Annotated in this window: 96 protein-coding genes and 1 pseudogene (2 of these 97 running past the window's edge); 38 read left to right on the top strand and 59 right to left on the bottom strand. The window is 67.0% G+C overall.

Going from position 1 to position 115,343, the window contains the following annotated elements:
* A protein-coding gene (locus JCQ34_RS08040) for a SufE family protein (RefSeq protein WP_286403520.1) crosses the window boundary here: on the top strand, positions 1–241 show its 3' portion. It extends 221 nt beyond the left edge of the window; the window shows 241 of its 462 coding nt (coding positions 222–462); the start codon falls outside the window, past its left edge; it ends in the stop codon at positions 239–241.
* A 9-nt stretch (positions 242–250) separates the two neighbouring features.
* Complete coding sequence (ybaK, locus tag JCQ34_RS08035) at positions 251–763, top strand: Cys-tRNA(Pro) deacylase (protein ID WP_286403519.1); 513 nt, start codon at positions 251–253, stop codon at positions 761–763.
* Positions 764–778: 15 nt separating this feature from the next.
* On the opposite strand, the gene JCQ34_RS08030 is transcribed toward ybaK, so the two are convergent.
* The 3 genes from JCQ34_RS08030 to JCQ34_RS08020 all read right to left on the bottom strand — a co-directional run bounded on the left by JCQ34_RS08030 (position 779) and on the right by JCQ34_RS08020 (position 4,513).
* Positions 779–1,588, bottom strand: coding sequence for an SDR family oxidoreductase (locus tag JCQ34_RS08030; RefSeq protein ID WP_286403517.1), 810 nt, complete (start codon positions 1,586–1,588; stop codon positions 779–781).
* Between the two features lie 80 nt (positions 1,589–1,668).
* On the bottom strand, positions 1,669–3,240 hold the full coding sequence (locus tag JCQ34_RS08025) for a succinic semialdehyde dehydrogenase (protein ID WP_286403516.1): 1,572 nt from the start codon (positions 3,238–3,240) through the stop codon (positions 1,669–1,671).
* A 1-nt stretch (position 3,241) separates the two neighbouring features.
* The gene (locus tag JCQ34_RS08020) at positions 3,242–4,513 is read right to left on the bottom strand and encodes an alpha/beta hydrolase family protein (RefSeq protein WP_286403514.1); all 1,272 of its coding nucleotides are present in this window, start codon (positions 4,511–4,513) and stop codon (positions 3,242–3,244) included.
* Positions 4,514–4,671: 158 nt separating this feature from the next.
* On the opposite strand from JCQ34_RS08020, the gene JCQ34_RS08015 reads away from it, so the two are divergent.
* The 9 genes from JCQ34_RS08015 (at position 4,672) to JCQ34_RS07975 (ending at position 14,781) form a co-directional block, all read left to right on the top strand.
* A complete protein-coding gene (locus tag JCQ34_RS08015; protein ID WP_236802098.1) occupies positions 4,672–5,163 on the top strand; it encodes a hypothetical protein in 492 nt (163 codons plus the stop codon).
* Between the two features lie 59 nt (positions 5,164–5,222).
* Complete coding sequence (gene msrB / locus JCQ34_RS08010; protein ID WP_286404375.1) at positions 5,223–5,681, top strand: peptide-methionine (R)-S-oxide reductase MsrB; 459 nt, start codon at positions 5,223–5,225, stop codon at positions 5,679–5,681.
* A 204-nt stretch (positions 5,682–5,885) separates the two neighbouring features.
* Entirely contained in the window at positions 5,886–7,253 is a 1,368-nt protein-coding gene (locus tag JCQ34_RS08005; RefSeq protein ID WP_286403510.1) for a DUF6421 family protein, read from the top strand.
* Entirely contained in the window at positions 7,250–7,990 is a 741-nt protein-coding gene (locus JCQ34_RS08000; protein ID WP_286403508.1) for an SDR family oxidoreductase, read from the top strand. The genes JCQ34_RS08005 and JCQ34_RS08000 overlap by 4 nt, the downstream gene beginning before the upstream one ends.
* Positions 7,991–8,030: 40 nt before the next feature.
* Positions 8,031–9,128 (top strand): threonine aldolase family protein, encoded by a 1,098-nt coding sequence (locus JCQ34_RS07995; RefSeq protein ID WP_286403506.1) that lies wholly within the window; start codon positions 8,031–8,033, stop codon positions 9,126–9,128.
* Positions 9,129–9,186: 58 nt separating this feature from the next.
* A complete protein-coding gene (locus tag JCQ34_RS07990; protein WP_286403504.1) occupies positions 9,187–9,876 on the top strand; it encodes a DUF3000 domain-containing protein in 690 nt (229 codons plus the stop codon).
* A 12-nt stretch (positions 9,877–9,888) separates the two neighbouring features.
* Positions 9,889–11,223, top strand: a complete 1,335-nt coding sequence (locus tag JCQ34_RS07985; RefSeq protein ID WP_286403501.1) for an HRDC domain-containing protein — start codon at positions 9,889–9,891, stop codon at positions 11,221–11,223.
* Positions 11,224–11,344: 121 nt separating this feature from the next.
* Positions 11,345–12,622 carry a thiolase family protein gene (locus JCQ34_RS07980; protein WP_286403498.1) on the top strand — a complete coding sequence of 426 codons (1,278 nt, stop codon included), beginning with the start codon at positions 11,345–11,347 and terminating at the stop codon, positions 12,620–12,622.
* Complete coding sequence (locus JCQ34_RS07975; protein WP_286403496.1) at positions 12,619–14,781, top strand: 3-hydroxyacyl-CoA dehydrogenase NAD-binding domain-containing protein; 2,163 nt, start codon at positions 12,619–12,621, stop codon at positions 14,779–14,781. Before JCQ34_RS07980 ends, JCQ34_RS07975 begins: the two co-directional genes overlap by 4 nt.
* Positions 14,782–14,826: 45 nt before the next feature.
* On the opposite strand, the gene JCQ34_RS07970 is transcribed toward JCQ34_RS07975, so the two are convergent.
* The 11 genes from JCQ34_RS07970 to JCQ34_RS07920 form a co-directional block, all read right to left on the bottom strand.
* Entirely contained in the window at positions 14,827–16,428 is a 1,602-nt protein-coding gene (locus JCQ34_RS07970) for an ABC transporter ATP-binding protein (RefSeq protein ID WP_286403494.1), read from the bottom strand.
* Entirely contained in the window at positions 16,421–17,209 is a 789-nt protein-coding gene (locus tag JCQ34_RS07965) for an energy-coupling factor transporter transmembrane component T (protein ID WP_286403493.1), read from the bottom strand. Before JCQ34_RS07965 ends, JCQ34_RS07970 begins: the two co-directional genes overlap by 8 nt.
* A gap of 9 nt (positions 17,210–17,218) precedes the next feature.
* Positions 17,219–18,133: an ECF transporter S component gene (locus JCQ34_RS07960; RefSeq protein WP_286403491.1), complete on the bottom strand. Its 915-nt coding sequence runs from the start codon at positions 18,131–18,133 to the stop codon at positions 17,219–17,221.
* A gap of 147 nt (positions 18,134–18,280) precedes the next feature.
* Positions 18,281–19,306, bottom strand: a complete 1,026-nt coding sequence (locus JCQ34_RS07955; protein ID WP_286403489.1) for a nucleoside hydrolase — start codon at positions 19,304–19,306, stop codon at positions 18,281–18,283.
* Positions 19,307–19,312: 6 nt separating this feature from the next.
* Complete coding sequence (locus JCQ34_RS07950) at positions 19,313–20,290, bottom strand: aldo/keto reductase (RefSeq protein ID WP_286403488.1); 978 nt, start codon at positions 20,288–20,290, stop codon at positions 19,313–19,315.
* A gap of 9 nt (positions 20,291–20,299) precedes the next feature.
* Positions 20,300–20,860: a hypothetical protein gene (locus tag JCQ34_RS07945; protein WP_286403485.1), complete on the bottom strand. Its 561-nt coding sequence runs from the start codon at positions 20,858–20,860 to the stop codon at positions 20,300–20,302.
* On the bottom strand, positions 20,857–21,477 hold the full coding sequence (locus JCQ34_RS07940) for a DUF402 domain-containing protein (protein WP_286403482.1): 621 nt from the start codon (positions 21,475–21,477) through the stop codon (positions 20,857–20,859). The genes JCQ34_RS07945 and JCQ34_RS07940 overlap by 4 nt, the downstream gene beginning before the upstream one ends.
* On the bottom strand, positions 21,474–23,447 hold the full coding sequence (dxs, locus tag JCQ34_RS07935; protein ID WP_286403479.1) for a 1-deoxy-D-xylulose-5-phosphate synthase: 1,974 nt from the start codon (positions 23,445–23,447) through the stop codon (positions 21,474–21,476). The genes JCQ34_RS07940 and dxs overlap by 4 nt, the downstream gene beginning before the upstream one ends.
* Before the next feature lie 143 nt (positions 23,448–23,590).
* Complete coding sequence (locus JCQ34_RS07930) at positions 23,591–26,404, bottom strand: aconitate hydratase (protein WP_286403477.1); 2,814 nt, start codon at positions 26,402–26,404, stop codon at positions 23,591–23,593.
* Between the two features lie 165 nt (positions 26,405–26,569).
* Positions 26,570–27,958, bottom strand: coding sequence for a class I SAM-dependent RNA methyltransferase (locus JCQ34_RS07925; RefSeq protein WP_286403475.1), 1,389 nt, complete (start codon positions 27,956–27,958; stop codon positions 26,570–26,572).
* On the bottom strand, positions 27,955–29,931 hold the full coding sequence (locus JCQ34_RS07920) for an APC family permease (RefSeq protein WP_286403472.1): 1,977 nt from the start codon (positions 29,929–29,931) through the stop codon (positions 27,955–27,957). The genes JCQ34_RS07925 and JCQ34_RS07920 overlap by 4 nt, the downstream gene beginning before the upstream one ends.
* Positions 29,932–30,049: 118 nt before the next feature.
* Between JCQ34_RS07920 and JCQ34_RS07915 the strand changes: the two genes are divergently transcribed.
* Both JCQ34_RS07915 and JCQ34_RS07910 read left to right on the top strand, forming a co-directional pair.
* On the top strand, positions 30,050–30,724 hold the full coding sequence (locus tag JCQ34_RS07915; RefSeq protein WP_142134218.1) for a potassium channel family protein: 675 nt from the start codon (positions 30,050–30,052) through the stop codon (positions 30,722–30,724).
* The gene (locus tag JCQ34_RS07910) at positions 30,721–31,476 is read left to right on the top strand and encodes a potassium channel family protein (protein ID WP_286403466.1); all 756 of its coding nucleotides are present in this window, start codon (positions 30,721–30,723) and stop codon (positions 31,474–31,476) included. Before JCQ34_RS07915 ends, JCQ34_RS07910 begins: the two co-directional genes overlap by 4 nt.
* A 96-nt stretch (positions 31,477–31,572) precedes the next feature.
* On the opposite strand, the gene JCQ34_RS07905 is transcribed toward JCQ34_RS07910, so the two are convergent.
* The 4 genes from JCQ34_RS07905 to dut all read right to left on the bottom strand — a co-directional run bounded on the left by JCQ34_RS07905 (position 31,573) and on the right by dut (position 34,026).
* On the bottom strand, positions 31,573–32,337 hold the full coding sequence (locus tag JCQ34_RS07905) for a DUF3159 domain-containing protein (RefSeq protein ID WP_286403465.1): 765 nt from the start codon (positions 32,335–32,337) through the stop codon (positions 31,573–31,575).
* On the bottom strand, positions 32,334–32,642 hold the full coding sequence (locus JCQ34_RS07900; RefSeq protein WP_286404372.1) for a hypothetical protein: 309 nt from the start codon (positions 32,640–32,642) through the stop codon (positions 32,334–32,336). The genes JCQ34_RS07905 and JCQ34_RS07900 overlap by 4 nt, the downstream gene beginning before the upstream one ends.
* A gap of 46 nt (positions 32,643–32,688) precedes the next feature.
* Positions 32,689–33,402 carry a DUF3710 domain-containing protein gene (locus JCQ34_RS07895; protein WP_286403464.1) on the bottom strand — a complete coding sequence of 238 codons (714 nt, stop codon included), beginning with the start codon at positions 33,400–33,402 and terminating at the stop codon, positions 32,689–32,691.
* Between the two features lie 105 nt (positions 33,403–33,507).
* Positions 33,508–34,026: a dUTP diphosphatase gene (dut, locus tag JCQ34_RS07890; RefSeq protein ID WP_286403462.1), complete on the bottom strand. Its 519-nt coding sequence runs from the start codon at positions 34,024–34,026 to the stop codon at positions 33,508–33,510.
* Between the two features lie 127 nt (positions 34,027–34,153).
* Here dut and JCQ34_RS07885 point away from each other — a divergent pair, with 127 nt between their 5' ends.
* The 3 genes from JCQ34_RS07885 to JCQ34_RS07875 all read left to right on the top strand — a co-directional run bounded on the left by JCQ34_RS07885 (position 34,154) and on the right by JCQ34_RS07875 (position 36,839).
* Positions 34,154–34,642, top strand: coding sequence for a DUF3093 domain-containing protein (locus tag JCQ34_RS07885; protein ID WP_286403461.1), 489 nt, complete (start codon positions 34,154–34,156; stop codon positions 34,640–34,642).
* Positions 34,643–34,804: 162 nt separating this feature from the next.
* Positions 34,805–36,124, top strand: coding sequence for a septation protein SepH (gene sepH, locus JCQ34_RS07880; RefSeq protein WP_286403457.1), 1,320 nt, complete (start codon positions 34,805–34,807; stop codon positions 36,122–36,124).
* 109 nt (positions 36,125–36,233) lie between these two features.
* Complete coding sequence (locus JCQ34_RS07875) at positions 36,234–36,839, top strand: dihydrofolate reductase family protein (RefSeq protein ID WP_286403454.1); 606 nt, start codon at positions 36,234–36,236, stop codon at positions 36,837–36,839.
* A gap of 31 nt (positions 36,840–36,870) precedes the next feature.
* On the opposite strand, the pseudogene JCQ34_RS07870 reads toward JCQ34_RS07875, so the two are convergent.
* Positions 36,871–38,453, bottom strand: a pseudogene (locus tag JCQ34_RS07870) (DUF222 domain-containing protein).
* Between the two features lie 106 nt (positions 38,454–38,559).
* On the bottom strand, positions 38,560–39,114 hold the full coding sequence (locus JCQ34_RS07865) for a helix-turn-helix domain-containing protein (RefSeq protein ID WP_286403452.1): 555 nt from the start codon (positions 39,112–39,114) through the stop codon (positions 38,560–38,562).
* A 31-nt stretch (positions 39,115–39,145) separates the two neighbouring features.
* On the opposite strand from JCQ34_RS07865, the gene JCQ34_RS07860 reads away from it, so the two are divergent.
* Positions 39,146–40,102, top strand: coding sequence for a DMT family transporter (locus JCQ34_RS07860; protein WP_286403449.1), 957 nt, complete (start codon positions 39,146–39,148; stop codon positions 40,100–40,102).
* A gap of 57 nt (positions 40,103–40,159) precedes the next feature.
* On the opposite strand, the gene JCQ34_RS07855 is transcribed toward JCQ34_RS07860, so the two are convergent.
* From JCQ34_RS07855 to JCQ34_RS07840, 4 genes are read right to left on the bottom strand one after another with little or no spacing between them, the layout of a single operon-like run.
* Positions 40,160–40,900 (bottom strand): thymidine kinase, encoded by a 741-nt coding sequence (locus JCQ34_RS07855; protein ID WP_286403446.1) that lies wholly within the window; start codon positions 40,898–40,900, stop codon positions 40,160–40,162.
* The gene (locus JCQ34_RS07850; protein WP_286403443.1) at positions 40,893–42,122 is read right to left on the bottom strand and encodes an alkaline phosphatase family protein; all 1,230 of its coding nucleotides are present in this window, start codon (positions 42,120–42,122) and stop codon (positions 40,893–40,895) included. The genes JCQ34_RS07855 and JCQ34_RS07850 overlap by 8 nt, the downstream gene beginning before the upstream one ends.
* A gap of 1 nt (position 42,123) precedes the next feature.
* Positions 42,124–42,867: a DUF5998 family protein gene (locus JCQ34_RS07845; protein ID WP_286403441.1), complete on the bottom strand. Its 744-nt coding sequence runs from the start codon at positions 42,865–42,867 to the stop codon at positions 42,124–42,126.
* A gap of 41 nt (positions 42,868–42,908) precedes the next feature.
* Entirely contained in the window at positions 42,909–45,593 is a 2,685-nt protein-coding gene (locus JCQ34_RS07840) for a bifunctional acetate--CoA ligase family protein/GNAT family N-acetyltransferase (RefSeq protein WP_286403439.1), read from the bottom strand.
* A 77-nt stretch (positions 45,594–45,670) separates the two neighbouring features.
* Here JCQ34_RS07840 and JCQ34_RS07835 point away from each other — a divergent pair, with 77 nt between their 5' ends.
* Both JCQ34_RS07835 and JCQ34_RS07830 read left to right on the top strand, forming a co-directional pair.
* The gene (locus JCQ34_RS07835; protein WP_286403437.1) at positions 45,671–48,187 is read left to right on the top strand and encodes a DNA gyrase/topoisomerase IV subunit A; all 2,517 of its coding nucleotides are present in this window, start codon (positions 45,671–45,673) and stop codon (positions 48,185–48,187) included.
* Positions 48,188–48,241: 54 nt separating this feature from the next.
* Positions 48,242–48,760, top strand: coding sequence for a DinB family protein (locus tag JCQ34_RS07830; protein ID WP_286403434.1), 519 nt, complete (start codon positions 48,242–48,244; stop codon positions 48,758–48,760).
* A gap of 43 nt (positions 48,761–48,803) precedes the next feature.
* Here the strand turns inward: JCQ34_RS07830 and cydD are convergent, their stop codons facing one another.
* The 3 genes from cydD to JCQ34_RS07815 are packed head-to-tail and all read right to left on the bottom strand — an operon-like array spanning position 48,804 to position 54,933.
* On the bottom strand, positions 48,804–52,262 hold the full coding sequence (gene cydD / locus JCQ34_RS07825; RefSeq protein WP_286403431.1) for a thiol reductant ABC exporter subunit CydD: 3,459 nt from the start codon (positions 52,260–52,262) through the stop codon (positions 48,804–48,806).
* 1 nt (position 52,263) lies between these two features.
* Positions 52,264–53,313 carry a cytochrome d ubiquinol oxidase subunit II gene (cydB, locus tag JCQ34_RS07820; RefSeq protein ID WP_286403428.1) on the bottom strand — a complete coding sequence of 350 codons (1,050 nt, stop codon included), beginning with the start codon at positions 53,311–53,313 and terminating at the stop codon, positions 52,264–52,266.
* Between the two features lie 15 nt (positions 53,314–53,328).
* Positions 53,329–54,933, bottom strand: coding sequence for a cytochrome ubiquinol oxidase subunit I (locus tag JCQ34_RS07815; RefSeq protein WP_286403426.1), 1,605 nt, complete (start codon positions 54,931–54,933; stop codon positions 53,329–53,331).
* 261 nt (positions 54,934–55,194) lie between these two features.
* Here JCQ34_RS07815 and JCQ34_RS07810 point away from each other — a divergent pair, with 261 nt between their 5' ends.
* A complete protein-coding gene (locus JCQ34_RS07810) occupies positions 55,195–55,578 on the top strand; it encodes a BlaI/MecI/CopY family transcriptional regulator (protein ID WP_286403422.1) in 384 nt (127 codons plus the stop codon).
* Between the two features lie 6 nt (positions 55,579–55,584).
* A complete protein-coding gene (locus JCQ34_RS07805) occupies positions 55,585–56,577 on the top strand; it encodes a M56 family metallopeptidase (RefSeq protein ID WP_286403418.1) in 993 nt (330 codons plus the stop codon).
* Between the two features lie 10 nt (positions 56,578–56,587).
* Here JCQ34_RS07805 and JCQ34_RS07800 read toward each other — a convergent pair whose 3' ends face one another.
* A complete protein-coding gene (locus tag JCQ34_RS07800) occupies positions 56,588–58,696 on the bottom strand; it encodes a DNA gyrase/topoisomerase IV subunit B (protein WP_142134265.1) in 2,109 nt (702 codons plus the stop codon).
* 256 nt (positions 58,697–58,952) lie between these two features.
* Here JCQ34_RS07800 and JCQ34_RS07795 point away from each other — a divergent pair, with 256 nt between their 5' ends.
* Positions 58,953–59,174, top strand: a complete 222-nt coding sequence (locus tag JCQ34_RS07795) for a DUF7455 domain-containing protein (protein WP_013600696.1) — start codon at positions 58,953–58,955, stop codon at positions 59,172–59,174.
* Positions 59,175–59,365: 191 nt separating this feature from the next.
* On the opposite strand, the gene JCQ34_RS07790 is transcribed toward JCQ34_RS07795, so the two are convergent.
* The 4 genes from JCQ34_RS07790 to JCQ34_RS07775 form a co-directional block, all read right to left on the bottom strand.
* Entirely contained in the window at positions 59,366–60,673 is a 1,308-nt protein-coding gene (locus tag JCQ34_RS07790) for an RNA polymerase sigma factor (RefSeq protein WP_142134267.1), read from the bottom strand.
* Positions 60,674–61,004: 331 nt separating this feature from the next.
* The gene (locus JCQ34_RS07785; RefSeq protein ID WP_286403413.1) at positions 61,005–62,318 is read right to left on the bottom strand and encodes a DUF4192 family protein; all 1,314 of its coding nucleotides are present in this window, start codon (positions 62,316–62,318) and stop codon (positions 61,005–61,007) included.
* A 123-nt stretch (positions 62,319–62,441) separates the two neighbouring features.
* The gene (locus JCQ34_RS07780) at positions 62,442–63,788 is read right to left on the bottom strand and encodes an MFS transporter (RefSeq protein ID WP_286403410.1); all 1,347 of its coding nucleotides are present in this window, start codon (positions 63,786–63,788) and stop codon (positions 62,442–62,444) included.
* Between the two features lie 51 nt (positions 63,789–63,839).
* The gene (locus tag JCQ34_RS07775; RefSeq protein ID WP_286403408.1) at positions 63,840–64,778 is read right to left on the bottom strand and encodes a proteasome assembly chaperone family protein; all 939 of its coding nucleotides are present in this window, start codon (positions 64,776–64,778) and stop codon (positions 63,840–63,842) included.
* Positions 64,779–65,035: 257 nt separating this feature from the next.
* Here JCQ34_RS07775 and JCQ34_RS07770 point away from each other — a divergent pair, with 257 nt between their 5' ends.
* The 5 genes from JCQ34_RS07770 (at position 65,036) to JCQ34_RS07750 (ending at position 71,153) form a co-directional block, all read left to right on the top strand.
* A complete protein-coding gene (locus JCQ34_RS07770; protein ID WP_286403406.1) occupies positions 65,036–66,559 on the top strand; it encodes a leucyl aminopeptidase in 1,524 nt (507 codons plus the stop codon).
* A 254-nt stretch (positions 66,560–66,813) separates the two neighbouring features.
* Positions 66,814–68,199 (top strand): dihydrolipoyl dehydrogenase, encoded by a 1,386-nt coding sequence (lpdA, locus tag JCQ34_RS07765; RefSeq protein ID WP_142134277.1) that lies wholly within the window; start codon positions 66,814–66,816, stop codon positions 68,197–68,199.
* A gap of 114 nt (positions 68,200–68,313) precedes the next feature.
* The gene (sucB, locus tag JCQ34_RS07760; RefSeq protein ID WP_286403403.1) at positions 68,314–70,086 is read left to right on the top strand and encodes a 2-oxoglutarate dehydrogenase, E2 component, dihydrolipoamide succinyltransferase; all 1,773 of its coding nucleotides are present in this window, start codon (positions 68,314–68,316) and stop codon (positions 70,084–70,086) included.
* A gap of 149 nt (positions 70,087–70,235) precedes the next feature.
* Positions 70,236–70,589: a hypothetical protein gene (locus tag JCQ34_RS07755; protein WP_286403402.1), complete on the top strand. Its 354-nt coding sequence runs from the start codon at positions 70,236–70,238 to the stop codon at positions 70,587–70,589.
* 135 nt (positions 70,590–70,724) lie between these two features.
* The gene (locus tag JCQ34_RS07750; protein WP_286403400.1) at positions 70,725–71,153 is read left to right on the top strand and encodes an OsmC family protein; all 429 of its coding nucleotides are present in this window, start codon (positions 70,725–70,727) and stop codon (positions 71,151–71,153) included.
* Positions 71,154–71,234: 81 nt separating this feature from the next.
* Here JCQ34_RS07750 and JCQ34_RS07745 read toward each other — a convergent pair whose 3' ends face one another.
* Positions 71,235–74,762, bottom strand: coding sequence for a S41 family peptidase (locus JCQ34_RS07745; protein ID WP_286403398.1), 3,528 nt, complete (start codon positions 74,760–74,762; stop codon positions 71,235–71,237).
* Between the two features lie 73 nt (positions 74,763–74,835).
* Between JCQ34_RS07745 and JCQ34_RS07740 the strand changes: the two genes are divergently transcribed.
* Positions 74,836–75,738, top strand: a complete 903-nt coding sequence (locus tag JCQ34_RS07740) for a TIGR01777 family oxidoreductase (protein ID WP_286403396.1) — start codon at positions 74,836–74,838, stop codon at positions 75,736–75,738.
* A 100-nt stretch (positions 75,739–75,838) separates the two neighbouring features.
* On the opposite strand, the gene JCQ34_RS07735 is transcribed toward JCQ34_RS07740, so the two are convergent.
* Complete coding sequence (locus tag JCQ34_RS07735; RefSeq protein WP_286403394.1) at positions 75,839–77,590, bottom strand: serine/threonine-protein kinase; 1,752 nt, start codon at positions 77,588–77,590, stop codon at positions 75,839–75,841.
* A gap of 125 nt (positions 77,591–77,715) precedes the next feature.
* On the opposite strand from JCQ34_RS07735, the gene lipB reads away from it, so the two are divergent.
* The 5 genes from lipB (at position 77,716) to JCQ34_RS07710 (ending at position 81,676) form a co-directional block, all read left to right on the top strand.
* Positions 77,716–78,393: a lipoyl(octanoyl) transferase LipB gene (gene lipB, locus JCQ34_RS07730; protein WP_286404368.1), complete on the top strand. Its 678-nt coding sequence runs from the start codon at positions 77,716–77,718 to the stop codon at positions 78,391–78,393.
* Positions 78,390–79,409, top strand: coding sequence for a lipoyl synthase (lipA, locus tag JCQ34_RS07725; protein WP_286403392.1), 1,020 nt, complete (start codon positions 78,390–78,392; stop codon positions 79,407–79,409). The genes lipB and lipA overlap by 4 nt, the downstream gene beginning before the upstream one ends.
* Before the next feature lie 88 nt (positions 79,410–79,497).
* A complete protein-coding gene (locus JCQ34_RS07720) occupies positions 79,498–80,250 on the top strand; it encodes a DUF4191 domain-containing protein (protein WP_286403390.1) in 753 nt (250 codons plus the stop codon).
* A 97-nt stretch (positions 80,251–80,347) separates the two neighbouring features.
* Positions 80,348–80,701, top strand: a complete 354-nt coding sequence (locus tag JCQ34_RS07715; RefSeq protein WP_286403388.1) for a DUF3817 domain-containing protein — start codon at positions 80,348–80,350, stop codon at positions 80,699–80,701.
* Positions 80,702–80,719: 18 nt separating this feature from the next.
* On the top strand, positions 80,720–81,676 hold the full coding sequence (locus JCQ34_RS07710) for a DMT family transporter (protein WP_286403387.1): 957 nt from the start codon (positions 80,720–80,722) through the stop codon (positions 81,674–81,676).
* A 10-nt stretch (positions 81,677–81,686) separates the two neighbouring features.
* Here JCQ34_RS07710 and JCQ34_RS07705 read toward each other — a convergent pair whose 3' ends face one another.
* Positions 81,687–82,124, bottom strand: a complete 438-nt coding sequence (locus tag JCQ34_RS07705) for an RDD family protein (protein ID WP_286403385.1) — start codon at positions 82,122–82,124, stop codon at positions 81,687–81,689.
* A gap of 285 nt (positions 82,125–82,409) precedes the next feature.
* Here JCQ34_RS07705 and glnA (JCQ34_RS07700) point away from each other — a divergent pair, with 285 nt between their 5' ends.
* The gene (glnA, locus tag JCQ34_RS07700) at positions 82,410–83,834 is read left to right on the top strand and encodes a type I glutamate--ammonia ligase (protein ID WP_142134301.1); all 1,425 of its coding nucleotides are present in this window, start codon (positions 82,410–82,412) and stop codon (positions 83,832–83,834) included.
* Positions 83,835–84,124: 290 nt separating this feature from the next.
* Here glnA (JCQ34_RS07700) and JCQ34_RS07695 read toward each other — a convergent pair whose 3' ends face one another.
* From JCQ34_RS07695 to glnA (JCQ34_RS07685), 3 genes are read right to left on the bottom strand one after another with little or no spacing between them, the layout of a single operon-like run.
* Positions 84,125–84,661 (bottom strand): GNAT family N-acetyltransferase, encoded by a 537-nt coding sequence (locus JCQ34_RS07695; RefSeq protein WP_286403381.1) that lies wholly within the window; start codon positions 84,659–84,661, stop codon positions 84,125–84,127.
* Positions 84,651–87,662 (bottom strand): bifunctional [glutamine synthetase] adenylyltransferase/[glutamine synthetase]-adenylyl-L-tyrosine phosphorylase, encoded by a 3,012-nt coding sequence (locus JCQ34_RS07690; RefSeq protein ID WP_286403379.1) that lies wholly within the window; start codon positions 87,660–87,662, stop codon positions 84,651–84,653. Before JCQ34_RS07690 ends, JCQ34_RS07695 begins: the two co-directional genes overlap by 11 nt.
* A 9-nt stretch (positions 87,663–87,671) precedes the next feature.
* On the bottom strand, positions 87,672–89,012 hold the full coding sequence (glnA, locus tag JCQ34_RS07685) for a type I glutamate--ammonia ligase (protein WP_286403378.1): 1,341 nt from the start codon (positions 89,010–89,012) through the stop codon (positions 87,672–87,674).
* Between the two features lie 286 nt (positions 89,013–89,298).
* Between glnA (JCQ34_RS07685) and panB the strand changes: the two genes are divergently transcribed.
* The gene (gene panB / locus JCQ34_RS07680) at positions 89,299–90,186 is read left to right on the top strand and encodes a 3-methyl-2-oxobutanoate hydroxymethyltransferase (RefSeq protein WP_286403376.1); all 888 of its coding nucleotides are present in this window, start codon (positions 89,299–89,301) and stop codon (positions 90,184–90,186) included.
* Positions 90,187–90,206: 20 nt separating this feature from the next.
* Here panB and JCQ34_RS07675 read toward each other — a convergent pair whose 3' ends face one another.
* Positions 90,207–90,371 carry an SPOR domain-containing protein gene (locus JCQ34_RS07675; RefSeq protein ID WP_255175160.1) on the bottom strand — a complete coding sequence of 55 codons (165 nt, stop codon included), beginning with the start codon at positions 90,369–90,371 and terminating at the stop codon, positions 90,207–90,209.
* A 121-nt stretch (positions 90,372–90,492) separates the two neighbouring features.
* Here JCQ34_RS07675 and map point away from each other — a divergent pair, with 121 nt between their 5' ends.
* Positions 90,493–91,371 carry a type I methionyl aminopeptidase gene (map, locus tag JCQ34_RS07670; protein ID WP_286403370.1) on the top strand — a complete coding sequence of 293 codons (879 nt, stop codon included), beginning with the start codon at positions 90,493–90,495 and terminating at the stop codon, positions 91,369–91,371.
* A 106-nt stretch (positions 91,372–91,477) separates the two neighbouring features.
* Positions 91,478–92,281 carry a polyphosphate--glucose phosphotransferase gene (gene ppgK, locus JCQ34_RS07665; protein ID WP_142134309.1) on the top strand — a complete coding sequence of 268 codons (804 nt, stop codon included), beginning with the start codon at positions 91,478–91,480 and terminating at the stop codon, positions 92,279–92,281.
* 51 nt (positions 92,282–92,332) lie between these two features.
* Here the strand turns inward: ppgK and nrdR are convergent, their stop codons facing one another.
* From nrdR to JCQ34_RS07650, 3 genes are all read right to left on the bottom strand, one after another.
* Positions 92,333–92,833, bottom strand: coding sequence for a transcriptional regulator NrdR (nrdR, locus tag JCQ34_RS07660; protein WP_286403366.1), 501 nt, complete (start codon positions 92,831–92,833; stop codon positions 92,333–92,335).
* Between the two features lie 138 nt (positions 92,834–92,971).
* A complete protein-coding gene (gene hisD / locus JCQ34_RS07655) occupies positions 92,972–94,345 on the bottom strand; it encodes a histidinol dehydrogenase (RefSeq protein ID WP_286403365.1) in 1,374 nt (457 codons plus the stop codon).
* 4 nt (positions 94,346–94,349) lie between these two features.
* Entirely contained in the window at positions 94,350–94,883 is a 534-nt protein-coding gene (locus JCQ34_RS07650) for a hypothetical protein (protein ID WP_286403364.1), read from the bottom strand.
* 127 nt (positions 94,884–95,010) lie between these two features.
* On the opposite strand from JCQ34_RS07650, the gene JCQ34_RS07645 reads away from it, so the two are divergent.
* Positions 95,011–95,511 (top strand): flavin reductase family protein, encoded by a 501-nt coding sequence (locus JCQ34_RS07645; RefSeq protein ID WP_286403362.1) that lies wholly within the window; start codon positions 95,011–95,013, stop codon positions 95,509–95,511.
* A 91-nt stretch (positions 95,512–95,602) separates the two neighbouring features.
* Here JCQ34_RS07645 and dnaE read toward each other — a convergent pair whose 3' ends face one another.
* The 17 genes from dnaE to JCQ34_RS07560 all read right to left on the bottom strand — a co-directional run.
* Positions 95,603–99,160, bottom strand: a complete 3,558-nt coding sequence (dnaE, locus tag JCQ34_RS07640; RefSeq protein WP_286403360.1) for a DNA polymerase III subunit alpha — start codon at positions 99,158–99,160, stop codon at positions 95,603–95,605.
* 49 nt (positions 99,161–99,209) lie between these two features.
* Positions 99,210–100,136 carry an RluA family pseudouridine synthase gene (locus tag JCQ34_RS07635; RefSeq protein WP_286403359.1) on the bottom strand — a complete coding sequence of 309 codons (927 nt, stop codon included), beginning with the start codon at positions 100,134–100,136 and terminating at the stop codon, positions 99,210–99,212.
* Entirely contained in the window at positions 100,129–100,701 is a 573-nt protein-coding gene (gene lspA / locus JCQ34_RS07630) for a signal peptidase II (protein WP_286403357.1), read from the bottom strand. The genes JCQ34_RS07635 and lspA overlap by 8 nt, the downstream gene beginning before the upstream one ends.
* Positions 100,702–100,794: 93 nt before the next feature.
* Entirely contained in the window at positions 100,795–101,478 is a 684-nt protein-coding gene (locus tag JCQ34_RS07625) for a DivIVA domain-containing protein (RefSeq protein WP_286403355.1), read from the bottom strand.
* A 174-nt stretch (positions 101,479–101,652) separates the two neighbouring features.
* The gene (locus JCQ34_RS07620) at positions 101,653–101,940 is read right to left on the bottom strand and encodes a YggT family protein (protein WP_142134322.1); all 288 of its coding nucleotides are present in this window, start codon (positions 101,938–101,940) and stop codon (positions 101,653–101,655) included.
* A gap of 132 nt (positions 101,941–102,072) precedes the next feature.
* A complete protein-coding gene (locus tag JCQ34_RS07615; RefSeq protein ID WP_141160844.1) occupies positions 102,073–102,603 on the bottom strand; it encodes a cell division protein SepF in 531 nt (176 codons plus the stop codon).
* 90 nt (positions 102,604–102,693) lie between these two features.
* Positions 102,694–103,455 carry a YggS family pyridoxal phosphate-dependent enzyme gene (locus JCQ34_RS07610; RefSeq protein ID WP_286403352.1) on the bottom strand — a complete coding sequence of 254 codons (762 nt, stop codon included), beginning with the start codon at positions 103,453–103,455 and terminating at the stop codon, positions 102,694–102,696.
* Entirely contained in the window at positions 103,448–104,137 is a 690-nt protein-coding gene (gene pgeF / locus JCQ34_RS07605; RefSeq protein ID WP_286403351.1) for a peptidoglycan editing factor PgeF, read from the bottom strand. Before pgeF ends, JCQ34_RS07610 begins: the two co-directional genes overlap by 8 nt.
* Before the next feature lie 8 nt (positions 104,138–104,145).
* Positions 104,146–105,396, bottom strand: coding sequence for a cell division protein FtsZ (ftsZ, locus tag JCQ34_RS07600; protein ID WP_142134327.1), 1,251 nt, complete (start codon positions 105,394–105,396; stop codon positions 104,146–104,148).
* Between the two features lie 184 nt (positions 105,397–105,580).
* The gene (locus JCQ34_RS07595) at positions 105,581–106,498 is read right to left on the bottom strand and encodes a cell division protein FtsQ/DivIB (protein ID WP_286403348.1); all 918 of its coding nucleotides are present in this window, start codon (positions 106,496–106,498) and stop codon (positions 105,581–105,583) included.
* Positions 106,491–107,867: a UDP-N-acetylmuramate--L-alanine ligase gene (gene murC / locus JCQ34_RS07590; protein ID WP_286403346.1), complete on the bottom strand. Its 1,377-nt coding sequence runs from the start codon at positions 107,865–107,867 to the stop codon at positions 106,491–106,493. Before murC ends, JCQ34_RS07595 begins: the two co-directional genes overlap by 8 nt.
* Positions 107,864–108,964, bottom strand: a complete 1,101-nt coding sequence (gene murG / locus JCQ34_RS07585) for an undecaprenyldiphospho-muramoylpentapeptide beta-N-acetylglucosaminyltransferase (protein WP_286403344.1) — start codon at positions 108,962–108,964, stop codon at positions 107,864–107,866. The genes murC and murG overlap by 4 nt, the downstream gene beginning before the upstream one ends.
* The gene (gene ftsW, locus JCQ34_RS07580) at positions 108,961–110,295 is read right to left on the bottom strand and encodes a putative lipid II flippase FtsW (protein ID WP_286403343.1); all 1,335 of its coding nucleotides are present in this window, start codon (positions 110,293–110,295) and stop codon (positions 108,961–108,963) included. The genes murG and ftsW overlap by 4 nt, the downstream gene beginning before the upstream one ends.
* A gap of 2 nt (positions 110,296–110,297) precedes the next feature.
* On the bottom strand, positions 110,298–111,875 hold the full coding sequence (gene murD, locus JCQ34_RS07575; RefSeq protein ID WP_286403342.1) for a UDP-N-acetylmuramoyl-L-alanine--D-glutamate ligase: 1,578 nt from the start codon (positions 111,873–111,875) through the stop codon (positions 110,298–110,300).
* Positions 111,857–112,966, bottom strand: a complete 1,110-nt coding sequence (mraY, locus tag JCQ34_RS07570) for a phospho-N-acetylmuramoyl-pentapeptide-transferase (RefSeq protein WP_142134337.1) — start codon at positions 112,964–112,966, stop codon at positions 111,857–111,859. The genes murD and mraY overlap by 19 nt, the downstream gene beginning before the upstream one ends.
* Positions 112,963–114,426, bottom strand: a complete 1,464-nt coding sequence (locus JCQ34_RS07565; RefSeq protein WP_286403340.1) for a UDP-N-acetylmuramoyl-tripeptide--D-alanyl-D-alanine ligase — start codon at positions 114,424–114,426, stop codon at positions 112,963–112,965. Before JCQ34_RS07565 ends, mraY begins: the two co-directional genes overlap by 4 nt.
* Positions 114,427–114,432: 6 nt before the next feature.
* A protein-coding gene (locus JCQ34_RS07560) for a UDP-N-acetylmuramoyl-L-alanyl-D-glutamate--2,6-diaminopimelate ligase (protein WP_286403338.1) crosses the window boundary here: on the bottom strand, positions 114,433–115,343 show its 3' portion. The gene runs 721 nt beyond the window's last position; only the last 911 of its 1,632 coding nucleotides appear in the window; its start codon lies beyond the right edge, outside the window — the gene reads right to left on this strand; it ends in the stop codon at positions 114,433–114,435.

Here is a 115,343-nt window from a genome sequence, read left to right as displayed (position 1 = left end):
CAGCGAAGTGCGCCTCTACTTCAAGGCGCCCGCCGAGGCTCCCACCACCCGGGGTTTCGCCGGAGTCCTGCACGAGGGCCTGGATGGCTTGTCCGCCGCTGAAATCCTGTCCGTGCCGGATGACATGCCGGAACTGCTGGGACTCACCCGCGCCATCACGCCGCTGCGCATGCGGGGCATGACCGCCATGCTGGGCAGGATCAAGCGCAAGGTGGCCGCCGCGGCCCAGACGCAGGCTTAACGCGCATCGATGGCGCGTAACAACTCCTCCCAGGGAACCCCGGCCACAGCGGCACTCACCGCGGCCGGGGTTCCTTTTGTGCTGCACCCGTACACCCACGATCCCTCCGCGGCGAGCTACGGCGCCGAAGCTGCGGAGGTCCTGGGCATCGATCCGTCGCGCGTCTTCAAGACGTTGATGGTGGACGTCGAGGGCAGGCTCGCCGTGGGCATCGTTCCGGTGAGCGGGACCCTGGACCTGAAGGCCATGGCCGCCGCGCTGGGCGCCAAGAAGGCTGCCATGGCTGATCCCGCCGCAGCCCAGCGCCGCACCGGATACGTCCTGGGCGGCATCTCCCCGCTGGGCCAGCGCCAACCATCCCCCACCGTGCTGGATTCCAGCGCCCTGGCCCTGGACACCGTGCTGGTGTCGGGCGGCAGGCGGGGACTGGACATCGAGCTCGCCCCGGCTGACCTCGTCCGCCTGGCAAACGCCGTCACTGCGCCCATCAGCTCGCTGTCGCCGGGCGGCCACCGCCCGTAGCGAAGCCTTGCGGGACTACCTGGCGCGGCCGGTGAAGTGGTCCATGGTCTGGTTGACTCCCAAGACGTCCATCAGCCGGTCAAAAAGGCCGACCGGAAGAATCCGAAGGACCGGAAGCAGGTTCACCAGGGGCGGCAGGACCAGCTTCCTGCGGCCGGCCTCGATGGCATCGAGGACTTTGGTTGCCACATCCTCTTCCTGGAGGATCGGGAGGAGCATGGGCCAGCGGGTCTGGACCCCGTCAAACATCCCGGTGTCGATGTAATACGGGCACACCACCAGAGTGTTGATGCCGAGTTTGGCGGCACGGACCTCGGCGCGGAGCGACTCGTTGAAGCCGAAGGCGGCGAACTTGCTGGCGGAGTAGTCGGTCTGCCGGGCCACCCCCACCAGCGCGGCGGCGCTGGCAACGGTAACCACGGTTCCATGGCGCCGGCTCGCCATTCCGGCGAGGAACGCACGTGTTACCCAGTACAGGGCCATGACGTTGACCTTCATGGTCCGCTCGATGGCCTCATCCGTGGCATCGAGGAGCGGTTGCCCGCTGACCACGCCGGCGTTGTTGATCAGGACATCCACGGGGCCGGCCGCGGCGGCGGCAGCAGCCACCGCTTCCCTGTCAGTGACATCCACGGCCTGGGCCTCGGCTGTCCCTCCTGCCGCCCTGATTTCGCCGCACACCGCTGCACCGGCTTCAGCATTCACATCCCAAATGACCACCCGGCTCCCGCGCCGGGCCGCTCCCAGCGCCATGCGCCGGCCCAGCCCGCTTCCACCTCCCGTAATCAACAGCGTTGCGCCGGAAAGTGGGGTTCCTTTGGCCATGTCAGTTCTCCTGGTGTTAGGCGGCGCGTGTGTTGGTGGCTGTTCAGGGGGCAGGGCAAGCTGTTGGGGCAGGGCAAGCCCTACCGGCTTCGGGGGAAGCGGCTCATCAGGGTGACGGCACCCTTCATGATCCGCGCATACGTCCGGTTGGACATGCCGGCTGCGGGCGCCACCCGGAGCAGCCGCTGCACGGCAATGGTCTGCGGCTCGGTGTACTTCAGGATTCCTTCCCGGCCGTGGCGGCGTCCGGCGCCGGAGTCCTTCATCCCGCCAATCGGCGCGTCATGGGAGGCCCACGTGGCAGCGTAGCCTTCGTTGACGTTGACGGTGCCGGTCAGAAGCCTGCGGGCCACCTCCTCTCCATGGCGGGCGGACCAGACGCTGCCGTTCAGCCCAAAGTCGGAATCGTTGGCCAGTGCCACGGCTTCGTCGTCGTCCGCTGCCCGGTAGACGGCCACCACGGGTCCAAACGTCTCCTCCCGGGCCAGCAGCATGCCCGGGGTGACTCCTGCCAGGACGGTGGGTTCATAGAACAATGGCCCCAGGTCCGGCCTCCGCCGTCCGCCGGTGAGAATTTGCGCCCCTTTGGCAACTGCATCCTGGACGTGGCGGTCCACCCGCTCCACCTGTGCCGCACTGATGAGTGACCCCATGCCGAAGTCCCAGTCCGGTCCCGGCCCCATCCGGATCGCCTTCACCTCGGACGTGAAGGCTGCCAGGAAACTGTCATGCACGTCAGCGTGGACGTAGATCCGTTCAATGCTCACGCACAGCTGGCCGGAGTTCGAAAAACAGGCGTGCACCGCGCCGCGGGCGGCTTTGGCCACATCCGCATCAGCCAGCACCAGCATGGGGTTCTTGCCGCCAAGTTCGGCGGAGAAGCCGATCAGCCGCTCACCGCATTGCCTGGCCACGGTCTTGCCCGTCTGGGAGGATCCGGTGAACATCAGGAAGTCCACGCGCGCGATCAAGGCAGGACCGATCGCCGTGCCGGGCCCGGTAACGATCTGGAACAGGTCCGCGGGCAGGCCGGCTTCCCGGAGCAGTTTGAGCATCAGCAGGGCAGTGAAGGGCGTCTGGGAATCCGGCTTTAGCACGATCCCGTTTCCGGCCAAAAGCGCTGGGAGGGCGTCGGAGACTGCGAGGGTCAGGGGATAGTTCCAGGGGCTGATGACCCCCACCACTCCCTTGGGCACGCGGTATTCGGTGGTGCGGGTCAGGACGGGGGCGGCGCCCTTCCGGCGGCGCGGCCCCAGGTACCGCTCGGCGTTGCGCTCGTAATAGTTTGCCGCCAGCACAACGTCCGCAAACTCCTCGAAGGCACTCAGCCGGGCCTTGCCGCTTTCCGCCTGCACCAGGTCCAGGATGTCCTGTTCCCGGTCCAGCAGCAGTTCACGGAAGCGGCGGATCACGGCCCGGCGTTCAGCCACCGGGAGCCCGGCCCAACGCTGCTGGGCCACGCGTGCGAGGTCAACCGCGGCATCGACGTCGTCCGTGGTGCAGGCGGGCACTTCGCCCACCAGCGTGCCGTCGAAGGGGGCGTGGGAAGCCTGTGTTGGCCTGCCTGCCGGTGCCGCTACCAGTCGGGAAAGATCCGCGGCCAGGAGCCGTCCCCGCTCAACCAACGCCCCGGTCCCCTCTTTTTTCGCCATGTCATGCCCCCATTGCAGTGTGTTGGGCCGCTGATCCCGGGCCGGGCCTGGACCCGGGATTGAGGCGCGGCGCAAGCTGTTGGCGGAGCCAGGCCTTCACCAGCCGCTCCCAGCGTTCCGGATCCACGTTCCATTCCTTGGTGTGCCGTGCGTGGTTGAACGTTTCGAATGTCACCATCTCCGGGTTCCGTTCAGCCAACAGGGCGGAGGGTCCGTAGGGTACGTACTCGTCGTCAACGCTGTGGATGATGAGGGTGGGCGTCCGCAGCTCGACGGCCCGGGACACCCAGTCCATGACTTTGAGGTCCACCGGGGCGGACAGGCCGGTGAGCCTGCGTCCCAGTGGATGGCCCAGCATCAGCTGCCCGTACCTGCCCACCAGGGAAGGGATCCGGTTCAGCTGCGCGTGGTGGGCCAGGACCGTGACCCAGTCGATGACCGGGGCGTCGAGCACCATGGCCCGGATCAGGTGCCGGTAGCGGGAGAGGTCTGCGGTCTGCAGGCAGATGGCTCCTCCCATGGACCAGCCGAACAGGACTACTTCCTCGGCGCCGTAAGCCAGCGCGTAGTCGATGGCTGCTTCGATGTCCTGCCACTCCGTGGAGCCCAGCCCGTACCGTCCGTCGTCGGCCGAGGGCGCCAGTCCGTCGTTCCGGTAGGACACCAGCAGGCTGGTCAGTCCCAGTTCCAGGGCCGGGCCCACCGCCCGGAGGGCTTCCTGCCGGGTGGCGCCGCGGCCGTGCACCATGATGGCCCAGGTGCGGGCCTTTCCCTTTGCGCGCACCAGCCAGGCCGGCGCCTCGCCCCGCTCGACCGGAATCAGCACGTCTTCGGCAGGAATCCCGACGGCGCCCGGGTCCGGGTAGGTAGCACCGCTCCACCACCCCCAGCGAGCCGTCGACAGGTCCCCGCTGTAGACGGCTTCGACCTCGCGCAGGACCGTCCGTTCCGCCGGTGAGTAGGAAATGATGCGGCCGATGCGTGCATGGCCCTTGCCGCCGTCGAAAAAGAACCCGTAGACCCCATCCACTGTGGTGTCATCGTCCGCAGCCAGGATCACCTGCTGCTTTTGCCCGTCCCGGATCACGGCCAGCACTTCCTTGTCCGCGGTACGTTGCCGGGCCGGCGTGATCACGCGGCGGGCAAAGTAGACGGCGAGCGCAGAGGACCCTGCTCCCAGCAGGCTCGCCACCGAGCCGCCGGCAATCGCTCCGCTGATGGCCCACTTCGCCCCGGGCGACATCCCGCCGGAGTCCCGGGTGGGTGCAGTCATTGCAGGGCGCGCTCGCCGGAAAGGTGCCATGGGACTATTCTTACCGGCCCTGCCGCCGATACCCGCATTGGGGGACGGGACCGGCACGTCGCCCCGCCGTGTGCCGGGTGCACCGGTTGTGCGGTGCAGGCGTCCCCGGGCGGCGCTAGGCTAAGGCCATGAGTGATCCCATCGTCATCCTGACCGAAGAACCACTGGGCGCGGAAGACCGCCTGAACATTGAACGGCTGGTGGATGGCGGGGACAGCCGCCTGCTGGTCCTGGTGCCGGCGAACACCGAACGGCATCTGCTGGTGGACTTCCTCGAAAACCTGTCCCTGCTGGACGTTGCCAAGGCCTTCCGTGAGCTCGCGGCACGCAATCCGGACGCCGCCGTCGAACGGGCCCATGCGGACGAAACCCTTGCAGCCTCGCTCGCGGCCCTGGAGGGGCTGGGTTCCGGGGTGACCGGCCAGGTGGTGGACGGCAAGGCCGTGGACAGCCTGGTGGCGAAGGTCCGGGAAACCGGGGCGTCCCAGGCCGTGGTGATCACCAGGCCGCATGCCGTGGCCGATACCTTCCACACGGATTGGGCCAACAAGGCGCAGGACCAGCTGGGCGTCCCTGTGCTCCATCTGTACGCCGGTTCGGGATTTATCGGCGACTCCTAAGCGTTGGGAATGCTATGAGCATCTTTGGAAACAGCATCTTCGGCAACAAGGCAACGAACATGGTTGGTGGGGGCCAGGAAAGCACCGCCGCGGCAACCACGGTGCAGAAAACCGACGCCCAGTGGCGGGAGGAGCTGACCCCGGAGGAGTACCACGTCCTCCGCCAGGCCGGAACCGAACGGCCTTACACGGGCGAGTACTGGGATAGCCACACCGAAGGTGTCTACCAGTGCCGGGCCTGTGGTGCCGAACTGTTCACCAGCAATGAGAAGTTCGACTCCCACTGCGGCTGGCCCTCCTTCTGGGCTCCGCTGGCCGAAGGGAACGTCCGCTACATCCACGACCGGACCCTGGGCATGGACCGGATCGAAGTCAGGTGCGCGTCCTGCGACTCCCACCTGGGGCACGTTTTCGAGGGCGAGGGCTACGGCACGCCCACCGACCAGCGCTACTGCATCAACTCGGTGTCCCTCCGGCTGGTCGGCAAGGATGACGCCGGAAGCGGGTCCGAGGGCTAGGCACTCCATGTAAAGCCAGGCTTGTCCCCGCGCAGGGTACGGCCCAGCCCCCGCGCTGTTCCCACAGCCGGGGGCTGGTCTCGTTCCTGTTCAGCCACTGGCTAGGCTAAGTTTTTCTTATTCAAGTCAGCTTTGGGCATAAGTCGTTCTGGTTCCTTGTTACGCTCGCCGAAGAGACGCGAGCACCCAGAAAGGCAGCCGACGATGACAGAGACCCTGACCACCGCCGTTACCGGTATTTCCGCACAGAACCAGGACTGGCTCCGGCTGAAGGCGGCCGCCACCGCGCTGCAGGCCCTGCAAGTCAAGGATGGGTCAGTGCCGGACCCTGCCGACCATCTGGAAGCAGCCAGGCACGTGGAAACCATCGTGGCGGCGATCAGGGCCCTTGCCCCCGCCTTCCCGCACGACGCCGCTTACCTCGAGGCTGCCTGCGCAGACTTCGAAGCCTGGGCGGCCGGGGGCTTCGCGGTTCCGGACTTCCTGTCGTCCCTGCTGGCGTTCCAGCCCCAGGAACTGCGCCACGATGGCCTGCAGCACCTGGTGGTCTTTCCCATGTACACCCAGAACGGCAGCAGCAACCGGCTGGTGGAGGCGGTGCTGGTCGAGGTGATCTGGCCCGAATTCATTGCCGGGCTTGAGGCGGCCGAATACTCCAACAAGCTGTTCGTCCCCATCCGCTTCGTCGACTTCACCCCGGGCTACGACACCAACTCCGCGGTCCTGTTCCCCGAGACGGTGGCGGTCAGCCAGACCCCCACCTTCACCTGGGGCGCCATCTTCGCCGACCGCGAGGCCGCGAGGTTCCGCCGCGTCCTGAAGGCAGCCGCGGAGATCACTTCCCTGGAACTGCCGGAAGGCGCCGCGGAACTCCTGGCGGACCAGGACCTCACGGAAGCCACGTTCGTGATGTGGGACCTGATCCACGACCGGACGCACATGCGCGGCGATCTGCCCTTCGACCCCTTCATGATCAAGCAGCGGATGCCCTACTTCCTGTACTCCCTGGAGGAACTGCGCTGCGACCTCACCGCCTTCCGCGAATCCGTCCGGATCGAAAAAGACGACGACGCCGACCCCGAAGCCCGCCGGCACGCCAAGCTCGTCCAGTACGCCATCATCTTTGACCGCATCTTCCGCTTCGCCATCACCGGCAGCCGGGTCCGCAACTACGACGGCCTGGGCGGCCAGCTCCTCTTCGCCTGGCTGCACCAGCAGCACGTGCTGCACTGGACGGACACGCGGCTTACCATCGACTGGGATGAGGTGGCGGACGCCGTCATCGCTTTGGGAGCCAACATCGACGAACTGTACTGGCGTTCCATCGACCGGCCCAAGACCGCGCACTGGCTGGCGGCCTACCAGCTGGTGTCTGCCACTGTCACCCCCAACCCGGCCTCCGTATGGGCCAAGGGCCCTGACGCGCTGCCGCTGGCGGGGACACCACGAGGCCTTACGGACCAGGTCCTGGACGACGAATTCCCGCTGTCCATGTTCTACGAGGCACTGGAGAAGAAAATGCGCCCGGTCATTGAATCCACCGCCGGCATCACCGGCCGCTCCGCCCTGTGACCAGTACGGTAAGCGGCACGGCCAGGCCGGTGGCAACACATGTCCTGGTCACCGGAGGGAGCGGCGCGTCCGGCATCGCCGTGGCCGGCGCCCTCGCCTCCGCGGGGCACCGCGTGTCCACCGTGGGATCAGACCAGGCCAGAATCGCGGCGGCGGCTGAGAAAGCGGGCGACGGCGTCACTCCCTACACGTGCGACCTCGCGGTTTTGGATCAGGTCAGAAAGCTGCGCGACGAGATTGCCGCGGCTTCCGGGCCCGTAGACGCCGTTATCCACTTGGTGGGCGGCTGGCGCGGAGCCAAGGGAATCGCCGACCAGTCGGACGACGACTGGGATTTCCTGGAACGCGGTGCCGTCACCACGCTGCGGAACGTATCGCGCGTCTTCTTCGACGATATTGCCGCATCCGCCTCCGGTCGGTTCGCGATGGTGTCCTCCACGGCGCTGGACAAGCCCGCCGCGGCAGTCGCCAGCTACGTTGCGGCGAAGGCTGCGGCCGAAGCGTGGACCATGGCCATGGCCGACGGCTTCCGCCGGGCGTCGGAGGCCGGCGGCGGCAACGCCGCGGCCACGGTCCTGGTGGTCAAGGCACTGGTGGATGACGAGCTCCGCCGCGCCCACCCGGAGCGGAAGTTTCCCGGGGCGACGGACGTGGCGGACCTGGCTGCCGCCGTCGTCCGGCTCTTCGGCACTCCATCCGCCGAACTCAACGGCGCCCGGCTCAGGCTGGCGGACTGAGCGCCGTGACTGTCCCTAGACTGAAAGCGTGAGCAACCCTATGACGACAACAGCAGAAACCGGCGCGGCGCTGCGGCTGCACGATCCGAATGTGCGCGGCTTCGCCTCGGACAACTATTCCGGAGTCCACCCCGAGGTCCTGGCGGCCCTGGCCGCGGCCAACGAAGGGCATCAGGTCTCCTACGGCGAAGACGACTACACCGCCCGGCTGCAGGAACTGATGGTCGAGCACTTCGGCCCCGGCATCGAATGCTTCCCGGTGTTCAACGGGACGGGCGCCAACGTCCTGTCCCTGCAGTCCCTCCTCCCCCGCTGGGGTGCCGTGGTCTGCGCCTCCACCGCCCACATCAACATGGACGAGAACGGGGCTCCGGAACGCATCGGCGGCCTCAAGCTCCTCCACGTTCCCACCCCTGACGGCAAGCTGACCCCCGAACTGATCGACCGGGAGGCCTGGGGTTGGGGCGATGAGCACCGGGCCCAGCCGCTGGCAGTGTCCATCACCCAGACCACGGAACTGGGAACCTGCTACACGCCGGAAGAAGTGCGCGCCATTGCCGACCACGCGCACGCCAAAGGCATGAAGCTGCACATGGACGGCGCCCGGCTGGCCAACGCGGCCGCCCACCTCGGCGTGCCCCTGCGCGCCTTCACCAGGGATGCCGGGGTGGACATCCTCTCCTTCGGCGGCACCAAGAACGGGCTGCTCTTCGGCGAAGTGGTGGTGGCGCTGAACCCTGAGGCAGCCCACGGCCTGCTCTACCTGCGCAAGATGGACATGCAGCTTGCCTCCAAGATGCGGTTCATGTCCGCCCAGTTCATCGCATTGCTGGAAGGCGACCTCTGGCTCCGCTCGGCCTCGCGCGCCAACGCCATGGCCGCCCGGCTCCGCGCCGCCGTCGACACGATCGACGGCGTGCGGCCAACCCAGGCGACCGAATCCAACGGCGTCTTCGCCATCCTGCCTCCCGGCGTGGCGGACAGGCTACGCAACTCATTCCGGTTCTACGACTGGGACGAAGCCAAGGGAGAAGTCAGGTGGATGTGTTCCTTTGACACCACGGAGGAAGACGTTGATGCCTTTGCCGCCTCGATCCGCCATGAACTCCGGGACTACCGGGACGCACAGGCCGGCTGACCGTCCGCTGACGGCGAGCCTTCCTCCCCTGCCCGGTCCCACACCGTAATCTGCCAAGGTGAACGCACTTGACCAGGTTCCCCCGGATTTTCTCCATGCCTTGGGAACCCTCAGGAAAGCCCGGTGCCGCAAGGAACTGCGGCTCGCGGAGATCCCTGCCCCTGCGCGCCTGGCACCCTTCGCCGTCGCCCTGGGCGCCGAAGTGATGGTGCCCGGCGCCGGAGCCCCTTCAACGCCTATGCACGGACCGGCGGCGCTGGCCTTCGCCGCCGCCTCCGGAACAGCGGGCCCGGCGGCGGATGAGGATGAAACGGAGCTTGCCACGGGGCGCTTCATCCTGCTGCATGACCCGGAGGGCTCGGCGGTGTGGGACGGGGAATTCCGCATCGTTACCTACATCCGGGCCGAGCTGGAACCGGAGATGGGCAACGACCAGATGCTGGGAACCGTGGCGTGGACCTGGCTGGTGGAGGCGCTGGAGAACCACAAGGCCGGCTACCGGGCAGCGGGCGGAACCGCCACCCGGGTCCTCTCTGAGAGCTTCGGCACCTTGTCGGAGCGCCCGGGATCGATCGATATTGAGCTTCGGGCCTCCTGGACGCCCGATTCCTCGGACGTCCAGGCCCATCTTGAGGCCTGGTCCGACATGGTGTGCACGTTCGCCGGCCTGCCGCCGCTGCCCGACGGCGTCACCGCGCTGCCGCCCCGGCGCCGAAGCCAACAGAACGGTTATGGAACCGCCCGGTAAACTGGGGGCATCATGACCCTAAACACTCCGGAAAACACCACAGCCGGCGTCCCGGCTGCTGCTGCCGCACCCCACATCACGGTGGAGGGCTTTGACAGCCCCATCCCCGAAATCATCGACCTTGACGCCCCACGGGAGGGCGTCCCGCTGGTCATCGAAACGCAGTCTGGCCTGGAGCGCTGCGCAGCCGCCCTCGCCGCCGGGACCGGACCTGCGGGTGTGGACGCCGAGCGCGCTTCCGGCTTCCGCTACGGGCAACGCGCGTTCCTGGTGCAGATCCGGCGCGAGGGCGCCGGTACGTGGCTGATCGACCCGGAGCCGTTCGGGAGCCTGAAGATCATCAACGACGCCCTGCGCGGCGTCGAGTGGATCCTGCACGCTGCCAGCCAGGACCTGCCCTGCCTGTCCGAGCTGGGCATGTGGCCGGACAAGCTCTTCGACACCGAACTCGCCGCACGGCTTGCAGGGTTGCCCCGCGTGGGCCTGGCCGCGGTCATCGAACAGCTGCTCGGGTTCGGGTTGGCCAAGGAGCACTCCGCGGCTGACTGGTCCACCCGCCCGCTGCCCGAGCCTTGGCTGCGCTACGCCGCACTTGACGTCGAAGTCCTGGCCGAGCTGCGCGAGGAACTCATCGAGCTGTTGCAGGCCAACGGGAAACTGGAGTACGCCGAGCAGGAATTCGCAGCCATCCTGGCGGCTGGCATCGCTCCCCCGCGCGTGGACCCGTGGCGCAAGACCTCCGGCCTGCACCAGATCCGGGACCGCCGCCAGCTCGCCGCGGTCCGCGAGCTCTGGCTGGAACGCGATTCACTGGCGCAAAAACGCGATGTTGCCCCAGGCAGGCTGCTTCCCGATTCCGCCCTTGTGGCGGCGGCGAAGGCCATGCCCGCCACCGTCCCGCAACTGCTCACCACCAAGGGGTTCCACGGCCGCGCCGCACAGCGCGAAGCCCCCCGCTGGCTGCGCTGCATCTCGGCGGCCCGCGCCCTGGAGGAACTGCCGCCGCTGCACCTGGCCACCAACGCTCCGCCGCCGCCCCGGGTCTGGGCCGACCGGGATCCGGAAGCCGCCGCCCGCCTGGCCACGGCGCGGCCCCTGCTGCAGGCGAAGGCCGAAGAGCTGGACCTGCCCCTGGAAAACCTTTTGACGCCGGACTACCTCCGGCGGGTGGCGTGGCGGCCGCCGGCGGAAGTCACGGAGGAGTCAATCTCCGCCGAACTGCTGGAGCTCGGTGCCCGGAAATGGCAGGTGGAACTTACCGCTCCCCTGATCGCCGGTGCGTTCCTGAACCCGCAGCCGCTGCCGCCCAAGGAGTCGAAGGCGCCCGCAGCAGCGGTTGGCCAATAACACGCACGATTCCAGCCCTTGCAGGCTAAGTTACTCGCGAGTAACATCGATGTGACCCACGTCAGGCTGCTGCCGCCCTCCGGCATGCACCGGCGCGTTACGTCTCGATGAGGAGTTACACGTGAGCCAGCACGGAAGCGGCGCATCCCAGCGCACTGTCCGCGACGTCGTCTTTGTGGACGGCATCCGCACACCCTTCGGCAGGGCCGGCGAGAAAGGAATCTACGCCGGAACCCGGGCCGACGACCTGATCGTGAAATGCATCCGCGGCCTGCTGCGCCGCAACCCATCCCTGCCGCCCGAGCGGATCGACGAGGTGGCCATCGCCGCCACCACCCAGACCGGCGACCAGGGCCTCACCCTGGGCCGGACCGCCGCCCTGCTGGCAGGGCTTCCGCGCACGGTCCCGGGTTTCGCCATCGACCGCATGTGCGCCGGTGCCATGACTGCTGTCACGACGACGGCAGGCGGCATCGGCTTCGGCGCCTATGACGTGGTGATTGCCGGCGGCGTGGAGCACATGGGCCACCATCCGATGGGCTCCGGGGCGGACCCCAACCCGCGGTTCATGTCCGAACGCCTGGTGGACCCGGCCGCCCTGAACATGGGCAACACGGCAGAAAACCTGCACGACCGCTTCCCCGCCATCACCAAGCAGCGCACCGACGCGTACGCAGTGGCTTCCCAGGACAAGCTGGCAGCCGCATACCAGGACGGGCAGATCCAGCCCGACCTGGTTCCCGTCGCTGCCCGCAAGCCCGGCGAGGGCTGGACCGTGCACAGCAAGGATGAGCCTCCCCGGCCCGGCACCACCATGGAGGACCTCGCCGCGCTTCGCACGCCGTTCCGCGCACACGGCCGGGTCACGGCCGGAAACGCAGCCGGCCTCAATGACGGCGCCACCGCAGCGGTCCTGGCATCCTCCGACGCCGCCGCAGAACTGGGGCTGCCGGTGAAAATGCGGCTGGTCAGCTACGCCTACGCCGGCGTGGAGCCGGAGGTCATGGGCATCGGCCCCGTACCCGCCACCGAAAAGGCGCTGCAGAACGCAGGACTGACCATCGATGACATCGGCCTGTTCGAAATCAACGAGGCGTTCGCCGTCCAGGTCCTGAGCTTCCTGGACCACTACGGCATTGCCGACGACGATCCCCGGGTCAACCGGTTCGGCGGCGCCATCGCGGTGGGCCACCCGCTCGCCTCCTCCGGTGTCCGGCTGATGATCCAGCTGGCCCGCCAGTTCGAGGAAGACCCGTCGGTGCGCTACGGGATCACCACCATGTGCGTAGGCCTGGGCATGGGCGGCACCGTGATCTGGGAAAACCCGCACCACCCCGACTACAGTGGAACCCCCTCCGGCGAGACCGCCGCTACCGTTTCCGAAGGAGCCCTGGCATGAGCGCCGCAGATTTCAGCAAGTTGGCCGACCTCTTCCCCAACGAAACCGTGACCCACTCCTACGTGCAGGACATCGCCCTGCCGGGCACGGCCGGGAAACCAAGCCCGGGCGTCTTTGCCCTGGTCACCCTCGACAACGACCTGGACCACACCAAGCCCACCACTTTAGGACCCAACACCCTGGTGGAGCTGGGCACCGTGCTGGAAGGCCTGCGGGACCGCGCAGCCCGCGGCGAAATCGTGGGCGTCGGCGTGACCGGCAAGCCGCACTACCTGGTGGCCGGGGCGGATCTTTCCGCTGTGAAGTCCCTGGAGCAGCGCGAGCACGGGCTGTGGATGGCACAGCTGGGCCACGACGTCTACGCCACCCTGGCAAACCTGGGCGTCCCCAGCTTCGCGTTCATCAACGGCGCTGCCCTGGGCGGCGGCCTGGAGATCGCCCTTCAGTCCACCTACCGGACGGTGTCCACCGGCGCGGGCGCCCTGGCCCTGCCCGAAGGATTCCTGGGCCTGGTGCCCGGCTGGGGCGGCGTCTACATCCTCCCCCGCCTGGTGGGCCCGGAGAATGCGGTCAAGGTCATGATCGAGAACCCGCTCAGCAACAACCGGACCCTTTCAGGCACGCAGGCTTTCAAGCTGGGTATCGCCGATGCCCTCTTCGAACCTGCCGATTTCCTGGAACAGTCGCTCGCCTGGGCCGCGGGAGTCATCTCCGGCGACGTGGTCCCGGAGCGGCCCAACGCCGTCGACCCCTCCTCCCCTGATGCTGCGGCCCGCTGGACCGCGGCAGTTGACGCCGGCCGGAAGTTCGTCGAGGGCAAGACCTCCAACGCCTCCCCCGCCCCGGCCAAGGTCCTGGAACTCCTCGAGGCCAACCGGACCATGACGGCCGCGGAATCCGCCGCGCTGGAATGCGAAACCCTGGCAGAGCTCATGCAGACGGACGAGTTCCGCTCCACGGTCTACGCCTTCCTGGACCTGGTGCAGAAGCGTGCCAAGCGCCCGGCCGGCGCCCCCGACCGCAAGCTGGCCCGCCCCGTCACCAAGGTGGGCGTGGTGGGCGCCGGGCTGATGGCCGGCCAGCTGGCACTGGTCTTTGCCCGCCAGCTGAAGGTTCCGGTGGTCCTGACCGACATCGACCAGGCGCGCGTGGACAAGGGCGTTGCCTACGTCCATGCCGAGGTGGACAAGCTCCTGGCCAAGGGGCGCGTCAGCCAGGACGCAGCCAACCGCACCAAGGCCCTGGTGACGGGTTCGGTATCCAAGGAAGCGTTTGCCGACGCCGACTTCGTCATCGAGGCCGTGTTTGAGGAACTGCACATCAAGAAGCAGGTCTTCGCCGAACTCGAAGGGATCGTATCGCCGGAGTGCATCCTGGCCACCAACACGTCCTCCCTCTCGGTCACGGCGATGGCTGCCGACCTGCAGCACCCGGAACGGCTGGTGGGCTTCCACTTCTTCAACCCCGTGGCTGTCATGCCGCTGCTGGAGATCGTGCGCGCCCCGCGGACCGATGACGCCGTACTGGCCACCGCTTTCGAACTGGCCAAGGCCCTGAAGAAGACCGGTGTGTTGGTCAAGGACGCTGCCGCCTTCGTGGTCAACCGCATCCTGCTCCGGCTTATGGGCGAAGTCACGGCCGTATTCGACGAAGGCACCCCGGCAGAGGTGGCAGACACCGCGCTGCGTCCCATGGGCCTGCCCATGACGCCGTTCACGCTGCTGGCCATGGTCGGCTTGCCGGTGGCCCAGCACGTCCAGGAATCGCTGCACGCTGCCTTTGGGGACCGCTTCCCGGTGTCCACCAACCTGAAGAAGCTCATCGACAACAACGTCAAGGCGTTGTGGGAGACCACGCCGGACGGCTCGCGGGCCATCCCGGCCTCCACCCTGGAACTGATGTCTTTCGGTACCACTCCCTCCACCGGAGATCAGGTGCTGCACCGCGTCCAGGATGCCCTGGCCGAGGAAATCGGCCTGATGCTGGACGAGGGCGTCGTGGCGGGGCCGGAGGACATCGACCTCTGCATGATCCTGGGCGCCGGCTGGCCGATGTTCCTTGGCGGCATCACCCCTTACCTGGACCGCGTGGGCGCCTCGGAGCGGGTCAACGGCAAGCGCTTCCTGGCCCCCGGCGTCGCCTCACCGGCGCAAGGCTAGGCAGCGCCGGGCTGTCTGGCCACACGGGCGAGGCGGCACGGACGGTCAGGCCGGCACCAGCCGGCCGCCGTCCAGCGCCACACTGCGGTGCGCTGCCGATCGTGCATAGCCCAGGTCATGGGTGACCAGCACGACGGCGGCGCCCTCCGCCGCTGCCGACCGTACGGCGGCGTCGAGCAGGTCCAGCCCGTCCCCGTCCAGCGCCCCGGTGGGCTCGTCCAGTGCCAGGACGGCGGGCTTGCGTGCCAGGACGGTTGCCAGGGCCAAAAGCCGCTGGGCGGACGCCGGCAGCTCGGCCGGATGATCGTGGGCCGCATCCGCCAGGCCCACCGCCCGCAGCGCTGCGGCGGCACGGTTCCTCGCGGTCGCCGGGCCCACCAGGCGGTCCAGCCCAAAGCTGACCTCCCGGAGCACGGTCCGCTCAAACAACTGGTCGCGCGGCTGCTGGAACAGCAGGCCCACCGAGGCTGCGGTCCGCCCCACGGGCGCTCCGGCTATGTCAGTACCCCCAACTGCCACGCTGCCCGAAGTGGGACGCAGCAGGCCGTTGAAGTGCCGCAGGAGGGTTGATTTGCCGGCGCCGTTGCGGCCGGTCACGGCAACGATTTCACCCGGATTGACTGCCAGTTCGATGTCGCGCAGCACCAGGGCGGGATGCTTCGGCTCGCCTGCCTGGGCAGATTTCCTCTTTCGCCTGCCGCGGGCTGGTGCTTCCGGGTACCCGAAGGACACATTCCGGAGCTGGAGCGCAGGCCGCCCTGGCTCTGTTCCGGCGGCCTGTGGCAGGGCGCGCGCCGCAGCCTGCATGGGGACGGGGTGCCGGATCGATGCCGGCAGCGCCCCTGGACTGCTCTCCAAGCCGGCAGGCGCCCCGCTCGCGGTGACCGTTCCCTCTGACAGCACCACCCAGGTGCCGGCTTCCCGGAGCAACGGATCAATGGTTTGGCTGAGGATCACGACGGCGGTGCCGCGGTCCTGGAGGTCGCGCACCAGGGCTGCAAGCTCCGCAGCCCCTGCCGCGTCCAGGGAGGCGAAGGGCTCGTCCATGACCAGTACCGGGGGGCCCACGATCATCGCGCAGCCGATGGCCAGGCGGCGCAGCTGGCCACCAGAGAGGTGCGCCGGGTCCTGGTCCAGCTTGCTGCGCAGTCCCAGCAGAGCGGCGGTGTGCTCCACGGCCGCCACCATCGCTCCGCGGTCGATCCCGGTGTTTTCCAATCCGAACGCCAGCTCCTCGGCCACCGTCGCCCGGACGGTGGACAGGACGGTGGCGGGGTCCTGCGGGACGAAGCCCACGTGTCTGCCCCACTCGGCGGGGTTGATCCGCGGATCCCCCGGGCCGCCGTCGAACTCCAACCGGGTGCCGGACAGCTCAAGGAACCCTGACAGGGCTCCGTGGGCGCCCGGTGGCAGCCAGCCTGCCAGGAGGCGGCCCACGGTGGATTTGCCGCTTCCCGAGGCGCCCAGGATGGCTGTGAAGGACCCGGGCGGAAAGGAAACAGCCACCTCCCGGAGTGCAGGTGCGTGCGCGTCGTGAAAGGTGAATTGCCGGATCCCGGCAGCGAGCACGGGCACGGGTGCATTACTGTCATTGCCGGTATTGCCTGCACCGTTCTGTGGGCCGCCCGTGACCATGCGCTCAGCCACCCGAGCCTGCCTGCACCAGACGGAGCACCACCGCTGCCACGGCCAGCAGCACCAGGACCGCGCGTGCCGTCCGCTGCAGGCTGGAATCGGGAACCTCCCGGTAACTGGTGCGCGGACCGGTGCTGCTCAATCCCCTCGCCTCCAGAGCGGCCGCCCTGGTGCCGGCGTCCTCGATCAGGGACAGGACCAGGGGGACGGCTTGCAGTCTGAACGCGCCAGCCCGGGACACCAGGCTGCGGGTGACCACCAGGCCGCGTGATTCCTGGGCCTGGCGGATCCGTTGTGCCCGTGCCGCGATGGCGGGCAGCAGGGTCAGGGTGGACGCCAGCACGAAGGCGAACCGGCCCTGCACGCCGCGGGCGGACAACGCGGCCACCAGGTCAGGAACATTGACGCTGAAGGAGAACAGCAGCAGGGCCATGACGACGGCGGCCAGCTGCAGGATCCGCTGGCCTGCGAACTCCAGGCCCTCTGCCGTGACCCGGGAGGGTCCCCACTCCGCCAGCACAGTTCGGCCTTCAGGGAAAAACAACCCGTGCAGCACCAGCAGCGACAGGCCCAGCGGGACCAGGACTGCTGCGGCCGCCGGCACCACGCGGCGGCCTGTGCCGCCCGCCAGGGACAGGCCCAGGCACGCGGCAACCACGGCGACTGACAGCTGCCAGCTTGCGGCCGCCGTCGTAATGGCCGCCGTGCTGCCGGCAGCGGCCAGCCAGGTCAGGGGATTAAACTTTGTCCGCCTGGTGCACGCCGCAGTCCTGCCTGCCGGGGATGCTGTCACCGGGGCCGGTCAGCCCTTCGGGGTTGAATCGCGGGCAGTGCCCGGGACCGGAGCCTGGGCAGTGCCTTGGGCTGGGGCCTGCACCGTACCCTCGGCCGGGGCGTCCACGCGGGCGTCGGCTGCCGGGGTGTTGCCGGCCAGGACCCGGTGGCGCCGGATGAAGGGGAACTGCTGGCGTGCCCGGCGGGGCAGCGCGTAGACCAGGATGGCCACGATGGTGAACACGATCGCCTTATCCATGGGATCGGAAATCAGCGCCTGCTTGGTGATGGCGGCCAGGAGGGTATCGCCCATGGCCCGGAAGGCGCTGACGATGGCGCCGGTCGCTACACCGGAGGTTCCGCCGAAGACGAAGGCAGCCACGGGTGCGGAGACAACGCCTGCGATGATCCCGGTGACGAAGCCGGCGACCGGAGCCAGGTAGAAACGGCGGAAGAGGCCGTAGCGTGCTGCCAGTCCCGCCAGGCATCCGATGAGCGCGGCGCCGGCGGCAAACGGAAGGACTGTGGGGTTGAAGAAGGACCAGACGATGCTGCTGAGGGCCCCGGTGGCTGCGCCGGCTGCCGGTCCGGCCAGGACGGCGATCAGCACTGTGCCGATGGCATCGAGGTAGAAGGGCACCAGGGTGCTGCCGACGAACTGGCCCAGCACGATGTTCAGGACCAAGGCCACCGGGATCAGTACCAGGGTGGACGCGGGCAGGGTGGGCAGGACGGCGACGATCAGCAGGACGGCCCCCGCCAGGAAGCCGGTGAGGGCAATCAGGGCCGACGCGCTGCCGGGGCCGCCGGTGATGTCGGCCGGCTGGTTGAGCACCAGGTAGATGTAGGTTGCCGCGATGGCCAGGGCGCCGAGGATCTCCAGCAGCCGGCGCCGGGCCGGGAAGCGTTCCTGTGACGGGAGCGTCAAAGAGGGCGATGACATGGGGAATGTTCCTTTGGGGTGCAGGCAGTGGCCCGGCAGTACCGGGCCGGAGTGTGGCTGCCTATGTCACCTCGGCAGCAGCCGGCGGCAACTGCGCCGGTCCGGTCCGGAACCTATTCTACCGGCCATTCCGCGGTGCGGGACCTGCTATCCCACGCGCCGGGCCAACATCCCGACGGCGGACACGAGCTCACCGAAGGCCTGCCGGGGGTTGTTCCCGGACACGACCCGGGCGTTGGGGGGCGCGCCCCAGAGTCCGCGGAAGTCGGCCACCGTTGTTCCCATCAGGAGCGGGGAGTCGGTTTCGACGTCCACGGTGGCGGGCCGGGCGGTGTACTCGAGCGTGCCGGCGGCGACTCCGGCGGCGAAAAAGTCGTGGACGTGGGCCAGGTACCCCTGGTCGTAGTGCCGGTGGAATTCAAAGTAGAAACGAAGGGCATCGGACAGGTGCCTGACCAGCGTGTTGTCGGAAGTGCTGCGCCGGCCTTCGGGGTCCCCGGAGAGCACCAGTTCAGGGACGGAGGCCCCGGCGGCCTCGGCCAGCGCCTGGACGTGGGCAGGGTGCAGCTCCATGCGTTCTGTGGTGTCCAGGGAGCAGACGATGGGCAGTTTCTCCTCCGGCCGGCCCCGGTACGCGGCGTAGACCTCCTTGGCGGCGTGGGGATCCACGTGCGTGTTCCATTCGGCCGTGGGCGTGGTGTTGCCCTGGTGGTAGAAGGCACCGCCCATGATGACCACCTTGGCCAGGAGGTCGGGAAGCTCCGGTTCCTTCCGCAGGGCCAGGGCGAAGTTGGTCAGCGGGGCCGTGATAAGCGCGGTGAGCTCCCCCGGCTTGGCCCTGGCGTACTCGATCCAGAGGTCCACCGCGTCCCGCGGGCTAAGCTGGCCGGTTGGTTCAGGCAGGACGGCATAGCCGATGCCCTGGGGTCCGTGGGTTTCCGGCGTGGTGAGCAGCGGGATGGACAGCGGCTTGCGGGCACCGACTGCCACCTGCACTCCGGGCCGGCCGCACAATTCCAGCAGCGCCAGGGTGTTGCGGGCCACCTGGTCCGCGTCCACGTTCCCCGGCGTGGCCGTCACCGCCACGAACTCGGTATCCGGAAGGGCGGCAAGGTAGGCAAGCGCCAGGGCGTCGTCGATGCCGGTATCAACGTCCAGCAGGTAGGCGGGCACGGCTGCCTAGAAGAGTGCCACCTTGGGCACTGCGGGGAAGATCCCGTCCAGTTCGGCGAGGTCCTCGGGCGTGGGGACCCAGTTGGCCGCTTCCGCGTTCTGCCTGACCTGCTCCGGCCTGGTGGCGCCGGCGATGACGCTGGCCACCGAAGGCTGGGCGGCGAGCCAGGAAAAGGCCACCTCGATCTCCGTCAGGCCGCGTTCCTTGGCGAAGGCGCTGAAACTGGCCAACTGGTCCCAGTCGGCGTCGTTCACCAGGTTGGTGCGGGTGTGGCTGAGCCGGGACCCCTCGGGCGCGTGGCCGGGCGCGTACTTGCCGGTGAGCAGCCCGTTGGCGAGCGGGAAGTACGGCAGCACGCCCAGGCCGAACTCCTCGGCGGCCGGGGTCACTTCGAGTTCGGCACGCCGGTCCAGGAGGTTGTAATGATTTTGCGACGAGATGAACCGCTCGGTGCCCAGTTCGCGGGCCACGTACTCCGCTTGGGCGATCTGCCACCCGGAGCGGTTGGAGTGACCGATGTAGCGGACCTTTCCGCTGCGGACCAGGGTGTCCAGCGCCGCCAGGGTCTCGTCAATGGGCGTCAGCGGGTCCGGGGTGTGGAACTGGTACAGGTCGATCCAGTCGGTGCCCAGCCGGCGCAGCGAGGCCTCCACCGCCTGCACGATGTAACGCCGGGAGCCGCGGGCGCCGAAGTCCGGGCCGTTGGCGCCCTTGGCGTCCATCCCGAACTTGGTGGCCAGGACCACATCACCACGGCGGGCGCCGAGTGCCTTGCCGAGCATGGTCTCGCTGAGGCCCGGTTCCCGGCCATAGGTGTCTGCGACGTCGAACAGGGTGATGCCGGCGTCGATCGCGGCATGGACGACGGCGTCTGTTGCGTCCTGCGACTCCGTGGCGGTGTTCGCCCGGCCCAGGTTGTTGCAGCCAAGTCCGACGGTGGAGACGGTGAGGCCTGATTTTCCGAGGCGGCGGTAACTGGTCAACGTTGTCTCCTAAAGGCTGAAGCTGGCGGCGGGCTTGGCTGAGTGCTTGAGTTTGAAATGGTCCGGGTCTTTGTAGGGCGCAGCGCCTATGCTGAGCTTGGTGAAGTCCAGGTCCTCGCCCCGGATGCAGACCTTGATTGCGTTGACCGCCTTGTTCACGTCCGGGCACAGGCAGAAGATGTTGAGCTTGTAGTCGCTGAACTCCGAGCGCTCTACCGTGCCCAGGCCGCGCCATGCCAGGTGGCTGATCAGCGCGTCCTTGGCCTTCTGCTCCAGGTAACGGTCCCGGTCCGTGCCTTCCCTGGTCTTGAGGGCGAACTGGGCCACCACCCAGAACTGCTCCTCAGTGGGGATCTCGGCGTAGCCGTCCTCCGCGCACTGCGCCGCAAAGGCGTCCAGGAGCCCGTCGGCAGCAGCGGCGTCGGGAACGTCGGTCTCCTCCGTCTTGCTCTGGTGCCCCACGGCCCCGAAATTCATCACGAACTGGGAATAGTCCTCGTCAAACCAGGCTTCCCTGAACTGGAGGGCGCCCTCGTCGTCGCGCTTGTAGACCCTGACAATGCCGCTCATGTGGTGCGTCCTTTGGTAAACCATTCGACGTCGGTGCCGTCGAACGGCGCGTGCTGTGCCTTCACGGCGTGGTAAAGCCCGTCCGCGGCAGCCTGGATGTCCTCGATCAGCCGCTGGGGGTAATGCATGGAGACGCTGTGCTCCGCGAACTCGTCCTGGTCGTCGATGAAGACGCCGCGCGCCTCGGTCCGGATGACGTCCAGGTCCATGTCGATCACATGGAACTCGGTCACCTCGGGCCGGATGTGTGTCCACTCGTGGCCGACCGCCAGGTCGATGTACACGCGCACGCCGCCGGGGTGGGCGGAGTCGTAGAACGTGGCCACCCAGTCACCCTCGCGCGGCACCAGCAGCACCGCGTCGGAGCGCGTGTAGAAGGCGGCGCCGGGGCGGGAGCAGAACTCGTTGGTGCCCTGGAAAATCCACCAGCCGTGCTGGTCTTCGCCGACGTACCGGCCGGGCACAACCCAGTGGGCCTTGCCATTCCACTTGCGGTTGCGGGAAACCACCAGTTGGCCCGGCTCCAGCCCGTTGGGGACGCGTGTGGTTGTGGTGTGCAGAACCGGTCCGGACTCCCCGGCAGGCCCGGGGTACTTCAGTTCATCCTCGTCCCTCACAGGATCGGAAGGCTGCCGGTGGTGGGGTGCTGCTGCCCGGGCAGGGGCCGCGCAAACGGAACCTTCGTGCCGAGGACCTGGGCCACGACGTCGTGCGTGATCTGCTGGGCGGTAAGCCCGACGCGCTCCAGCACCTGGTTGCGGGTGCCATGCTCCAGGAACTCAACGGGCAGGCCCACCTCGTTCAGTGCGGTGTCCACGCCTGCCGCCCGCATTTCCTGCCGGATGCGCGAGCCCACGCCGCCGGCGCGGACGCCGTCCTCGATGCAGATCACCAGCCGGTGGTGCGATGCCAGCGCAATGATGGACTTGCGGACCGGAAGAACCCAGCGCGGATCGACCACTGTGGTGCTGATGCCCTGCGCACCGAGCCGGTTGGAAACGTCAAGGGCCAGCTCGGACATGGCGCCGACGCTGACGATGAGTACGTCGTTTTCAGTGGAGCCGGAGGGGCGGCGGGCAAGGACGTCCACGCCGTCGCTCAGCCGTTCCAATGCCTCAACTGCCGGGCCAACAGATCCCTTGGAGAAACGCACCACGCTGGGGGCGTCGCTGATGGCCACGGCCTCGCGAAGCTCCTCCCGAAGCCGGGTGGCGTCACGGGGCGCCGCCAGGTGAAGGCCGGGAACGATCTGCACCATGGCCATGTCCCACATGCCGTGGTGGCTGGCACCGTCGGGGCCGGTGACCCCTGCGCGGTCCAGGACGATGGTGACGCCGGCTTTGTGGAGGGCGACGTCCATCAGCAGCTGGTCGAAGGCCCGGTTCAGGAACGTGGCGTAGACGGCCACCACAGGGTGCAGCCCACCGAAGGCCATGCCCGCGGCGGCGGTCAGCGCATGCTGTTCGGCGATCCCGACGTCGATGACCCGTTTGGGGTGTTTGGCCGCAAACTTGTGCAGGCCCACCGGGATCAGCATGGCGCCGGTGACACCGACAATGTCGTCGCGTTCGTCGGCGATGGCGGCGATCTCGTCCGCAAATACGGAGGTCCAGGACTGCGCGCCGCCGCTGCCGGTGGGCTCGCCCGTCTCCGGATCGATGATGCCAACGGCGTGGAATTGGTCGGCTTCGTGGGCGCGGGCCGGAGCGTAGCCGTGGCCTTTTTCGGTCATGGCATGGACGATGACGGGGCCACCGTAATTCTTGGCGGTGGAAAGTGCGTTCTCCATTGCCTGGAGGTTGTGGCCGTCCACCGGGCCGATGTATTTCATGCCGAGGTCCTCGAACATGCCCTGCGGTGCCCACCAGTCCTTAATGCCCTTTTTCATGGCGTGCAGGCTCTTGTAGGTGAACTGGCCCACGGGGCCGCCGTTTTGCAGCCTCTTCTTCCACCAGTCCAGGGCGCCCTCGTAGGCAGGGGCGGCTCGGAAGGAGTCGATGGTAGGGCGCAGTGAGGCAAGGTAGTCGGCAAATCCGCCCACGGTGGGGGCATAGGAGCGGCCATTGTCGTTGACCACGATCACCACGCGGCGCTTCTTGTCAGCCGCGATGTTGTTGATGGCCTCCCAGGCCATGCCGCCGGTGAGTGCGCCGTCACCCACGATGGCCACCACATGCCGGTCGCCTTCGCCGGTGAGCTGACGGGCACGGGAGATTCCGTCGGCCCAGGACAGGGACGACGACGCGTGGGAGCTTTCCACGATGTCGTGTTCGGATTCAGCGCGGGCCGGGTAGCCGGAGAGGCCGCCTTCCTGGCGGAGCGTGCTGAAGTCCTGGCGCCCGGTGAGGAGCTTGTGGACGTAGGACTGGTGGCCCGTGTCGAAGACGATGCTGTCACGGGGAGATTCGAAAATGCGGTGCACGGCCAGCGTCAGTTCCACGACGCCGAGGTTGGGCCCGAGGTGGCCGCCCGTCTGGGAGACGTTCGTGATCAGGAATTCCCTGATCTCCGAAGCCAGCTGTTCCAGCTGTTCCTCGGTCAACTCGTTCAGGTCCTGCGGATTCCGGATGGTGTCCAAGATTCCCAATGACCCCTCCTTTGGATGGTAGACGTGCCGTTTAACTCTAACGCCTCGGTTCGCAGGGCCGGACGTGGTTGAAAAGCCGAAGCCCCGGCTGGTCGGTGACCGGCCGGGGCTTCGGGGAGGATGGTGCCTGCTGGCAGAGCCCGCTAGTTGGCGGAGATCTGGCGCAGCACGTACTGCAGGATGCCGCCGTTGCGGTAGTAGTCCGCTTCACCCGGGGTATCGATGCGCAGGACGGCGTCGAAGGACTTGGAGGAGCCGTCCTCTGCCGTGGCGGTGACCTTCAGGGTCTTGGGCGTGGTGCCCTCGTTCAGGGCGGTGACGCCCTCAACCGAGAAGGTTTCCGTGCCGGTCAAGCCCAGGCTGGCAGCGTTCTCGCCGGCCGGGTACTGCAGCGGCAGGACGCCCATCCCGATGAGGTTGGAGCGGTGGATGCGCTCGTAGCTCTCGGCGATGACGGCCTTGACGCCCAGCAGCGCGGTGCCCTTGGCGGCCCAGTCGCGGGACGAACCGGAACCGTACTCCTTGCCTGCCAGGACAACCAGCGGGGTGCCGGCTGCCTGGTAGTTCTGGGCGGCGTCGTAGACGTAGGCCTGCGGGCCGTCTGCCTGGGTGAAGTCGCGGGTGAAGCCACCCTCAACGCCGTCAAGGAGCTGGTTCTTGATGCGGATGTTCGCGAATGTTCCGCGGATCATCACTTCGTGGTTGCCACGGCGCGAGCCGTAGGAGTTGAAGTCCTTGCGCTCCACACCGTTGGCCAGCAGGTACTGGCCGGCAGGGGTGTCGGACTTGAAGGAACCGGCCGGGGAGATGTGGTCGGTGGTGACGGAGTCGCCGAGCTTCAGGAGCACGCGGGCGCCGGAGATGTCCTTGACGGGCTCCGGCTGCGCCTGCATGCCTTCGAAGTACGGGGGCTTCCGGACGTAGGTGGACTTCTCGTCCCAGGCGAAGGTGTCGCCGGCGGGGGTGTCGAGCGCCTTCCAGCGGTCGTCGCCCTCGAAGACTCCCTCGTAGCCCTTGGCGAACATGTCCTTGTCGATCGAGGAATCGATGACCTGCTGCACCTCGACCGGGTTGGGCCAGATGTCCTTCAGGAAGACGTCGTTGCCAGCTTCGTCCTGGCCCAGCGCGTCGTTCTCGAAGTCGAAGTCCATGGTTCCGGCCAAGGCGTAGGCGATGACCAGCGGCGGGGAGGCCAGGTAGTTCATCTTGACGTCCGGGTTGATGCGGCCTTCGAAGTTGCGGTTGCCGGAGAGGACTGCGGTGACGGAGAGGTCGTTGGCCTGGATGGCCTCGGAGATCTCAGCGTCCAGCGGGCCGGAGTTGCCGATGCAGGTGGCGCAGCCATAGCCCACGATGTAGAAGCCAAGCTTCTCCAGGTAGGGGGTCAGGCCCGACTTGTTGTAGTAGTCGGTGACAACCTTGGAACCGGGAGCCACGGAGGTCTTGACCCACGGCTTGGCGGCGAGGCCCTTTTCCACCGCGTTGCGGGCCAGCAGTGCGGCGGCCAGCATCACGGACGGGTTGGACGTGTTGGTGCAGGACGTGATCGAGGCGATCGACACCGCGCCGTGGTCCAGTTCGAATTCGCGGCCATCGGCGGTCTTGACCGCAACCTTCTTGGACGGGCGGCCGTTGGACTTCGGTCCATGGGCGTGCGGAGCTTCCTCGGAGAGGTGCGTTGCCGTTGCCGTGAACGACGGCGAGTCGGACGCCGGGAAGCTCTCATCGATTGCTTCGTCCAGGCTGCCGTCGGCGAGGTCAAGCTTGACGTAGTTGCGGAGGTCCTCGCGGAACTGGGCCTTGGACTCGGAGAGGATGATGCGGTCCTGCGGGCGCTTGGGGCCGGAAATCGACGGGACAACCGTGGACAGATCCAGTTCCAGGTACTCGGAGAACTTGATGTCGCGGGAAGGATCGTGCCAGAGGCCCTGTTCCTTGGCGTATGCCTCGACGAGGGCCACGTTCTGGTCTGCGCGGCCGGTGAGGCGCAGGTAGTCCAGGGTGACGTCGTCGATGGGGAACATCGCGGCGGTGGAACCGAATTCGGGACTCATGTTGCCGATGGTGGCGCGGTTTGCCAGCGGCACCGCGGCCACGCCTTCGCCGTAGAACTCAACGAACTTGCCCACGACACCGTGCTGGCGGAGCATCTCGGTGATGGTCAGCACCACGTCGGTGGCGGTGGCGCCGGCGGGGATGCTGCCGCTGAGCTTGAAGCCGACAACCCGCGGGATCAGCATGGAGACAGGCTGTCCCAGCATGGCTGCCTCGGCTTCGATGCCGCCAACGCCCCAGCCCAGGACGCCCAGGCCGTTGACCATGGTGGTGTGCGAGTCGGTGCCCACGCAGGTGTCAGGGTAGGCGCGGAGCGCACCGTCCACTTCGCGGGTCATGACGGTGCGGGCCAGGTATTCGATGTTGACCTGGTGCACGATGCCGGTTCCCGGAGGAACCACCTTGAAGTCGTCGAACGCGGTCTGGCCCCAGCGCAGGAACTGGTAACGCTCACCGTTGCGCTGGTACTCGATCTCCATGTTGCGCTCCAGCGCGCCGGAGTTGCCGAAGGCATCGATCTGCACGGAGTGGTCAATGACCATTTCGGCCGGTGCAAGGGGGTTCACCCTCTTGGGGTCACCGCCCAGGTCCTTGACGGCCTCACGCATGGTGGCGAGGTCGACCACGCAGGGAACGCCGGTGAAGTCCTGCATGATCACGCGCGCCGGCGTGAACTGGATTTCTGTATCGGGCTCCGCATTGGGATCCCAGCCTGCCAAAGCGCGAACGTGATCGGCAGTGATGTTCGCGCCGTCCTCGGTCCTCAACAGGTTTTCAAGCAATACCTTGAGGCTGAACGGAAGGTTTTCTGCACCTTCAACGGAGTTCAGCCGGAAAATCTCGTATTCGGTTCCGGCTACATTAAGTTTGCCTTTTGAACCGAAACTGTCCACAGTGCTCATCGCAGGACTCCTCTCGCAACAGTTTCATCTTTGTCGCGCGGTTGACCGCCTGCTAGTTAGGACGCCCTAAGTAGCTCCAGGGCCCGAAAATTGCACACGGCCGGCCGAGAATTCGGGCGCGACGTGGGACTACTACCGCCATCGTAGTCCAAAACCCCGGACGCATCACGGACCCGGAGTCAGCAATGCCACCGTCTCAAGGTGGTGGGTATGGGGGTAGAGATCGAAGGCGCGGAGGCCTGTGAGTTGCCATCCTGAGCGGCGGAAGTAACCGAGGTCACGGGCGAACGACGCCGGGTCGCAGGATACGTAGGCGATGGCCCGGGGCTGCGATTCGACCAGTTGGCCGACAACGGCTTTCCCGGCACCTGCCCGGGGCGGGTCCAGGAGCAGGGCATCGAAATTCCGCGGCTTTTGGCGCAGGACCCGCTCCACCCGGCCCTGGGCCACCTCCACCTGGGCAGCGGAGTGAAGGTTCTTCCGGGCGTCGCGGCTGGTTCCGGGCGCCCCTTCCACGGAGAGCACGGAGCCCGTCTCCCCTACTGCATCGGCCAGGACCGCGGTGAAGAGCCCGGCACCGGCGTAGAGGTCTGCAACCACCGCGCCGGGATGCAGGAAGTCCCCTTGCTCCAGGAATTCCGTGACAGCCCCCACAAGGGTCCCGGGCGCGTCGCGGTGAATCTGCCAGAAGCCCTCGCCGGTCACGCGGTATTCGTGGCCGACGGCGGATTCCTGCACCCAGGTGCGTCCCCGGAGCTGGGTTACCTGCCCGGTCAGCGGATCAAAGGCGGCGACGGACGCCTCCGCCGGCACGTCGGCGGCGATGGCGCGCAACCGTTTTTCCTTCGTTCCGGGAGCCGGGGCCAGCAGCACCAGGGGGCGCGATCCGTTGGCGGGCGCGGCCACCTCAACGCGCTCCACCCCCTGCAGGTCCAGGTCCCACAGGCGCAGGGCGTTGATCGCTTCGCTGGCCAGGGGCATTTCCCGCACCGGGATGATGTGGTCGGAGCGGTGGGCGTGCATTCCCAGCCTGCCGGCGGGGGTGACCGAGAAGCTGGCGCGTGTGCGCCACCCAAGGCCGGTGCCGCCGTCGCCCGTCTCCCCTACTGCTTCCACGCCGCCGGTCCACACGGAGGGCACCTGTTCGAAGCCGGCCAGCCGGGTGAGCTGCTCGGCCAGCACGTCCGCCTTCAGGCTGCGCTGCCGGGCCAGGGTGATGTGGCCAAACTCGGCGCCGCCAACCGGCGGGTGGCCGTGGCTCCAGGCGCGCAGGGAATCGGCCGGGCGCCAGAAGTGCTCCACCCGGTCCGGGGAAGCCTCCAGCACTTCAACGACATCCGCCCGCCAGAACTTGGCGCCGTCACCCGCATCGGTCAGCCGGGCACGCACCTTCTCGCCCGGGATGGCATGGCGGACAAAGACCACGCGGCCTTCATGCCGCGCCACGCAGTGCCCGCCGTGGGCGACGGGCCCGACGTCCAGCACCGCCTCTTCGCCGGTGTGGCCGGCTTCTCCGGTTTGGGGCTGGGTGGCGGTGGGGGTCCTGCTGGTCACTGCACGTCCTGGAGGTTCTTTGCTTCTTCGGATGATTTGAGCTGCCAAGGCACGCTGGCCACCATGACCCCGGGCTCGAAGTGGAGGCGGGTCTTGATGCGCAGGGCCGTCTGGTTGTGCACCAACTGCTCCCACCACTTGCCCACCACGTATTCGGGGATGTACACCACGATGAGGTCCCGCGGGGAGTCCATGCGCATCTGCTTGACGTAGTCCATGATGGGCGTGACTGTTTCCCGGTAGGGGCTGGCGAGGACGGTCAGCGGGACCGGAATTTCGAGCTTGTCCCAGTCGGCAATGGTGTGCGCCGTTTCCTCCGGGTCGATGTCCACGGTGATGGCGTCAAGCCGCGAGGGCCGGGAGGCGCGGGCGTAGGCGAGGGCCCGCAGGACCGGCTTGCGCACGTGCGAGACCAGCAGCACCGCGTGCACCCGGGTGGGGAGCGCCCGGGGGGAGGAATCCTCGTCCACCGCCAGTTCCTTCGCCACGTTGTCGTAGTGCGCCCGGATGCTCCACATGATCAGGAACAGGATGAACATGGCCAGCAGGGCGATCCATGCGCCCTGCTCGAACTTGGTGATGAGGACGATCACCAGCACCAGGCCGGTCATGCCGAAACCGATGGTGTTGATGGTGCGCGACTTCATCATCCGGCGCCGCACGGCCTTGTCCTTGGCGAGTTTCAGTTCCCGCCCCCAGTGCCGGATCATGCCCAGCTGGCTGAGGGTGAAGGAGATGAAGACGCCCACGATGTACAGCTGGATGAGCTTGGTCACGTCGGCGTCGAACGAAATGATGAGCACCAGGGCGCCGGCGGCGAGGGCCAGAACGCCGTTGCTGAACGCGAGCCGGTCACCTCGGGTGCGGAGCTGGCGGGGCAGGTAGCCGTCCTGGGCCAGGATGGAGCCCAGCACCGGGAAGCCGTTAAAGGCGGTGTTGGACGCGAACACCAGGATGACGCCGGTGGCGGCAACCACGATGTAGAAGGGGATGCTGCCCGCGCCGAAAATGGTCTGCGCGATCTGGGAGATGGCCGGGTTCTGGACGTAGCCCTCCGGCAGCGGCTTCCCGTCCAGCAGGAACTCCTTGGCGGGGTCCAGCACGATGTGGACCTTGGTGACGTTGGCCAGGTAGATGATGCCGGCCAGCATGGCGGCGCCGATCACGCCGAGGAGCAGCAGCGTGGTGGCCGCGTTCTTGCTCTTGGGGTGCCTGAAGTTGGGAACGCCGTTGCTGATCGCCTCCACGCCCGTGAGCGCCGCAGCACCTGAGGAGAAAGCCCGCAGCAGCAGGAACGCACCGGCCAGGCCCACCAGGCCCTGGTCGAAGCCCTCCGACGGGACAATCGTGAACGCGGCCGACGGCGCCTGCCCCAGCTGCCCCGTGGCGGCCTGGAACATGCCCACGGCGGTCATGCCGAGGATGGACGCCATAAAGATATAGGTAGGGACGGCGAAGACACTGCCGGCTTCCTTGATGCCGCGCAGGTTCACCAAGGCAAGGATGACGACGCCGATGGTGGCGATGACGGCCTGCTCACCGTGCAGCGACGGCACAGCCGTGGTGAGGTAGGCGGCGGCCGAGGACATGGACACGGCCACCGTCAGCACGTAGTCCACCAGGAGGGCCGACGCCACCGTCAGGCCCGCGTACTTGCCCAGGTTCTCGTTGGCGATCTCGTAATCGCCGCCGCCCGAGGGGTACGCGTGCACATTCTGCCGGTAGGACGCCACCACCGTAAGCAGCACCACCATGACGGCCAGGCCCACCAGCGGCGAGATGGCCACGGCGCTGACACCGGCCAGGGCCAGGGTCAGCAGGATCTCGTCCGGAGCGTAGGCCACGGAGGACAATGCGTCGGATGCGAAGATCGGGAGTGCGATCTTCTTCGGGAGCAGGGTATGGGACAGGCGGTCATTCCTGAAGGGACGGCCCACCAGCACGCGTTTGACGGCGTTCAGTATTGTCAACACCCCACAAAGCTAGTCTGATTCGGGAGCGATGTCATGACGGGCCCCGGCCGGGCCGAACCAGGACCATGCCGGTAGAGTTCTAGCTGCACGATCCTGACATACATAAAGAGGAGATACGGTGGCGCATTTCGTGATCATGGGATGTGGCCGGGTGGGGGCAACGCTGGCGCACACGCTGGAGGATGCCGGGCATTCCGTGGCCATCATCGACCAGGACGACCGCGCTTTCCGCCGGCTCCGCCAGGGCTTCACCGGCCGGAAGGTCACCGGGGTGGGCTTTGACCGTGAAACCCTCAAACAGGCAGGAGTGGGCGAGGCCTACGCCTTCGCTGCCGTTTCCAGCGGTGACAACTCCAATATCCTGGCGACGCGGGTTGCCCGCGAAACCTTCCACGTGCCGCATGTCGTCGCGCGCATCTACGATCCCGGACGCGCGGAGATCTACCAGCGCCTGGGCATCCCCACGGTGGCCGCCGTCCGCTGGAGCGCGGACCAGGTGCTGCGGCGCATCCTCCCCGAACAGCACCTCGCGGGCGACTTCCGCGAACCGTCCGGACGCCTGGTCCTGGCCGAGCTGGACCTCGACGCCGGCTGGATCGGGCACCGGATCAGCAGCATCGAAAAGGCCGCGGATGTCCGCGTGGCCTATCTCACCCGCTTTGGCGAGGGCATCCTTCCCGATGCCGGTACCGCATACCAGGACGGCGACACCGTGCACGCCATGCTGCAGGTGGACCGCAGCGCCCAGATCGCCCAGGTCCTCGCCAAAGCCCCCGCCAAGGAGTACCAGTGAAAGTCGTTATCGTCGGCGCAGGCAGCGTCGGGTCATCCATCGCCCGGGAACTACTGGCGCACAAGCACGAGATCCTGCTGATCGACCTCAAGCCCGAGGTGATCGGCCGCAGCGGCCTGCGGGGCGCCCACTGGCTGGTGGGCGACGCCTGCGAGCTTTCCACCCTGCAGGGCGCCAAGGTGGAGGACGCCGATGTGGTGGTTTCCGCCACAGGCGATGACAAGGTCAACCTGGTGGTGTCCCTGCTGGCGAAAACGGAGTTCGGTGTTGGCCGCACCGTGGGCCGGGTGAACAATCCGAAGAACGACTGGATGTTCAACGACTCCTGGGGCGTCGACGTCGCCGTCAACACCCCGCAGCTCATGACCGCCCTGGTGGAGGAAGCGGTGGAGATCGGTGACCTGGTCCGGCTCCTGACCCTGCAGACGGGGGTGGCGTCGCTGGTGGAATTCACCGTCCCGCATGACTCGCACGTCATCGGCATGACCGTGGGAGACATTCATTGGCCCGAGGACGCCACCCTGGTGGCCATCCTGCGGGACCAGGCACCCATCACCCCCAGCAGGGACGACGTGATCGACGGCGGCGATGAGCTCTTCTTCGTCACAACCATCGCCGCTGAGGACGGGCTCCGGGAACTGCTCTCCTCCGCGCCCGGCAGCATCGACGCCGGCCACGGGACGGCGGGCAGCAGCACGCCCGCCGGCGCCGGCCACGGGCATGCCACGGACGACGACGGCTTCGACGGCTAGGTTCGCCGGCGCACCGTTGATGCATGGCAGCCGGGCATCAGGCAGCTTGGGCGCCGGGTATCCCGTACGTCCAGAGGTGCCGGTTTGTTGGCGGCGTCAGCCCGCCTGGCCGGCTTCGGTTTCGGCTGGAGCCGGCCGGGTCACAAGCCAGGCCACCCAGATTCCGAGGATGTACAGGGGTGCGCCCATGATCAAGCGGGTGGTGGCGAGGGCGGCCAGGCCGTCAGTGCCCATGAGGTACAGGGGCACCTGCACGATGAGCCGGAGGGCCAGGACCGCGACGATGATCCAGGTGCCCAGGCGGTAGGCCTTGACCCGGTCCGGCTCCTTGCGCCAATCCACGCCTTCATTCCGGATGAAGCCGAAGAGGAGCCCTGCCACAGGCCACTTGACGGCGATCGAGATGACCAGCGCCAGGATGTAGGCGGCATTGGTAAAGAATCCGGGGAGGTAGAAGTCTTCGGCCTTGCCGGTGGTGTTGGCCAGCCAGGCCGAAATGCCGACGCCTGCCACGCCCGCCAAGGCCTGGGTGAGGGGCCGGCGCTGCACCAGGCGGACAACAGTGAACACGGCCGACGACGCCAGGGCCGCCACCAGGGACAGCGGAAGTTCGCGGGTGACGGTGAAGGCCACCAGGAACACCAGGCCGGGAACGATGCTTTCGGCAATGCCCTGCACTCCCCCGGCGCTGCGCAGGACGTCCACGCGGCCGTCGTGGGTGCGGTGGAGGCCTGCCTTGGCGGCATATTCTGCGGCGAGGCCGGCAACCGGGGACTGTCCTGCGGCCTGCGGCCTGCCCTCCTGCGGCCCCCCGGCGCGGTGTGCAGCGCCGGATGGCTGATCGGGCTGGTGCTCAGTCATTCGTTCTCCTGGCGGGACAGTATCTCGTAACGCGGATTGAAGATGGTGGGCATATCCTTGCCGCGGGCCAGCATTCCCTCCACCCGGATCTCGGCACCCGCTTGGATGCCCGGCACGCGCCGCCGGCCCAGCCAGACAACGCGGAGCCTTGCGGGCCTGCCCCGGCCCGACCCTGTTGCGGGACGGTCGGCGTCGTCCTCAGTAACGATGGCGCTGTACTCAGGGGTGCGGTCGGCCGGAACGAACGTCACCGATTCGATGTGCCCCTGGCACAGGACACGTCCCCGGTCCGGAAGCTGCCCCAACGGCGTAATGCCGCCAAGGCCCGTCGCCGCCTCGTCACTGTGGGGCTCAGCCGATCTGGGTGATTTCCGGACCACGTTCGGGCTCCTCCAGGGTGGGCGCGGCGGGCGGAGGAGTGGCGGAGGCGTCCTTGGGCAGCCGCAGCTGCAAAAGATCACGCGGCGGCATGGGGCTGTCACCACGGACCACCACGACCTGCCGGAACAGGGCCTCAAGCGCTTCCGCGGCGGGGCGCTCCAGTGCCGCGGGTCCGCCCAGGACGCCGCGCAGGAACCAGCGGGGGCCGTCGACGCCGATGAAGCGGGCCACGCGGTAGCCCTGGCTGCCGTCCGGGAGCCCGGCGGGCAGCTTGGCCACCAGTTCCGTACCGAAGGCGCCTTCCACCTCTTCAACCTGGCCGCCCTGGGCGCCTACGGACTGGCCGATCTGTTCGCGGATCTCGTCCCAGAGCGTCTCTGTCTTGGGAGCGGCGAAAGCCTGCAGCTGAAGGCTGGAGCCGTTCAGGTCAAGGGTCACTGCCACCACCCGCTGTGTGGCCTCTTCCACTTCGAGCCGGAGCTGGAGGCCCTCGCTCGGCGTGATGAGCAGGGCGCCCAGGTCCACAAAGCCGTCGGTGCTGGTGATTTCGGACTCATCAAACGGCCCGTGCTGGCGACGGGCGTCCGGAGAGGGGGCATCTTCGCCGGCCTCCGCGAGCGTAAGCTCTTCCACCGGCTCCGCCGGTTCGTCCTTCTTTGCTTTCCTGCCGAACCCAAAGACCATGGGTGACTCCTTAATTCTTCAATGTGCCAGTTATGAAACCTGCCGGCCGGATCCCTGGAGGTTCCGCCGTCGTGCATGCTGGCGTGGCAGCGGGCGCAGCCGCGGTCAGGCTCCGGGGGCGTTGAACCCGCCGGTGGAGCCAAAGCCTCCGGTGCCGCGCACGGATCCGCTCAATTCACTGACAGGAATGAACTGGGCATGCTCCACCCGCTGAATGACCATTTGGGCAATTCTATCGCCGCGCCGAAGCTCTATCGGCCGGGCCGAATCGGTGTTGAGCAGGGTTACCGAAATCTCGCCACGGTAGCCTGCGTCCACGGTGCCGGGAGCATTGACGATCGTAAGGCCGTGCTTGGTGGCCAGGCCGGACCGGGGGTGGATCAGCGCCACGAACCCGTCAGGCAGTGCAATGGCCACGCCGGTGGGAACCAGCTTGCGCTCCCCCGGCAACAGGACCACGTCCTCCCGGGCACGAAGGTCGGCACCGGCGTCGCCGGGATGCGCGTAGGAGGGCGCTTCCAGCTCCGGATCCAGCATCTTCAACTGCACCTGCAGGGTGGGGGCAGCAGCAGCGGGCGATGCTGCGTCCGGGACAAGGTCTACCGTTGCGGGATGATCAGTCACAGTCACTCACTCTAACCCGCGCCCCCAAATCGAGCCTAGGCAGCCCGTGGCCCCGCGGCTGGCCGGAGCGGCCGGACCAGGGGTGGCCCAAGGTGAAATACCCAGCCAAAGGTGGAAAGCTTGGGCTATGCCCGAATCAAGCCCGCACGCATCCGTTCCCAGCACGCCCTCAGCCGGCGCACCCGTGGTCTACAGGGAAAAGCTGTGGCCCAACGCCTGGATCTGGATCATCGCAGCCGGCGTCTCGGCGGCGGGCATCCTGGTCTTCGCGCCCATCAGCATGGCGGCGGGTTACACAGCGGCGCTGGTGCTCTTCGCGATCATCACAGTCCTCCTGGTTGTCTCGACCCCCGCCATCACGGTGACCGGGGACGCACTCAACGTCGGTAGGGCCACCATTGAGCGCCGGTTTGTGGGCAGCGTGCAGCAATTCACTGCCGGTGAGGCGACGGCGGAGCGCGGCACCCGGCTGAACGGTCTCGCCTACCTGTGCATCCGCGGCTGGATTGATCCCGTGGTGAAGATCGAGATCACTGATCCGGCCGACCGGACCCCGTACTGGCTCGCTTCCACCCGCCATCCGGATCAACTGACAGCGGCCCTGACCCGGCGCTGACGCTCGCAGGATTCCGCCCCAGGCGCTTCGCCCGCTTGTGAACCTTCCCTTCAACCCAGGGAATCCAGCGGAAAATCACGGCGCGCCCTGCTCCTTGAGCCAAATCCACGCCGCCGGGTGGCAGAGTTTCGGTTGATAGTAATGCCAGGGTGGAGGATTTGTATGCAGGATCTACGGCTTGTAGGCGTGCACGACGACGGGACACATCTCCTGTTGAGCGGGGCCGGCGGCGAGATGTTCCAGCTGCCGATCGATGAGGCACTCAGGACAGCCAGCCGGTCTACGGCCAAACCGCGCGTGGAACGGCCCGCTGTTCCCATGTCCCCCAGGGACATCCAGGCCCGCATCCGCGCCGGTGCAACTGCTGCGGACGTCGCGGAGTTGTCCGGGATGCCGCTGGCCAAGGTGGAGCGCTATGAAGGCCCCGTCCTGGCGGAGCGCGAATATGTTGCCCAGCAGGCGCGGAAAGTTGAAGTCGCGGCGCCCTCCCCCGGCCACGACATTTACCGGTCCGCGTTCGGCGACAACCCCGCAACCCTCGACGACATGGTGGCCCACCGGCTCTCAGCGCATGGCATTGACCCCGCCACCGTGGAATGGGATTCGTGGCGGCGCCAGGACGGTACGTGGACCGTCTCGGCAAGCTTCGAGGCCAAGGCAGGCGGGACATCCGGAATCGGTGAGGAACCTCCGGCGCTCTGGACGTTCAACCCGGCCCGGAAGTCGCTGCAAAACACCAACCGCTGGGCGCAGCAGCTGAGTGAGCTCGAGCCGCTGGATGGCCCTGTTCCCGCCCGCCGCCTCACTGCGGTTTCCGACCGCCCCTTCGATTTCGAGACCGACGCGGATTCTTCCAAAGCCTCTCCCGGGGGCCAGGCCGGCCCTGCCCAGGATGCCGGCAAGGAATCCGATGGCCTGCTGGACATGCTCAGGTCACGGCGTGGGCAGCGGCTGGGTGTGGACGAAGATTCCGATGATGCACTGGCAATGCTCCTCACCCATGGTGTGCCGGCCGCGCATCCCCGCCCTTCAGAGGTGGCCACCGACCCTGAGGCAGAGGAACCCGAGCCCCAGGACGACCAACGGGACGCGCCTGCCGCCCAAGGCGATTCCTTCATCCGGCGCAGGGACACCAGGCCGTCGATGCTTTCGAGGCTTAGCCTTCTTCCGCCGCACCGCGACGGCCAGGACGACGGCCTGCGGCTTCACGACGGCGTCAGCACGGATACCAGGGAAATCACCATTGCGGCGTCCCCGCAGAAACCCTCCGGTTCCACGACCGAAGCAGGCTCCGGAAGCTCCGGTGGGGCCGGGCTGGATGAACTCCTGGGCAGCAATCCCCGTCGTTCCGCCAAACAGGACGACGCGTCACCTGCCACCGGGCAGCTGCCGGAGACCGAGGCGCCGGAACGGCCTGCCCGCCCAAAGCGGTCCAGCGTGCCGTCCTGGGATGAAATCGTCTTCGGCACCCGGAGCGACTAAGGGCTTTTCTTCCTTCCGTCTTCCTTCCGTACGGGGTCGTTCCTGCCTGCGCTGCATGCTAGGATCCCGGCACGCCATCAGTCAGACGCTGTAATTACGGAGGTTTCCCGTGCCGGACACTACCTGCCACATGTCCATGTCGCTGGACGGCTTCGTCGCCGGGCCTGACCAGAGCCGCGAGAACCCGTTGGGCAAGCGCGGGCTGGAACTGCATGGCTGGCACATCGGCGATCCCCGGGCCAACGATGCCGACAAGACTGCGACCGAATGGCTGATGCGCCCACGGGGAGCATACGTGATGGGGCGAAATATGTACGGCCCTATCCGCGGCGAGTGGGATGCTGACTGGTCCGGCTGGTGGGGGCCGGAACCGCCGTACCACGCTCCCGTTTTCGTGCTGACGCATTATCCCCATGACCCCATCCAGATGGAGGGCGGGACGACTTTCCACTTTGTTACCAGCGGCTTCGACGCTGCTTATGCGGCAGCACTGGATGCCGCCGGCGGCAAAGGGGTGGATATCGCAGGCGGAGCCTCCACTGTCAGGCAGGCGTTGCAAGCAGGGGTGATTGATGAACTCACCCTCGACATCGCGCCGGTCTTGCTGGGATCCGGCGAGCGAATGTTCGATGGCATTGAGTCCTTCGGCTTCGAACCCGTCGAGGTACTGCACTCACCGCTTGCTACGCACATCCGCTACCGCCGTATCAGCTGACGTCACACAGGACAACGGCACTCGAAGCCGGTCAGGCATGGGCGCGCAGGAACTGCTCCAGGGTATCTTCCCAAGGGGACCCGGTCTGCCGAACGATGTCGACGCTGCCCGTTCCCAATCCACCTGGCCAGTGGGGTGGTTCCCAGTCCTGGTGCTCGCTCGGGTAATGCCGGCCGGTGGGTGAAATCCAGCCGGGCGGCTCGTTCTTCGCGGCCGGACTGGGTTTCCAGCCGGTGGCGTGCCGGAGCTTGTGGTGTTTCGGGCAGGGCTGCCCCAGGTTGCTGATCCCGGTGGTGCCGCCTTTTGCCCAGGCGAGGATGTGGTCGGCGTCGTTGTCCAGGGAGTTGTTGCTGCAGCCCGGGAACGGGCACTTACCGTCCCGCATCCGCAACCAAGCCCGCATCGCCCCGGTCACCCGGTAACTCGTCCGCCCGATCTCCAGCGGCGCCCCGTCCCGCGGATCCACCAACACCCGGTAAAACGACGTTGCCCCGTTCGCGACCAGGTCCCGGGCCATCGACGGCGGGATCGGCCCGTACCCGTCCAGCACGGCCGGCTCGTCAGTCACGCCCATCAGGGAGAACACCGGAACCGTGACCAGGACTTGCGCGCGGATCGGTGATGACCACGACTCCCGTCCGGCAGCGGCGCCTGCACTACCGCTGGCACGTCCAGTGGACTGGGTAGCGGTTCCGTAACCGGCAGCCGCCCTGTCCCCGTCAGCTACAGGAGCATCAGATGCACCGGAGATACTCAAAGCGGCGCAGACACTCAAGACGCCGTTACCGTTCCCTTCTGTGAAGACGGGGCTGCCGAGGATCGCCTCGGCGAACTCGTCCGCCCGCAGCTGCGGCATGGTCCGGCACTCGTCCGGGCCCTGCATGCTGCGGGCAATCGCGGTGAGCCGGTTCCACCCGGCCAACGCCTCAGCCGCCGGCAGGCACGCGGACAGCCAGGCCATCCCGTCCTGGTCCGGACGGAACTCCACCCGCCGATCCGCGATCCCCTTGGCATGGCGTACTTCGATGCTCTCGGCGTGGTGGCGTTCCCGCCACGTCCTGGCCTTGACCCGAAACCGATGCGCCGGCATCTGCCCCACGGACACCCCCGAGCAGGGTCCTGGGCGTCAGGGTCAAGGAAATGGGCTTCCAACGCCGCCGCCCCCGCAGCATCCAGACACGCGGCCTCGTCCGCCATCACCACCGCGTGCTGCCACGACAGGGTCCCGGTCTGCAGCCCCGCCAACGTTCGCGGCAACGAGGAAACAACGGCGTGCGAAGTCGCCAGGAACGAGGACGCCGCCCGCGGCCCCAACGCCAGCACACACCCGATCTCCGCCGTGACCGCCATCTCCTGCGCCTGCACCGGCACACCCGGACCGGCAACAGCACCGGCACTCTCTCCGTAAGCCACGGCAGTCTTCGCCTTCAGCCCCGCCAACCCGGCTTCAACCTCACGGGCACCGGCCAAAATATCCAGGCACCCATCCGCCAGCCCCGCCAACGGATCAGCCACCGAAAACGGCTCCAACCCGAACCCATCCACCTCCGCATTCAACACAGCAAGGGCAGCCCGGATGTCCGCATAAGCCCTGCTTACCGCTGCCTTCCCCATAAGCCAATAATGGCAAGGGGGTCTGACAATCACGTTGAACGAGGAGTTGGCTGCCATCAAGGGCGCTCAACTCCTGCCGCAGCGTATTAGACGTATGGCAGCCGAATCAACTGACAACGACACGCACAAAGCGTGCCCGGGTGTCACCAAGGTTTGCGTACGCGTACTGCTGCGAGGTGGGGAAGGCGAGGTGGTCACCTGTATTGAGTTCGGTGGGACCGTCTTCTTGTTCAACCCGAATTGATCCTTCGGAGACGAAGATCATTTCAGACCAACCCACCGGATCAGGCTCCGCGTCGTAGCGGTCGCCCGGTTCCAGGGTCCAGGCCCACAGCTGGGCATCCTTGGTAGCGGGAACCGATGCCAGCAGCACCGCGATGCTGCCTTGCCGGTTTCCTCGCCATGCAACTTCGCTGATGTTTGCATGGTGCGCGGCCGGTGCGGCAACGAGATCGACGAAGGTGACACCCAGCGCGTCAGCGAGATGATCAAGACCTGTCAGGCTGATGTTCGCCTCACCAGCCTCGAGCTTGACCACCGTGCGTCGACTGACGCCGGCGCGATCAGCCAAGGCGACTTGGCTGAGTTGTGCCGCCGCGCGAAACCGCCGTACGTTCGCACTGACGTGGTCCAGGACCCTGGCTGCTCCCTCATTTTGCATGTGCACTATTCTGCACCATAAGGTGAGCATTATGTTGCACACTGCCCCTCGGAACCAGTTCTCCCGACAGGAACTTGCCCTCGTCCTCATCACTGCAGTGTGGGGGGCGACCTTCCTGATCGTTCACGTCGCCGTACAGTACAGCGGACCGTGGTTTTTTGTTGGCATGCGGTTTTTGACCGCAGGCCTCATCAGCGCCGTCATTTTCGCACGTGTCCTTTGTGGCATTACCTTGAAGGAGATTGCGGCAGGCTCAGCCATCGGCGTCATGATCTTCCTGGGCTACGGACTTCAAACCGTTGGTCTTCAAACGATCGACAGCAGCACTTCCGCGTTCATTACGGCTCTCTACGTTCCGCTTGTACCGGTCCTGCAGTGGATGGTGTTCAGGAAACCGCCAGGGCTTTCAGCATGGATCGGTGTCGGGCTGGCCTTCGTCGGTCTCGTGCTGCTCGCCGACCCAGCGAGCGTCGGCTTCACCTTCAGCTCCGGGGAGATCGCGACTGTCGCCAGCACCCTTCCGATCGCAGCGGAGATCATCCTCATCGGTTGGTTCGCAGGCAAAGTGCACCTCGGCCGGGTGACCGTGGTGCAGTTGCTCGTTGCGGGATCACTGGGCTTCGTGGCCGTGCCTATGGTCGGAGAGGAATTGCCTGCGTTCTCATGGGTGTGGGTGGGAGCGGCGGTCGCCCTAGGGACTTTTAGCTGCGTCATCCAGCTCACCATGAACTGGGCCCAGCGATCGGTTTCGCCGACAAGAGCAACGATCATCTACGCTGGCGAGCCCGTTTGGGCTGCGATCATCGGCCGGATTGCGGGCGACCGGCTTCCTCCGGTCGCGGTGGCCGGCGCCATCTTCATTGTGGTTGGCGCGCTTGTCAGCGAACTCAAACTGCGCACTGGCAAGGACGGCGCTGTCCCACCCGAGCCACCACTGGGTGCCGGCGGTCCAGCCTCCGTCGTGCACCAACTGGATCCAACGGACTAACTCAAGCCCGGAACCCTGGACTGCCATTTCGGTCAAGGCAGGCGCGGGCCCACGGAATCAGCCTTCCCCGTCGCCCCCGTGCTTCTCCCCCAGGCCGCCGGAGCCGCGCCACAGGCACGCGTCCACGTCGAACGGCAGCAGCTGGTCCTGCTGGGCCATTAAAGAAGCACCGTGCGCCGTGACCCGCCGCATGAAGTGGCGCCTGCACAGCGTCTCGTATCCCACCACGGGAACATGCCCGGCCTCCGGGGCGGCGGCCTCGACCACCATGTCCACGTCGCCCACCACCACCTGCGCCCCTTCGGTGACCATGACGCCGTCGACCGTCCTGGCGTTGTGCGTGGCCCGGCGCCCGCACCAGCACAGCGCCTCCACCTGGAGTACTTGCACGCGGTCGGCGAGCTCGATCAGGCGCTGCGAACCGGGGAACAACCGGGTGCGGAAGTCGGCAGTAATGCCGAACGCGAAGACGTCCACGTCAATTTCGTCCACCACCTTGGCCAGTTGCTCCACCTGCTCAGGGGTATAGAACTGCGCTTCGTCGCAGATCAGGTAGTCCACCCGCCGGCCCTGGGTACGCCGGATCATCACTTCCTCCCAGAAGTCCGTGCTGTCCAGCACCTCCACCGCATCCGTTTCCAGGCCCAGGCGGCTTGAGATCCGGGACTCGCCGGCGCGGTCATTGCGGCTGAACCGTACGCCGCCGCGCCCGCGGGCCCGGTGGTTATAGTCCATCTGCAGGGCCAGCGTTGATTTGCCGCAGTCCATGGTGCCGGAGAAGAAGATGAGCTCAGCCACGGCGGCGGCCCTTTCCTTCAGCGGCAAAGCAGAGCAGCGGGACCTCCCGCTCAGCCTTGGTCAGTGAGCCGTGCTGGCCCACCACTTCCATGGCCGTGGGCCGCATGCGCCGGCCGTCGTAAAGCGCGACGGCGTCACGCGCCGCGATCATCACGTCACCGATCCTGCCTTCAACAGCGGGACGTACGTCACCAAAGAGCCCACCGGCAACGGCCTCCTCCCGGGTGAAGGCCCACACTCGGTCACCGAACCGGGCTTTCCAGGCGCCCAGCAGCCGGTCGCGGGCGCCGGCAGCGGACTCCAGGTGCGCCTCATCCAGGTACAGGTGCACCATGCGCGGTTCACCGGCGGTGTGGCGGACGCCGTCCACCAACTCCGGGTCCTTGGAAAAATCAAGGCGCTGCGACTCGGGGATGTCCAGCATCCCGTGGTCGGCGGTGAGCAGGATGGTGGTGCCGGACGGAAGGGAGGAGTTGAGCCGCTTGACCGTGGCGTCGAGCTCTTCCAGCTGGTGTTCCCACTGTTCGGACCTGCTGCCGTAGCGGTGCCCTGCCTTGTCCAGTTCATTGACGTAGAAATACATCAGGGACCGGCCGGAGGCAGCCATGGCCTCGGCAGCGGCGGCAGTTCGCGCGTGGGAGGTTGTCCCGGAGATGAACCTGCCACCCCGCAGCGCTGCCCGGGTCATGGGCGAGCTGTCGAACTGGGCGAGGCTGACGGTGCTGACATCCACCTCCCCGGCAATCCGTTCAAAGACCGTGGGGAACGGCTGCCAAGTGGAGGGGTCGACGCCGGGATCCCAGTTTCCAAGCAGGTTGACCACTTTGTCCTGGTCCGGGTCCAGGACGTCGTAGCCCACCATGCCGTGCTGCCCGGCCGGAAGTCCGGTTCCGAAGCTGGACAGTGCTGCAGCGGTGGTGGACGGAAAGGCTGAGTCCAGCCACACCGGGACCTCCGCCTGGCCTGCCTGCATCACCGAGCGCAGGAAGGGCGTGTGGGCGGCCTTTTGCTTCAGGAGGTTCCGGCCCAGGCCGTCCGCGAGCACGATACAGATTTTTTGGGCGGCCGGAAGCCCCAGAGTATTCGTGAAGCCTTCCACGCCAAGGCTGGCGGCACCGCTGGTCAGGACTTCCGCGATGGAGCGGTGCCCATAGGCGGGAGCGGGCGGAAGGTCGGGGGTGCGTCCGGGAGCTTGTCCTGCGTGGTGGCGGTCTTCCGGCATCTCAGCGCTGCTGGTGCCCGCGGCTGAGCCGGTTGCCGAACACTCCCGAACGCGGCCGGGGCGCCATGGACTGGGCGTGGGAAACCGGTGCGGCGGAACCGGTGTTGACCGCGCGCAGGGCCCGGGCGAACAGTTTGGCGTCCTGCACGGCCTGCAGCCCGTCAGCCTCGGCGCTGATGCGGAGCACGATGTCTTCCTGCGCGATGGTTCCGGTGTAGCCGTGGTCGGCTTCGCACTGAGGATCCCCGCAACTGGCAGGGCCCATGTCCAGCCGCTGCCCCCCGGACCAGGCAATGGACAGGGTGAGTTCCCGGACCGGGTCCGACGGCTTGTAGTTCTGCGGCTGCGCGTACATGTAGCTCAGGACCACAGACCGGATCTGGGCCACGGGAACGGACTCGGTGGAGATCTGGGCGACGATCTGCTCCCCCGCCTCGTCCAGCTGCTGGTCGTCGACGTGGGTGATCACCAGCATGTCGGCAGTCAGCACCAGCACGGTAATGTGGCGGCGGACTTCGGCGCGGTCGAAGTGGGTTTCCAGGTGCACCAGGTGGGCCACGCAGTCCCGGCCGTCCAGTGCGTCGTCGACGACGTCCGAGACAAGGCGCGGGTAGAACCCCGCCTTCTGCAGTGCGTCTTCCAGGCTCTGGCCCTGCACTCCGTGGTTGTGTGAGCTGTGGTGGCGGACGGCCTGGTTTTCATTGCCGGGCGTTTCGGGCGCCGACGCGGGAGGCTGGAAGCTCATGCCCCCATTTTCACAGATCGCCCGGTCACTTGCTAACCGCGTCAGCCCAGCATGGCCCGTCGCGCGCTGTCCGTGCGCTGCGCGGCGTTGCCGATCCGCACGTCGGCGGCGAGGATGGTCACCCCGGTGGTGCCGCACAAAACCGGGTTGAACTCCACCAGCGCGATCTCCGGATGGTTGTCCTTCATCCAGGCCAGCCGCCCGGCAAGGTCCTCAAGGGCAGCGACATCAACGGCCGGCAGGCCCTGGTAGCCGAAGAGCTTTCGGGACGCCCGCGGGGCCCGAATAAAATCGTGCACGTCAGCGGCGGAGAGCGGCGGCACCCGGTGCGACCAGTCATCGAGCAGGTTGACGGCGTCACCGGCCAGGCCGAACGAGATGACCGGGCCCAGCAGCGGATCCTCGATGGCACGGAAGGTGCAGGCCTGCCCCACCGGCGCCATCGCCTGCACTTCGAGCGCAGGGTCGCCATAGGCTGCGAGCGCCCGCCGCATTTGCTGCACATTGAGCCGCAGCGACTCCGCGTCCTCGATGCCCAGGCGCACCCCGCCAAGGTCCAGCCGGTGGCGAAGGGCCGGGGCGGTGGTCTTCAGCACCACGGGCCAGCCCAGGGCGTCAGCGGCCGCTACGGCCTCATCAGGGGCAGTGAACGGCCGGGACGGCAGGACGGAGATGCCGTAGTGCCCCAGCAGCGAAGCAGTTGCCGCCGGGTCCAGCTGCTTGAGCTGGTCACCGGTGACGTCCCGCAGCAGTTCGTCGAGCTCTGCTTCCGCCTGCCGCGGGTCGCAGCCCGCGGGTTCCACAAACTGCCCCTGGTCGCGGGCGGCCCACTCGGCGTACCGCACCACTGCGGCGAGCGCGGCGACGGCGGCGCCGGGGTTGGAATAGCAGGGAACGGTGCATCCCTCAGCCCCCACCAGGCCCTCCACATTGATGGCGGGGTCCAGGATGCCGGTGAACGCGGCCACCACCGGTTTGCCGGCGCTGGCTGAACATTCGGCCAGGACCTGCGCCACGGCATCGACCGTGAGGCCGCGTGCGGGCAGCAGGGCGGCGACGGCGGCGTGCACGGCATCAGAAGCGAGGGCGTCAAGGAGGGCGTTCCGCAGCGCGGGGAGTGCCACCGACTGGCCGGCATCGAGGTCCAGTCCGGAGACCACCTGCGCCACCCCCAGCCCGTGCGCCACGGCACTGTCGGCCACCACGTTGCCCAGCGCCTCCGAGTTGCTGAAAATGGCAACATCCGGTCCGGCGGGAAGCGGCCTGCCGGAGACCACCTGGGCCACGTCGACCAGCTGCTCCACGGTTTCCACCCGGATCACGCCCGACTGCCGGAGCATGGCATCCAGCGCCCCGGCCGGCGCCTGGGTGGTGCGGACCGCATGCCCGGGCGGCAGCCGCAGGCCCATGGTGTCCGACTTGGCCACGATCACGGGCTTGGTGCGGGCCAGCCGGCGGGCGATGCGGGAGAACTTGCGGGGGTTGCCGATCGACTCAAGGTACAGGCCCACGGCGGAGGTGTCGGTGTCGTCCTCCCAGTACTGCATCATGTCATTGCCCGAAACGTCTGCCCTGTTGCCCGCCGAGAGGAGACTGGACACTCCCACCCGGCGCCGGCTGGAGGCGGCATAGAGCGAGACGCCGATTGCCGCGGACTGGCTGAACAGGCCCAGGCCGCCGCGCAGCGGCATGGTGGGGGCCATGGAGGCGTTCAGTGCCACGTCCGGGTGCGTGTTGGCGATGCCCAGCGACGCCGGGCCGATCACCCGCATGCCGTTCGCCCGGGCCTGGCGCACTAGGGCGCGCTGCCGCAGCAGGCCGCGTTCGCCGTCGTCCGCGAAGCCTGCCGAGGCGATCACGACGCCCTTGACACCCGCCGCAGCGCACTCCGCCACGACCCCGGCCACCTCCTCGTAGGGGACAGCGATGATGGCCAGCTGGACGGGTTCGGGGACCTCGGAGAGCTTGCCGTACGACATCATGCCCGCGAGCTCCAGTGCTTCCGGATTGATGGCGTAGACGGAGCCGTGGAAGCCGCCCTCGATGATGTGCTCCAGCAGCTGGTACCCCACGGTCCCCCACCGGCGGCTGGCACCGATCACGGCAACGGACGACGGCGCCAGCAGCTCCCGGACGCTTCTCGCCTCGGCGCGGTGCTCGCGGGATTCCATCACGGCACGGGATTTCTCGGTGGGGTCGATGTTGAACTCGAGGCTGACGACGCCGTCGTCGAAGTGGCGCTTGACGTCGTAGCCGGCGTCGGAGAAGACCATCAGCATCTTCCGGTTTTCCGGCAGCACCTCCGCGGTGAACTTCCGGATCCCGTTCTCGTGCGCGGCGGCCGCCAGGTGTTCCAGCAGGATGGAGCCGATGCCCCTCCCCTGATGGGAATCGGCGATGTTGAAGGCGACCTCGGCCTCGGTGGGGTTGGGGAGGCGGTCGTAGCGGCCGATGCCGATGATTTCCCCGTGGATGGTGATGACGAACGCCACCCGGTCCTTGTAATCCACCTCGGTGAAGCGCTTGAGTTCCTTGGCGGACAGCCTGGCCTTGAATGCGAAGAAGCGCATGTAGATTGAATTCTGCGACTGCCCGGTATGGAAGGCCTGGACAGCCTCCGCGTCCGACGGATGGATGGGCCGCAGATGCGCTGTTCCGCCGTCCCGCAGGACGACATCGGCTTCCCAATGTTCCGGATATTCGCCGTCCCCGGGCTGATCCACCATAGGCTTAGCCTAGCCAAAAACTCCCGCAGCACACCCCAATGGCTGCGCAGTAACCCCAGAAGGATTCACCACACCCCATGGCCCGCCGCCAAAGTCCAGCCCCGATCGCAGACGAGAACTACACGGAAAACATCGTCGACATCGATGTCACCTCCGAGATGCAGGGCTCGTTCCTGGAGTACGCGTACTCGGTGATCTACTCGCGCGCGCTCCCCGACGCCCGGGACGGGCTCAAGCCGGTGCAGCGCCGCATCCTCTACATGATGAGCGACATGGGCCTGCGGCCGGACCGCGGCCACGTCAAGAGCGCCCGCGTGGTGGGCGAGGTCATGGGCAAGCTGCACCCGCACGGCGACGCCGCCATCTACGACGCCATGGTGCGCATGGCGCAGGACTTTTCCCTGCGCCTGCCGCTGATCGACGGGCACGGCAACTTCGGCTCGCTCGACGACGGCCCTGCAGCACCGCGGTACACGGAGGCCAGGCTGGCGGCCGCCGCCCTCACGCTCACCAACCACCTCGACGAAGACGTGGTGGACTTCATCCCCAACTACGACAACCAGCTCACCCAGCCGGACGTCCTGCCTGCCGCCTTCCCCAACCTGCTGGTCAACGGCGCCACCGGCATCGCCGTCGGCATGGCCACTAACATGGCCCCACATAACCTGGTGGAGGTCATCTCCGCCGCCCGGCACCTGATCGCGAACCCCGATGCCACCCTGGACGACCTGATGCGGTTCGTCCCGGGCCCGGACCTGCCCAGCGGTGGCCGGATCGTAGGGCTGGACGGCATCCGGGACGCGTACGCCACCGGCCGCGGTTCCTTCAAGACCCGAGCCAAGGTGGAAATCGAACAGCTCTCCGCGCGCCGCACTGGCCTGGTGGTCACCGAACTGCCGTACATGGTGGGCCCGGAGAAGGTGATCGAGAAGATCAAGGACGCGGTCAACGCCAAGAAGCTGACCGGCATCAGCGACATCGTTGACCTGACCGACCGCAAGCATGGGCTGCGGCTGGTCATCGAGCTCAAGAACGGCTTCAACCCCAACGCCGTGCTGCAGCAGCTTTACCGGTACACGCCGATGGAGGACTCCTTCGGCATCAACAACGTCACCCTGGTGGACGGCCAGCCCCAGACCCTGGGCCTGGTGGACCTGCTGTCCGTCTACGTCAACCACCGCATCGACGTGGTGCGCCGCCGCACGGTGTTCAGGCTCGGAAAGAAGAAGGACCGGCTGCACCTGGTGGAGGGCCTCCTCATCGCCATTGTGGACATCGACGAGGTCATCCAGATCATCAGGTCCTCGGATGAGGCTGCGGCAGCGCGCGAGCGGCTGATGTCCATCTATGACCTCACCGAGGTCCAGGCCAACTACATCCTGGAACTGCGCCTGCGCCAGCTCACCAAGTACTCCCGGATCGAGCTGGAAAAGGAGCAGGACGAACTGCGCCGCGAGATCGCCGAGCTGCAGGCCATCCTGGACTCCGAGGAATTGCTGCGCACGGTGGTCTCGGACGAACTCGGCGCCATCGCCGAAGAACACGGCACGCCCCGCCGCACCGTCCTGCTGGAATCCGAGGCCGTCTCCCCCACCGTGGCGGCCGAACTTGCCGGGGCCAACGGCAAGAAGGGCAAGGCCGCCCCGCTGTCCCTGGAGATCGCAGATGACCCCTGCTGGGCGATCCTCACAGCCTCCGGTCAGGTGGCGCGGACCAGCACCCAGGAGCCGCTGGCCGAGGCAGGGCCCCGAAGCAAGCACGACGTGTACACCTCCGTGGTGAAGACGTCGGCCCGCGGTGAAATCGCGGCCGTCACCTCGCTGGGCCGCATGCTCCGGCTGCAGGTCATGGACATGCCGGTGCTGGCGCCCATGGCAGGGCTGCCCAACCTCGCCGGCGGCGTTCCAGCCAAGGAGTTCCTCACGCTGGTGAAGGGTGAATCCCTGGTGGCGTTCGTGCGCCTGGACGAGGTCCTGGCCATCGGCACGGCCCAGGGCGTGGTCAAGCGCGTCCAGCCGGACTACCCCCTCAACCGCGAAGACTGGGAAGTCATCACGCTCAAGGACAAGGACGTTGTGGTTGGCGTGGCTCCGGCCGGCGCAGACGACGCCGACCTGGTGTTCCTCACCCGGGAAGCCCAGCTGCTGAAGTTCCCCGCATCCGCCGTCCGTCCCCAGGGGCGTACCGCCGGCGGCATGGCGGGAATCAAGCTTGCCGCGGGTGACCAGGTGATCTTCTTCGGTGCCGTGCAGCCCAAGGACGAGGCCGCCGTGGTGGTGACCATCGCCGGCACCAACGGCGCCCTTCCCGGCACCGCTCCGGGCACGGCCAAGGTCACCGCCTTCTCCGAATACCCTGCCAAGGGACGCGCCACGGCGGGCGTCCGGTCGCACCGGTTCCTGAAGGGCGAGGACATGCTGCTGCTTGCCTGGGCAGGGCACGGCCCCGCGAAGGCGTCGTCTGCCGCCGGCGTGGCCAGATCACTGCCCCAGGAGCATGGCCGGCGTGACGGATCGGGCGTCCCGCTCTCCCAGGCCGTGGAAGCGGTGGGGCCGGCCATGGCTTGGCCTGATGGGGAATCCGCGGAGACCTAGAAAGGGGCGCCAGGCTGGGACAGTGGCGCAGCCCGCACCGCTTAGACTGCTCCCATGCCTATCGTTCCTGATGCCAAGGACTGGACCTGGGTCCTGTCCCGCCCCTGCCCGGAATGCTCCTTCGACGCCTCCTCCGCCACACCGGCAACGGTCCCGGGCAGCATCGAAAGCATGATCCCGCGTTGGCTGGCCGTCCTGCGCCGGCCGGATGCGGCGGAGCGCCCCAACGACGACACCTGGTCGGCGGTTGAGTACGCCTGCCACGTGCGGGACGTTTTCACCCTTTTCGGCCAGCGGCTGAACCTGATGCTCACGGCGGATGACGCCCGCTTCGCGGACTGGGACCAGGACCTGACAGCGCTCGAAAAAGACTACGCCAACGCCGACCCGTCGGAAGTGGGCCCAGAACTGGCGGCAGAAGGACATGAGGCGGCCGAGTCCTTCGCCGGTGTCCCCGAAGAGGACTGGGGACGCAAGGGGCTGCGCAGCAACGGCTCCGAGTTCACCGTCCTGACACTCTCCCAATACTTCCTGCACGACGTCGTCCATCACCTGCACGACGTCAACGGCTAGGCGCACGGCCTTCCCGGCGCCTTCCGGGCTTGAGCGGTAGAGGTCAGCGGGAACGCGCCAGGGATGCGCGCGCCTGTCCGGAGAATGCTGACAGGTCAAGGCGTCCATCCCCGGCCTGGATATCAGCCGCATTGTGGGTCACCAGCACCACCGTGCGGTCCCGCAGGCCCGAACGCAGGTCCGCGAGCATGGCGGCCGCGGATTCGGCATCAAGGTGGGTGGTGGGCTCATCCAGCAGGACCACCTCCGCGCCGGTCAGCAGGGTCCGCGCCACGGCCAGGCGCTGGCGCTCGCCGCCGCTGAGGAACGCACCGCCGGGCCCGATTCGGGTGTCCAGCCCCGCCGGCAGCCGGCGTACCAGCCCGGAAAGTCCGACGGCGGCCAGGACGGCTTCCAGCTCTTCGTCACGTGCCGCGGCGGCACCGTCGGTGGACGGCCTGCCCAGCAGCAGGTTTCCGCGGATGGTGGAATCGAACAGGTGTGCTTCCTGCGGGCACCACGCCGCCCGGCCGGTGACCCGCACCTGGCCTGCAGCGGGCGGCAGGAAGCCCAGCAGCACCGAGAGCAGCGTCGATTTTCCGGACCCTGACGGCCCGGTGACCGCCAGCCAGCGCCCCGGCGCTGCCGACGCGTCCACGCCCGAGAAGACCGGTGAGCCTCCCGGCCAGGCCGCGGCCAGGTCCACCAACTCGACGCCTGGCGCACCGCCGGCCCTGGCAGGAACGGACTGCAGCCCGTCAGTCGCCTCGCCGCCTCCGGCAAGGGCCCCCGACTCCCCCACGCGACGCATAACCGCACGCAGCGCCGGGAACTGGCGCACCGCCGTCGTCATCGCAGCGTAAGGCTCCACCAGCGCCAGCAGCAGCAGGACCACCACGGCCGCGGTAGCCGGGGCAACGCGGGCTGCGAGGACCTCCGGCCCTGCCAGCAAGGCCGCAGCCAGGGCAGCGGCACCGCAGGCGGCGGTGGCGACGGCGTGCCCCAGCCCGTCGGCCCAGGCGGACCGCTGGGAGGCGCGGGTGGCATCCCGGTCCTCAGCCAGCAGCGCGTCAAGGACGCGGGGCGCCACACCGTTGGCATGCAGTTCGGCCCGCGCATCCAGGGCGGCCGTGACGCGGCGCAGGACGCCGGAGCGCAGGGCCTGCTCGGCAGCGGCGGACTTCCGGTCACCCCACACGGCGGCCGCGGGCGCCAGCAGCAGGCCGCTGACGGCTGCCCCAAGCACTGCGGGAAGGGCGGCCGGCACCAAGGCTCCGGTGGCGGCCACGGCCAGGACGGACACCGCAAGCGCCGTGACAGGCGGCAGGACCACGCGCGGCAGGAGGTCCCGGACGGTGTCGACGTCGTCGATGACCGTGCCCAGCACATTGCCGCCCTGCAGGAGCCGGCGCAGTGACAGCGCCCGGCGGCTCAGGGACTCCCACAGCCTGCCGCGGAGCCGGGTCAAGGCGGCGAATACGGCATCATGCAGCAGCAGGCGCTCCCAATAGCGGAACACCGCGCGGCCGATGCCGAAGAACCGGACGCCGACAATGGCCGTCAGGAGGTAGAGGATAGGCGGCTGCTCGCTGGCGCGGATAATGAGCCAGCCGGACAGGCCGGAAAGCGCGACGGCGAAGACGGCCGCCAGCGTGCCGACAAAGGCCGCTGCCGCGAACTTCCCACGGACCGGTGCGAGGAGGGCGGCCAGGAGGCGGCCGGCGCCGGGAGCGGCACTGGGAGCGGGGCCGACGACCCTGGGATGCCTGGCTTCCGTTCCGTCGTCGACACCAGCCTCTGTGACGGGCGTGTCCATGGACCTTGCGCTCGCCGTGGTGTCGGCGCGGCCCGGCGGGAACACAGCAACGCCCGCATCCGGCGTCGGCGTTGCCGTGCCCGCGGGCCGCACCGGCACCAAGAGGTCTGCCAACTGCCGGGTGCGCCGGTTGTGGGCCACCAGGATTACGGTGGCCTGGCCGCGGAGCCGCCGGATGGCGTTCTCGACGATGACGGCCGAGGCGTCGTCCAGGTGCGCCGTGGGCTCGTCCAGGAGCAGGAGGGTGGCACCGGCGTCGATCCTGGCCAGGCCGCGGGCCAGGGCCACGCGCCGCAGCTCGCCCGGGCTCAGCTCCGCCGGGTGCTTGCCGGCCAGGTGCCCGGCTCCTGCGCGCTCCAGGCAACGGCGGGCTGCGTCTTCGGCGGCGAAGCGGTCCGGGCCATGGGTGGAATCCGGCGAGAGGTACAGCAGCACCTCGTCCAGGACGGTGTTGGCCACCATGACGGGATGCTGGGGTACCCAGGCCACGGCACGGCGGTCCAGCCCCCTGATGGACCCGGTGATGCTGGTTCCTGCGCTGGTTCCTGTCCTGGCCGTTCCGCCGGCGTTGCCGATGGTGCCTGCCAGTACGCCAAGGACAGTGCTCTTGCCGGCGCCGCTGGGACCGTCCAGGGCGGTGATCCTGTCCTGTGGTGCGGTGAAGGTGAGGGGGCCGACGGCGGCTCCGGCCCGTCCGGGATAGGTCACCGTGAGTGCGGTGACCTCCAGTGGAGCGCCCGGCCTGCCGGCCTTGGCAGCCGGCAGGGGCGTAGGCTCCGGCGCACCGGTCACGGCTGCGGTTTCCGCGAGCGCCACCCGGCCGTCGTCGCTGGCGTGGTGGGCGGTGCCCAGTTCCCGCAGCGGAAGGTAGCAGTCCGGGGCCAGGAGGAGTGCCAGCAGGCCCGCCTCCAGCGGCATGCCGCCATGGACCAGCCGGACGCCAATGAAGACCGCCACCACGGCCACCGAGATGGTGGCGATGAGTTCCAGGGCCAGGGCGGACAGGAACGCGGTCCGGAGGGTGCCCATGGTGCGCGAGCGGTATTCCTCGGAGATCTCCTCCAGAGCCTTGCGCTGGGCCGTGGCCCTGCCCAGCCCCACCAGGACCGGCAGGCCCTTGGCGAGCTCCAGCATGTGACCAGACAACCGTGCCAGCGAGGCCTGGGCCTGCCGCACGCTGTCCTCGGTGTACCGGCCGATCAGCACCATGAACACCGGGATCAACGGGACTGTCAGCACAATGACCAGCGCGCTGACCCAGTCCGCAAAGAGGATCCGGGCCCCCAGCAGCAGCGGAACGGCAGCGCAGTTGACCAGCGCAGGCAGGAACTGCGTGTAGTAGCTGTCCAGCGCATCCAGGCCGCGGGTGGCCAGGACGGCCAGGCCACCGTCGCCGGGGCCGGTCCCCCGCACCCCGCCGCGCAGGGCCCGCTCCAGCAGCTCCGCGCGGAGCTCCTCCTTGACCCCGAGGGCCGCGCGGCGGGCGGCGACAGCCTGCCCCCAGACGGTCAGGGAGCGCAGGACGACGCCGGCCAGGCCGGCGGTGAGCTGCTCCGACCAGGCAGGGTTCCCGGCGGCGAGCCCCGCAAGGACGGAGGCCACCGCCTGGCCGATGAGGACCAGGGACAGGGCCTTGAGCGCGGCCAGCAGTCCCAGCCAGTAAATTGCGGACCGGGTGGCCGGCCCCGTGGGGAAGGTCGGCCGCACGTCAGCCCTTTGTGGTGAAGGCCTTGGCGGCGATGGCAGGGAGGAAGCTGTGCGCTTCGGGAATGTGGGCGGCACTGACGCGGCGGCGGAACACCCAGTAGGTCCAGGCCTGGTAGGCAATCACCAGGGGAAGCCCAAAGGCCGCCACGATGCTCATCAGGCCCAGTGTGTAGTCCGAGGATGAGGCGTTGGAGATGGTGAGGTCAAAGGCGCCGTCCAGCGTGGAAGGCAGCACCACCGGGAACACGGCCCCGAAGATGGATGCGGTGCCCAGGACCAGGAAGGCACCAAGGGCCAGGAAGGCCCTGCCTTCGGAACCGTTCCGGGCCAGCCACCAGGCGGTGGCGGCAGCGCCAACGGCCAGCACGACGGCGGCCCAGGTCCACGGCTTGCCGTCCAGGAACTGGATGGCAAGGGCCCATGCCGCGATGGGCAGGAGCAGGACCGGCAGGAGCCGCACGACCCACTGGCGGGCACGGTGCCGGACCTCGCCGTCGGTCTTGAGGGCCAGGAAGGCCAGGGCGTGGAGGAGTGAGAAACCCACGACGGCGAGTCCGCCCAGCAGTGCGTAACCGCTGAACCAGGCCATGGGGCCGCCTTCCCGGTCGCCGTTGGCGTTCAGCGGAAGGCCGGTGGTGGTGAGGGCCAGGGCGGCGCCCACGCCGAAAGCCGCGAAGAAGGATCCCAGCGCGATGGCCCAGTCCCACCGGTTCCGCCAGCTGTCAGTGTCCACCTTGCCCCGGTACTCGAACGCGACCGCACGGAAGATCAGCGCCAGCAGGACCACCAGCAGCGGCAGGTAGAGCGCGGAGAACAGCGACGCGTACCAGAGGGGGAAGGCGGCGAAGGTGGCGCCGCCGGCGGTCAGCAGCCAAACCTCGTTGCCGTCCCAGACGGGTCCGATGGTGTTCAGCAGTACGCGGCGCTCCGTATTGTTACGGGCGAAGAGCTTCATCAGCATCCCGACCCCCAGGTCGAAGCCCTCCAGGAAGAGGTAGCCGGTCCACAGCACCGCGATGGCGATGAACCATATGGTGGGAAGCAGTTCCATTGTTTGTTTCCTCTGCTAGTAGGCGAAGGCCAGGACGTCGTCGGCGGGTTTGGATTCACCGTTGCCGCCGGGGTTGGGCGTCTGGTCCTCGTTCTCGTCCGCAGGTGCGTGCGCGAGTTCCGGCATCGCGGAAACCACGCCGCCGCGGATGTACTTGACCAGGAGTTTCACTTCCACCACCAGCAGGACGGCGTACACGGCGGTCAGCGCCACCAGCGAGGCAATGAGTTCCCCTGCGGAGACACCCGGGGATACGGCGGCGGCGGTAAACATGAAGACCTGGTCGATGCCGCTGGGATCCGGGTTAGGCGCCACGACGAACGGCTGGCGACCCATTTCGGTAAAGATCCAGCCGGCTGCGTTGGCGCCGAAGGGAGCCAGGATGCCGAAGACTGCCAGCCGCATCAGCCACCGTGACTCAGGCACCGTCCCCTTGCGGGTGAGCCAGAGGGCCACCAGTGCAGCCAGGGCGGCAAGGCCGCCGAAGCCGATCATCATCCGAAAGCCCCAGTAGGTGACCTCCATGACGGGCACGTACTGGATCTCCTGGCCGGCGCGGTCCCCGTAGATCGGATTGTCGGGGAGGTTGGTGCCGTACTTCTCCTTGTACTCGGGGAGCAGGCTGTTCACGCCCTTAACCTCAGTGGTGAAATCGCCCTTGGCCAGGAAGGAGAGGATGCCGGGGACCTCGATCACGGCCACGACGTCGTCGCAGTTCTTCGAGCCCACGTTGCCGACGCTCAGGACGGAGAAGCCGGTGCCGTCGTGGCACGCCGCCTCCGCGGCGGCCATCTTCATAGGCTGCTGCTGGAACATCAGCTTGCCCTGGAGGTCGCCTGTGACGGCGGTGCCGGCAAAGGAGATCATGGCCACCACGGCGCCGATGCGCAGGGACCGGATCCATACGTTGTGGTCGGCCCGGTCACGGCCGGGGATGCGGATGTCTTCACCCGGCACCACCCGGCCGTCGGCGCCCACGGTGTCCACGCCGTCCTGCCGCCGCCGCCACAGGTGGTACCAGGCGATGCCCAGGAGGAAGCCGCCGGCAACGGCGAGGGCGCCGAACAGGGTGTGCGGGACGGCCACGAGCGCGGTGTTGTTGGTGAAGACAGCCCAGGCGTCGGTCATGACGGGCCGGCCGTTAATCATCTCCACCCCCACCGGGTGCTGCATCCAGCTGTTGGCCACGATGATGAAGTAGGCGGAGAGCGCTGATCCGATGACCGCCACCCAGAGGCAGGCGAGGTGGATGGCCGGCTTGAGCTGCTTCCAGCCGAAGATCCACAGGCCCAGGAAGGTGGACTCGACGAAGAAGGCCAGGAGCGCCTCAAGGGCCAGGGGCGCACCGAAGACGTCCCCCACGAAGCGGCTGTACTCGCTCCAGGCCATGCCGAACTGGAACTCCTGGACGATGCCCGTGGCCACGCCCATGATGAAGTTGATGAGGAACAGCTTTCCCCAGAACTTGGTCATGCGCAGGTATTCGGGCTTCCCGGTGCGGTACCAGGCTGTCTGGATGACGGCCACCACCAGCCCCAGGCCGATGGTCAGCGGCACCATCATGAAGTGGTAGACGGTGGTGATGCCGAATTGCCAGCGTGCGATTTCCAAGGCGTCCATGGCGGTCCCTACTGTTAGCAACTGCAGTTTTCTACGCTTCGTAGAACTCCAACTTCTACAAAGTGTAGAACATCCTCGACGACGGACGGAAACTTCCCGCCCTCCCCTAGGATCGCGCGTCGGGGCGCGGCGCGCCAGATGTTCTACCCCATGTAGAAGGTTGGGAGTTTTCGGGGTAAATTTAGTTGTGTAGTTGAACAACCGCGTGACGTCACCGGGTGCCCTACGGCGCACGGTGCGGGGAAATAAAGGAAAAGTGACATGGCGAGTCTTGGTGAACTGGAACGGGCAGTGATGGACCTGCTCTGGGCGGGCCAGGAAGCGGCTACGGCCAATACCCTGAGGGATCAGTTGGCGCGCACGTCGGCGGCGCAGGGCGGCTCTGGCCACGAAGGCAAGGAACTGGCCGTCACCACGGTGCTCACCGTACTTTCCCGCCTGGAGAAGAAGGGCCTGGTTGAGCGCGAACGCGGCACCCGCCCCCACCGCTACCAGGCTGTGTCCAGCCGTGCAGACCACACCGCGGAACTCATGCACGAGGTCCTTGGATCCGCCCCGGACCGCGAGGCCGTCCTGGCCCGGTTCATCGGGTCGGTGTCCGAAGGTGAAGCCGAGACGCTGCGCAAACTTCTGGGCCGCGTCTAACACACCATGTTCTGGGCCTCATACCTGCTGGCGGTCCTTGCGATAGTCCTGGCGTGGCCGGTGCCGATCCTCCTGTCACGGGCGCAATGGCCGGCCAGGTCGCCGTTCACGGCCATGCTGCTGTGGCAGGCGATCGCGCTAGCAGGCGGGCTGTCCATGATCGGCGCCATGTTGGTCTACGGCCTGGAGCCCATCGGCGACAACCTCATCGCAGGCCTCCGCGGCCTTGCCGGCATGGTGCTTTTCAACGCCCCCACTACAGCCCTGGGGTTCTGGCACATCTTTGCCCTGTCCACTGCCGCCCTGCTCACCGTCCACCTGGTGTTCACCCTGCTGCTGACGTACTACAAGATCCAGCGGCAGCGGCGGCGGCACCGCGAAATGCTTGCCCTGCTGGCGTCGCCCTCCGGCCAGGACGCCGGGACCCTGGTCATCAGCCACGACTCCCCCGTGGCGTACTGCCTTCCCGGCGGCGCGCGTTCCGTGACAGTCCTGTCGGACGGCCTGATGGCGGCGCTCGAACCGGCAGAACTTCGGGCCGTGCTGATTCACGAGAACGCCCACCTGAGCCAGCGGCACCACCTCCTGCTCTGGGCCTTCGCCGCGTGGCGGCAGGCCCTTCCGTGGCTGCCCACCACCCGGCTTGCCCAGGAATCCGTGAACTCCCTCATCGAGATGCTGGCCGATGATGTCGCCCTGCGGACCGAGAGCAAAGCCACCCTCATCAAGGCCATCGCCATCGTGGCCAGCGGTTCCGCCACGGAGGCCGGCGCCGGAAGCGTCCGGCCATCCTCGCCCACGCTGGCCCTGTCCGGGCTTGAGGCGGCGTCGGGCGGATCCGGTTCGGATGCGGTCCGCACCGCAGCTTCCCGTGTCAGCCGGCTCCTGACGCCCCAGCCTCCGCTTCCTTCCGCCCTCCGCAGCGCCGTTATGGCAGGCAGCGTCCTGCTGCTCGCGCTGCCCACCGCGCTCCTGGTGGTTCCCGGACTGCTCGGCTGACCCGCCGCCGTCAGGCGTCGATGCGCTCCCGGTCCAGGCTTGAGGCGCCGGCGATGATAAAGTCCTTGCGCGGCGACACGTCCGAGCCCATCAGCAGGTCGAAAATCTCCTCAGCCTGTTGCGCGTTTTCGATCCCCACCTTGCGCAGGGTGCGGTGCCGGGGATCCATGGTGGTTTCGGCCAGCTGCTCGGCGTCCATCTCCCCCAGGCCCTTGTAGCGCTGGATCGGTTCCTTGTACCGCTTGCCTTCCTTGGCCAGGCGGGCCAGCAGCACGTGCAGTTCGGCTTCGGAGTAGGTGTAGATCATCTCGTTGGCCTTTTGGCCGGCGTTGATCACCTCCACGCGGTGCAGCGGGGGCACCGCGGCGAACACCCTGCCTTCAAGGATCATGGGCCGCATGTAGCGGAAGAACAAGGTCAGCAGCAGGGTCCGGATGTGGGCGCCGTCAACGTCGGCGTCCGTCATCAGGATCACCTTGCCGTAGCGGGCGGCGCTGATGTCGAAGCTGCGGCCGGAGCCTGCGCCCACTACCTGGATGAGGGCTGCGCATTCGGCGTTGGAGAGCATGTCCCCCACCGATGCCTTCTGGACGTTGAGGATTTTGCCGCGGATGGGCAGCAGGGCCTGGAAGTCGGAGGAGCGGGCCAGCTTGGCGGTGCCCAGCGCGGAATCACCTTCCACGATGAACAGTTCGGAACGTTCGACGTCGTCCGTCCGGCAGTCGGCGAGCTTGGTGGGCATGGAGGAGGTTTCCAGCGCATTCTTGCGCCGTTGGGTCTCCTTGTGCACACGCGCCGAGATGCGGGACTTCATCTCGTTGACGATCTTTTCCAGCAACAGCGCGGACTGGGCCTTGTCATTCCGGTTGCTGGCGGACAGCTTGGCGGAGATCTCCTTTTCCACCACGCGGGCCACGATGGCGCGGACGGCGCTGGTACCCAGGATTTCCTTGGTCTGGCCCTCGAACTGCGGCTCAGCGAGCCGGACGGTCAGCACTGCCGTCAGGCCGGCGAAGATGTCGTCCTTTTCGATCTTGTCGTTGCCGGCCTTCAGTTTGCGGGCGTTGGCTTCCACCGCCTTGCGGAAGGTCTTGATCAGCGCCTGTTCAAACCCCGATTGGTGCGTGCCGCCCTTGGGGGTGGCGATGATGTTCACGAAGCTCCGCACAGTGCTGTCGTAGCCGATTCCCCAGCGGAGCGCCACGTCCACCTCGCAGTCACGCTCAACTTCGGCCAACTGGCTGTGGCCACGTTCGTCGAGGACCGGGACGGTCTCCTTGAACTTCCCTGAGCCATGCAGCCGCCACACATCGGTGACGGCGGGATCGGCGGCGAGGAACTCGACGAACTCGGAGATGCCGCCGTCGTGGTGGAAGACCTCCTCGTGGGGGCCCGCTTCACCGGGAGTCCCGGCCAGCCTGCGCTCGTCCCGCACCGTGAGCTTGAGGCCGGGCACCAGGAAGGAGGTCTGGCGGGCCCGGGCCACGAGATCCTCGTAGGAGAACTTGGCATCGGGCGTGAAGATCTGCCGGTCCGCCCAGTAGCGGATCCTGGTGCCGGTGACGCCGCGCTTGGCCTTGCCCACCACGTCCAGGACGGAGTCGTTGACGAACGGCGTGAATGGCGCGGCCGGGTCCAGCCGGGAACCGGTGTCCTTAAAGCGGCCGGGTTCACCACGGCGGAAGGACATCCGATAGGTCTTGCCGCCGCGGTCCACCTCGACGTCCAGGCGCGAGGACAGGGCGTTAACCACCGAGGCGCCCACGCCGTGCAGGCCGCCCGAGGCGGTGTAGGACCCGCCGCCGAACTTTCCGCCCGCGTGCAGCTTGGTGAAGACCACCTCGACGCCGGTAAGTCCCGTCTTGGGCTCCTTGTCGATCGGGATGCCGCGGCCGTCGTCGTGGATTTCCACGGAGTTGTCCGCATGCAGGATGATGCGGATGTCGTGACCAAATCCGGCCAGGGCCTCGTCCACGGAGTTGTCGATGATTTCCCAGAGGCAGTGCATAAGGCCGCGCGAGTCGGTTGAGCCGATGTACATGCCCGGGCGCTTGCGAACGGCCTCGAGGCCCTCCAGGACGGAGAGGTGCCGGGCGGTGTACTCAGAGCTAGGTGCCACTGGTAAAGAACTCCTTCAGGAACGTGGACGCGGCACTGGGACCGCACCTTCTAGGGTAATCGGCAGCGGCGGCTGGAGCCGTTTGCCACACCCGCCGGCGGCTGTGCGCCGTGCCACCAGTGTCCGTGACGGGCGGAACTTGGCCTTTCTTGACCGAACCTTGCGGATACGCGCACAGCGAACTTGCCCCATCCTTGCGATGGTTTGGATACGAATGCTGGTTATATAGATGTACTGATCTACTAAGGAGGCCGATATGACAACAGCAGTGGCAGATCGCACACTCAACGCACTCGACCGGTGCGACCGTTGCGGAGCCCAGGCATATGTGCGGGTTGTACTCGAGTCCTCCGGCGGTGAACTGCTGTTCTGCGGCCACCACGCCCGTGCAGTCGAGGCAACGCTCAAGCCCTTGAGCTCCGACTGGCACGATGAGACGGGAAAGCTTCATGAGAAAGCTGCCGTGGAAATCGACTAGATGAGGCATCGGTAACAACGAACCCTGCGGGGCCCTTCCAGAACGGAAGGGCCCCGCAGGCGTTTAACGGCACGCCACCGGAATTTTCCTGTGAAAGTACAAGCAGAAAAGCAGGGGCCGGGCGGGAGCCACCAGAAGGTGGGTCCGGCCCGGCCCCTGCCGGTTCGTACGGTTTGAGTCGTCCGGTGGACCTAGTCCAGGTAGTCCCGCAGGACCTGCGACCTGGAGGGGTGGCGCAGCTTGGACATGGTCTTTGATTCGATCTGGCGGATCCGCTCGCGGGTGACGCCATAGACCTTGCCGATTTCGTCTAAAGTCTTCGGCTGTCCGTCAGTCAGGCCGAACCGCATGGCAACCACGCCGGCCTCGCGTTCGGAGAGGGTGTCCAGCACGGAGTGCAGCTGCTCCTGCAGGAGGGTGAAGCTCACGGCGTCAGCCGGAACAACGGCCTCGGAGTCCTCGATCAGGTCACCGAACTCTGAATCGCCGTCCTCGCCCAGGGGCGTGTGCAGCGAAATGGGTTCGCGGCCGTACTTCTGGACCTCGACCACCTTCTCGGGGGTCATGTCCAGTTCCAGTGCCAGTTCTTCAGGCGTGGGTTCACGGCCCAGGTCCTGCAGCATCTGGCGCTGAACACGTGCCAGCTTGTTGATGACTTCAACCATGTGCACCGGGATACGAATGGTGCGGGCCTGGTCAGCCATGGCGCGGGTGATGGCCTGGCGGATCCACCAGGTGGCGTACGTGGAGAACTTGAAGCCCTTGGTGTAGTCGAACTTCTCCACGGCGCGGATCAGGCCCAGGTTGCCTTCCTGGATCAGGTCCAGGAACAGCATGCCGCGGCCGGTGTAGCGCTTGGCCAGTGAGACCACCAGGCGGAGGTTGGCTTCCAGCAGGTGGTTCTTGGCGCGCTTGCCGTCGTGGATGATGAATTCGAGTTCACGCTTGTACTTCGGATCCATGGAGCCGTCGTCAGCGGCGATCTTTTCCTCGGCGAACAGCCCGGCTTCGATCCGCAGCGCAAGGTCAACTTCCTGCTCGGCGTTGAGCAGTGCCACCTTACCGATCTGCTTCAAATAGTCCTTGACGGGGTCGGCCGTTGCGCCGGCAGACATGACCTGCTGCACGGGGGCATCGTCATCATCTGCGTCGGAGTAGACAAAGCCCTTGCCGCTGCCCACTGCACCCTTGACGGGATCGGCGTCGGTATCAGCATCCTCTACTGCGTCCGGGCCTTCGAGGACGTCGAGGTCTTCCTCAGCGTCCTCGACCTCGTCCGCATCAACGGCGGACTTTCCTGCAGCCTCTGCTGCAGCCTTGGCGCCAGGCTTGGGCCCACGCTTCTTGGGCTCGCGCTTGCCGTCCGCTGGAGCCGCGCCGGCCGAAGCCTTGTTGGCTGCCCGCGTAGCTGCCCGCTTGGCATTGGTCGCGGCCTGCTTCTCCTCAGGGGACAAGACATCCTGGGCGGCGGAATCCTTCTTCGTGGAAGACGGGGTCACAGAAAACCTTTCTAGCGGTGGTCTGTGGAATCACCATACGGGCAACACCACTATGACCCTGTCAAGTCCGTGATGAAAACCAAGCGCCACCACGGCCGGCAGAGTCACTTAAGACAACTCCCGGAGCAGCTGTATTGTTCCCTGGCGGGGACCGCTACAAGCACTCGATACACGGACCCAACCGGGTCTCGGCATCCATTGTCTCATGATTTGCCTGGATCCGGCTTCCCCTGCTTCCATCCGGTCCCGCCACTTGCTGAAGGTCTTGCCCATGCCGGCCGGTATATCCCGCTCCTGACTCCGGCCGCCCGCCCCTCACAGCGCCCGGCTTTCACCCGGCAGTGTCTTCCCCGAACTTCTGCCAGGCCGCCTCCTTGCGCGCCGCCCAGCCACAAAGCGTTCCCCTGCCCACGAGATCCAGCAGAAGTTCGGCGAGCCGGTATTCCGGCTCCAGCTCGAGGGCCTGCTCCAGGTGGGCGGCAGCGTAGGAACCGCGGCCCCGGCACCACGCCACCCAGCCGCGCATGGTCAGCGCCGCGGCAGCAGCCTGCCCTCCCAGCACAGCCAATTGCCCGAGGACCCGGTCCAGTGCTTCCAGGCCTGCCCAGTCGGGAACGTCGGGCGCAACACCCATGAGCACCTCGCCGTAGCCGGCTGGAACGGAACCGGAGCGGGCCACGCCTTCCGTAGTCCGGCGCGGCGGGCGAAAGGCAGCTGCCCGTCCTCCTGCCGTTTCCGTCCGCGGTTTGCCCACTGGCAAGGCCCGGAGGGGGAAATCGGCCGGCATCAGCAGCGGCAGCAACACCACGGACTCGTCGGCGCCGCCCCCGTCATCTCCTTCCGCAAAGACGTTGAACTGTTCGGCGCCGGCTTCGGCAGCGCTCCTGCCCGCGGCGGCCATCACCATCACGGCATCCCGCCACGTGGGGACCAGGAGCGTGGCACGAAGAAAGGCATCCCGCTCGATATCAGGCACCCCGGCATCCGCCGGGGCCCGGTCCAGCAGCATCTGCCAAAAGCCGAGCACGGCCTTGAACTGCGCACGGCTTCGGGACCGCCATCCCAACTCCTCTTGCCAGCCGGCCTGGGCTTCAAGGACCGCGGCCAGGTGCATGGCAGGCACCGCCGCTTCAGGTGCGCTGCCGGCCCTTGGTGCCGGGCCGACGCTGCTCCCCCGGTAGACCATTTCCGTATTCAGCATGCTGTCCCGGATCTCCTGCACCGGACGCCCCGGAAGCGGGCAACATGAACCATCGCTGCACAGGGCGTCCCGCCAATAGTCATCGCCCACAAACCAGGCAGCACGGACCGGCATCCCGCCTTCGTCAAGGGAACACTGCACTGTGGAGATAAGGAGGTCGTAGGCGCTCGGCGGGACCATTCCGGCGTCAGTGGTGAAGACGGCCAGCAGCGCGCCGTCGGCATCCTGGTCTGACTCAAGGTAGCGCCGGACGGCGCCGGCAAACCCGAAAGGATCGCCTGGCCCGTCGGGTGACGGAAGATCAAGCCGCAGCGTGGCGCCAAGCCTGGTGCCGTGCAGCGTCATGGCCACCAGGCTGGAAGCGGGCCAGTACCCCAGGCTGTGTGGAATGAAGCCAAGAATGTCTTCCGGCCCGCGGATTGTTAATCGTTCTGGAGCTGTCATGGCTCCAGCTTTCGCCGCCGGCGCTGCCGCGGGCAGGGGCAAGTTCAGCTATGTGGGCAAACGGCCCGGTGGAGGAACAGTGACAGAAGGAGGATCTGCGGCAAAGGAAGGAACGAAAACGCCTCAGTCGTCGGTGCGCGCCGGCTGGCGGCGGCGCGCCAGGCTTTCCCGGCGCTGCCGGGCCAGGGCGCTGCGCAACGGCGGCACTACAATCCCCTGGGCCGCCATCTGCCGGCGCACTTTCCGCCGCGAGGCCACAATGGCGGCGGCGCCGAGAGCCAGCAGCAGGAACTGGACGCTCAGGGCCAGGCGGAAGGGCTCCAAACCGTACAGCACCCCCTGCGAGAACCCGGTGGCGTAGAGGACATCGAGCACCAGGCCGATCAGGAAGATGGACACCAGGGCAGCGATGAAGCCGCCGACGTTCACGATCCCGGTGGCAGTGCCGATTCGATGCGCCGGGTTGAAGGTCCGGGCGAAGTCGAAGCCGATCATCGAACCAGGACCCCCGATGGCCAGCACCACCACAAGTCCGGCCAGCAACCACAGCGGAGCCCGCCCGGGCAGCAGCAGTACGGCCGCCCATGCTGCTGCCGTGGCGCCGGCAATCAGCAGCACCATGGTGGAGCGGCGCAGTGGGTGGCGCGAAACGAAACGCCCAATGAAGGGGCCCGCCGCCATGGCCGCGGCGACATAGAGCGCCATCAGTGCGGCAACAGTGCCTGCGTCCAGGCCCTGCCCGGAAATCAGGAACGGGTAGCCCCAGGTCATGGCAAAGACGGTTCCGCTGAACTGGATGGTGAAGTGGCTCCACATCCCCAGCCGCGTGCCGGGCTGGCTCCAGGCGCGGGCCAGCGAGGCCCCGGTTGCCCGAAGCCCCTGCCGGGCGTGCGGCCGCTCGGTGCCGGGGGGAGCGTCCTGCAGCAGCAGGACGACCAGTACGACGGCGACTCCGGACATTCCCGCCAGCATCAGGAAAGCGGGGGTCCAGCCGGACAGGTGCAGGACCGTTGCGAAGGGCAGGACGCTGAACAATTGCCCCAACTGGCCGGACATGCCGGTCAGTTGGGTTACCAGCGGGACGCGGGCGGGAGCGAACCAGAGCGGTATGAGCCGGATGACCGAGATGAAGGTCATCGCGTCGCCGGCACCCACCAGGACGCGGCCCAGGACTCCCCCGGGGATGCTGTCGGCAAACGCCAACTGCAGCTGTCCCAGCCCCATCAGGACCGCACCGCCGGCGATCATGACGCGCGAACCAAGCCTGTCCACCAGCAGGCCCACGGGAATCTGGAGTCCCGCGTAGACCAGCAGTTGCAGGACAGTGAAGAAGGAGATGGCCGACGCCGTGGCGTGGAAGCGTTCGGTAGCTTCAAGGCCCACCACGCCGAACGAGGTCCGCTGCGCCACGGCCACCAGGTACCCAAAAATTCCGATGGTCCAGATAAGCCAGGCGCGGGGTGCAGTCACCACTTCATTATGCCCGGCGGGACGCCGCTTTCCGGGGCGTTGTGACCAGCGCTACTGCCCCGGGTTCTCCCTGGCCAGGTAGGCCTCCACGGCTGCGCCCAGGTCATCGGCGTCCGGAAGCTCATCATTCTCGTTGGCCAGCAGCGACCTGCGCACGATGCCGTCGGATTTTTCGTCGTACCGGGTTTCGAGGCGGGACACCACCTGCTGGACTTCCTCCGACGCTTCGATCTGCTCGGCGATCTGGCGGCTGACCTCGCGGCCTGACTCGCGAAGCCGGTCGGTGGGCAGCATCAGGGACGTGGCGGCGCCCAGGTATTCCAGCCCGGCGACGGCGGCGGTGGGGTACTCGGCTTCGGCAAGGTAGTGCGGCGCGTGGATGACGTAGCCGGCGACATTCCGTCCGGCTTCCACGAGGCGCAGCTCCAGGATGTGCCCGACGGCGGCGGGAACTTCGACCGTGGGTTTCCACACCGAGATGCCCTCGATGAGTTCCGGCCGGTTCCCGTGCACCGTCACCCCCACGGGGCGGGTGTGCGGCACGGGCATGGGAATGGAGTGGATCCAGGTGACGAGGTTGACGTCCAGCTTCTCCACGATGTTCACCACGGCGCGGGCGAACCGTTCCCACTGCAGGTCGGGTTCGAAGCCGGCCAGGAGGAGGAACGGCTTTCCCAGTCCATCCACCAGCCGGTAAAGGGCCAGCCGAGGCTCCTGGTAGTCCTGGATATGGTCTTCGACGAAGCTCAGGTGTGGGCGCCGTGACCTGTAGTCGATCAGTTGGTCGGCGTCGAAGACGGCAACGGGCTGGGCATCGAGGGAGTCCAGCAGTTCTGCGTTGATCTGCTTCACCACGTGGCCTGCGTCGGCGAATCCGGTGAAACCCATCACCAGGTTCAGCCCCTGGAGTTCGGGGCTGTGGAACAGCTCGATGTTGCTGGCATAAAGCGCGTCGGGGTCCAGCAGGGAGCCGGAAATCCGTTCAAGCACGGCATGTTCCTTTCAGGGGTGCGGGTGGACATCATTCATAACGCGGCGGGGCCACCCGGCATTCCATCAGCCGGTGTGGCGCACCTCTCAGGAAATTCTCCTGCGGCGCCGGGGAAGGGCTACGATCGGAACTGGCCTGCCAGGCGGGCTTGCACGCACCCCGGGGACCGTCCAGAACGGCCGGATCCGGGCCACCATGGCAGAGCGCCCAACATGCATCCCTGCCCGAACGTTTCGAGAATTGAGGACTCATCCCTGTGGTCAAGAATACTGAAGTCAACCTTAGTACCGTCGCGCGGGACCTGAAGAAGAACCCCAGTGATGCAGTGGTCATCGGGGTGGGCCAGGGAACTGACGGGCCGGTCCTGTTGGATAACCCCCTGACCGCAAAGTCCGCCGAGGCCCTCGCGGACTCCCTCAAGGCACTGGGTGTCACCGGCGCCGCGGACCAGCTGGTCCGCCTGCCCGGCCTGCCCGAGACCGGGGCCGGCATCCTGGTCCTGGCCGGCGTCGGCAAGGTTCCCGCCAACGGGCCGCTCACGGGCGAGTCGCTCCGCCGGGCAGCTGGATCGGCCGTCCGGCAGCTGGCCGGCCTGGCCACGGTCACCCTGGCATTCCCGACGGCGACGGTACAGGACGTCACGGCCGTCGCCGAGGGTGCCGCCCTGGGCGCCTACTCCTTCACCGAGTTCCGGTCCTCCTCCGACGGACTTAAGGACCCGGTGCGCAATGCCGTCATCTTCAACGAGCTGGCCGGCACGCCGGAGCTGGAGGCGGCACTGAAGCGGGCCGGCCTGGTGGCCAAGGCCGTTAATGCCACCCGGTCCCTGGTCAACACCCCGCCGAGCCACCTTTACCCCGAATCGTTCGCCGAGGCCGCCAAGGACCTGGCCAAGGGCCTGCCCGTCAAGGTCACGGTCTGGGACGAGAAGCGCCTTGAAAAGGAAGGCTTCGGCGGCATCATGGGCGTGGGCAAGGGCTCCACGCGGCAGCCGCGGCTGGTCAAGGTTGAGTACTCCCCCGCGAAGGCCACCGCCAAGGTTGCCCTGGTGGGCAAGGGGATCACCTTCGACACCGGCGGAATCTCCCTCAAGCCGGCCCTCAACATGGGCGACATGAAGAGCGACATGGCCGGTGCCGCCGTCGTCCTTAACACTGTCCTGGCCCTCGCCGGCCTGGGCCTGCCGGTCAAGGCGACCGCCTGGCTCTGCATCGCAGAGAACATGCCCGGTGGCGGAGCGTCACGTCCTGCCGACGTCCTGACCATGTTCGGCGGCAAGACGGTGGAGGTCCTCAATACCGACGCCGAGGGCCGCCTGGTCATGGCGGACGGCATCGTCGCCGCCAGCCGCGAATACCCGGATGCCATCATCGACGTCGCAACCCTCACCGGCGCGCAGCTGATCGCACTGGGCAACCGTACCGCCGGCGTCATGGGCTCGGACAGCGTCACGGGCGCGCTCAAGGCCGCGGCGGACCGCGCCGGCGAGCTGGTGTGGCCCATGCCCCTGCCGGAGGAACTGCGCCCCACCCTGGACTCCCAGGTTGCCGACCTAGCCAACATCGGCGAACGGCACGGCGGAATGATGACCGCTGCCGTGTTCCTGCGCGAGTTCGTGGGTAAGGACAAAGCGGGCGAACAGATCCCCTGGGCGCACATCGATATTGCAGGACCGTCCTTTAATAACGGCAGCCCGTACGGCTACACGCACAAGCAGGGCACCGGATGCACCGTCCGTACCCTCATTGCGTACGTGGAGGACATCCTGGCCGCGGCTTAGGCAAGGCTGCCGGCCAGGTGTCACGCGGCCCTGCGGCGCAGGTGATTCCTGTGCCACAGGGCCGCGTGACACTGGACACAAGCGCTCCACAAACGCAGCGCCAAGGTGGAGCATGGATAGGTGGTTCGCTAAGGTGAACCACGGTAGTCACAAATGCAAGAGAGTTGCCCTGCTGACATAATCACGGCAGTGCAAGTTCCAAGACCAGATGATGCGCGCTGATCGCGTCATCGTTCACGCGAGGGAGCGTTTTAGTGGCCGATCAGGCAACTGCGCAAGAATTCGACATCCTGGTACTCGGTGGCGGCAGCGGCGGGTACGCTGCAGCGCTGCGTGCGGTACAGCTCGGCCTCACCGTCGGCCTCGTGGAGAAGGCCAAGCTGGGCGGCACCTGCCTCCACAACGGCTGCATCCCCACCAAGGCCCTGCTGCACTCCGCAGAGCTGGCCGACCACGCCCGTGACTCCGCCAAGTACGGCGTGAACGTCACCCTCGACGGCATCGACATCAACGCCGTCAACGCGTACAAGGACGGCATCATCGCCGGCAAGTACAAGGGCCTGCAGGGTCTGATCAAGTCCAAGAAGGGCATCACCGTCATCGAGGGTGAAGGCAAGCTGCAGGGCACCGACACAATCGTGGTGAACGGCACCGCCTACAAGGGCAAGAACATCGTCCTGGCCACCGGCTCCTACTCGCGCACCCTTCCCGGCCTGGAAATCGGCGGCAAGGTCATCACCTCCGACCAGGCCCTCACCATGGACACCATCCCCAAGAGCGCCATCATCCTGGGCGGCGGCGTCATCGGCGTCGAGTTCGCCTCGGTCTGGAAGTCGTTCGGCGTGGACGTGACCATCGTCGAAGGACTGCCCTCCCTCGTTCCCAACGAGGACGCCACGATCATCAAGAACTTCGAGCGTGCCTTCAAGAAGCGCGGCATCAAGTTCTCCACCGGCGTTTTCTTCCAGGGCGTCGAGCAGAATGACGACGGCGTCAAGGTCACCCTGGTGGACGGCAAGACGTTCGAAGCGGACCTGCTGCTGGTCGCCGTCGGCCGTGGCCCCGTCACGGCCAACCTGGGCTACGAGGAAGCTGGCGTCACCATCGACCGCGGCTTCGTCATCACCAACGAGCGCCTGCACACCGGCGTAGGCAACATCTACGCCGTGGGTGACATCGTCCCCGGTGTGCAGCTGGCCCACCGCGGCTACCAGCAGGGCATCTTCGTGGCCGAGGAAATTGCCGGCCTGAAGCCTGTAGTGGTCGAGGACATCAACATCCCCAAGGTCACCTATTCCGAGCCCGAAATCGCCACCGTCGGCTACACCGAGAAGGCTGCCAAGGAAAAGTTCGGCGAGGACCAGGTGCAGACCCAGGAGTACAACCTGGCCGGCAACGGCAAGAGCTCCATCCTTGGCACCTCGGGCCTGATCAAGCTGGTCCGCCAGAAGGACGGCCCCGTGGTGGGCGTCCACATGATCGGCGCCCGCATGGGCGAGCAGGTGGGCGAGGCCCAGCTGATCGTGAACTGGGAAGCCTACCCGGAGGATGTGGCACAGCTGGTGCACGCGCACCCCACCCAGAACGAAGCCCTCGGCGAAGCCCACCTGGCACTGGCCGGCAAGCCGCTCCACGGCTGATTTTCGCCGGCATTACCAGGCCCGGTGCACCCGGTCGCGCAGACCGGGTGCACTAGGCTTCCAACAAGGCAGCAACCATTCGCACTAAAGATCAATAAGGAGAACGGGGACGACATGTCTGAATCCGTTAACTTGCCCGCCCTCGGTGAGAGTGTCACCGAAGGAACCGTCACCCGCTGGCTCAAGCAGGTAGGTGACCGGGTAGAGGTGGACGAGCCGCTGCTCGAAGTCTCCACCGACAAAGTAGACACTGAAATCCCCTCTCCTGTAGCTGGCGTGATTGAAGAAATCCTGGTCGCTGAAGATGAGACCGCCGAGGTAGGTGCACCGCTGGTGCGCATCGGTGACGGCTCCGGCGGCGGTTCTGCCCCCGCAGAAGAAGCCCCCGCTGCTGCTCCCGCCGAAGAGGCACCTGCAGCCGCTCCCGCACAGGAAGCACCGGCTGAAGCAGCTCCCGCGCAGGAGGCACCTGCCGCAGAAGCACCCGCTGCCGGCGGCGGCGAAAGCCACGAGGTCACCCTCCCCGCACTTGGTGAAAGCGTCACCGAAGGCACCGTCACCCGCTGGCTCAAGGCCGTCGGCGACTCCGTCGAGGTGGACGAGCCGTTGCTGGAAGTTTCCACCGACAAGGTAGACACCGAGATCCCGTCTCCCGTCGCCGGCACCCTGCAGGAAATCCGCGTCAACGAGGACGAGACCGCCGAGGTTGGCTCCGTACTCGCCGTCATTGGCTCGGGCGCTCCCGCTGCCGCAGCTCCGCAGGCTGCACCCGCCGCTCCCCAGCAGGAAGCCCCCAAGCCCGCTCCGGCAGAGTCCGCTCCTGCGCAGACCGCTCCCGCCCAGGCCGTTCCTGCCCAGCAGGCCCCCGAGCAGGCTGCACCCCAGGCTGCCCCGGCTCCCGCCGCCCAGGCTCCTGCTGCTCCGGCAGCCCAGGAAGCAGCACCGGCCGGCGGATCCGAGTCCGGCTACGTCACTCCCCTGGTCCGCAAGCTGGCCAACCAGCACGGCGTGGACATCTCCAGCCTCTCCGGCACCGGTGTTGGTGGCCGCATCCGCAAGCAGGATGTCATCGCCGCCGCCGAGGCCAAGGCCGCACCCGCTGCGGCTCCGGCAGCAGCCCCTGCCGCCTCCGCCCCGGCTCCATCCGGCGCAGCAGCCTCGTCGCTGCGCGGCACCACCCAAAAGGCTCCCCGCATCCGCCAGGTCATCGCCCGGCGCATGCGCGAGTCGCTGGAAATCTCCACCCAGCTGACCCAGGTCCACGAAGTGGACATGACCAAGGTCGCCAAGCTGCGTGCCCGTGCCAAGAACTCGTTCCAGGCCCAGAATGGCACCAAGCTGACCTTCCTGCCCTTCATCGCCAAGGCCGTTGCCGAGGCCCTCAAGCAGCACCCCAAGCTCAACGCTGCCTACGACGAGGAAAAGCAGGAGATCACCTACCACAACGCCGAGCACCTGGCGATCGCTGTCGACACGGACAAGGGCCTCCTTGTTCCGGTCATCGCGGACGCCGGCAACCTGAACCTTGCCGGCCTGGCCGGCAAGATCGCCGACGTTGCTTCCCGCACCCGCGACGGCAAGATCGGTCCGGACGAACTGTCCGGCGGCACGTTCAGCATCACCAACATCGGTTCGGTGGGCGCGCTGTTCGACACCCCGATCATCAACCAGCCGCAGGTTGGCATCCTGGGCACCGGCGCCATCGTCAAGCGCCCCGTGGTGGTTGCTGACGAAAACGGTGACGACTCGATCGCCATCCGCTCCATGATGTACCTGTCCCTGACGTACGACCACCGCCTGGTGGACGGCGCGGACGCAGGCCGGTTCCTCCAGACCCTGAAGGCACGCCTCGAAGAAGGCGCGTTCGAAGCGGACCTGGGACTCTAGCAGCCAGCCACGAACGACGGCGGCGGGCGCCAACGGTGGGACGACCACCTGCGGTGCGCGCCGCCGTCGCAGTTTAACAGGCAGCCGGCTATGCGCCGGCCTGCGCGGCTTTGCTACAGACGGTAGAAATGACTGGCTAAGCTGGAGCCATGACTATTCTCTTCAACATCCTGGTTTTCCTGCATGTGGTGGGCGCGGCCATGATCGTGGGCTACTGGATCGCCACGATGCGGACCCCCACCGTGCACCCGCGCCAGCGTGACGGCGCCTTCCTGCAACTGCTCACCGGCATCGCCATGATGGGCATCCTTCCGTTCCTGCCGGACAAGGACCCCAACTACGCCAAGCTGGGCATCAAGTTCGTCATCGCCATCGTGGTTGCCGTCCTGGCCATCATCGGCTCGCGCAAGGTCAAGAACGGGCAGCCCGTTTCCACCGGACTCGCCCACGGCGTCGGCGGCCTGGCCCTGCTCAACATCGCCATCGCCACCATCTGGCAGTAACACCGACGCCGGGGTGCCGGTCATAATCCTCTGAGAGCGGACAATCCGTGCACCGGGGGAACCTGATCCCTAGGATGGGAAACGGTGGGCCGGCCACGCTGCCGGACCCGGATCGAACCGACGTTGAGGAGAGACATGGCTACAACACGCAACGCCCACACCGTATGGACCGGAAGCCTGACCGAGGGCTCGGGCAACACCACCCTGGACAGCTCGGGCCTGGGCACCTTCGATGTCACCTGGAAGGCGCGCACCGAGGCCGCCGGCGGAAAGACCAGCCCGGAAGAGCTGATCGCAGCCGCCCACTCGGCATGTTTCTCCATGGCCTTCAGCCACGAACTGAGCCAGGCGGGCTTCACGCCGGATGAGGTCAACACCAAGTCGGAGGTTGGCTTCCAGCCCGGCACCGGCATCACGGGCAGCCACCTGACCCTCGTCGCGCGCATCCCCGGCATCTCCGAGAAAGACTTCCAGCGCATTGCCGAGGCCGCCAAGAAGGGCTGCCCGGTGTCACAGGCCCTGGCCGGCATCGAGATCACCCTCGACGCCACGCTGCAGTCCTAGCAGTCCCGGGCCCACCCGGCCCAGAGCAACGCAAAAGGCCCTGTCCTTCCGGAAACCGGAAGGACAGGGCCTTTGTTGTTCCTAGCGTCCCTGCGGGCGGGCCGGCAGCGGCGAAGGCAACAGCTTGCGGTAGCCCGAGCGGGCCGGCGGCCGGTCCGTGGGCAGTTCCTGGATCATCTCCTTGAGCGCCCCAATGCCGTATTCCAGCTGCGGATCGCGGCCGGCTGCGTAGGCGTGAGGCGGGTAGGTCACCTCGATGTCCGGGTCAACGCCGTAGTTCTCCACGCTCCAGCCAACGCCGCCGCTGAACCAGTTGGCATAGCGCGGCTGGGTGACTCCGGTGCCGTCCGCCAGCGCAAACCTGTTGTCGATGCCCACCACACCGCCCCAGGTGCGCGTGCCAATGACCGGCCCGATGCCCCTCAGCTTTGACACCTGGGTGATGATGTCGCCGTCGGATCCGGCAAACTCGTCCGCAAGGATGATCACCGGCCCCCTCGGCGCATGGTGCGGGTACGTGCGCGGCTTCTCCCCGCGCGGCATGCTCCACCCGGTTACCTTGCGGCCGATCAGTTCCGCGACAAGCTGCGACGTGTGGCCGCCACGGTTGCGGCGCACGTCGACGATCAGGCCGTCCAGCGCTGTTTCGGTGTCGAGGTCGCGGTGCAGCTGCGCCCAGCCGTTGGCCATCATGTCCGGGATGTGCAGGTAGCCGAAGGTTCCGTTGGAGGCCTCGCGGACGGTCCGCCGGTTGCCGGCAACCCATTCCTGGTAGCGCAGGCGCTCTTCATCCTTGACGGGCACGACGGCGACGCGGCGCTGGGTGCCCTCAGCACCACCGTGCCCCGGACCGTTGAGGAGGGTCAACTCCACCGCGCGGCCCGCCGCTCCCACCAGCTGCATGGCGGGGGTGGTGCTTTCGGACAGCGGGACACCATCGATGGCCAGCAGGATGTCCCCTGCTTTGGCGCCGACGCCGGGCCTGGTGAGCGGTGAGGTGGCCAGCGGATCGGAGGACTCGCCCGCCAGGATCCGGGTAATTTCCCAGCCGTTGGCGGTGTGCGCGAGGTCGGCGCCGAGCCGGCCCTGTCCGCGGCTGCCGCGCTCGGTCACGGCAGCGGGGCGCACGTAGGCGTGGGATGTCCCCAGCTCGCCGTGCAGTTCCCACAGCAGGTCAACCAGGTCGTCATGCGAACCCAGCCGTTCCACGATGGGGCGGTAGCGGGCGTGGATGGATTCCCAGTCCTGCCCGGCCATGTCCTCGGTCCAGAAGAAGTCGCGCTGCAGCCGCCAGGCTTCATCAAATGCCTGTCCCCAAACGCTGAGCGGATTCAGCAGGACGCGGATCCGGCCCAGGTCGACCTTGACCAGCTTGCCCGACTCTTCGTCGGCCTTGGCGTCCGAAGGGACCACTGTCACCTGCTTGTCGGAAACCAGCACCACCTTGCTGCGGTCCCCGGTCAGCCGGTAGCTGTCCACGGCATCCACCAGCGTGGTCTGCTTGCGCCTGGCAATGTCGTAGCGGACCAGGCTGGGACGGGCGTCCTTGTCCTCCTGGCTGGCCTTTCCATCACCGGTGACACCGGACAGGACGGAGTCGAGCCAGAGGAGCGCGCCGTCAACAGCGTCCAGCGAGCTGTAGTTGCCCTGCGGAACCGGAACGCCAATCACGCGGTGCGCCAGGCCCTCCGCATCCACCTGGACGGCAGGTACCGTGCTGTCGCCCGCTTCGTTCTTGTCCGTGCCCTGCGCGTCCGCCTCCTGCTCCCCGCCCGCAGGATCAACCGAAGGGCCAAAGGGCGACGGCGTCTCAGCGGCGAGTGCCACCAGGTACGGCTTGATGGGGCTGGGGAAGGAAAGGTCAAAGGAATGCCCGTCGTACACCGGATCGAAGCTGCGGTTGGACAGGAAGGCAAGGAATTTGCCGTCCGGAGTGAAGGCCGGTGAGGCGTCGCGGAAACGCCCGTCGGTGACGTCCACCGGGTCGGCGTCGAGCTGCTCCACCGTGGCCAGGCGCAGCCGGCTGCGCGAGCCAAAGGACGTGACGGGTTCGGACCACGCCAGCCAGCGGGAGTCCGCCGACCATGCCAGCTCGGAAATACTGCCTTCCCCGATGCTCGCCACCTGGCTGAGGTCGCCGCTGCGGGTGTCCACCACGTACACGTCGCCGAAGGATGTACCGAGGGCGATCCACCGGCCGTCCGGGCTGGGCTCAAGGGAGCTGGCGCGCGACGGTGTGGGAACAGTGATGCCCGCCTCCGTCGCGGGTGACTCGGCCTCCGCGGCAGGGGCCGTGTCCTGGGGCGCAACATCGGCCTGCTGCTCATCGTCCGCGGGAACATGCGCAGAGCTCCCCGCCAGCACCGCGGCCCCTGATGCCGGAACGGGCTGGGGCAGGCTGACAGCTTCCGCTCCCTCAGCGCCCGCCTGTTCCGTGTCCGGGGAATCGGAGGTTTCGGAGGCGGCAGCGCTTCCGCCGTTGCCGCTCCCTGCCGTCACCTGCGCAGCGGTGTGCGGGACGGGCGCGGCAATGTCCTTGATGTGGATGGCCTCAACACCGCCATGATCGGCGATGTAGGCGATCCGGCCGTCACCGAGGGGCCTGGGCAGCCGGCCCCGGACTCCCGGCGTGGCCTCAATGATCCGGGACGGCCCGTCCTTGTGCCGCAGCCAGGAAATCGTCCCATGCGATTCCACCGCGCTGGCGGCGCCCGTGGTATCCGGCGCTACCGCGCCCAGGTGCTTGACTGCGTCGAGGAGGGCAGGACGCCTGGTCTGGGAGGCGGAGCCGAGCGTGATGTCCAGCTTTTCCGCTTCCGAATCCAGGTCCCGGAGCACCCAGAGTTCACCGGCGGACTCGAAGATGACCCGCTTGCCGTCGGTGGCGGCGTGCCGGACGTAGAAGTCCTGGTGGTCGGTGTGCCGGCGCAGGTCTTTTCCGTCGGGAAGCACCGAATACAGATTGCCGTAGCCCTCGTGGTCGGACAGGAAGGCGATCCGGCCGTCGATCCAAAGCGGGTCGGTGAGGTTGCCGTCGAGGTCGGGCAGGAGGCGCTCGAACTCACCGTTGCCGTCGCGGTCGATCCACAGCTTCCCGGCCGTGCCGCCGCGGTAGCGCTTCCACCATGCCGGTTCCCGGGACAGCACACTTGCCAGCACCACCGGGCGTTCATCGCCTACTTCAGGTCCGTACGCCACTGACTCCACGGGGCCGTAGGGAAGTTCCTGCGCCCAGCCGCCCTCGAGGGGAACGCTGTAGGCGTGGGTGTGCCGGCTTTCAGCCTGGCGGAATGCGCTGGTGACCACCACGGCGCCGCCGGTGGTGAATCCCTTGACCTTTGTGGTGCTGTGGCCAAAGTACGTGAGCTGCCGGTACCCGCCGCCGTCGACCTCTGCCGACACCACCTCCGGGGCCGTTCCCTGCACTACGGTCCACACCAGCCGCTTGCCGTCGGGGGTGAAGCGCGGGTTGCGGGCAGGCAGCTGGAGCGATGAGACGCGCCAGGCACGGCCGCCGTCCAGGGGCGCAATCCACACGTCGTCCTCGGCCACGAAAGTGACCAGATCGCCGTGCAAATGCGGGAAACGGAAGTAGCTCGAAGAGGTCATCGTTTGATCATAGTCAACCCCTCCCCTGCCGAGCGGGAGGTACACAACCCGCGCTGGCGTGGTGTGATGGACCATGCACATTGTCATCGCCGGCGCCTCCGGGCTCATCGGCACCTCCATGTCCGCAGCCTTCCGCGATGCCGGCCACTCCGTAGTGGCCCTGGTCCGGCGGCCACCTGCCGGTGCAGGCGAAGTCCGCTGGGATCCGGCGGCCGGTGTCCTGGACCCCTCGGCGCTTGCCGGTGCTGACGCCGTGGTCAACCTGTCCGGTGCCGGCATCGGCGACAGGCCCTGGACGCGGAAGCGGGTGGAGGAGCTGTTCAGCTCCCGTTTGGGCCCCACGAGGACTTTGGTGCAGGCCATGGCGCAAATGGATACGCCACCGGCAACCTTCATCAGCCAGTCGGCGTCCGGCTACTATGGCGACGCCGGCAACACGGTCCTGCGCGAGGACGCGCCTGCAGGTTCCAGCACCTTGGCCCAAATCTGCGTCGAGTGGGAGCAGGCGGCACTGGCGGCACCTGCAGGCGTGCGCGTGGTGCTGCCCCGCACGGGAGTGGTCTTCAGCCGTTCCGGCGGAGCGCTGGGAAAGCTGCTCCCGTTGCTGCGGCTGGGCCTTGGCGGTCCCTTCGGCAACGGACACCAGTTCTGGCCCTGGGTCACCCTTCCTGATGTTTGCGCCGCCTTCCTCTTCCTCCTGGACTCTCCGGTCTCCGGTCCGGTCAATGTGACCGCCCCTGAGCAGGCCGACGTCAACACGATCGTCGCGGCGCTGGCCCGTGCCCTGCACCGGCCGGCCATGCTGCGGGTTCCCGCCCCTGTGCTGCGCACGGTGATGCCGGGGCTGGGCGAGGAGCTCCTGCTGCACAGCCAGCGGATGGAACCGGCAGTGCTGGCATCCGCAGGCTTCCGGTGGCAGCACGGGAGCCTCGAGGATGCTGCGCGCTGGGTAGTCGCCAAGGACGGCTCCGCCTAGCTGCATCTACCGGCGGCCGGAAATCGCCGGGACTCCTTCCGCCACACATTGTCTTATCCGGGCTGCGTTCCGCTGCTGGTGCAGGTCCGCCGCTCCTGCTTCACTCTGCGGCAAGGATGTCGCTGACCCGCCACTGGCCGTCCACGGAGACAAGGACCAACCGAAGCGGCTGCGGCGGGCTGGGCGCCCCCGTGGCAAGCACCGTGTTCTCTTCATTGACGGTGCTGTAGCCGGAGGTGGCGGCTACCACCTTGACGACAGCATGGTCCTGGGTCGCACCCACTTCCGCCGCCACCTCGGCGAGGGTGCTGGTGAAGCCGGCCAGGCGGTCCCCCGTTGGCCGGAGCTGCGCTGCGATGCGCTCATCGGCGGCAGCTGCTGCGGAACCTGGCGCGTTCACCTCCGCAAGCAGCTCAAGCCGGCCGCTGCTGAATGCGTGGTCCCGCAGCGCGGCGAGGCCCTGCACAGCAACGGCGGGATCAGCCGCAAGGGCATCCTGTCTGGCGCCATCAACCGGTGCAAGGGCTCGTGTTCCGCCGTCCCCAGCAGCTTCGGCTGGACGTGCAGCTGCCGGCAGCGAACCGGCTGTGGCGGCTCCTGGCCACGGCGGATGTCCGGCGGCTGACAGCCACCACATTGCGGCGGCCGCTGCGGCAATGGCGGGCAGGAGGGCACGCGCCAGTATCCCCGCCCTCCGGCCGGCTACGGGTCCGCCGGCATGTTTGCCTTGCCGGACGGCGGGTGCGACAGCACGCTTCCCGGGCGGGGTGACGGACCCGGCAGTAGGTTTCGAGTGCGCGACAAGGGCGGCTTTCTTTTGGGCCAACGGCAGCTGTTGCCACATGGATCCCCGTTTGGACCGGCCAGCAGGCGGCTTGGCGGATGACTGGGTGAAGGACAAGGCGCTCCAGCGGGTCGTCGCCAGGCGGCGGCGAAGAGCCCGGAGTTTCGTCCGGAGACCGGCGCCCTTTGTTTCAGGGGCGGCGCGGCGCCGTGTGAGCAGCTCGGGCAGGACGGTGGGGTGGACAGCGTCGGAGAGGTCCACCGGCTGCGGGTCTGCACTGCGGTACACAGCCGTGGCCAATGCCAGTGCGTTGGGGCGCAGCCGCCGGTCCTCGTTCAGCCCTGCTTCCAGGGCTGCTGCCAGTTCCCTTGGGACGCCGGGAACAAGGAGTGACAGCGGCGGGCGGTCGGCGGTGCGTCCCGGTGCAGCACCTGTCAGGCAGTACCACCCAAGTGCGGCAGCGGAGTAAACGTCGCGTTCAGGCTGCAGCCCGGCACGCACGGCATCGACCGGGGACGGGTCAAGGAAACCGGCCGTTCCTGCCGTTCCTGGACAGCCAGGATCGCCCAGCATTCGGGCAACGCCGACGTCTGACAGCATGGGCTTTCCCTGCCCGGTGAACAGCACGTTCCCCGGAGATACGTCCGAGTGGGTAAACCCTTTGCCGTGAAGGTAGCCCAAAGCCTGCGCGATGGGAGTCAGTACGGTGACGGTCTCCCCCACAGTGAGCCTGCCGCGGGCGGCGACCAGCTGTGCCAGGGAACCGCCGGCAGCGTAGTCCATGGTTAACGCCGTGCCTCCACCGGGCTCCCCGAGGCGGACGGCATCGCGGGCCCTGATCAGGTGCTGGTGGTCCAGGACCGAAAGGATGCGAATCTCCCGCCGCATCTCCTCCTCCGTGTTGGCCACGCTGCCCCGCATCCTGCTGCCGGCAGTGCGGAAGCACTTGAGCGCGACGTCCCTCCCGGTCCGCTGTTGCCTGGCCAGCCACACGTCCGCGCTGCTCCCCCGCCCCAGCAGCCGGCCGACGTCGTAACCGGGGACCTCAGGCGCCTGTGCATCATCCATGGTCCATGTCTAGCCGAGTTCCCGGCCGGCTGCAGAAGTTATCCACAGCCCTGGTAGCGCAGTCACAATGGGGACGACGGTGAGCTTGGACACTAAAGCCGGCCCGCGCGGCTACGGGGTCTAAGCTGGATGCCATGACTCTTGAGTTTTCACAGCTGGGTCTTGCCCCCGACTTCGTTGATTACATGGAAGGCTGGGATGCCCAGCGCGAACTCCATGACAACGTAGTCGCCGGAGTTGCCCCCAGCACAGTCCTGCTTTTGGAGCACGCCGCCGTCTACACGGCCGGCAAGCTGACAGAGGACCATGAGCGCCCGTTTGACGGCACACCGGTGGTTCCGGTGGACCGCGGCGGCAAGCTCACCTGGCATGGGCCGGGACAACTGGTCGCCTACCCCATCCTGAAGCTGAAAAACCGCTCCGGCATCCGGGATTACGTGGAGCGCCTTGAAGAGATCATGATCACCGTCATGGCGGACTACGGCATCAAGGCCGAGCGCATCAAGGGGCGGGCCGGTGTGTGGATCAAGGCCGACGCCAAGGGCCCGGACCGCAAGATCGCGGCCATCGGCATCCGCGTGCTCAACGGAGTCACCATGCACGGCGTGGCGATCAACTGCAGCAATGACCTGGCACCATACGGGCAGATCATTGCCTGCGGCATCACCGACGCCGGGGTGACCACCATGTCCCTGGAAACGGGCCGGGAAATCACTCCCGCCGATATTGCGGACCGGTTCGTAGCGGAATTCCGCAAACATGAAGAAGCATTGGTTTCGAGCCCTGAAGGAGCTCTACTGTGACATTGGCACCTGAAGGCCGGAAGATGCTGCGGATCGAGCAGCGCAATGCTGCGGTTCCGGTGGAGCGCAAGCCGGAGTGGATCAAGGCCAAGGTCCAGATGGGCCCGGAGTTCGTCGGGCTGAAGAACCTGGTGAAAAAGGAAGGCCTGCACACCGTCTGCGAGGAAGCCGGCTGCCCCAACATCTTCGAATGCTGGGAAGACAAGGAAGCCACGTTCCTGATTGGCGGGTCCGAGTGCACCCGCCGCTGCGACTTCTGCCAGATCGACACCGGCAAACCCTCACCCCTGGACCGGTTCGAACCCACCAAGGTGGCCCGCTCCGTCCAGTCCATGCAGCTGCGCTACGCCACCGTCACCGGCGTGGCCCGCGATGACCTCGAGGACGAAGGCGTCTGGCTCTACGCCGAAACCGTCCGCAAGATCCACGAACTGAACCCCGGCACCGGCGTCGAACTGCTCATCCCCGACTTCTCCGGCAACCCCGACCACATCAAAGCGATCTGCGACTCCAAACCCGAAGTCTTCGCCCACAACGTCGAAACCGTCCCCCGGATCTTCAAGCGCATCCGCCCCGCGTTCCGCTACGACCGCTCCCTGGACGTCATCACCCAGGGCCGCAACCACGGGATGGTCACCAAATCCAACCTCATCCTTGGCATGGGCGAAACCCGCGAGGAAATCTCCGAAGCCCTCCGAGACCTCCACCAGGCAGGGTGCGACCTGATCACCATCACCCAATACCTGCGCCCCAGTGAGCGGCACCTGCCCGTGGACCGCTGGGTCAAACCCCAGGAATTCGTCGACCTGCAGCACGAAGCCGAAGAAATCGGCTTCCTCGGCGTCATGTCCGGCCCCCTGGTCCGATCCTCCTACCGCGCCGGACGCCTCTGGGCCACCGCCATGCGCAAAAAAGGCCGCGACATCCCCGCCGAACTCGCCCACATCGCCGAAGGCATCCAGGACTCCGGCACCACCCGCCAGGAAGCCGCAACCCTCCTGGCAGCGCACTCCTGACCTCGGATTCGTGAAGCCGCCAAGGGCCGGACGCCGGAAGTTCCCAGCGTCCGGCCCTCGCGTTTAAGTCACGTAGAATTGAGGCACTATGGCGAAATCCCCTGACTCCAGCAACTCCACCTCCGCGGGCTCAAGCGCGGTGAAGCGCAGCATCTTCTCGCGCAAGCCGAAGGAAGCAAAGGCCAAGAAGCCCAGCAGGCTCAAGCAGATCGGCGAGGTCTTCACCATGACCCGCCGCCACGACCCCATGGTTCCGTGGCTGATGCTCGCAGTCTTCCTGGGTGTTGTGGCCGTGAGCTTCCTGGTGGGATTCTGGCTGGATAACTGGATCACCGGCCTGATCATCGGCATTCCGCTCGGCCTGCTGGCCGCCACCTTCATCCTGTCCCGCCGCGCCGAACGTGCGGCGTTCGCGCAGATCGAAAACCAGCCCGGTGCCTCCGGTGCCGCTCTGGGGACCCTCCGCCGTGGCTGGATTACCGAAGAACAGCCGGTGGCTGTCAACCCCCGCACGCAGGATGCCGTCTTCCGCGCGGTAGGACGTCCCGGCGTCGTCCTTGTCAGCGAAGGCCCCACCCACCGGGTGAAGCCGCTGCTCGATGCTGAGCGGAAGCGCCTGGCGCGCATCCTGCCCAACGTCCCCGTGCACACCATCCAGACGGGACGCGGCGAGGGCCAGGTGCCGCTGAGCCAGGTGGCCAAGCAGATGGGCAAGATGAAGAACGAACTGACCAAACTGGAAGTCAGCACCGTGTCCAAGCGCATCGCCTCCATGGGCAACAGGCTTCCAATCCCCAAGGGCATCGATCCCTACAAAGCCCGCCCCAACCGCGGGCGCTAGCCAAGAGGACGCCCCGGTACCGGCACAGCCGGCCGCCGGGGCGTTTTTTCTTGCGCCCGGACCGGCCCGCGCTTCCAGCTATGACAAGGACTTGACCATGCCCCTCAGGACAACAGTGATCCGTGCCTTCCGTATTCTCGCAGTGGCCGAGGCCTGCAGTTGGGCTGCACTCCTGGCCGGGATGTACTTCAAATGGATTGCCGGCACCACGGAGGTTGGCGTGGAGATTGCCGGGCCTGTCCACGGTGCGTTGTTCATCGGCTACGGGGTGGCTGCGCTTACGCTGTGGCGCCTGCAGCGCTGGCCGTTCCTGGTGGCTGTACTGGCCGGTGTCTCCGCTGTCTTCCCGTTCGCCACCATCCTCTTTGAGCGCTGGGCCGGGCGGCGCGGCTACCTCACTGCTTCCCGGGCAGACCAGGCCGACGCCACCCTCGAACCCAGCCGGGCTTAGCTGATCAGGACCCCTGACGTGAAGTCAGTTGAGGCAGGGACTGCGCCGGTGAAGGGCACCCAGGGCCGGCGGCGGGTGGTGGCAGTCCTCTCCCTGCTCGGGGCAACGCTCTTTTGGGCCGGCAACTATGTCGTGGGCGCAGGCGCGGTCCAAAGCATCGACCCCCTGAGCCTGGTGTTCCTGCGGTGGGCCATCGCGCTGGTGCCGCTGCTGGTGATTGCCCAAGTGGTTGAGCGGCCGTCCTGGCGGTCCGTCCTGGCCGCCTGGCCCTGGTTGCTCGCGTTGAGCGTCTGCGGCCTGCTCGGCTACAACCTCCTCCTGTACTTCGCCCTGAAGCACACGGACGCGTTCAACGCATCGCTGATCAACGCGTTCAATCCTGCGCTGATCACGCTTGCCGCTGCGGTCTTCCTGCGTGAGCGGCTCACACCGCTGGCGGTGGCAGGCGTCCTGATGGCCCTGGCCGGCGTCCTGATCGTCATCAGTGGAGGAAATATTGGGCGCCTGGTGTCCACCGGTTTCGGCCCCGGTGAGGTGATCATGGTGGGCGCCATCGTGGTCTGGACGGCGTACACCATCATCGGCCGGTTGGCGCCGAAGATCCCGCCTATCACCGCAACGGCGGTCCAGGCAGCGGTGGTCGTGGCTATTCTGGGCCCGGTCCGCTTCGCCACGGGCGGCGTGGCGCTTCCCTCAACGGGCACCGTGCTGGCATCACTGCTGTTTATCGCCATCTTCCCGTCAGTGCTGTCCTACCTGCTGTGGAACCGCGCACTGACGGTCCTGCCTGCGGGCGGTGCAGGAGTGTTCCTCAACCTCATCACCGTCTTCACCGCGATCCTGACCGTCCTTGCCGGACAGGTGCACACCACCGCCCAACTGGTGGGCGGCGCCGTCGTCATTGCGGGCGTGGTGGTGACCAACGCCCCGGCGTTCCGGCGGCAGAAACGGATCAGGGAACTGCCGGGAGCATAAGCGGGACCAGCTAGCGCCGGATCAGGAGCGTATTCATGGCCTTGTCGTGGAGGCCGCGCTGGTCCGGGTCGAAAATCACGGCGGGGATCACCAGGCACAGCAGCACTGTCCTGACCAGGGCGGCCAGCGGGCCGGGGGTACCGCCGCCCGGTTTGATCACGGCAATGCCCATGATGCGGTGGCCGATGCTGTAGCCGAGGGTTCCCACCAGCAGGATCTGTTCAATGGCGAATACCGCCAGGGTGGCCCAGGAGTCGCCGCCGAAAGCGAAGTTGCTGATCAGCAGCGCGATGCCCCAGTCGATGCAGAGGGCCGCGATGCGCCGGCCCGCCCGGGCGATGGACCCGGGGCCGGACTCCGGCAGGCCCAGGCGCTCCCCCGGATACTTCGAGATGCCGGAGGTGTCTGGTCCGCTGAGCCAGGAGCCAATGTCTTTGCGATCTACCACCACCCAAGTTTACCGGGCATGGCAGGTCCACCACGCCCACAGTGTGGATGGGGCTCGACCACAGTGTGGACGGACGATAGCGTGGTCATAGCAGGGCATTCTGTAACCTGCCCGAAACAATGCGGACACGGACGGGAAATGCCGTATCCATAGGCTGTTAGCAGTTTCAAGCAATCCCCCGGCAGGTAAGCGCAGCAGGGAAAACCCCGCGTTCTCCCTGCTTTTGGATTGCGCTGGGTCGTATGGCTTGCATGCCAGATATTTACATATGCGTTAGGAGCATAGATGTTCAAAACTGCGGACGAAGTCCTCAAGTTCATCAAGGACGAAGATGTAAAGTTCGTCGATATCCGCTTCACCGATCTTCCGGGCGTCCAGCAGCACTTCAACGTCCCCGCCAAGAGCGTCGACGCGGACTTCTTCGTCAACGGCCAGCTCTTCGACGGTTCCTCCATCCGCGGCTTCCAGGGCATCGCCGAGTCTGACATGCAGCTGATCCCGGACGTCACCACCGCGTTCCTGGACACCTTCCGCATGGAGAAGACCCTCGCGCTGAACTTCTCGATCGTGAACCCCCGCACGGGCGATCCCTACCACCGCGACCCCCGCGGCGTGGCCGAGAAGGCTGAAGCCTACCTGGCCTCCACCGGCATCGCCGACACCGCATTTTTCGCTCCCGAAGCCGAGTTCTTCGTGTTCGACAACGTCCAGTACCAGTCCTCGCCGCAGGGCAGCTTCTACAAGATCGACTCCGAGGAAGCCCACTGGAACACCGGCCGCGAGGAAGAGGGCGGCAACCTGGGTTACAAGACCCCCGTCAAGGGCGGTTACTTCCCGGTCTCCCCCACCGACAAGCAGGCTGACCTGCGTGACGCCATGTGTGTTGCCCTGGACGAAGCCGGCCTCGAGGTCGAGCGCAGCCACCACGAAGTTGGATCCGCCGGCCAGGCCGAGATCAACTACAAGTTCACCACCCTGACCCACGCCGCCGATGACCTCCAGAAGTTCAAGTACGTCATCAAGAACACCGCTGACGCCTGGGGCAAGTCCGTCACCTTCATGCCCAAGCCGGTCTTCGGCGACAACGGCTCCGGCATGCACTGCCACCAGTCGCTGTGGAACGGTGGCGAGCCGCTGTTCTACGACGAGAAGGGCTACGCCGGCCTGTCCGACACCGCCCGCTGGTACATCGGCGGCCTGCTGAAGCACGCTTCCGCCGTCCTGGCCTTCACCAACCCCACGGTGAACTCCTACCGCCGCCTGGTCAAGGGCTTCGAGGCTCCGGTCAACATGGTCTACTCGCAGGGCAACCGCTCCGCCGGTATCCGCATCCCCATCACCGGTTCCAACCCGAAGGCCAAGCGCATCGAGTTCCGCGCTCCGGACCCCTCCTCCAACCCGTACCTGGCGTTCGCTGCCCAGCTGATGGCCGGCATCGACGGCATCCGCAACCGCATCGAGCCCCCGGCTCCGATCGACAAGGACCTCTACGAGCTGCCCGCCGAGGAAGCCAAGGACATCCCCAAGGCTCCGGGCTCGCTTGAGGAAGCCCTCGAGGCACTGCGCGAGGACAACGAGTTCCTGCAGGCCGGCGGCGTCTTCACCCAGGACTTGATCGACACCTGGATCGAGTACAAGTACGAGAACGAGATCCGCCCGCTGTCCCTGCGCCCGAACCCCTACGAGTTCGAGCTCTACTACGGCGTCTAGTCAGCAGCCTGCCCTGCAGGACAGCTGATACAGCAAAGGCGGCCACCGGTGTTCAACCGGTGGCCGCCTTTCGTTGTGTCCGGGGGCGTCGCGGCCGCGGACGGAGACCATAAGGTGGGGGCCCGCCTCCAGACGTGCTGAGACCGGGAGCCGGACCCCCTGACGAATGCCCCCCGAGACGAAGACTATCCAGCCTTCCCCCCAACAAGGTTGGAGAACACCGCCAATCCACATAATCGGGCAAACGCTTGCTAAGCGCAATGCCGGCACGGCGGGTTACGTCAAACGCCTTACGGATGCAGGTTTTCGGCGAAGCTGTGGAACATGGTCCGCTGCGGCCCCGCCGGGCCGCCCAGGTAGGGCCCTGCATCGACAAAACCGGCACGGCGGTAAGCGGACAGTCCCGCCGGGTTCTCGTCGTTGACGGAGAGTACGACGCCGGTCTCGCAGCTTTGGTGCCGGTCGGTAAGTTTGCGGGCTGCCTCCACGGCCGCGGCCGCTGCCAGGGTCCCAAGCCCTTTGCCCTGGTGCCGCCGGTCGATGAGGAACCCGCGCAGCAGCCAGGCCGACTGGTCGTCGGGCCAGCCGGCGAGCCCCGCCGCCCCTGCCTGCAAAGTCAACAGCCCAACGGCGGCACCGCCGGCCTCCACGACGTACGGCCGGCGTGATGCTTCGGCCAGTCCTGCCAGGGCCATCCGCAGCGGGTCGCCCACGAAGCGGTCCTGGCCCGGCAGCAGCGACATCCCCGCAATGGCTCCGAACTGTATGGCGCGGGCATCGTTGTCCAGGTCCCGCAGCGGGATGAGCCAGACCCAGTCAGTGCCCATAAAAGACACGCTCGAAAACAGCACGTGCCCGCCGGCTCACCCGCAGGTAGTCCTCCTCCAGGGCGGCAGCGTTTCCGGGCTCGTAGCCGCACCAGCGCGCCACGGCCTCCAGGTCCCGGCGGGAGGAAGGGAGAAGGTCGGAGGCCTTGCCATTCCAGATGACGTTGGCGGACCGGATGCGGCTCGCCAGCCGCCAGGCCTCCGCCAGCAGCTTGGCATCCGCAGCATCAAGCAGGCCAAGTTCCGCGGCAGCGAACAGGGCCTCCAGCGTGGACGTGGTCCGGAGCTCCGGATGTTTCCCGGCATGCTGGAGCTGGAGCAGCTGGACCAGCCACTCGACGTCGCTGAGGCCACCGCGTCCCAGTTTGAGGTGGCGCGCGGGGTCGGCGCCGCGCGGCAGCCGTTCTGATTCCACCCTTGCCTTGATGCGCCTGATCTCACGCACGTCCTGCTCCGCCACGGTTTCCGGGTACCGGATGGGGTCGATGAGGGAGAGGAAGTCGGCTGCCAGGGTGTCGTCGCCTGCCATGGGCCGTGCCCGCAGCAGGGCCTGGGCTTCCCAGATGAGGGACCAGCGGCGGTAGTACTCGGCGAAGGAGTCCAGGGAGCGCACCATTGCGCCGTTCTTGCCCTCGGGCCGTAAGTCGGCGTCCATCTGGAGGACCCGCTCTGCCATGATGGCCGGCTTCAGCGGCTGGGTGAGCAGGCTGGACACCTTCGCCACGATGCGGGCGGCCTGTTCCTGGGCCTCAGCGTCGGAGAAGCCGGGAAGGGCGCGGTGAACGTACATGACATCAGCATCGGATCCATAGCCGATCTCGCGGCCGCCCTGGCGGCCCATGGCCACCACCAGGACCGTGGTCTTGAGCGGCCCGCCGGCGGAGACGATGCCTTCCGCTACGCGCAGGGCGCCCAGGACGGCCGCCCGGTCCGTGTCCGCCAGGGCCCTGCCTACCTGGTCCTGGTCAAGGAGGCCGGCTGAGTCAGCAATGGCGATGCGGAGGATCTCCCGCCGCCGGATCAGCCGGATAAGCCGCATGGCGCTTTCCGGGTCCGAGTGCCGGGACATCTTGGCGGTGATCTCCTGCCACTGGGCTTCGAAGCCCACGGGCACCAGGTCCTTGTCCTGTCCCAGCCATGCCACGGACTCCGGCGAGACTTCCAACAGGTCCGCGATCAGCCGGGAGTTGGAGAGCATGTGGCACAGGCGTTCGGCGGCGGCATTGGAGTCGCGCAGCAGGCCGAGGTACCAGTGGGTGGTGCCCAGCGCCTCGCTGACGCGGCGGAAGGCGAGCAGCCCCGCATCAGGGTCCACACCTTCGGCGAGCCAGTCGAGCAGGATGGGCAGAAGCTGGCGCTGCAGGGCGGCGCGGCGGCTCACCCCGGCCGTCAGGGCCTCGATGTGGCGCATCGCTCCCTGCGGATCCCGGTATCCTAGGGCGGCAAGCCGGCCCTGCGCCGCTTCGGGAGTCAGCCTGGCGTCCTCGCTGCTGAGCTTGGCCGCCGAATTCAGCAGTGGCCGGTAAAAGATGCGCTCGTGCAGTTCGCGGACCGAGCGCTTGGTGCGCTGCCAGGCGGAAAGCAATGAGTCCGGGGTGGGCCGCTCATTGGAGAACGGCCCCAGCACGGCCTTGGCCAGGGAGCGCAGCGCCGGCTCAGCCACCGGCATGAGATGGGTGCGGCGCAGCTGGAACAGCTGGATCCGGTGTTCCAGCAGCCGCAGGTAGCGGTAGGCGTTGTCGAAGGCTGCGGCGTCGGAGCGGCCGATGTAACCCCCGGCGGACAGTGCGGCGATCGCGGAAGTAGTGTCCCGCCGTCGTAATGACTCGTCCGCCTTGCCGTGCACCAGCTGGAGCAGCTGCACGGTGAACTCGACGTCGCGCAGTCCGCCGCGGCCTAGCTTGATCTGGCGCTGCTCCTCGGCGACCGGGATGTGCTCGGTCACCCTGCGCCGCATCGCCTGGACGGATTCAACGAAGCCCTCGCGCCCCGCGGAGTTCCAGATCAGCGGCGCCACGGCGTCCTCGTAGGCCTGGCCCAGTGCGGCGTCGCCGGCGATGGCTCGGGCCTTGAGCAGCGCCTGGAATTCCCAGCTTTCCGCCCACCTGGCGTAGTACGTCTCGTGGGAGGCGAGGGTGCGGACCAGGGGCCCGGACTTGCCCTCGGGCCGCAGGTTGGCGTCCACCTCCCAGAGGCCGGGTTCCCGGGCCACGGAGGAAATGGCACGGGAGATGCCGCTGGCCAGGGCCGTGCCGATGGTGTTGGCGTGGGCGTCCTCCAGGCTGCCCGGGTCCACCACGTAGATGACGTCGACGTCGGAGATGTAGTTTAGTTCCCGGGCTCCGCACTTGCCCATGCCGATCACTGCCAGGCCGACGTCGGCAACCTCCGCAGGGCTGTGCTGCTCCGCCGCTTCCGCGCGGGAGACTGCCAGGGCGGCCTCGATGGCGGCTGCGGCCAGGTCGGCGAGTTCCCCGCCCACGGCCGGCAGGAAGTCCAGCGGATCCGCGGCGCACAGGTCCTTGACGGCGAGGTCCACCAGGCCGCGGCGGTAGGCCGTGCGCAGGGCTGCGTAGGCGTCCACACCGGTGACGGAAGCAACGGGCCGGGCGGCGCGGGGGTCCGCGCCGACGGACTGCAGGAGCGTGGCGCGCAGCCGGCCCGGGTCGGCGGGCAGGGGTTCGGGACTGGCCCGGACCCGGAAAGCTTCCAGGTGCTCAGGGTGCCGGATGAGGAACTCCCCCAGCGCTTCCGAGGCGCCGAGGACCCGGTACATCGGCTCGCTGGCCTCCGGCTCGGCGGCGGCCAGGTCGCGCAGCTGCGGGTGCTTTTCGATCAGCCGGACCAGGGACTGCAGGGCGGTGTCCGGGCTGGCGGCAAGCTGCAGCCCGGCAAAGAGCCTGTCCTGGTCCAACCCCTCGAGTTCGCGCGCGGCAAGGAACCGCTCGCCCTTTTCCAGGTCGCTGAATCCGGCCGCGATGAGGCGGCGGGCCAGGCTCACGCCGGGCACCTAGAGGATGCCGAGGTTGCGCTGCAGCTCGTAGGGCGTCACCTGCAGCCGGTAGTCCTGCCATTCGGCGCGCTTGTTGCGCAGGAAGTGCTCGTAGACCTGTTCACCCAGGATCTGCGGCATCAGCTCCGAATCCTCCATGGAGCGGATGGCGTCGTGCAGGCTTGCCGGCAGTGGATCGTGGCCCATGGCGCGGCGTTCGGCCGAGCTCAGCGACCAGACGTCGTCCTCGGCAGCGGCGGGCAGGTCGTAGCCTTCCTCGATCCCCTTGAGGCCGGCGCCGAGGAGGACGGCGTAGGCCAGGTAGGGGTTGGCGGCGGAGTCGATGCCGCGGTACTCGATCCGGGCTGACTGGCCCTTGCCGGGCTTGTACAGCGGCACGCGGACCAGCGCGGAGCGGTTGTTGTGGCCCCAGCTCAGGTAGCTCGGGGCCTCGCCTCCACCCCACAGCCGCTTGTAGGAGTTCACGAACTGGTTGGTGACGGCGGTGAACTCCGGGGCGTGCTTGAGGATGCCCGCGATGAACTGGCGGGCGGTCTTGGACAGCTGGAACTCGGCACCGGCCTCATAGAACGCGTTGCTGTCGCCCTCGAACAGGGAAAAGTGCGTATGCATGCCGGAACCGGGGTGGTCGGTGAACGGCTTGGGCATGAAAGTCGCGTAAGTGCCCTGCTGGAGCGCCACTTCCTTGATGACGGTGCGGAACGTCATGATGTTGTCTGCCGTCTGCAGCGCATCCGCGTAGCGGAGGTCAATCTCGTTCTGGCCCGGGCCGGCCTCGTGGTGGCTGAACTCCACGGAGATGCCCACTGATTCCAGCATGGTCACCGCGGTGCGACGGAAGTCCTGCGCCACCCCACCGGGGACGTGGTCAAAGTAGCCGCCTTCATCCACCGGAACCGGAGCGCCGTTGGGGCCCGGCTCATGCGACTTGAGCAGGTAGAACTCGATCTCCGGATGGGTGTAGCAGGTGAACCCCATGTCAGCGGCCTTGGCCAGGGTCCGCTTCAGCACGTTGCGCGGGTCAGCGGCGGAGGGCTCGCCGTCAGGGGTGAGGATGTCGCAGAACATGCGCGACGTCTGTTCAGTCTCGCCGCGCCACGGGAGGATCTGGAAGGTGGCAGGATCGGGCTGGGCCAGCATGTCCGATTCGAAGACCCGGGCCAGGCCTTCAATGGAGGAGCCGTCGAAGCCCAGCCCTTCCTCGAACGCGCCCTCGACTTCCGCCGGGGCCAGTGCCACGGACTTCAGCGATCCCACGACGTCGGTGAACCACAGGCGTACGAAACGTACGTCGCGCTCTTCGATTGTGCGCAGGACAAACTCTTGCTGGCGGTCCATGATGGCCTCTTCTCCGGTCAACGTCCATGCTCCGGGCCCATGCAAGGGGAAAGCCGGCAGCAGTTCATCAACACTGTACTAATCATTCTGCGCCGATGCCGAAGCCTGCGCCGTGCGTAACACAGCATTAACCTCCCAGTCCCATAATCCTGCCTCCAGGCCACCCCCGGGTCCCGTTTCCGGCGCCCGCTGCCATGCGCAACCGACCACGCCATGACGCATATCACTGCTCCCGGGAGGATGGGCGCGGTAGCTAGGACGCCCGGTACCGCATTACGCTCATCCCATGGCCTCCAACAGCTCCGACTCCAGCGCGTCCGCAGAAGTACCCGCCCCCTACGGCAGTGGCCCCGGCGTGCCGGCCCCGGCCGAACGGAAGCCGGCAAAGGTCCGTCTCCACCACCTCCAGCAGGCAAAGCGGGACGGCACCAGGTTCGCCATGCTGACCGCGTATGAGCAATACACGGCCGAGATTTTTGATTCCGCCGGCATCGAAGTGCTCCTGGTGGGAGATTCGGCCTCCAACAATGTCTTCGGCAACGAGACCAGCCTCCCTGTCACCGTGGACGAACTGCTGCCCCTGTGCCGTGCCGTGGCACGCTCGGCACGACGCGCCCTGGTGGTGGCGGACCTGCCCTTCGGCAGCTACGAGGTCAGCGCCGAACAGGCCGTGGCAACCGGTGTGCGGTTCCTGAAGGAAGGCCTGGCGCACGCGGTCAAAATGGAGGGCGGGAAGTACTACGCACCCACGGTCCGGGCCATGGTGCAGGCGGGCATTCCCGTCATGGCGCACATCGGCTTCACACCGCAGAGCGAGCACGCACTGGGTGGCTACCGCGTGCAGGGCCGTGGCGACGACGCCCAGCGGCTGATTGACGACGCCCGCGCACTCGCCGATGCCGGGGCGTTCTGCGTGCTGATGGAAATGGTGCCTGCAGAGACGGCAGCGGCCGTGGACGCAGCTGTCAGTGTTCCCACCGTAGGAATCGGTGCGGGGAATGCAACTACCGGACAAGTCCTGGTGTGGCAGGACATGGCCGGACTGCGGGGCGGCCGGATGGCAAAGTTCGTGAAGCAGTACGCGGACCTGCGCAAAACACTGCTCGACGCCGCCACCGCCTATGGCGACGACGTCAGGTCAGGCGAGTTTCCCGGCCCGGAGCACTCCTTTTAGGCCGGCACCCACCCGACTGTTCAGTCGTCGTCGCCCTTTTCCCAGGCCTCGTTGCGCGCCCTGACCTTTTCGATGGCGTGCTCCGCTTCTTCGCGGGTCTTGTACGGCCCAATGAGCTGGCTCCAGTCCGAGAGCCGGTCTTCTTCCACTTCGTGGGTGTTGATGTTGAACCAGTACTCAGTCATCGTTGCTCCTCGTTCCGTCGACAGGGGAAGCGGGAGGTGATCCACGTAACACAAACACTTACGCGTCCCTCCGCCGCTTGTCGGTTGTTAGGCCTTCTGTGGTGCCTTATATGATCAATCTATGCCTTCCCTTGCCTCGACTGCACCCATTGGCACCCTCACCCCGGGTACCCTGAGCCCGCAGCGTCCCGTACCGGCGTCCATCCCCCGTCCCGAGTACGTCGGCAAGCCTGCCCCGGCCAAGTTCACCGGTTCGGAGGTCAAGTCCGCCGAGACCATCGAAAAAATCCGGATCGCCGGAAAGATCGCAGCGCAGGCCATCGTGGAGGTGGGCAAGCACATCCAGCCCGGTGTCACCACGGATGAGCTGGACGAGGTGGGCCACGAATTCCTGCTGGACCACCGCGCCTACCCGTCCACCCTCGGCTACCGGGGCTTCCCCAAATCGCTGTGCTCGTCGCTTAACGAGGTCATCTGCCACGGCATCCCGGACAGCACGGTGGTCCAGGACGGCGACATCCTCAATATCGACATCACCGCGTTCATTAATGGCGTCCACGGCGACACCAACTACACCTTCCTGGTGGGTGACGTGGACGAGGAATCGCGGCTGCTGGTGGAGCGCACCCAGGAGTCGCTGAACCGTGCCATAAAGGCGGTGGCGCCGGGCCGTGAAATCAACGTCATCGGCCGGGCCATACAGTCCTACGCCAAGCGCTTCGGCTACGGCGTGGTGCGCGACTTCACCGGCCACGGTGTTGGCGAGGCCTTCCACACCGGCCTGATCATCCCGCACTATGATGCCGCCCCCGCCTACAACACGGTAATCGAAACCGGCATGGTGTTCACGATCGAACCGATGCTCACCCTGGGCACCGTGGAGTGGGACATGTGGAGCGACGACTGGACCGTTGTCACCCGGGACCACAAGCGCACCGCCCAGTTCGAGCACACCCTGCTGGTCACCGAGACCGGCGCCGAGGTCCTCACCCTGCCGTAGCCTGTCCCATGCCCGCAGGGCATGGCTGCCGGTGCAGACCGGACACCTGTTATGGGCCCCTACCGGCCCCTTTATCCCGCCCGCCCCTGTCAAGAACGGAATCCCATTGGCCAAGAAGGACGAGAAGTCGCACAAGAACGCACCGCTGATCGGAATCGACATCGGTGGTACGGGCATCAAGGGCGGCATTGTCGACCTGAAGAAGGGCAAGCTCCTGGGTGAACGCTTCCGCGTGCCCACTCCCCAGCCTGCTACCCCGGAGGCCGTTGCCGAGGCCGTGGCCCTGGTGGTGGCCGAACTCTCGGCCCGCCCTGAGGCCCCGGAAGCCGGCTCCCCCGTGGGCGTGACCTTCCCCGGGATCATCCAGCACGGCGTGGTCCACTCGGCCGCCAACGTGGACAAGAGCTGGCTGGATACCGACATCGACGCCCTCCTGACGGCACGGCTGGGCCGCCCCGTGGAGGTCATCAACGACGCCGACGCCGCCGGCCTGGCCGAGGCCCGCTACGGCGCAGGCGCCGGAGTGTCCGGCACCGTCCTGGTGATCACGCTGGGCACCGGCATCGGTTCAGCGTTCATCTTCGACGGCAAGCTCGTGCCCAACGCGGAGCTGGGCCACCTGGAAGTTGACGGCTTCGACGCCGAATCCAAGGCGTCCGCCGTGGCCCGTGAACGGGATGGCCTGTCCTGGGACGAGTACAGCGTCCTGCTGCAGCGCTACTTCTCGCACGTGGAGTTCCTGTTCTCGCCGGAACTGTTCATCGTGGGCGGCGGCATCTCCAAGCGCGCCGACGAGTATCTTCCCAACCTCAAGCTGCGCACGCCGATTGTTCCGGCCGTCCTGCGCAACGAAGCGGGAATTGTGGGTGCGGCGCTGGAAATAGCCATCAAGCACCAGCTGTCCAAATAGGAGTGGTGCCGGTGGCGGCTGCGGCTTCCCCTCCGCTGCCGCCACCGGAGTCTAGAGGGGGCTCTTCTCGGAGCTCTTGGCGCCTGCCGTGCCCTTGGCTTCTTCCTCCGCCTCGTGGCGCAGCAGGGCAATAGCAGTTTCAAAATCCTCAAGGGATTCGAACGCCTGGTAGACACTGGCGAAGCGCAGGTACGCAACCTTGTCGAGCTTCTGCAGCGGCCCGAGGATCACCAGCCCAACCTCGTGGGCGTCAATCTCGGCGGCACCGGATGCGCGGATCTGCTCTTCCACTTCCTGCGCCAGCATGGCGAGGTCGTCCTCGCTGACCGGGCGGCCCTGGCAGGCCTTGCGCACACCGTTGATCACCTTGCTGCGGCTGAAGGGTTCACCCACGCCGGACCGCTTGATGACGGACAGGCTGGTGGTTTCCACGGTGGTGAACCGGCGGCCGCATTCAGGGCACTGCCGGCGGCGCCGGATGGCGGAGCCGTCATCCGCCATGCGGCTGTCAACAACACGGGAATCGGGGTTGCGGCAGAACGGGCAGTACATGGCGTTCCCCCTTTTCGCTTGTGGTGTGCAACGTCTGTGAAAGCCATCAGCACCGCCGGGGGGCGATGCCGTGGCGTCTTTCAGTTTACGGGCAGATGTGGGGTAATAACAATCCTGTAATTACTACATGTAGTGGTGTCATCCAAGGCCCGGGAAACGCGCTGTGACCGCGTCGCCGTGGGCGGGAAGGTCCTCCGCCCGGGACAGGCTCACGATGTGCCCGCTGACCTCGGCGAGGGCCTCCCTGTTGTAGTTGATCACCTGGATGGCCCGCAGGAAGGTAGTGACGTTCAGCCCTGACGAGAAGGCTGCGGTGCCGCTGGTGGGCAGGACGTGGTTGGAGCCCGCGCAGTAGTCGCCCAGGCTGACAGGGCTGTAGTCGCCCACGAAAATCGCGCCGGCGTTGCGGATGCGCGCGGCCACGGCTGCTGCGTCCCGGGTCATGATTTCCAGGTGTTCGGCTGCGTAGGCGTCACAGGCTGCGATGCCCTGCTCCAAACCGTCCACCAGCACCACGCCGGATTGGGGGCCGGACAGCGCCTCCTGCACCCTGGCCGAGTGCTTGGTGGCTGCCGCCTGGAGCGCCAGTTCCGCGCGCACCGCCGCGGCCAGCTCCTCGGAATCGGTAATGAGGACCGATGCCGCCTTGGGGTCGTGCTCGGCTTGGCTGAGAAGGTCCGCGGCTACCAGCGCCGGCTGGGCGGAGTCGTCGGCCAGGATGGCGATTTCCGTGGTTCCAGCCTCCGAATCGATGCCCACGACGCCCTTGACCAGCCGCTTGGCCGTGGCCACGAAGATGTTGCCCGGCCCGGTAACCACGTCCACCGGCTCCAGTGCCGGGCCGGCGTCCGTGGCTTCAACGCCGTAGGCGAAGGCGGCGATAGCCTGGGCCCCGCCGATGGCGTAGACCTCGGTGATGCCCAGCAGGGCCGCGGCGGCCAGGATGGTGGGGTGCGGCAGGCCCCCGAACTCCTTCTGCGGCGGCGAGGCCAGGGCGATGGATTCCACGCCCGCCGCCAGGGCGGGCACCACGTTCATGATCACCGACGACGGGTACACGGCAAGGCCGCCCGGAACGTACAGTCCCACGCGGGCCACGGGCACCCAGTTCTGGCTCACCACAGCGCCGTCGCCCAGTTCGACATCGACGTTGCGTGGCCGCTGCCCGTCGGCGAACTTCCGTGCCCGGCTGATGGACTCCTCCAGGGCAGCCCGCACGGCCGGGTCCAGCTGGTCCAGGGCCTCGGCGATGGCCTCCTGCGGTACCAGCGGGTGTTCCTGTGCCACACTGTCGAACCTCGCGGCAAGCTCGGCCAGGGCAGCAAAGCCGCGCTGCCGGACGGCCGAGATGATCTGCAGGACCTTGTCCTCGGCGTCCGCCACGGTCTGGCCCTTGGCGCGGGGAACAGCCGCGCGCAGGGCCGCGAGGGTGAGGTTGCGGCCCCGGAGATCGATGGTGCGGAAGTCGACGGCGGCTGTCACGGGGGCGGGAAGGTCCGGGGAAGTGGTCACCCGTCTATTTTACGGGGCTGATGGTGCCGCCGGTTCCGGGACCGCCGGCGTGCGGCTTCCTGCCCGCCGTGCCCACCAGTTCCAGGACGAAGACCGACACGGCCGCGGCGGCCGGCCACAGCAGCAGCACCGGCCACGCCCGCAGCGAGAAGGCAATGCTCGCGTTGGCGGAGGCATCCACTGCCGGGCCCCACAGCCGGGCTGCCAGGATGCCTGTCCCCCAGGCCACCAGGCTGCCGGCCGCGGCTCCCAGCAGGCCGGCCAGCAGCGCTGCCTGCGGGTCAGGGCGTTTGCCGTCGGCCAGGAACACGGCCAGCAGGCAGCCGGCCAGCACCAGGATGCCGGCGAGGGTAAGGTCGCGCGGCAGCCAGACAAGGGGGGCGTTGCCGGAGGCCAAAGCTGGATCGCGCGTGATCAGGTTCAAGCCGCCCGGCGCCAGAAGCCACCACAGGAGGCCGGCCGGAATTCCCGCCGCCGCCGGGACCAGCAGCAGGGACCATGGCAGCAGCCGCCTGGCGGGGCGGGCGAAGTTTGTCATGCAACACACCTTAACAAAGCTTCCTGGGACGCCATCCTGCGTGCTGACGGCGCGGCCGGTTTTCCCGCCGTGACCGCGGGCCAATACGCTTGGAGAAAGAGATTCGCCCCCTAGTACAGGAGTCCCGGTGACCGACAACAGCGAGCCGTTCGAGCAGACCTTCAGGGAGATGTTCCGCCGGCACGCTGCGGGCGTCGCCATCATCACCGTGAACTACCAGGACGAGCCCTACGGTTTCACCGCCACCTCCGTGGCCTCACTGTCCGCCAAGCCGCCGAGGTTCACCTTCAACATGGCGCGCAGTTCCAGGTCCTGGCCCGCGGTGGCCAACACCCAGTACCTGGGCGTGCACATGCTCGGGCTGGAGAACCAGGAGTTGGCAGCGCGCTTTGCCCGGCCCGGCAACCGGTTCGAGGGCAACCACTGGGAGACCGGCCCGCACGGGGTGCCCATCCTCAAGGACGTCGCCGGGTGGCTGATCGGCGAGGTGCAGATGCGCCTCTCCTTCGAGAACAACGCAGTGGTGGTGGTCCAGGTGGTGGACGGCCAGGTGGGCGGCGAAGGGTCACCCCTGCTGTACCACGGCGGCGCCTACGGGCAGCCGGTGCCACTCGACTACGAAATCTAGCCCCGGGTAAAGCGTCCCGGACCAAAAGACGCGGACGACGGCGGGAGGTGCTTCCCGCCGTCGTCCGCGTCTTTGTCAGGCGCCTGGTCTGTCAGGCGTCCAGGCAGGCCGGACCCAGCAGGACCTTCAGGTCACCGAACAACGACGGGCTGGGGTTGACCCGGAGGTGGACGGGAAGGCCCATGATTTCCGTGCGGGTGTCGCCCTGGAGGTGCAGCCTGACCTCCGAGTTGCCCCGGTGGGTGCGCAGCACGTCGCCCAGCTCGGTGACCACCGCTTCGGTGGCCTTGTGCGTGGGCATGGTGATCACCAGCGGCCCGTGCAGCCCTTCACTGAGGTCCGGCACGGACAGCTCCATGCAGTTCAAGGTGATGGCGCCGTCGTCGCGCTTTTGCAGCCTGCCTTTGACCACCACGATCAGGTCCTCGGCCAGCACGGATGCGATGGGCCCGTAGACCTGGCCGAAGAACATGACCTCGATGGAACCGCCCAGGTCCTCCACCTCGGCCCGTGCGTACGCGTTGCCGCTGGCCTTGGCGATGCGCCTGCTCAGCGAGGTGATCATGCCGGCGATGGTGATGATCGCACCGTCCTGCGGCCCGTCCTCACCCAGGATGGTGGTGATGCTCATTTCGGCGTGCTGGCTGAGCAGCCCCTCCAGGCCCTGCAGCGGGTGGTCCGACACGTACAGGCCCAGCATGTCCCGTTCGAAGGAGAGCTTGTCCTTTTTCTCCCACTCGGGCAGGTCCGGGATTTCGATGCTCAGCGAGGCCTCCGATTCGGCCTCCTCGAAACCGGCGAAAAGGTCGAACTGGCCAATCGCCTCGTTGCGCTTCAGGGTGATGACGGAGTCGATCGCTTCTTCATGGATCATCGCCAGGGCGCGGCGTTGGTGGCCCAGCGAGTCGAAGGCACCCGACTTGATGAGGGACTCGATGGTCCGCTTGTTGCAGACCACGGCGGGAACCTTCATCAAGTAGTCCTTGAAGGAGGTGAACGCGCCTTCGCTTTCCCGGGTAGCCACCATGGCTTCTACGGCGTTGACGCCCACGTTGCGGATGGCGCCCATGCCGAAGCGGATGTCGTTGCCCACCGGGGTGAAGTTCAGCGCGGACTCGTTGACGTCCGGCGGAAGCACCGTGATGCCCATGCGCCGGCATTCGTTGAGGTAGATCGCGGACTTGTCCTTGTCGTCGCCCACCGAGGTCAGCAAGGCGGCCATGTACTCCGGGGCGTAGTGCGCCTTGAGGTACGCGGTCCAGTAGGAGATCACGCCGTACGCTGCCGAGTGGGCCTTGTTGAAGGCGTAGTCGGAGAACGGCAGCAGGATGTCCCAGAGGGTCTTCACGGCCTCCATGGAGTACCCGTTGTCCTGCATGCCCTGGGAGAAGCCGGCAAACTGCTTGTCCAGTTCGGACTTCTTCTTCTTGCCCATGGCGCGGCGCAGAATGTCTGCCTGGCCCAGCGAGTAGCCGGCGAGCTTCTGTGCCACGGCCATGACCTGCTCCTGGTACACGATCAGGCCGTAGGTACCCCCGAGGATCTCCTTGAGCGGCTCCTCCAGCTCAGGGTGGATGGGGATGACTTCCTGGATGCCGTTCTTGCGCAGCGCGTAGTCGGTGTGCGCGTTGGCGCCCATGGGGCCGGGCCGGTAGAGCGCCAGGACGGCGGAGATATCTTCGAAGTTGTCAGGCTTCATCAGCTTGAGCAGCGACCGCATGGGACCGCCGTCGAGCTGGAACACGCCCAGGGTGTCGCCGCGGGCCAGGAGCTCGTAGGACGGGGCGTCGTCCAGCTCAAGGTTCTCCAGGTCCAGGTCGATGCCCCGGTTCATCTTGATGTTCTCAAGGGCGTCGGAAATGATCGTCAGGTTCCGCAGGCCCAGGAAGTCCATCTTGATCAGGCCCAGGCCCTCGGACGTGGGGTAGTCGAACTGGGTGATCACCTGGCCGTCCTGGAAACGGCGCATGATGGGGATGACGTCGATGATCGGGTCCGAGGACATGATGACACCGGCGGCATGGACGCCCCACTGGCGCTTCAGCCCTTCGATGCCCAATGCGGTCTCGAAGACTTTGGCAGCCTCGGGGTCGGTGGCAATCAGCTGCCGGAAGTCCCCCGCTTCGCCGTAGCGCTTGGCTTCGGGGTTCTGGATGTCCGCCAGCGGAATGTCCTTGGCCATGACGGCCGGCGGCAGTGCCTTGGTGAGCTGCTCGCCCATGCTGAAGGGGTAGCCCAGCACGCGGGAGGAGTCCTTGAGGGCCTGCTTGGTCTTGATGGTGCCGTAGGTGACGATCATCGCCACGCGCTCGTCGCCGTACTTGCGGGTGACGTAGTCGATGACCTCGGAACGGCGCCGGTCATCGAAGTCGACGTCGAAGTCGGGCATGGAGACGCGGTCCGGGTTCAGGAACCGTTCGAAGATCAGGCCGTGGCGCAGGGGGTCCAGGTCGGTGATGCGCATGGCGTACGCCACCATGGACCCTGCACCCGAGCCACGCCCGGGACCTACGCGGATGCCGTTGTTCTTGGCCCAGTTGATGAAGTCTGCAACCACCAGGAAGTAGCCCGGGAACCCCATGGAGGTGATGACGCCAAGTTCGTAGTCCGCCTGCTTGCGGACCGCGTCCGGGACGCCGCCGGGGTAGCGATACTGCAGGCCCTTGTCCACTTCCTTGACCAGCCATGAGGTCTCGTCCTCACCGGGCGGGCAGGGGAACCGCGGCATGAAGTTGGCGTCGGTGTTGAAGGACACCTCGCAGCGCTCGGCGATCAGCAGGGTGTTGTCGCAGGCATCGGGGTGGTCGCGGAACAGCTCGCGCATCTCCCGCGGGGACTTGAGGTAGTAGCCGCTGCCGGAGAAGGCGAACCGGGACCCGCCGTTGTCATAGGTGGGTTCCAGCAGCGTCGAGCCTGACTGGATGGCCAGCAGCGCCTCGTGTGCCTTCGCGTCATGTTCGTGGGTGTAGTGGAGGTCGTTGGTGGCCACCAGTGGCAGGTTCAGGTCCTTGGCCAGCCGCAGCAGGTCGCCGGTGACCCGCCGTTCAATGTCCAGCCCGTGGTCCATCAGTTCGCAGAAGTAGTTCTCCGCACCGAAGATGTCCCGGAATTCTGCCGCGGCTTCCAATGCTTCGCGGTACTGGCCCAGCCGGAGCCGGGTCTGGACTTCGCCGGAGGGGCAGCCCGTGGTGGCGATAAGTCCCTCGGAGTAGGTGTTCAGCAGCTCCCGGTCCAGCCGTGGCCACTTGCCGAAGACGGAGTCCAGGGAGGCGATGGATGAGGCGCGGAAGAGGTTCCGCATGCCCACGTTGTTGTAGCTCAGGAGCGTCATGTGGGTGTAGGAGCCACCGCCGGACACGTCGTCCTTGCGCTGGGATTCATCGCCCCAGCGCACACGTTCCTTGTCCGTACGGGCGGTTCCGGGCGTCACATAGGCTTCGACGCCGATGATCGGCTTGATGCCCTTGTCCGTGGCTTTGCGCCAGAAGTCGAACGCGCCGAACAGGTAGCCGTGGTCGGTGGTTGCCAGCGCCGGCATGCCCAGCCGCTCGGTTTCATCGAACAGCTCCCCCAGGCGGGCAGCTCCATCCAGCATGGAATATTCGGTGTGGGTGTGCAGGTGGACAAACGAATCATTGCTGGAACTCACCGCACTATTCTAAGCGCTGCCCCGGTGCAGTTTTGCCAGGCAGTCCGTGTCAGGCCTGGCCCGATTCCAGCACTTCCAGGGCGTAGGAAAGGTCCTGCGGGTACTCGCTGGTGACCGTAACCCGCTCCCCCGTCACGGGGTGGTCAAAGGCCAGTTGACGGGCATGCAGCCACTGCCGCGTGAGCCCCAGGTTGGCAGCCAGGCGGGGATCGGCGCCGTAGGTGAGGTCGCCGGCGCAGGGGTGGCGGAGGGCGGAAAAGTGCACCCGGATCTGGTGCGTCCGCCCGGTTTCAAGGTGGACCTCCACCAGGCTGGCCTTGCCGAAGGCTTCCAGGACTTCGTAATGGGTCACGGAGGGCCGCCCGTCCTCGATGACGGCGAAACGCCAGTCGTGGCCGGGGTGGCGGCCGATGGGGGCGTCGATGGTACCGGTCAGGGGGTCGGGCAGGCCCTGCACCACCGCGTGGTACACCTTGTCCACGGTGCGCTCCTTGAACGCCCGCTTGAGGGCTGTGTAGGCCCGCTCTGACTTGGCCACCACCATCACACCCGAAGTTCCGACGTCGAGCCGGTGGACGATGCCCGCCCGCTCGGGGGCTCCCGAGGTGGAGATCCGGTAGCCGGCAGCGGCGAGCCCGCCAACCACGGTGGGGCCCACCCAGCCCGGCGAGGGGTGGGCTGCCACACCGACGGGCTTGTCGACGACGACGAAATCGTCATCGTCGAGCAGGATGTTCAGGCCTTCCACAGCTTCCTCCACGACTTCCAGCGGGTCCCGGCGCTCCGGCACGGTGACGTCCAGGATTTCCCCTGCCACGAGTTTTGCCGACTTCGGCAACGCCTTGCCCTTGTTCAGCACGTGACCTTCCGCCAGCAGGGTCGCGGCAACGGAACGGGACACACCCAGGATGCCGGCCAGACCGGCGTCGGCCCGTGTGCCGCCAAACTCTTCGGCGACGACAATGCGCTCACTCATGGTCGGGCTTGTCCCTGTGTCCGCTCCCCAGCCGCGTTCCGTCGAGGGCGATCCCCCGCAGGGTCAGGATGCAGATGATGGCGACAGCGGACACCACGGCGGAATCAGCGATATTGAAGATGGCGAAGTTGGGGAGTTGGATGAAGTCCACCACGTGCCCCATGCCAAAGGACGGCTCACGGAAAAGCCGGTCCGTGAGGTTGCCCAGGGCGCCGCCAAGCAGCAGGCCCAATGCCAGCGACCACCAGGCCGAGCCCAGCCTGCGCACCTGGAACAGGATGGCGATGGCAACGCCTGCCATGATGATGGAAAAGACCCAGGTGACGTTCTCGCCAATGGAAAAGGCCGCACCTGAATTGCGGATGAAATACCAGTGGAGCAGGGGTGGCAGCACGGGGATCCGCTCACCTTCCACCATGGTGGAGGTCACCCAGAGTTTGGTCAGCTGGTCCAGGACATAGGCGAAAACCGCGAAGCCGGCAAACAGGGACAGCAGGACTGCCCGGCGGGGGCGGGGCGAGGGAGGGACAGGGCGTGCCGCGCCTGCGGCAATTTCGTCAGTCATGGTGCTTTCAATTCGGGGAACTGGGCGTCAATGCCAAAAGCCGGCGGCCGAGGAATCCTCAGCCACCGGCTTTCAGAATACGTGCTGCCAGACTTAGTTCGCTTCGCTGACTTCCGGCGTCGCAACGGAGCCACGGGCATCCAGGTCGCGGAGCTGGCCTTCGATGTAGGCCTTCAGGCGTGAACGGTAATCGCGTTCGAAGCCGCGGAGCTGTTCCACCTTGCGCTCCAGGACCGAGCGCTGCTGCTCGAGTGCGCCGAGGATCTTGCGGGACTTTTCCTGGGCGTCGTTGACGAGGCTGCTGGCTTCGATCTGCGCCTCGGCGATGATCTTGTCCTTCTGCGCCTGGCCGTCGGCGACATGGCGGTCGTGCATCTGCTGTGCCATGGCGAGCAGACCTGCGGCGGATTCGGCGGAGGGGGTAGCGACAGCTGCGGGCGCGGCCGGTGCGGCAGCAGCCGGGGAAGCGGGCTCGACGTCCTTCTTCTTGGCTTCGGCGGCCTTGGCTTCCGCTTCTGCCTTCTCGCGGGCCTCGTCCTTGTCGGCCTTGACCGGCGCGGGGACCTTCTCCACCACAGGTGCGGCAGCGGAGCTTGCCGGCACGCTGGAACCGGCTTCGGCGAGCTTCTTGCGGAGCTCGTCATTTTCCTGGTTCAGGCGGCGGAGTTCAACGACGATTTCGTCCAGGAAGTCGTCAACCTCGTCCTGGTCATAGCCCTCACGGAACTTGGTGGGCTGAAAGCGCTTGTTGACAACGTCTTCTGGCGTCAAAGCCATCTGGTCACCTCACTGGTCTGGTTAGTCAGTAGGCCTTCCGGCCGTCAAAACTACGGTACCTAAATTTGGTCTGCTTACTCTAATTCAACACTGCAGTGTCAAACCGGAGGTTTCTTCGCTTTACAGTAGCCGCTCATTAGCGGAACAACCTGCATTGCCGGTCTAATTGCTGGCTCAGGCCAGGCTCCTGGTGACGCTCATCGCAATGCTGACGCCGATGAACAGGATCAGGAAGCCCAGGTCCAGGGAAATGCCGCCCAGCCGGAGCGGCGGTATGAGCCGCCGCAGTCCCTTGAGCGGAGGGTCCGTGATGGAGTACACGGCATGTGCCACCACCAGGGCCGCGCCCCGCGGGCGCCATTCCCTGGCGAACATCTGTACCCAGTCGAACACCAGGCGGATGATGAGGGCAACAAAGAACAGCAGCAGGGCGAGATAGAGAAGTCCGAAAACAATTCCCATGACTTATTTCATATCTCCATATTCGTGCGGCACGTCCATGATGGATGCCGCTGTTGTGCTGCCGGTGTCTTGTCTATTTCAGCACAGATGCCAGACAGGTGTCCCTGCCTGGCATCTGACGAGCCCTGATGTTCAGCTTTGGTTGAAGAAGCTGGCCTGGGTATCACTGGCCTTCTTGTCGTCACCGATCACTTCGACATAGGACGGTGAGAGCAGGAACACCTTGTTGGTCACCCGCTCGATGCTGCCCCGGAGGCCAAAGACGAGGCCGGCGGAGAAATCCACCAGGCGCTTGGCGTCAGCCTCACCCATGTCCGTGACATTCATGATTACCGGAATGCCGTCCCGGAAGCTCTCACCGATGAGCTTGGCATCGTTGTAGGAGCGCGGGTGGATGGTAGTGATCTGGCGCAGACCGGTGTTCTCTTCGCGGCTCGAGGCCGCACGCTTAATCGGGGTCACAGGGGCGCGGTATTCCTCTTCAGGGGCGTAGGACGCCTCGCGGCTGACTTCGCGGACCGGTGCCGGGGCACGGCGTTCCTCGCGGTCAACTTCCATCGGTTCGTCCTCATCCTTACGTGTGGTCTGTTGCTCGGGCTCGTAATGCTCGTCGCCGTCGGCGAGCCCAAGATAGATCATTGTCTTGCGCAGAGCGCCGGCCATGGTCGACTCCTAATCGTGTCCCGTAAGCGGGCCGCCCAATGATTTGACAGCACTGGAGTCCCCCGCCCATCACTTCCAATAGGTCCGACGCTACCCCACGGCGGGACGGGAACCGAGAATATCGGAACCGATTCGCAGGTGTGTCGCCCCGAACTTGATGGCAGCTTCCAGGTCCTGGCTCATGCCTGCGGAAATGGCCGTCGCGGCGGGGTAAGCCGCTGCGAGCCGGGCGGAAATCCCGGCAAGCTTTTGGAACGCCGGCTCCGGCGGCATCCCCAGCGGGGCAACTGCCATCACGCCGGCCAGGCTAAGGGCTTTCGAGGCGGCGATACGTTCTGCGATGACCGGCACATCGGTGGGGGCAGCCCCGCCGCGGTGCGTGCCGGCGTCGTCCGTCTGATCATCCAGGTTGACCTGGATGAAGCAGTCCAGCGGGGCGCGGCCGCTGGACTCCATCTCGTTCCCCACCGCCTTTGCCAGCGCATCCACGAGCGGCGTCCGGTCCACCGAGTGGACCGCGGAGGCATAGCGTGCCACGGACTTGGCCTTCTTGGTCTGCAGTTGGCCCACGAAATGCCAGGTGAGGGCAAGGTCGGCCAGCTCCAGGGCTTTGGCGGCTGCTTCCTGGTCGCGGTTCTCACCGACGTCCTTGATCCCCAAGGCTGCAAGCCGCCGGATATCCTCTGCCGGGTGGAACTTGGTGACCACGATCAGGGCGGGCAGCCGGTCGCTGCGGCCCGCCCTGTCAGCCGCCTTCACGATCCGGGACCGTACCGCGGAGATCCGCTGGGCAAGTTCTGCGGTGCGGGTGTCTTCACCCTGGCCCTGCCCTGGCGCCGACAGCTCAGTCATGGCACCAGACCAGCCCGGCGAAACGGCCCGTATGGCGGTCCCGGCGGTATGAATAGAGGGTTTCCGTCTCAAGCGTGCAGGCGCCTGTGTATTCCACGTCCACCCCAACGGCCTCCAGCTGGCTCCGCGCCCCGGCTGGAAGGTCAAGGGCGGGGGTGTCCCAGGACGTGGTGCTCCGGGTTGCGGGAACCAGGGCGGCCACGTCATCGCGCAAGGCAGCGGGAACTTCGTAGCAGGCCCCGCAAATCGACGGTCCCAGCCAGGCACGGATCCGGGTAGCGCCAAGGGACTCCATGCGCTCCACCGCGGCAGGCAGGATGCCGTTTGCGACACCGGGGCGGCCGGCATGAACGGCCGCAAGGACAGGGCCGTCGCCGGACTCCCCCGCCAGCAGCACCGGAATGCAGTCCGCCACCATGACCGCCAGGGGCAGGCGGCGGGACACCATGGCGTCGGCTTCAGGCGCCGCCGACTCGGTATCCATCAGCGCCACCGTGGTGCCGTGGACTTGGTTCATGAAACGCAGAGACTGCGGTGCCACGCCGATGGACTGCTCCAAACGTGCGCGGCGCCCCTGGACCGCAGCGGGATCATCCCCCACGTGCAGTGCCAGGTTCCCGGCATCCACATTGGTGAATGCGGCCGACACCCCGGGCAGGATGTCGGCACGCCAATGGAACAAGCCGCCGCCTACTTCAGGAAGTCGGGGACATCCAGGTCATCCGGGTGGTTGCCGGTCAGGTCCGGCTCCACCACGGAAGGCAGGTCGACGTCGAAGCCGGAGTCCGCGGGGACAGCCGAGGGACGCTGCTGGCCCCAGTTGCTGAGTCCCGCGGCGCCAATGCCGGCGTGGAGCGGCTGGACGTTCTGCTGGTGGTTTCCGTTGCCCTGGTGGTTTCCGTTTTGCGGGGCCGAGGCCGGAGCGGCGGCAGGGGCAGCGGGCCGCTGCGGGGCGGCCTGCGGCTGGGACTGGTCCATGGAGGGCGAGGTGGCCTTGACGTCGTCGAACCCTGCCGCGATCACGGTCACGCGTGCTTCATCGCCAAGGGCGTCATCGATAACGGCGCCGAAGATGATGTTGGCTTCGGGGTGGGCCACTTCCTGGACCAGCCGTGCGGCCTCATTGATTTCGAACAGGCCGAGGTCGGAGCCGCCCTGGATGGACAGCAGCACGCCGTGCGCGCCGTCGATGGATGCTTCCAGCAGCGGCGAGGCGATGGCCAGTTCGGCTGCCTTGACTGCGCGGTCCTCGCCGCGGGCGGAGCCGATGCCCATGAGGGCTGAGCCGGCGCCCTGCATAACGGACTTAACGTCCGCGAAGTCGAGGTTGATCAGGCCCGGCGTGGTGATGAGGTCCGTGATGCCCTGGACGCCCGAGAGCAGGACCTGGTCAGCGGAGCGGAACGCGTCAAGGACGGACACATTGCGGTCGCTGATGGACAACAGGCGGTCGTTGGGGATCACGATCAGCGTGTCCACCTCGTCGCGCAGGGCATCGATGCCCGCCTCGGCCGAACCGGCACGGCGGCGGCCCTCGAAGGTGAAGGGGCGGGTGACCACACCGATGGTCAGGGCTCCAAGCGAGCGGGCGATGCGGGCAACGACCGGCGCGCCGCCGGTGCCCGTGCCGCCGCCCTCGCCGGCGGTGACGAAGACCATGTCGGCGCCGCGGAGCACTTCCTCGATTTCGTCCGCGTGGTCCTCGGCGGCCTGCTTGCCCACCTCGGGGTTGGCGCCTGCACCCAGGCCGCGGGTCAGCTCGCGTCCGACGTCGAGCTTCACGTCCGCGTCGCTCATCAGCAAGGCCTGGGCGTCGGTGTTGATGGCGATGAACTCAACACCCCTGAGGCCGACCTCGATCATGCGGTTGACTGCGTTCACGCCACCGCCGCCGATGCCGACGACTTTGATGACGGCCAAGTAATTCTGCGGAGCTGCCACGTTACGTGTCCCTTGTTCGTGTCTTATTGCGAAAACTGATGGTGAGCTTGAAACCCTCAACCCTAACCCTCCACTTGAAGGTTAGAGTTATGTCAAGTAACTCTTGTCTGTGACGGTATTTCCTCTGGAAGACACATTCAATAACCGGGTCCGCGTGTCGGATTAATACCGGGAAAGAAAGCGCTCAGCGCGTCACGGGGTGCCGGGGCACACTGACATCGTAGACCTTGACCGGGTTCTTGGGATCTGCCGGAGCCTTGAGGAGCGCGGCCAGGACCTTGGCTTTGAGTTCCTTCTCCGAAGCGTTGCCCCACACGATGGTCTGGCCGTCCACCAGCTTGAGTTCCACGGCGTCCACGGACTGCGCTGAGGCATTGGACAGCTTGGCCAGCACGTCTGCGGGCAGCGCCCCCAGGACCGCCGCGGTGGCCCGGAACAGGTCCTGGCCAATCGCCCCGGCGCCGCCGTCGATCACGGGAAGGGAGGCCGCCGAGGGATCATCAGTGGTGCCCAACTGCACGCCATCGACGTCGACCAGCTGGTACTGCTCCCCCTGCTTGACCAAAGCCACGGGTACCCGCTCGTGCACGGCGACGGCAAGGGTGGATGGCGGGCGCGCCTCAACGGAAACGGATTTCACCTGGATCAGTGAACCAAGCAGGCCGCGCACGTCGTCGTCGCTGATTTGCGGCAACGGTTTTCCGCGCAGGGGCTCCAGCGCGGCCTGCACCTGCTCCGGGGTGACCAGCCGGGTGCCGGAGACCGAGACGGTCTTGAGGGCAAGGACAGGTGAGTAGACGGCGGCGGCCAGCAGGGCGGCCACCAGCGCAATCACGGTTCCGACGGCGAGCAGGACTTTCTTCCGGCGCCGCCGGCCCTTCGGCTCGGGGAACGCCAGGACGGTTGCCCCGGCCGGTTTCTGCTCCTGCGCCGGCTTCCGGGCGGGTTTCTGTGCCGCCTGCTCCGGAATGCTGCGCGATGCGGTAATCACGTCCCCGCCGGCGCCGCCGGTCGCCTCATTCGGCGTGCCGGTCCCCTGCCCGGGAGCCGGGCGGGTGTTCCGTTTGGGCGGGGCGTAAGTGGGACGCCGGGAGCTAGGCACGCAGCGCCTCCACGATCCGGGGCCCGTAAGCCGTGACGTCGCCCGCGCCAACGGTGAGGACAACGTCCCCTTCCCCTGCCACTCCGGCGAGCGTCTTCACCGCGTCCTCTGCGCTGACCAACCGGCCACCCTCCGTGAGGTGGTCGGCAATGAGCTGGCTGGTGACGCCGGGAATGGGGTCTTCCCTTGCGGGGTAGATGTCCAGGACCAGGGCGGTGTCTGCGAGGTTGAGGGCATCGGCAAACTCTGCGGCGAACTCGCGGGTGCGGGAGAACAGGTGCGGCTGGAACAGGACATGCACCTTGTTGCCCCCTGCCACCGAACGGGCTGCGGTCAGGGCCGCACGGACTTCAGTGGGATGGTGGGCATAGTCGTCAAACACCCGCACCCCCCGCTCCGCGCCCTTCAGCTCGAAGCGGCGGGAGGCACCGGAGAAGCTGGCCAGGCCCTCGGCCGCTGCGGCCGGGTCCACGCCCAGTTCAAGGGCAACGGCAAAGGCGGCAGCGGCGTTCAGGGCGTTGTGCCTGCCGGGAACCTGCAGCGACAGACCGTACCGGGCACCGCCTGTTGCCACCGCAACCTGGCCGGGGCCGCCGTCGTCCAGCCTGATGTCCGCAGCCTCGCCGGTACCGTACAGGACCACCCGCGTGTTGCCCCGCGCCTTGGTCCGGTCCGCGAGGGCCAGGGCGCCGGCATCGTCCGCGCAGGCCACCAGCAGGCCGTCCGCGGGCAGCAGCTCAGTGAAGCGGTCAAAGGACTGGTAAACGGCTTCAGCGGTGCCGTAGTAGTCCAGGTGGTCAGGCTCCACGTTGGTGACGACGGCGATGCGGGGCCGGTAGTTCAGGAAGGAGCCGTCGGACTCGTCTGCCTCGGCGACGAAGATTCCCGAGGCCCCGTGCGCAGCGTTGACGCCAAGCGCGGGAATGTTGGCTCCCACGGCGAAGCTGGGATCCAGGCCCGCTGCCCGCAGCAGGACGGTGATCATCGACGTCGTGGTGGACTTGCCATGCGTTCCGGCCACGGTCACCACAACGTCGTCGCCCATGGTGGCCGCCAGCGCCTGCGAACGGTGCAGCACCGGCAGCCCCGCTTGCCGCGCTGCCGCCAGTTCAGGATTGTCTTCACGGATTGCCGATCCGGCCACGACGGTCTGCGCGTCGCCCAGGTTGCCGGCCGCGTAGCCCACCGCTATGCGCGCTCCGGCAGCGGCGAGGTCCGCCATGACCGGCAGGTCCTTGGCATCGGAGCCGCTGACGGGGACGCCCCGTGCCACCATGATGCGGGCCACGGCGGACATGCCTACTCCCCCGATGCCAATGAAGTGCACCTTTCCAAGGGAGTCCAGGCCGGGCGTGTTGTGGGAGGTCATGCTGATACCGCTTCCAGGACAAGACCAGCCATTCGCTGGTCGGCGTTTCGGATGCCGAGCCGGTAGGACTTGGCTTCCATGGCGGCGAGCCGTGCTTTATCGGTGATCAACGGAAGCAGCTCGCGCTCAACCCATGCAGCCGTGAAGTCGCGGTCAGCCACCAGCAGTGCGCCTCCGGCCGCTACCAGGCCCTTTGCGTTCAGCGCCTGTTCGCCGTTGCCGATGGGCAGGGGTACCAGGACAGCCGGAACCCCCACGGCGGCAACCTCGGACACTGTGGCGGCCCCGGACCGTGCCAGAAGCAGGTCCGCGGCAGCATAGGCAAGTTCCATTCCGTCGATGTACTCCACCTGCCGGTACCCCTTGGCAGTGAGGGGTTGCCCGGCCTGGTCCAGGACGGTTTTGCCGCGGCCGGTGATGTGCAGGGTCTGGACGCCGGCATCGGCAAGCAGGTCCACGGCGGCGGCAATGGTCCGGTTGATGCTCTGCGCCCCGGATGATCCGCCGGTGACAATCAAGGTTGGCTGCTGGGGATCAAGCCCCAGCGCCTCCCGCGCGGCAGTACGGGCGGTCTTCCGGTCAAGGCCGGAGATCTCCTTGCGCATGGGCATCCCCACGTGCGCCGCGTTGCGGAGTGGTGTGCCGTCGAAAGCCACAGCTACCCGTCCGCCAAGGAAGGCTCCCACCCGGTTGGCCAGTCCGGGGCGCGCATTCGCCTCATGGATCACGATGGGCGTGCCGCGCTTCCTCGCCGCCAGGTACATCGGGGTGCAGACGTATCCGCCCACGCCCACCAGCACGTCAGCCTGAGCCCGGTCCAGGATGGCTCCGGCCTGGCGGACCGCGCCGGCCAGCCTTCCGGGCAGCCGGAGCAGGTCCGCGGACGGCTTCCGCGGAAAAGGCACGCGGTCGATCGTGGCAAGGTCCACGCCGGCGGCGGGAACCAGACGGGTTTCCATTCCGGCGGGCGTTCCGACGGCCAGGACGGCGGCATCGGGGGCTTCGCTGCGAATGGCGGCGGCGATTGCGAGCAGGGGGCTGATATGGCCGGCGGTTCCGCCGCCCGCAAGGACGATAGAGGGTTTTGTCGAAGTCATCTGGGGTAGGCACGCTTTCTGGAATTCTTTGGTTGGCTCTTGTCCCGCCCCGGCCGGATCCTGAACTTAAGGATCCGCTTGGGGCGCATGGCCGGGGCCATCTGCTCCCGGGCCAGCGAGAGGACCACCCCCACGGCGCACAGCGACATCAGCAGGGCCGAGCCGCCATAGGAAATAAACGGCAGCGGCACGCCGATGACGGGCATGAGGCCGGTGACCACGGACATGTTCACCGTGGCCTGGCCCAGCAGCCACACCATGATGGTGCCCGCAAGGACCCGGTGGAACATGTCCTCCTGTGCCACCACCACGCGGTAGATCGCAGCGCCGAGGATCGCGAAGAGAACCAGGACGACGACGGTCCCCACCAGGCCAAGTTCCTCGCCGATGATGGCAAAGATGAAGTCGTTGTGGGCTTCGGGAATCCAGCTGTACTTCTGCCGGCTCTGTCCCAGGCCCACTCCCAGCCAGCCCCCTGAGGCAAGGCCATACATGCCGTTGGTGGCCTGGTAGTTGGCGTCGATGCCGTCGGCGCAGGACTGGCCGGTCCACCATGAGGTGATGCGGCACATGCGGTTCGAACTGGTGACCGCCATGACCGCCGTGCCGGCAGCGGCGATAAGGCCCGCGATGCCGAAGAGGTAGAGGGGAACGCCTGCGAAGAAGAGTGCGGCTGCCATGATCATCATGATGATCATGGCAGTGCCCAGGTCGTTCCCCACCAGGATCAGCACGACGATGATGGCCGCCATGGGGACGGCGGGGACCAGCACGTGCTGCCAACGGTTGAGCAGCTTGCCTTTCCTGGCCAGCACCGTGGCAAGCCACAGCGCCAGGGCGAGTTTTGCCGCCTCGGAAGGCTGGAACGTGATGCCGCCCAGGTCAACCCAGTTCCGGTTGCCGTTGATCTCCGTGCCAACCAACTGCACCACGACAAGGAGCACCACGGCCAACCCGACAGCGGGCCACGCGAGCCGCTTCAGCCAGGTGACGTTGATGCGCGACAACACGAACATGGTGAAGATGCCGATGGCGGCGAAGACGCCCTGCTTCAGCGCGTCCCCGTAGGGCGACTTTCCGGCGGCGATCGATTCGACGCTGGAGGCAGAGAGGACCATCATGATCCCGATGGCAGTCAACGCAAGCGTGGCGCCAAGGATGAGGTAGTACGTGGAGCCGTTCCGGGACGTGCCCGTTCCCTCCAGGGCGGCCCAGAAGCGCCGGTACAGAGTGCGCAGTTTCCTGCCTGCAGAGGCTGGCTGCCGGGAGGCGGAAGCAGTGGAGCCAAGGCGCGGCCTGCCGGCCTGGGGCCGGGTGGGCGTACTGGCCATCGTTACTCCTCGCCGGTGTGGGCCTGCCCTTCCACCAGCTCGCGGACAGCGTCGATGAAAGTACCACCACGGTGAGCGTAGGAAGAGAACTGATCCATGGAAGCAGCTGCCGGAGCCATCAGCACGGTGTCCCCGGTCTCGGCGATCCGTGCTGCTGACTCAACGGCCCAGGACATCACCCGTTCTCCCTTTGCGGGGGAACCGCCGGAGGTGCCACCGGACGCGGAAGCAGTCTGCACCCCTTCAGTCTCACCTGCCCCCGGTTCGATCACCGGGACATCGGGCGCGTGTCGCTGGAGGGCTTCCCGGAGGTGGGCGGTGTCCGTCCCGATCAGTACCACGGCCTTGAGGCGCGCGGCGTGGTCCCTTACAAGCTCGTCGTAGCTCACGCCCTTGGACAAGCCACCGGCGATCCAGACAACGTTGCTGAAAGCCGACAGGGATGCTGAAGCTGCGTGCGGATTGGTGGCCTTGGAGTCGTTGACCCAGAGGACGCCATTCATGCGGGCGACCGGCTGGATGCGGTGGTCGCCCGGGACGTAGTCGAGGATGCCCTGGCGGACTGCCTTGGCGTCCACGCCATAGGCGCGCACCAGGCCGGCTGCGGCAAGGGCATTGGCCACCATATGGCGTGGGGCCAGCGGTCCCAGGTCTGCCATGGAGGCCAGTTCAGCCGCGCTGTTCCTGCGCTCCTCGATGAAGGCGCGGTCCACCAGCAGCCCCTCCACCACTCCGAGCATGCTGATTGCCGGCGTGACAGTGGTGAAGCCCACCGCACGGCAGCCTTCCACGACGTCGGCGTTTTCCACCATGCGCTCGGTTTCAATCTGCTCGGCGTTGTAGATGCAGGCCTTCTGGGTCCGCTCGTACACCTTCGCTTTGTCCGCGAGGTAGGAATCATAGGAGCCGTGCCAGTCGACGTGGTCTTCGGCTACGTTCAGGCAGACGCTGGCCACCGGCGAAACGGATTCCGCCCAGTGCAGCTGGAAGCTGGAGAGTTCGACGGCGAAGACGTCGTACTCGACGGGGTCGCGGAGGGCATCCAAGATGGGGGTGCCCACGTTGCCGACGGCGACGGCTTTGAGGCCCGCTGCCCGCAGCATGGATTCGGTCAGTCCCACCGTGGTGGTCTTGCCGTTGGTGCCGGTGATTGCCAGCCAGTCGGCCGTCTTCCGGCCTTCCCTGGTCCGCACCCGCCACGCGAGTTCGACGTCGCCCCACACCGGAATGTGTGCCCGTGCCGCTGCGGCGAGCAGCGCCTGGTCCGGGCGCCATCCCGGCGAGGTCACAATCAGTTCCGGAAGCTCGCCGTCGATGCGCGGGATGTGCGTCACGGCGTCGGGGCCGAGCAGCACGTCGGCGGCGCCCACGATCTTCAGGGTGTCCGCGTGGGCGCGGGCTGTGTCACTGGTGGCGGCGTCGACCACGACGACGCGTGCACCGAGTTCGATCAGGGTGTCCGCAGCGGCGAAACCGGATACCCCGATGCCGGTGACGACGACGCGCAGGCCGGCCCAGTCGGAGTCCCAGGAGACGAGGTTTGCCAGGCGTGGGGAAACGGTCACAGCAGTACAACCCATTCAGCGTAGAAGATGCCCAACCCGACGGCGACGAAGAGTCCGCCCAGGATCCAGAACCGGACCACGACGGTCACTTCGGCCCATCCCTTTAGCTCGAAGTGGTGCTGCAGCGGTGCCATCTTGAACACGCGCTTCCCGCCGGTGGCTTTGAAGTAGCCCACCTGGATGATGACGGACAGGGTGATCAGCACGAAGAGGCCGCCCACGATGCCCAGCAGGAGTTCGGTCCGGGACAGGATGGCGAAACCAGCCACCGCGCCGCCGATGGCCAGCGAACCGGTGTCGCCCATGAAGATCTTGGCCGGCGATGTGTTCCACCAGAGGAACCCCACCAGCGCGGCGCTGAGGATCGCGGCCAGGAGCGCCAGGTCCAGGGGGTCCCTGACCAGGTAGCAGCCGCTGCCGGCCTCCCTGGGGGATCCGCAGGCCTGGTTGCTCTGCCATATGCCCATCAGCGTATAAGCGCCGAAAACCATGATTGACGCACCGGCGGCCAGGCCGTCCAGGCCATCGGTGAGGTTCACGCCGTTCGTGGCCGCGGTGACGATCAGGTTCGACCAGATGACGAAGAGGATGGCACCAAGGACCGTCCCGCCGAAGGCAAGGTCGAGCCAGGGCAGGTCGCGGACCAGGGAGATCTTTGTGGACGCGGGCGTCAGGCCTGCGCCGTTGGGGAAGTTCAGCGCCAGGATGGCGAAGATGATGCCTACGGCGGCCTGGAGGATGAGTTTGGCCTTGGCGTTGAGGCCAAGGCTGCGCTGCCGGGAAATCTTGATGAAGTCGTCCAGGAAGCCCACCAGGCCCATGCCCACCATGAGGAACAACAGGATCAGGGCCGAGGCCGATGGTCCAGGCGAGTCAGGGTTCATCATGAGCATGATGAGATGCGTAAGGCCGTAACTGAGCAGCACGGAGGCCACCACCACGGTTCCGCCCATGGTGGGGGTACCGCGCTTGGTGTGGTGCGATGTGGGCCCGTCGTCACGGATGAACTGGCCGTAGCCGCGACGCACCAGGAGACGGATGAAAAGCGGGGTGCCCACCAGGGAGCACAGCAGGGCCAGGCCTGCGCCGATCAACAGGGCAATCACAGCAGAGTGCTCCTTTCGTCGGCAGGGGTGGAGGTTGGGGGTAATGCTATCCGATCGCCCAAATGGCGAAGTCCCACGCTGTTGGAGGACTTGAACAACACCAGGTCGCCGGACTGGAGCTCGGCGTCCAGGACTTCAAAGGCCTCATCCACCGTCTCGGCAAAGAGGCACTCGTCCCCCCAGGACCCTTCCTGCACGGCCGAAACGTAGAGGGCCCTGGCTTCCCGGCCCACCACCAGCAGCCTGGAGATGTTGAGCCGCACCACCTGGGTGCCGACGGCGGTGTGCTCGCGGATGGAGTCTTCGCCCAGTTCCAGCATGGCACCCAGGACAGCCCAGGTGCGGCGGCCGCGGCCAAGGTCGGCAAGGGTTCGAAGGGCTGCCCGCATGGACTCCGGGTTGGCGTTGTACGCATCGTTGATGATGGTGACGCCGTCCGCCCGCTCCGTGCGCTCCATGCGCCAGCGGCTCGCGGCCGCCTGGTTGCTTAGCGAATCCGCGATGTGGTCTCCGGGTACGCCGGCAGCCCACGCGGCTGCAGCGGCTGCGAGCAGGTTTCCCACGTGGTGCGCACCGATGAGCCGGCTGCTTACATGCCGGGGAGGGGCACCATCCGGAAGTTGGAGGTCGAATTCGGGGCTGCCCCCGGCGTTGGTATCGGAGTTGAGCGCCTGGACCTGCGCGTCCGCCCGTCCTTCTGCGGAAAAGCCGAGGACGGCAGCGGAGGTACGGCTGCGCATGGCGGCCACACGCTCGTCGTCGAGGTTGATGACCGCGGTCCCGCCGGCGGTCAGGCCTTCGACCATCTCACCCTTGGCAAGCGCAATGTTTTCCACTCCCCCGAACTCGCCGGCGTGCGCGGTGCCCACTGCCAGGACCACGCCGATGTCCGGCTTGACCATCTCTGCGAGGTAGCGGATGTGGCCAATGCCGGTGGCCCCCATCTCGATGACCAGGTAGCGGGTATCGGTGCCGGCCCGGAAGACCGTGAGCGGCACGCCCACCTCGCCGTTGTAGGAGCCTTGCGGCGCCACCGTGTTGCCTTGCGTGGCCAGGATTCCGGCCAGGAGGTCCTTGGTGGTGGTCTTGCCGGCTGAGCCGGTAATTCCGACCACTGTCAGCTGGTCTCCTGCTGCCGCACGTGCGGCCCGGATGCGGCGGACGGCTTCGGCGGCAAGGGCGCCCATGGCCAGGACGGCGTCGGCCACCACGATCGACGGGTACGCGTCGCCGTCCGGTGCCGGCACGGGGCGCTCGACGAGCGCCAGCACCGCACCCGCGGCAAAGGCGGCGTCGATGAAGTCATGGCCGTCGGCGTGCTCGCCTGGCTTCGCGACGTAAAGCGAACCCGGGGTGGCTTCGCGTGAATCCGTCACCACCGAGAGGGGCGTAAGTCCGGGATCGGCGTCCAGGCGCCCGTTGGTGATTTCGGCGATTTCCGCCGCAGTAAATGCAATCATCTCGGTCTAGGACTCTATCCGGTCGTCATGGAGAACGTTGAATCCCCTGGCTGTCAAGGCGTTGCGCAGTTCCACCCTGTCGTCCAGGGCGAGATTGACGCCCTTCACTTCCTGCCAGACCTCGTGCCCCCGGCCGGCCACCAGGATGGTGTCCTGTGGGCGCGCCAGGGACACGGCGTGGTGGATGGCTTCGTCGCGGGGGAAGACCTCCAGCAGCTCGGCCCCCAATGACCCGCTGTCCAGGGCTTCGCGTGCCCCGGCCATCACGTCGGAGCGGATCGCTGCCGCGTCCTCGTCGTGGGGGTCGTCGTCGGTGATGATCACGGTGTCGGCAAGCCGGGCCGCGATGGCACCCATTGCGGGTCGTTTGCCCTGGTCCCGCTGTCCGGTGGCACCGAACACCACGATCAGCCGGGAGTCCGGTTGGGGCGGGCGGACTGCTTCCAGGGCCCGGGCCAGGGCGTCGGTGTTGTGGGCGAAGTCCACCACGGCGGCGGGCTGCTCGGCGATCAGCTGCATGCGTCCGGGCACGGCCACCGTGAAGGGGTCGGCACTGTCCAGGGCGGCCTGCAGGTCGGCCAGGTCCACGCCGGAGGCGAGGACCATCAGCGCAGCCAGGGCAGCGTTGGCAACGTTGAAGCTTCCGGGCAAACCTGTGTGGATTTTCAGGGTGGCGCCAGCGGGACCGGCAAGGGTGAAGTCGGTACCCAGCCCCCGTGGCGCCGTCGCTGCCATCGTCCAGTCCGCCTGGTTGCTGCCGTCCGTGCTGAGCGTGGTGACCGGCACCCGGGTGCTGCCGGCCAGCCGGCGTCCCCACTCGTCGTCGACCGTCACCACCGCCCGGCGCGCGCGCCCGGGCGTGAAGAGTTCCGCCTTGGTGGCGAAGTACTCCTCCATGGTGTTGTGCAGGTCCAGGT

Source organism: Pseudarthrobacter defluvii, assembly GCF_030323865.1.
Lineage (GTDB): Bacteria > Actinomycetota > Actinomycetes > Actinomycetales > Micrococcaceae > Arthrobacter > Arthrobacter sedimenti.
The sequence above is the reverse complement of the archived record's forward strand: the minus strand, read 5'-3'. Positions and strand labels throughout refer to the sequence as shown.

Excerpts from the sequence above, each read along its gene's own strand:
- ybaK (WP_286403519.1), top strand. The coding sequence starts at position 251 with ATGGCGCGTAACAACTCCTCCCAGGGAACCCCGGCCACAGCGGCACTC.
- JCQ34_RS08030 (WP_286403517.1), bottom strand. The coding sequence starts at position 1,588 with ATGGCCAAAGGAACCCCACTTTCCGGCGCAACGCTGTTGATTACGGGA.
- JCQ34_RS08025 (WP_286403516.1), bottom strand. The coding sequence starts at position 3,240 with ATGGCGAAAAAAGAGGGGACCGGGGCGTTGGTTGAGCGGGGACGGCTC.
- JCQ34_RS08020 (WP_286403514.1), bottom strand. The coding sequence starts at position 4,513 with ATGACTGCACCCACCCGGGACTCCGGCGGGATGTCGCCCGGGGCGAAG.
- JCQ34_RS08015 (WP_236802098.1), top strand. The coding sequence starts at position 4,672 with ATGAGTGATCCCATCGTCATCCTGACCGAAGAACCACTGGGCGCGGAA.
- msrB (WP_286404375.1), top strand. The coding sequence starts at position 5,223 with ATGGTTGGTGGGGGCCAGGAAAGCACCGCCGCGGCAACCACGGTGCAG.
- JCQ34_RS08005 (WP_286403510.1), top strand. The coding sequence starts at position 5,886 with ATGACAGAGACCCTGACCACCGCCGTTACCGGTATTTCCGCACAGAAC.
- JCQ34_RS07995 (WP_286403506.1), top strand. The coding sequence starts at position 8,031 with ATGACGACAACAGCAGAAACCGGCGCGGCGCTGCGGCTGCACGATCCG.
- JCQ34_RS07985 (WP_286403501.1), top strand. The coding sequence starts at position 9,889 with ATGACCCTAAACACTCCGGAAAACACCACAGCCGGCGTCCCGGCTGCT.
- JCQ34_RS07975 (WP_286403496.1), top strand. The coding sequence starts at position 12,619 with ATGAGCGCCGCAGATTTCAGCAAGTTGGCCGACCTCTTCCCCAACGAA.
- JCQ34_RS07960 (WP_286403491.1), bottom strand. The coding sequence starts at position 18,133 with ATGTCATCGCCCTCTTTGACGCTCCCGTCACAGGAACGCTTCCCGGCC.
- JCQ34_RS07945 (WP_286403485.1), bottom strand. The coding sequence starts at position 20,860 with ATGAGCGGCATTGTCAGGGTCTACAAGCGCGACGACGAGGGCGCCCTC.
- JCQ34_RS07930 (WP_286403477.1), bottom strand. The coding sequence starts at position 26,404 with ATGAGCACTGTGGACAGTTTCGGTTCAAAAGGCAAACTTAATGTAGCC.
- JCQ34_RS07905 (WP_286403465.1), bottom strand. The coding sequence starts at position 32,337 with ATGACTGAGCACCAGCCCGATCAGCCATCCGGCGCTGCACACCGCGCC.
- JCQ34_RS07895 (WP_286403464.1), bottom strand. The coding sequence starts at position 33,402 with ATGGTCTTTGGGTTCGGCAGGAAAGCAAAGAAGGACGAACCGGCGGAG.
- JCQ34_RS07885 (WP_286403461.1), top strand. The coding sequence starts at position 34,154 with ATGCCCGAATCAAGCCCGCACGCATCCGTTCCCAGCACGCCCTCAGCC.
- sepH (WP_286403457.1), top strand. The coding sequence starts at position 34,805 with ATGCAGGATCTACGGCTTGTAGGCGTGCACGACGACGGGACACATCTC.
- JCQ34_RS07865 (WP_286403452.1), bottom strand. The coding sequence starts at position 39,114 with ATGCAAAATGAGGGAGCAGCCAGGGTCCTGGACCACGTCAGTGCGAAC.
- JCQ34_RS07860 (WP_286403449.1), top strand. The coding sequence starts at position 39,146 with ATGTTGCACACTGCCCCTCGGAACCAGTTCTCCCGACAGGAACTTGCC.
- JCQ34_RS07850 (WP_286403443.1), bottom strand. The coding sequence starts at position 42,122 with ATGCCGGAAGACCGCCACCACGCAGGACAAGCTCCCGGACGCACCCCC.
- JCQ34_RS07845 (WP_286403441.1), bottom strand. The coding sequence starts at position 42,867 with ATGAGCTTCCAGCCTCCCGCGTCGGCGCCCGAAACGCCCGGCAATGAA.
- JCQ34_RS07840 (WP_286403439.1), bottom strand. The coding sequence starts at position 45,593 with ATGGTGGATCAGCCCGGGGACGGCGAATATCCGGAACATTGGGAAGCC.
- JCQ34_RS07835 (WP_286403437.1), top strand. The coding sequence starts at position 45,671 with ATGGCCCGCCGCCAAAGTCCAGCCCCGATCGCAGACGAGAACTACACG.
- JCQ34_RS07830 (WP_286403434.1), top strand. The coding sequence starts at position 48,242 with ATGCCTATCGTTCCTGATGCCAAGGACTGGACCTGGGTCCTGTCCCGC.
- cydB (WP_286403428.1), bottom strand. The coding sequence starts at position 53,313 with ATGGAACTGCTTCCCACCATATGGTTCATCGCCATCGCGGTGCTGTGG.
- JCQ34_RS07815 (WP_286403426.1), bottom strand. The coding sequence starts at position 54,933 with ATGGACGCCTTGGAAATCGCACGCTGGCAATTCGGCATCACCACCGTC.
- JCQ34_RS07810 (WP_286403422.1), top strand. The coding sequence starts at position 55,195 with ATGGCGAGTCTTGGTGAACTGGAACGGGCAGTGATGGACCTGCTCTGG.
- JCQ34_RS07805 (WP_286403418.1), top strand. The coding sequence starts at position 55,585 with ATGTTCTGGGCCTCATACCTGCTGGCGGTCCTTGCGATAGTCCTGGCG.
- JCQ34_RS07795 (WP_013600696.1), top strand. The coding sequence starts at position 58,953 with ATGACAACAGCAGTGGCAGATCGCACACTCAACGCACTCGACCGGTGC.
- JCQ34_RS07785 (WP_286403413.1), bottom strand. The coding sequence starts at position 62,318 with ATGACAGCTCCAGAACGATTAACAATCCGCGGGCCGGAAGACATTCTT.
- sucB (WP_286403403.1), top strand. The coding sequence starts at position 68,314 with ATGTCTGAATCCGTTAACTTGCCCGCCCTCGGTGAGAGTGTCACCGAA.
- JCQ34_RS07755 (WP_286403402.1), top strand. The coding sequence starts at position 70,236 with ATGACTATTCTCTTCAACATCCTGGTTTTCCTGCATGTGGTGGGCGCG.
- JCQ34_RS07750 (WP_286403400.1), top strand. The coding sequence starts at position 70,725 with ATGGCTACAACACGCAACGCCCACACCGTATGGACCGGAAGCCTGACC.
- JCQ34_RS07745 (WP_286403398.1), bottom strand. The coding sequence starts at position 74,762 with ATGACCTCTTCGAGCTACTTCCGTTTCCCGCATTTGCACGGCGATCTG.
- JCQ34_RS07740 (WP_286403396.1), top strand. The coding sequence starts at position 74,836 with ATGCACATTGTCATCGCCGGCGCCTCCGGGCTCATCGGCACCTCCATG.
- JCQ34_RS07735 (WP_286403394.1), bottom strand. The coding sequence starts at position 77,590 with ATGGATGATGCACAGGCGCCTGAGGTCCCCGGTTACGACGTCGGCCGG.
- JCQ34_RS07720 (WP_286403390.1), top strand. The coding sequence starts at position 79,498 with ATGGCGAAATCCCCTGACTCCAGCAACTCCACCTCCGCGGGCTCAAGC.
- JCQ34_RS07715 (WP_286403388.1), top strand. The coding sequence starts at position 80,348 with ATGCCCCTCAGGACAACAGTGATCCGTGCCTTCCGTATTCTCGCAGTG.
- glnA (WP_142134301.1), top strand. The coding sequence starts at position 82,410 with ATGTTCAAAACTGCGGACGAAGTCCTCAAGTTCATCAAGGACGAAGAT.
- JCQ34_RS07695 (WP_286403381.1), bottom strand. The coding sequence starts at position 84,661 with ATGGGCACTGACTGGGTCTGGCTCATCCCGCTGCGGGACCTGGACAAC.
- glnA (WP_286403378.1), bottom strand. The coding sequence starts at position 89,012 with ATGGACCGCCAGCAAGAGTTTGTCCTGCGCACAATCGAAGAGCGCGAC.
- panB (WP_286403376.1), top strand. The coding sequence starts at position 89,299 with ATGGCCTCCAACAGCTCCGACTCCAGCGCGTCCGCAGAAGTACCCGCC.
- JCQ34_RS07675 (WP_255175160.1), bottom strand. The coding sequence starts at position 90,371 with ATGACTGAGTACTGGTTCAACATCAACACCCACGAAGTGGAAGAAGAC.
- map (WP_286403370.1), top strand. The coding sequence starts at position 90,493 with ATGCCTTCCCTTGCCTCGACTGCACCCATTGGCACCCTCACCCCGGGT.
- nrdR (WP_286403366.1), bottom strand. The coding sequence starts at position 92,833 with ATGTACTGCCCGTTCTGCCGCAACCCCGATTCCCGTGTTGTTGACAGC.
- JCQ34_RS07650 (WP_286403364.1), bottom strand. The coding sequence starts at position 94,883 with ATGACAAACTTCGCCCGCCCCGCCAGGCGGCTGCTGCCATGGTCCCTG.
- JCQ34_RS07635 (WP_286403359.1), bottom strand. The coding sequence starts at position 100,136 with ATGAGTGAGCGCATTGTCGTCGCCGAAGAGTTTGGCGGCACACGGGCC.
- lspA (WP_286403357.1), bottom strand. The coding sequence starts at position 100,701 with ATGACTGACGAAATTGCCGCAGGCGCGGCACGCCCTGTCCCTCCCTCG.
- JCQ34_RS07625 (WP_286403355.1), bottom strand. The coding sequence starts at position 101,478 with ATGGCTTTGACGCCAGAAGACGTTGTCAACAAGCGCTTTCAGCCCACC.
- JCQ34_RS07620 (WP_142134322.1), bottom strand. The coding sequence starts at position 101,940 with ATGGGAATTGTTTTCGGACTTCTCTATCTCGCCCTGCTGCTGTTCTTT.
- JCQ34_RS07615 (WP_141160844.1), bottom strand. The coding sequence starts at position 102,603 with ATGGCCGGCGCTCTGCGCAAGACAATGATCTATCTTGGGCTCGCCGAC.
- JCQ34_RS07610 (WP_286403352.1), bottom strand. The coding sequence starts at position 103,455 with ATGACTGAGCTGTCGGCGCCAGGGCAGGGCCAGGGTGAAGACACCCGC.
- murC (WP_286403346.1), bottom strand. The coding sequence starts at position 107,867 with ATGACCTCCCACAACACGCCCGGCCTGGACTCCCTTGGAAAGGTGCAC.
- murG (WP_286403344.1), bottom strand. The coding sequence starts at position 108,964 with ATGACTTCGACAAAACCCTCTATCGTCCTTGCGGGCGGCGGAACCGCC.
- ftsW (WP_286403343.1), bottom strand. The coding sequence starts at position 110,295 with ATGGCCAGTACGCCCACCCGGCCCCAGGCCGGCAGGCCGCGCCTTGGC.
- murD (WP_286403342.1), bottom strand. The coding sequence starts at position 111,875 with ATGGGTTGTACTGCTGTGACCGTTTCCCCACGCCTGGCAAACCTCGTC.
- JCQ34_RS07565 (WP_286403340.1), bottom strand. The coding sequence starts at position 114,426 with ATGATTGCATTTACTGCGGCGGAAATCGCCGAAATCACCAACGGGCGC.